Source organism: Kitasatospora sp. NPDC087271 (assembly GCF_044744605.1).
In the GTDB taxonomy this organism is placed as follows: Bacteria; Actinomycetota; Actinomycetes; order Streptomycetales; family Streptomycetaceae; genus Kitasatospora.
Genome location: NZ_JBIUYQ010000009.1, coordinates 1 through 114,236 on the forward strand (window position 1 = coordinate 1; position 114,236 = coordinate 114,236).

Annotated in this window: 98 protein-coding genes and 5 pseudogenes; 53 read left to right on the forward strand and 50 right to left on the reverse strand. The window is 72.3% G+C overall.

The window, feature by feature from the left end; all coding sequences use genetic code 11:
- Positions 1-531: 531 nt before the first annotated feature.
- Together ACIO9K_RS17140 and ACIO9K_RS17145 are read left to right on the forward strand one after the other, a co-directional pair.
- Positions 532-1,359: a phosphotransferase family protein gene (locus ACIO9K_RS17140; RefSeq protein ID WP_400330542.1), complete on the forward strand. Its 828-nt coding sequence runs from the start codon at positions 532-534 to the stop codon at positions 1,357-1,359.
- 141 nt (positions 1,360-1,500) lie between these two features.
- A complete protein-coding gene (locus ACIO9K_RS17145) occupies positions 1,501-2,061 on the forward strand; it encodes a DUF5753 domain-containing protein (RefSeq protein WP_400330545.1) in 561 nt (186 codons plus the stop codon).
- Positions 2,062-2,336: 275 nt separating this feature from the next.
- Here the strand turns inward: ACIO9K_RS17145 and ACIO9K_RS17150 are convergent, their stop codons facing one another.
- Positions 2,337-2,618, reverse strand: a complete 282-nt coding sequence (locus ACIO9K_RS17150) for a hypothetical protein (protein ID WP_400330548.1) — start codon at positions 2,616-2,618, stop codon at positions 2,337-2,339.
- Here ACIO9K_RS17150 and ACIO9K_RS17155 point away from each other — a divergent pair.
- A complete protein-coding gene (locus ACIO9K_RS17155) occupies positions 2,593-3,237 on the forward strand; it encodes a hypothetical protein (RefSeq protein WP_400330551.1) in 645 nt (214 codons plus the stop codon). The genes ACIO9K_RS17150 and ACIO9K_RS17155 overlap by 26 nt on opposite strands.
- Before the next feature lie 218 nt (positions 3,238-3,455).
- Here ACIO9K_RS17155 and ACIO9K_RS17160 read toward each other — a convergent pair whose 3' ends face one another.
- Both ACIO9K_RS17160 and ACIO9K_RS17165 read right to left on the reverse strand, forming a co-directional pair.
- A complete protein-coding gene (locus tag ACIO9K_RS17160) occupies positions 3,456-4,601 on the reverse strand; it encodes a helix-turn-helix domain-containing protein (RefSeq protein WP_400330554.1) in 1,146 nt (381 codons plus the stop codon).
- A gap of 3 nt (positions 4,602-4,604) precedes the next feature.
- Positions 4,605-5,033 carry an NUDIX domain-containing protein gene (locus ACIO9K_RS17165; protein WP_400330557.1) on the reverse strand — a complete coding sequence of 143 codons (429 nt, stop codon included), beginning with the start codon at positions 5,031-5,033 and terminating at the stop codon, positions 4,605-4,607.
- Positions 5,034-5,207: 174 nt separating this feature from the next.
- Here ACIO9K_RS17165 and ACIO9K_RS17170 point away from each other — a divergent pair, with 174 nt between their 5' ends.
- The 13 genes from ACIO9K_RS17170 to ACIO9K_RS17230 all read left to right on the forward strand — a co-directional run bounded on the left by ACIO9K_RS17170 (position 5,208) and on the right by ACIO9K_RS17230 (position 20,911).
- Positions 5,208-6,008, forward strand: a complete 801-nt coding sequence (locus ACIO9K_RS17170; protein ID WP_400330560.1) for a TauD/TfdA family dioxygenase — start codon at positions 5,208-5,210, stop codon at positions 6,006-6,008.
- Positions 6,009-6,069: 61 nt separating this feature from the next.
- The gene (locus ACIO9K_RS17175) at positions 6,070-6,705 is read left to right on the forward strand and encodes a hypothetical protein (RefSeq protein ID WP_400330562.1); all 636 of its coding nucleotides are present in this window, start codon (positions 6,070-6,072) and stop codon (positions 6,703-6,705) included.
- A 50-nt stretch (positions 6,706-6,755) separates the two neighbouring features.
- Positions 6,756-8,090: an aspartate aminotransferase family protein gene (locus ACIO9K_RS17180; RefSeq protein ID WP_400330565.1), complete on the forward strand. Its 1,335-nt coding sequence runs from the start codon at positions 6,756-6,758 to the stop codon at positions 8,088-8,090.
- On the forward strand, positions 8,087-8,839 hold the full coding sequence (locus tag ACIO9K_RS17185) for a hypothetical protein (protein WP_400330568.1): 753 nt from the start codon (positions 8,087-8,089) through the stop codon (positions 8,837-8,839). Before ACIO9K_RS17180 ends, ACIO9K_RS17185 begins: the two co-directional genes overlap by 4 nt.
- Positions 8,836-10,053, forward strand: a complete 1,218-nt coding sequence (locus tag ACIO9K_RS17190; protein WP_400330571.1) for a hypothetical protein — start codon at positions 8,836-8,838, stop codon at positions 10,051-10,053. Before ACIO9K_RS17185 ends, ACIO9K_RS17190 begins: the two co-directional genes overlap by 4 nt.
- Before the next feature lie 24 nt (positions 10,054-10,077).
- Positions 10,078-10,950, forward strand: coding sequence for a TauD/TfdA family dioxygenase (locus ACIO9K_RS17195; protein WP_400330574.1), 873 nt, complete (start codon positions 10,078-10,080; stop codon positions 10,948-10,950).
- 30 nt (positions 10,951-10,980) lie between these two features.
- Positions 10,981-12,339, forward strand: coding sequence for a hypothetical protein (locus ACIO9K_RS17200; protein WP_400330577.1), 1,359 nt, complete (start codon positions 10,981-10,983; stop codon positions 12,337-12,339).
- Positions 12,339-13,661 carry a hypothetical protein gene (locus ACIO9K_RS17205; protein ID WP_400330580.1) on the forward strand — a complete coding sequence of 441 codons (1,323 nt, stop codon included), beginning with the start codon at positions 12,339-12,341 and terminating at the stop codon, positions 13,659-13,661. The genes ACIO9K_RS17200 and ACIO9K_RS17205 overlap by 1 nt, the downstream gene beginning before the upstream one ends.
- Positions 13,658-15,364, forward strand: coding sequence for a non-ribosomal peptide synthetase (locus ACIO9K_RS17210; protein WP_400330583.1), 1,707 nt, complete (start codon positions 13,658-13,660; stop codon positions 15,362-15,364). The genes ACIO9K_RS17205 and ACIO9K_RS17210 overlap by 4 nt, the downstream gene beginning before the upstream one ends.
- Complete coding sequence (locus tag ACIO9K_RS17215; protein WP_400330586.1) at positions 15,361-17,511, forward strand: HAD-IA family hydrolase; 2,151 nt, start codon at positions 15,361-15,363, stop codon at positions 17,509-17,511. Before ACIO9K_RS17210 ends, ACIO9K_RS17215 begins: the two co-directional genes overlap by 4 nt.
- 19 nt (positions 17,512-17,530) lie before the next feature.
- Complete coding sequence (locus tag ACIO9K_RS17220) at positions 17,531-19,450, forward strand: hypothetical protein (RefSeq protein ID WP_400330589.1); 1,920 nt, start codon at positions 17,531-17,533, stop codon at positions 19,448-19,450.
- Between the two features lie 61 nt (positions 19,451-19,511).
- On the forward strand, positions 19,512-20,057 hold the full coding sequence (locus ACIO9K_RS17225) for an AAA family ATPase (RefSeq protein ID WP_400330592.1): 546 nt from the start codon (positions 19,512-19,514) through the stop codon (positions 20,055-20,057).
- A complete protein-coding gene (locus ACIO9K_RS17230) occupies positions 20,054-20,911 on the forward strand; it encodes a phosphotransferase family protein (RefSeq protein ID WP_400330595.1) in 858 nt (285 codons plus the stop codon). Before ACIO9K_RS17225 ends, ACIO9K_RS17230 begins: the two co-directional genes overlap by 4 nt.
- A 264-nt stretch (positions 20,912-21,175) precedes the next feature.
- Here ACIO9K_RS17230 and ACIO9K_RS17235 read toward each other — a convergent pair whose 3' ends face one another.
- From ACIO9K_RS17235 to ACIO9K_RS17255, 5 genes and pseudogenes are all read right to left on the reverse strand, one after another.
- Positions 21,176-22,204, reverse strand: coding sequence for a hypothetical protein (locus ACIO9K_RS17235; protein WP_400330598.1), 1,029 nt, complete (start codon positions 22,202-22,204; stop codon positions 21,176-21,178).
- Positions 22,205-22,482: 278 nt separating this feature from the next.
- Positions 22,483-23,025 carry a hypothetical protein gene (locus tag ACIO9K_RS17240; protein ID WP_400330601.1) on the reverse strand — a complete coding sequence of 181 codons (543 nt, stop codon included), beginning with the start codon at positions 23,023-23,025 and terminating at the stop codon, positions 22,483-22,485.
- Positions 23,022-24,257, reverse strand: coding sequence for a serine/threonine-protein kinase (locus ACIO9K_RS17245; protein WP_400330604.1), 1,236 nt, complete (start codon positions 24,255-24,257; stop codon positions 23,022-23,024). The genes ACIO9K_RS17240 and ACIO9K_RS17245 overlap by 4 nt, the downstream gene beginning before the upstream one ends.
- A gap of 484 nt (positions 24,258-24,741) precedes the next feature.
- Complete coding sequence (locus ACIO9K_RS17250; protein WP_400331064.1) at positions 24,742-24,843, reverse strand: DUF6210 family protein; 102 nt, start codon at positions 24,841-24,843, stop codon at positions 24,742-24,744.
- A gap of 373 nt (positions 24,844-25,216) precedes the next feature.
- A pseudogene (locus ACIO9K_RS17255) lies at positions 25,217-25,378 on the reverse strand (pirin family protein); the annotation flags it as partial.
- Here ACIO9K_RS17255 and ACIO9K_RS17260 point away from each other — a divergent pair.
- Positions 25,365-25,577 carry a hypothetical protein gene (locus ACIO9K_RS17260; RefSeq protein WP_400330607.1) on the forward strand — a complete coding sequence of 71 codons (213 nt, stop codon included), beginning with the start codon at positions 25,365-25,367 and terminating at the stop codon, positions 25,575-25,577. The pseudogene ACIO9K_RS17255 and the gene ACIO9K_RS17260 sit on opposite strands and share 14 nt — an antisense overlap.
- A 49-nt stretch (positions 25,578-25,626) precedes the next feature.
- Here the strand turns inward: ACIO9K_RS17260 and ACIO9K_RS17265 are convergent, their stop codons facing one another.
- Both ACIO9K_RS17265 and ACIO9K_RS17270 read right to left on the reverse strand, forming a co-directional pair.
- Positions 25,627-26,514 (reverse strand): serine hydrolase, encoded by an 888-nt coding sequence (locus tag ACIO9K_RS17265; protein WP_400331066.1) that lies wholly within the window; start codon positions 26,512-26,514, stop codon positions 25,627-25,629.
- Positions 26,515-26,585: 71 nt separating this feature from the next.
- Positions 26,586-27,533: a LysR family transcriptional regulator gene (locus ACIO9K_RS17270; RefSeq protein WP_400330610.1), complete on the reverse strand. Its 948-nt coding sequence runs from the start codon at positions 27,531-27,533 to the stop codon at positions 26,586-26,588.
- A 115-nt stretch (positions 27,534-27,648) separates the two neighbouring features.
- Between ACIO9K_RS17270 and bla the strand changes: the two genes are divergently transcribed.
- Complete coding sequence (gene bla, locus ACIO9K_RS17275) at positions 27,649-28,584, forward strand: class A beta-lactamase (protein ID WP_400330613.1); 936 nt, start codon at positions 27,649-27,651, stop codon at positions 28,582-28,584.
- A 79-nt stretch (positions 28,585-28,663) separates the two neighbouring features.
- Positions 28,664-29,707 carry an MBL fold metallo-hydrolase gene (locus ACIO9K_RS17280; RefSeq protein ID WP_400330616.1) on the forward strand — a complete coding sequence of 348 codons (1,044 nt, stop codon included), beginning with the start codon at positions 28,664-28,666 and terminating at the stop codon, positions 29,705-29,707.
- Between the two features lie 98 nt (positions 29,708-29,805).
- Here ACIO9K_RS17280 and ACIO9K_RS17285 read toward each other — a convergent pair whose 3' ends face one another.
- Together ACIO9K_RS17285 and ACIO9K_RS17290 are read right to left on the reverse strand one after the other, a co-directional pair.
- Complete coding sequence (locus ACIO9K_RS17285) at positions 29,806-31,272, reverse strand: ATP-binding protein (RefSeq protein ID WP_400330619.1); 1,467 nt, start codon at positions 31,270-31,272, stop codon at positions 29,806-29,808.
- Positions 31,265-31,939 (reverse strand): response regulator transcription factor, encoded by a 675-nt coding sequence (locus ACIO9K_RS17290; protein WP_400330622.1) that lies wholly within the window; start codon positions 31,937-31,939, stop codon positions 31,265-31,267. The genes ACIO9K_RS17285 and ACIO9K_RS17290 overlap by 8 nt, the downstream gene beginning before the upstream one ends.
- 130 nt (positions 31,940-32,069) lie before the next feature.
- Between ACIO9K_RS17290 and ACIO9K_RS17295 the strand changes: the two genes are divergently transcribed.
- Together ACIO9K_RS17295 and ACIO9K_RS17300 are read left to right on the forward strand one after the other, a co-directional pair.
- Positions 32,070-33,545: a DUF2079 domain-containing protein gene (locus ACIO9K_RS17295; protein WP_400330625.1), complete on the forward strand. Its 1,476-nt coding sequence runs from the start codon at positions 32,070-32,072 to the stop codon at positions 33,543-33,545.
- A 289-nt stretch (positions 33,546-33,834) separates the two neighbouring features.
- The gene (locus tag ACIO9K_RS17300) at positions 33,835-34,614 is read left to right on the forward strand and encodes a hypothetical protein (RefSeq protein ID WP_400330628.1); all 780 of its coding nucleotides are present in this window, start codon (positions 33,835-33,837) and stop codon (positions 34,612-34,614) included.
- 348 nt (positions 34,615-34,962) lie between these two features.
- Here ACIO9K_RS17300 and ACIO9K_RS17305 read toward each other — a convergent pair whose 3' ends face one another.
- Positions 34,963-36,117 carry an oxygenase MpaB family protein gene (locus ACIO9K_RS17305; protein WP_363623560.1) on the reverse strand — a complete coding sequence of 385 codons (1,155 nt, stop codon included), beginning with the start codon at positions 36,115-36,117 and terminating at the stop codon, positions 34,963-34,965.
- Between the two features lie 590 nt (positions 36,118-36,707).
- Here ACIO9K_RS17305 and ACIO9K_RS17310 point away from each other — a divergent pair.
- Positions 36,708-37,073: a hypothetical protein gene (locus ACIO9K_RS17310; protein ID WP_400330631.1), complete on the forward strand. Its 366-nt coding sequence runs from the start codon at positions 36,708-36,710 to the stop codon at positions 37,071-37,073.
- Here ACIO9K_RS17310 and ACIO9K_RS17315 read toward each other — a convergent pair.
- Positions 37,070-37,555, reverse strand: a complete 486-nt coding sequence (locus tag ACIO9K_RS17315; protein WP_400330634.1) for a hypothetical protein — start codon at positions 37,553-37,555, stop codon at positions 37,070-37,072. The genes ACIO9K_RS17310 and ACIO9K_RS17315 overlap by 4 nt on opposite strands.
- Positions 37,556-38,198: 643 nt before the next feature.
- On the opposite strand from ACIO9K_RS17315, the gene ACIO9K_RS17320 reads away from it, so the two are divergent.
- Complete coding sequence (locus tag ACIO9K_RS17320) at positions 38,199-40,013, forward strand: trypsin-like serine protease (RefSeq protein WP_400330637.1); 1,815 nt, start codon at positions 38,199-38,201, stop codon at positions 40,011-40,013.
- 261 nt (positions 40,014-40,274) lie between these two features.
- Here ACIO9K_RS17320 and ACIO9K_RS17325 read toward each other — a convergent pair whose 3' ends face one another.
- Positions 40,275-40,481, reverse strand: coding sequence for a hypothetical protein (locus ACIO9K_RS17325; RefSeq protein WP_400330640.1), 207 nt, complete (start codon positions 40,479-40,481; stop codon positions 40,275-40,277).
- A 97-nt stretch (positions 40,482-40,578) separates the two neighbouring features.
- Between ACIO9K_RS17325 and ACIO9K_RS17330 the strand changes: the two genes are divergently transcribed.
- The gene (locus ACIO9K_RS17330) at positions 40,579-40,713 is read left to right on the forward strand and encodes a hypothetical protein (RefSeq protein WP_363623570.1); all 135 of its coding nucleotides are present in this window, start codon (positions 40,579-40,581) and stop codon (positions 40,711-40,713) included.
- Positions 40,714-40,877: 164 nt separating this feature from the next.
- Here the strand turns inward: ACIO9K_RS17330 and ACIO9K_RS17335 are convergent, their stop codons facing one another.
- A complete protein-coding gene (locus ACIO9K_RS17335) occupies positions 40,878-41,225 on the reverse strand; it encodes a MerR family transcriptional regulator (protein WP_400330644.1) in 348 nt (115 codons plus the stop codon).
- A gap of 675 nt (positions 41,226-41,900) precedes the next feature.
- On the opposite strand from ACIO9K_RS17335, the gene ACIO9K_RS17340 reads away from it, so the two are divergent.
- The 3 genes from ACIO9K_RS17340 to ACIO9K_RS17350 all read left to right on the forward strand — a co-directional run bounded on the left by ACIO9K_RS17340 (position 41,901) and on the right by ACIO9K_RS17350 (position 42,918).
- Complete coding sequence (locus ACIO9K_RS17340; protein WP_363620810.1) at positions 41,901-42,029, forward strand: hypothetical protein; 129 nt, start codon at positions 41,901-41,903, stop codon at positions 42,027-42,029.
- A 208-nt stretch (positions 42,030-42,237) separates the two neighbouring features.
- Positions 42,238-42,375 carry a hypothetical protein gene (locus ACIO9K_RS17345; RefSeq protein WP_363620808.1) on the forward strand — a complete coding sequence of 46 codons (138 nt, stop codon included), beginning with the start codon at positions 42,238-42,240 and terminating at the stop codon, positions 42,373-42,375.
- A gap of 249 nt (positions 42,376-42,624) precedes the next feature.
- Positions 42,625-42,918: a hypothetical protein gene (locus ACIO9K_RS17350; RefSeq protein WP_363620806.1), complete on the forward strand. Its 294-nt coding sequence runs from the start codon at positions 42,625-42,627 to the stop codon at positions 42,916-42,918.
- 255 nt (positions 42,919-43,173) lie between these two features.
- Here ACIO9K_RS17350 and ACIO9K_RS17355 read toward each other — a convergent pair whose 3' ends face one another.
- A complete protein-coding gene (locus tag ACIO9K_RS17355) occupies positions 43,174-44,730 on the reverse strand; it encodes a lipase family alpha/beta hydrolase (RefSeq protein WP_400331069.1) in 1,557 nt (518 codons plus the stop codon).
- A 283-nt stretch (positions 44,731-45,013) separates the two neighbouring features.
- Entirely contained in the window at positions 45,014-45,460 is a 447-nt protein-coding gene (locus tag ACIO9K_RS17360; protein ID WP_400330648.1) for a hypothetical protein, read from the reverse strand.
- Positions 45,461-45,550: 90 nt separating this feature from the next.
- On the opposite strand from ACIO9K_RS17360, the gene ACIO9K_RS17365 reads away from it, so the two are divergent.
- Positions 45,551-45,904, forward strand: coding sequence for a multiprotein-bridging factor 1 family protein (locus ACIO9K_RS17365; RefSeq protein WP_400330651.1), 354 nt, complete (start codon positions 45,551-45,553; stop codon positions 45,902-45,904).
- Between the two features lie 81 nt (positions 45,905-45,985).
- Here the strand turns inward: ACIO9K_RS17365 and ACIO9K_RS17370 are convergent, their stop codons facing one another.
- Positions 45,986-47,017: a hypothetical protein gene (locus ACIO9K_RS17370; RefSeq protein WP_400330653.1), complete on the reverse strand. Its 1,032-nt coding sequence runs from the start codon at positions 47,015-47,017 to the stop codon at positions 45,986-45,988.
- A gap of 639 nt (positions 47,018-47,656) precedes the next feature.
- Between ACIO9K_RS17370 and ACIO9K_RS17375 the strand changes: the two genes are divergently transcribed.
- Complete coding sequence (locus tag ACIO9K_RS17375; RefSeq protein ID WP_400331099.1) at positions 47,657-47,920, forward strand: hypothetical protein; 264 nt, start codon at positions 47,657-47,659, stop codon at positions 47,918-47,920.
- Between the two features lie 162 nt (positions 47,921-48,082).
- Here the strand turns inward: ACIO9K_RS17375 and ACIO9K_RS17380 are convergent.
- The 4 genes and pseudogenes from ACIO9K_RS17380 to ACIO9K_RS17395 form a co-directional block, all read right to left on the reverse strand.
- Positions 48,083-48,542, reverse strand: a pseudogene (locus ACIO9K_RS17380) (precorrin-6A/cobalt-precorrin-6A reductase).
- A gap of 5 nt (positions 48,543-48,547) precedes the next feature.
- Positions 48,548-49,027, reverse strand: a pseudogene (locus ACIO9K_RS17385) (SAM-dependent methyltransferase); the annotation flags it as partial.
- Positions 49,028-49,228: 201 nt separating this feature from the next.
- Positions 49,229-49,891, reverse strand: coding sequence for a hypothetical protein (locus ACIO9K_RS17390; protein ID WP_400330655.1), 663 nt, complete (start codon positions 49,889-49,891; stop codon positions 49,229-49,231).
- A gap of 192 nt (positions 49,892-50,083) precedes the next feature.
- Complete coding sequence (locus tag ACIO9K_RS17395; protein WP_363620796.1) at positions 50,084-50,461, reverse strand: hypothetical protein; 378 nt, start codon at positions 50,459-50,461, stop codon at positions 50,084-50,086.
- A gap of 168 nt (positions 50,462-50,629) precedes the next feature.
- On the opposite strand from ACIO9K_RS17395, the gene ACIO9K_RS17400 reads away from it, so the two are divergent.
- Positions 50,630-51,082, forward strand: coding sequence for a hypothetical protein (locus ACIO9K_RS17400; RefSeq protein WP_400330657.1), 453 nt, complete (start codon positions 50,630-50,632; stop codon positions 51,080-51,082).
- A gap of 431 nt (positions 51,083-51,513) precedes the next feature.
- Here the strand turns inward: ACIO9K_RS17400 and ACIO9K_RS17405 are convergent, their stop codons facing one another.
- On the reverse strand, positions 51,514-51,684 hold the full coding sequence (locus tag ACIO9K_RS17405; RefSeq protein ID WP_400330659.1) for a hypothetical protein: 171 nt from the start codon (positions 51,682-51,684) through the stop codon (positions 51,514-51,516).
- A 323-nt stretch (positions 51,685-52,007) separates the two neighbouring features.
- Here ACIO9K_RS17405 and ACIO9K_RS17410 point away from each other — a divergent pair, with 323 nt between their 5' ends.
- Entirely contained in the window at positions 52,008-52,193 is a 186-nt protein-coding gene (locus ACIO9K_RS17410) for a hypothetical protein (RefSeq protein ID WP_363620788.1), read from the forward strand.
- A gap of 66 nt (positions 52,194-52,259) precedes the next feature.
- Positions 52,260-52,448, forward strand: a complete 189-nt coding sequence (locus ACIO9K_RS17415) for a hypothetical protein (RefSeq protein WP_400330661.1) — start codon at positions 52,260-52,262, stop codon at positions 52,446-52,448.
- Between the two features lie 555 nt (positions 52,449-53,003).
- Here the strand turns inward: ACIO9K_RS17415 and ACIO9K_RS17420 are convergent.
- The 10 genes from ACIO9K_RS17420 to ACIO9K_RS17465 form a co-directional block, all read right to left on the reverse strand.
- On the reverse strand, positions 53,004-54,260 hold the full coding sequence (locus tag ACIO9K_RS17420; protein ID WP_400330663.1) for an MFS transporter: 1,257 nt from the start codon (positions 54,258-54,260) through the stop codon (positions 53,004-53,006).
- Between the two features lie 90 nt (positions 54,261-54,350).
- Complete coding sequence (locus tag ACIO9K_RS17425) at positions 54,351-55,112, reverse strand: glucose 1-dehydrogenase (protein ID WP_363589296.1); 762 nt, start codon at positions 55,110-55,112, stop codon at positions 54,351-54,353.
- Positions 55,113-55,164: 52 nt separating this feature from the next.
- The gene (locus tag ACIO9K_RS17430; protein WP_350879353.1) at positions 55,165-55,407 is read right to left on the reverse strand and encodes an acyl carrier protein; all 243 of its coding nucleotides are present in this window, start codon (positions 55,405-55,407) and stop codon (positions 55,165-55,167) included.
- 89 nt (positions 55,408-55,496) lie between these two features.
- On the reverse strand, positions 55,497-56,744 hold the full coding sequence (locus tag ACIO9K_RS17435) for an aminotransferase class I/II-fold pyridoxal phosphate-dependent enzyme (RefSeq protein WP_400330665.1): 1,248 nt from the start codon (positions 56,742-56,744) through the stop codon (positions 55,497-55,499).
- A complete protein-coding gene (locus ACIO9K_RS17440) occupies positions 56,741-58,714 on the reverse strand; it encodes a condensation domain-containing protein (RefSeq protein WP_400330668.1) in 1,974 nt (657 codons plus the stop codon). The genes ACIO9K_RS17435 and ACIO9K_RS17440 overlap by 4 nt, the downstream gene beginning before the upstream one ends.
- 10 nt (positions 58,715-58,724) lie before the next feature.
- Positions 58,725-60,002 carry a beta-ketoacyl-ACP synthase II gene (gene fabF / locus ACIO9K_RS17445; protein WP_363620781.1) on the reverse strand — a complete coding sequence of 426 codons (1,278 nt, stop codon included), beginning with the start codon at positions 60,000-60,002 and terminating at the stop codon, positions 58,725-58,727.
- Positions 59,999-61,687: a thiamine pyrophosphate-binding protein gene (locus ACIO9K_RS17450; RefSeq protein ID WP_400330671.1), complete on the reverse strand. Its 1,689-nt coding sequence runs from the start codon at positions 61,685-61,687 to the stop codon at positions 59,999-60,001. Before ACIO9K_RS17450 ends, fabF begins: the two co-directional genes overlap by 4 nt.
- A 14-nt stretch (positions 61,688-61,701) precedes the next feature.
- Positions 61,702-64,383, reverse strand: coding sequence for an aldehyde dehydrogenase family protein (locus ACIO9K_RS17455; RefSeq protein WP_400330674.1), 2,682 nt, complete (start codon positions 64,381-64,383; stop codon positions 61,702-61,704).
- Between the two features lie 231 nt (positions 64,384-64,614).
- Entirely contained in the window at positions 64,615-65,526 is a 912-nt protein-coding gene (locus ACIO9K_RS17460) for a phosphotransferase family protein (RefSeq protein WP_400330677.1), read from the reverse strand.
- 115 nt (positions 65,527-65,641) lie between these two features.
- Positions 65,642-66,217, reverse strand: coding sequence for a TetR/AcrR family transcriptional regulator C-terminal domain-containing protein (locus ACIO9K_RS17465; protein WP_400331072.1), 576 nt, complete (start codon positions 66,215-66,217; stop codon positions 65,642-65,644).
- Here ACIO9K_RS17465 and ACIO9K_RS17470 point away from each other — a divergent pair.
- Complete coding sequence (locus tag ACIO9K_RS17470) at positions 66,200-67,144, forward strand: FAD-dependent monooxygenase (protein WP_400330680.1); 945 nt, start codon at positions 66,200-66,202, stop codon at positions 67,142-67,144. The genes ACIO9K_RS17465 and ACIO9K_RS17470 overlap by 18 nt on opposite strands.
- Positions 67,145-67,660: 516 nt before the next feature.
- Here ACIO9K_RS17470 and ACIO9K_RS17475 read toward each other — a convergent pair.
- Positions 67,661-68,134 carry a MarR family winged helix-turn-helix transcriptional regulator gene (locus ACIO9K_RS17475; RefSeq protein WP_400330683.1) on the reverse strand — a complete coding sequence of 158 codons (474 nt, stop codon included), beginning with the start codon at positions 68,132-68,134 and terminating at the stop codon, positions 67,661-67,663.
- Between the two features lie 42 nt (positions 68,135-68,176).
- Between ACIO9K_RS17475 and ACIO9K_RS17480 the strand changes: the two genes are divergently transcribed.
- The gene (locus ACIO9K_RS17480; RefSeq protein ID WP_400330686.1) at positions 68,177-69,079 is read left to right on the forward strand and encodes an alpha/beta hydrolase; all 903 of its coding nucleotides are present in this window, start codon (positions 68,177-68,179) and stop codon (positions 69,077-69,079) included.
- Positions 69,080-69,130: 51 nt separating this feature from the next.
- Here the strand turns inward: ACIO9K_RS17480 and ACIO9K_RS17485 are convergent, their stop codons facing one another.
- A complete protein-coding gene (locus tag ACIO9K_RS17485) occupies positions 69,131-69,985 on the reverse strand; it encodes an amidohydrolase family protein (protein ID WP_400330689.1) in 855 nt (284 codons plus the stop codon).
- Positions 69,986-70,214: 229 nt separating this feature from the next.
- On the opposite strand from ACIO9K_RS17485, the gene ACIO9K_RS17490 reads away from it, so the two are divergent.
- Positions 70,215-71,477, forward strand: a complete 1,263-nt coding sequence (locus ACIO9K_RS17490; RefSeq protein ID WP_400330692.1) for an MFS transporter — start codon at positions 70,215-70,217, stop codon at positions 71,475-71,477.
- Between the two features lie 426 nt (positions 71,478-71,903).
- Here ACIO9K_RS17490 and ACIO9K_RS17495 read toward each other — a convergent pair whose 3' ends face one another.
- Positions 71,904-72,398, reverse strand: a complete 495-nt coding sequence (locus ACIO9K_RS17495) for an FBP domain-containing protein (RefSeq protein ID WP_400330695.1) — start codon at positions 72,396-72,398, stop codon at positions 71,904-71,906.
- A 71-nt stretch (positions 72,399-72,469) separates the two neighbouring features.
- On the opposite strand from ACIO9K_RS17495, the gene ACIO9K_RS17500 reads away from it, so the two are divergent.
- The 4 genes from ACIO9K_RS17500 (at position 72,470) to ACIO9K_RS17515 (ending at position 74,754) form a co-directional block, all read left to right on the forward strand.
- Positions 72,470-73,039 (forward strand): TetR/AcrR family transcriptional regulator, encoded by a 570-nt coding sequence (locus ACIO9K_RS17500; protein WP_063351909.1) that lies wholly within the window; start codon positions 72,470-72,472, stop codon positions 73,037-73,039.
- A 220-nt stretch (positions 73,040-73,259) separates the two neighbouring features.
- A complete protein-coding gene (locus ACIO9K_RS17505) occupies positions 73,260-73,388 on the forward strand; it encodes a hypothetical protein (RefSeq protein WP_363620760.1) in 129 nt (42 codons plus the stop codon).
- A gap of 2 nt (positions 73,389-73,390) precedes the next feature.
- Complete coding sequence (locus tag ACIO9K_RS17510) at positions 73,391-73,831, forward strand: nuclear transport factor 2 family protein (RefSeq protein WP_400330699.1); 441 nt, start codon at positions 73,391-73,393, stop codon at positions 73,829-73,831.
- Between the two features lie 269 nt (positions 73,832-74,100).
- The gene (locus ACIO9K_RS17515; RefSeq protein ID WP_400330702.1) at positions 74,101-74,754 is read left to right on the forward strand and encodes a GAP family protein; all 654 of its coding nucleotides are present in this window, start codon (positions 74,101-74,103) and stop codon (positions 74,752-74,754) included.
- 106 nt (positions 74,755-74,860) lie between these two features.
- Here the strand turns inward: ACIO9K_RS17515 and ACIO9K_RS17520 are convergent, their stop codons facing one another.
- From ACIO9K_RS17520 to ACIO9K_RS17530, 3 genes are all read right to left on the reverse strand, one after another.
- Entirely contained in the window at positions 74,861-75,841 is a 981-nt protein-coding gene (locus ACIO9K_RS17520; protein WP_363620754.1) for an aldo/keto reductase, read from the reverse strand.
- Positions 75,842-76,232: 391 nt separating this feature from the next.
- Positions 76,233-77,105 (reverse strand): universal stress protein, encoded by an 873-nt coding sequence (locus tag ACIO9K_RS17525; RefSeq protein WP_400330705.1) that lies wholly within the window; start codon positions 77,103-77,105, stop codon positions 76,233-76,235.
- Between the two features lie 272 nt (positions 77,106-77,377).
- Positions 77,378-78,034, reverse strand: a complete 657-nt coding sequence (locus tag ACIO9K_RS17530) for a 1,4-alpha-glucan branching protein (RefSeq protein WP_400330708.1) — start codon at positions 78,032-78,034, stop codon at positions 77,378-77,380.
- Positions 78,035-78,425: 391 nt separating this feature from the next.
- On the opposite strand from ACIO9K_RS17530, the gene ACIO9K_RS17535 reads away from it, so the two are divergent.
- The 3 genes from ACIO9K_RS17535 (at position 78,426) to ACIO9K_RS17545 (ending at position 94,829) form a co-directional block, all read left to right on the forward strand.
- Positions 78,426-79,697 (forward strand): MFS transporter, encoded by a 1,272-nt coding sequence (locus ACIO9K_RS17535; RefSeq protein WP_400330711.1) that lies wholly within the window; start codon positions 78,426-78,428, stop codon positions 79,695-79,697.
- A gap of 169 nt (positions 79,698-79,866) precedes the next feature.
- Complete coding sequence (locus tag ACIO9K_RS17540; RefSeq protein WP_400330714.1) at positions 79,867-93,363, forward strand: MupA/Atu3671 family FMN-dependent luciferase-like monooxygenase; 13,497 nt, start codon at positions 79,867-79,869, stop codon at positions 93,361-93,363.
- A complete protein-coding gene (locus ACIO9K_RS17545; protein ID WP_363620746.1) occupies positions 93,360-94,829 on the forward strand; it encodes a condensation domain-containing protein in 1,470 nt (489 codons plus the stop codon). The genes ACIO9K_RS17540 and ACIO9K_RS17545 overlap by 4 nt, the downstream gene beginning before the upstream one ends.
- 220 nt (positions 94,830-95,049) lie before the next feature.
- Here the strand turns inward: ACIO9K_RS17545 and ACIO9K_RS17550 are convergent, their stop codons facing one another.
- Positions 95,050-95,976 (reverse strand): DUF4232 domain-containing protein, encoded by a 927-nt coding sequence (locus tag ACIO9K_RS17550; protein ID WP_400330717.1) that lies wholly within the window; start codon positions 95,974-95,976, stop codon positions 95,050-95,052.
- A 267-nt stretch (positions 95,977-96,243) separates the two neighbouring features.
- Between ACIO9K_RS17550 and ACIO9K_RS17555 the strand changes: the two genes are divergently transcribed.
- Positions 96,244-97,149 carry a hypothetical protein gene (locus tag ACIO9K_RS17555; RefSeq protein WP_363586646.1) on the forward strand — a complete coding sequence of 302 codons (906 nt, stop codon included), beginning with the start codon at positions 96,244-96,246 and terminating at the stop codon, positions 97,147-97,149.
- Positions 97,150-97,233: 84 nt separating this feature from the next.
- Here ACIO9K_RS17555 and ACIO9K_RS17560 read toward each other — a convergent pair whose 3' ends face one another.
- The 3 genes from ACIO9K_RS17560 to ACIO9K_RS17570 form a co-directional block, all read right to left on the reverse strand.
- Positions 97,234-98,358 carry a catalase family protein gene (locus ACIO9K_RS17560; RefSeq protein ID WP_400330720.1) on the reverse strand — a complete coding sequence of 375 codons (1,125 nt, stop codon included), beginning with the start codon at positions 98,356-98,358 and terminating at the stop codon, positions 97,234-97,236.
- Positions 98,359-98,413: 55 nt separating this feature from the next.
- Positions 98,414-99,766: a Dyp-type peroxidase gene (locus tag ACIO9K_RS17565; protein WP_400330723.1), complete on the reverse strand. Its 1,353-nt coding sequence runs from the start codon at positions 99,764-99,766 to the stop codon at positions 98,414-98,416.
- A 143-nt stretch (positions 99,767-99,909) separates the two neighbouring features.
- Complete coding sequence (locus ACIO9K_RS17570) at positions 99,910-100,500, reverse strand: hypothetical protein (RefSeq protein ID WP_400330726.1); 591 nt, start codon at positions 100,498-100,500, stop codon at positions 99,910-99,912.
- A gap of 155 nt (positions 100,501-100,655) precedes the next feature.
- Between ACIO9K_RS17570 and ACIO9K_RS17575 the strand changes: the two are divergent.
- Together ACIO9K_RS17575 and ACIO9K_RS17580 are read left to right on the forward strand one after the other, a co-directional pair.
- Positions 100,656-101,876: pseudogene (locus ACIO9K_RS17575) on the forward strand (RNA-guided endonuclease InsQ/TnpB family protein).
- Between the two features lie 276 nt (positions 101,877-102,152).
- A complete protein-coding gene (locus ACIO9K_RS17580; RefSeq protein ID WP_363620737.1) occupies positions 102,153-102,830 on the forward strand; it encodes a GAP family protein in 678 nt (225 codons plus the stop codon).
- Positions 102,831-102,919: 89 nt separating this feature from the next.
- On the opposite strand, the gene ACIO9K_RS17585 is transcribed toward ACIO9K_RS17580, so the two are convergent.
- Positions 102,920-103,387 (reverse strand): MarR family winged helix-turn-helix transcriptional regulator, encoded by a 468-nt coding sequence (locus tag ACIO9K_RS17585; RefSeq protein ID WP_400330729.1) that lies wholly within the window; start codon positions 103,385-103,387, stop codon positions 102,920-102,922.
- Between the two features lie 239 nt (positions 103,388-103,626).
- On the opposite strand from ACIO9K_RS17585, the gene ACIO9K_RS17590 reads away from it, so the two are divergent.
- Both ACIO9K_RS17590 and ACIO9K_RS17595 read left to right on the forward strand, forming a co-directional pair.
- Positions 103,627-104,256 carry an isochorismatase family protein gene (locus ACIO9K_RS17590; protein ID WP_400330732.1) on the forward strand — a complete coding sequence of 210 codons (630 nt, stop codon included), beginning with the start codon at positions 103,627-103,629 and terminating at the stop codon, positions 104,254-104,256.
- A 150-nt stretch (positions 104,257-104,406) separates the two neighbouring features.
- Positions 104,407-105,030, forward strand: coding sequence for a DUF4240 domain-containing protein (locus tag ACIO9K_RS17595; protein WP_400330735.1), 624 nt, complete (start codon positions 104,407-104,409; stop codon positions 105,028-105,030).
- Positions 105,031-105,216: 186 nt separating this feature from the next.
- Here ACIO9K_RS17595 and ACIO9K_RS17600 read toward each other — a convergent pair whose 3' ends face one another.
- Complete coding sequence (locus ACIO9K_RS17600; RefSeq protein WP_363620730.1) at positions 105,217-106,098, reverse strand: SDR family oxidoreductase; 882 nt, start codon at positions 106,096-106,098, stop codon at positions 105,217-105,219.
- Between the two features lie 84 nt (positions 106,099-106,182).
- Between ACIO9K_RS17600 and ACIO9K_RS17605 the strand changes: the two genes are divergently transcribed.
- Entirely contained in the window at positions 106,183-106,764 is a 582-nt protein-coding gene (locus tag ACIO9K_RS17605) for a TetR/AcrR family transcriptional regulator (protein WP_400330738.1), read from the forward strand.
- Between the two features lie 282 nt (positions 106,765-107,046).
- Positions 107,047-107,610, forward strand: a complete 564-nt coding sequence (locus tag ACIO9K_RS17610; RefSeq protein WP_400330741.1) for a DoxX family protein — start codon at positions 107,047-107,049, stop codon at positions 107,608-107,610.
- Between the two features lie 145 nt (positions 107,611-107,755).
- Here the strand turns inward: ACIO9K_RS17610 and ACIO9K_RS17615 are convergent, their stop codons facing one another.
- Positions 107,756-108,982 carry an FAD-dependent monooxygenase gene (locus ACIO9K_RS17615; protein WP_400331075.1) on the reverse strand — a complete coding sequence of 409 codons (1,227 nt, stop codon included), beginning with the start codon at positions 108,980-108,982 and terminating at the stop codon, positions 107,756-107,758.
- A 127-nt stretch (positions 108,983-109,109) separates the two neighbouring features.
- Here ACIO9K_RS17615 and ACIO9K_RS17620 point away from each other — a divergent pair, with 127 nt between their 5' ends.
- On the forward strand, positions 109,110-109,631 hold the full coding sequence (locus tag ACIO9K_RS17620; RefSeq protein WP_363620724.1) for a MarR family transcriptional regulator: 522 nt from the start codon (positions 109,110-109,112) through the stop codon (positions 109,629-109,631).
- 213 nt (positions 109,632-109,844) lie between these two features.
- Positions 109,845-110,291, forward strand: coding sequence for a nitroreductase family deazaflavin-dependent oxidoreductase (locus ACIO9K_RS17625; protein ID WP_400330744.1), 447 nt, complete (start codon positions 109,845-109,847; stop codon positions 110,289-110,291).
- Between the two features lie 281 nt (positions 110,292-110,572).
- On the opposite strand, the gene ACIO9K_RS17630 is transcribed toward ACIO9K_RS17625, so the two are convergent.
- From ACIO9K_RS17630 to ACIO9K_RS17640, 3 genes and pseudogenes are all read right to left on the reverse strand, one after another.
- Positions 110,573-111,001 carry a hypothetical protein gene (locus tag ACIO9K_RS17630; protein WP_400330747.1) on the reverse strand — a complete coding sequence of 143 codons (429 nt, stop codon included), beginning with the start codon at positions 110,999-111,001 and terminating at the stop codon, positions 110,573-110,575.
- A 2-nt stretch (positions 111,002-111,003) separates the two neighbouring features.
- Complete coding sequence (locus ACIO9K_RS17635) at positions 111,004-111,225, reverse strand: hypothetical protein (RefSeq protein ID WP_400330750.1); 222 nt, start codon at positions 111,223-111,225, stop codon at positions 111,004-111,006.
- Positions 111,226-111,513: 288 nt separating this feature from the next.
- Positions 111,514-111,591: pseudogene (locus tag ACIO9K_RS17640) on the reverse strand (hypothetical protein); the annotation flags it as partial.
- On the opposite strand from ACIO9K_RS17640, the gene ACIO9K_RS17645 reads away from it, so the two are divergent.
- Together ACIO9K_RS17645 and ACIO9K_RS17650 are read left to right on the forward strand one after the other, a co-directional pair.
- Complete coding sequence (locus ACIO9K_RS17645) at positions 111,568-113,073, forward strand: type 2 lanthipeptide synthetase LanM (RefSeq protein ID WP_400331078.1); 1,506 nt, start codon at positions 111,568-111,570, stop codon at positions 113,071-113,073. The pseudogene ACIO9K_RS17640 and the gene ACIO9K_RS17645 sit on opposite strands and share 24 nt — an antisense overlap.
- Before the next feature lie 10 nt (positions 113,074-113,083).
- Entirely contained in the window at positions 113,084-114,214 is a 1,131-nt protein-coding gene (locus ACIO9K_RS17650) for an alpha/beta fold hydrolase (protein WP_400330753.1), read from the forward strand.
- The last annotated feature ends 22 nt before the right edge of the window (positions 114,215-114,236 follow it).

A 114,236-nucleotide genomic window follows, 5' to 3' on the forward strand; every position in this document is an offset into this window, starting at 1 on the left:
GAAAGCTACCTCGCCGGCCTTCACCTCCGCGGCGCAATGATCTGGATCAAGGACCTCACCCGAACCCATTGATCACGACCGAATACGCGGCCTAGCCGCCGTGCGGACGGACGGGACTGGCTGTACCTGCCGAGGGCCCTTCCCGGCCGCCCGGCAGTACTCACCGACCCTTACCGCCTCGCGGAGGCCGTGAGCCTTGCTCGATCCCAGCTCATGGCCGCTGGATATCAGTTCGGCCCGTGAAGCCTCCCGGTGCCGGCCGCTGCCCACGGGGCGTTGCCGGCACCGGGGCACCAGGGCGGTCCGACTGCCGATGCCTCGCACACCTCAGAGCACCGCCCAACCAAGCCCACCCCAGCAGGGGCCAGGCAGCACCGCCCCGTTTCCGCCGCAGCGACAACTTCCTTGATGGATCGGAGCCTTGTGAAACCCGACGAAAGGTGCGCTGCCGTCGTCGCAACGGCCTGGCGCCAGGGCCTCGACCCGCGCCGAGCCGTCCTCCTGCAGGGCGGCCCCCACCACACCTGGCGCTTGCCCGAGTCGGGGGCCGTCGCCAAGGTCTGGCGTCCGGGCACCGAAGCCGAAACGGCCTTGCGTGAAACGCGGATTGCGCGATGGCTGCTGCGTAACGGCATCCAGGCTCCGCGCTCGGCCGGCACATCCGCCTACCCGCTCGTGCACTCCGGCCGCTACCACCTCCAGGTCACCTTCGTCGAGGACCTCGGCGACCGCACGCCCCGTCCGGCCGACCTTGCGGACGTCCTGCAGCGGCTGCACCGGCTGGCTATCCCCGCGGGCCTGGGTCTGCCGAAGTTCAACCCGTTCAGCTCGCTGTCCCAGCGCATCAGGGACCTGCCCCCGGGCACGCTGTCCTCCGACCAGGAACAGCACCTGCGCGTGCTGCTGGCCACCACCCGGTCCACCTGGCGCGCCACGCCGCCCGGCCCGATGTGCGTGATCCACGGCGACGCCACCCCGACGAACTGCATCAGCACCCCACACGGTCCCGCCTTGATCGACTTCGAGCGCACGGCGGTCGGACCCGGCGTGTGGGACCAGGCCGCCGCCGGGTGGAGGCGTGACATCTTCGGCACGCCGGGCGAGGAGTGCGACGAGTTCTTCACCGCCTACGGTCACGACGTCACCAGCGTCGACGACGGCCGCTCCTACCGTGCGATGACCCCGCTCTTCGCCCTCGGCGCGTGGCTCTTCCTTGCCGAGTACACCCGCATCGACCCGGACCTCCAGGACGAGGCGGACCGCCGGCTGGCCACCATCCTCGCTTCCCCCCTGCCGCCGTTCCCGTGGCGCTGGCGCCCCGCCTCCCGCGCCAAGGCCGAAGCCGCGATGGCCACCTGACCCGGCACGACGGACAACCCTCCGCCTGCCTGCGAGGTCCGAAGCCCGACCTCCCGGCAGGTCACGGCAACAGGCCGGTCACCGATGACAGGCCACTCCGCAACGACCTGCTCCGCAGGACACCCGAGAGAAGGAGACAGCATGAACCCCACGAGCACCGCGCTGGCGCCCATCCAGAACGACTTCCTGGAACTGCACCGCTCCGCCAACATCGTTCAGTCGTACGAAGGCAGCATCGTCCACGGCACCCTGCAGACCGAGAGCTACGCCCGCGCCGTCTTCGAGCACGCCGGCGAGTTCTACCCGGTCTCCAACGAGGACATCGAGACGGCCATCCAGGCGAGGATGGCCCGGCGGGACCTCATCAACGGAGAGCGCAAGTTCGAGATCATCATGAGCGCGCGGGCCTTGACGGCGGACATCGCGGGTGCGGCCGTGCTCCGCGAGCAGCTGACCTACCTGCTGGAGTGCATCCAGCGCCCGGGCCTCACCCTCGGCGTCATCCCCGCAGGCACCCTGGTCCGCACCTACTGGGACTTCACCATCATCAACTCGGTCCGGGTCGAGATCGACCAGTACGCGGGCCCCCGTACCGTCACCGACCCGGCGACGGTCGGCCGCTTCCGGGACGTCTTCGACCGCCTTCGCCGCACCGCGGTCGACGGCGACGACGCGCGCGCCCTGATCAGCAGCCTGATCTAGAACCGGCCGAAGCTCTCCTTGGGGGTACGCCCTCGCCCCATGCGGAGCGGTCACCGCGAGGACGCAGGCCGCGCCATCCGCACGACCTGGTGCGGCCCGCCAACGAATCGCAGTTCGCCCCGCCAAGGATGAACAGCCAGCTGACCCGCAACCAGAGCAGCCGAGGCCGTCTCCCGGCGCTGCGGCTGATCGGCGCAGACTCCCTGCCCGCCGGCCGCCCCGGACACCCCTGCCGCCCCGCCCAGTAAGGCACGACACCTCTACCCCTTGGACCGTCAATGACCATCTTCGAGCACCGCAACGACGCCGATCTCGACGTCGTTGTGTTCGCCCGCTACTGCGGCCTCATCGAGGCCGCCGCCCCACTGGTGGCGGAGTTCTCCGGCCTCGCTCTGCCCGGGCGCATCATCGCTTGTCCGGTCAGCCCGGAGCAGTTCATCGAGCGGCAGGTCGAGCACTCCGTGCTGATGACCTCCATGGCCATCGGTACCCTGCCGGACGGCACGTTCCCCCGACGACGCGGTCACCGCCATGATCGCGCAGACGCGTGCGTACACCGAGCAGATGGTCTCCCGGCTCTACCCGACCTCCCGGGCAGCGATCATGTGGCGCGAGGACGGAGCAGCCGAACTCACCTACATGCCGCAGGTGTACGACGAGCACCTCCACCCGACCGAGCGGCAGCTGACCACGATCTTCGCGCACCAGCTCGCGCACCTGTCCCAGTACGCGCTTCACGTTGAACTGGCGTACGCGCTGCTCAGGTGCAAGCTCCGGGACTCCACTGCGGGTCTGCCGCCCGAGCAGCATCGCAACCCCGCCGCCCTCACCTTCGGGCACGGCCAGTACGTCGAGCGCCTCGTTTCCAAGGCGCTGTGCGGGCAGGACGTCATCGGCGCCCTGCCCGGCGACCCGGAACCCAGCGCCCTGTACACGGAGCTGCGACGCGACCCGCATGCCCCGACGAACAGCCCGTACGTCAACCTCGGTGAACAGTTCGTCAAGGTACTGGTGACCGCCGGCGGGTTCCCTCTGCTCCGCGCCGCTCTGACGCAGGAAGAGCTGTACCCGACCGACGCCGAAGTCGAAGAGCCGACCCTGTGGCTCACCCGCCACCACGCAGCCGTCGAGTCCGCCGCGGCTGCGGACGAGGGTGCTTCCGCGCTTTCCGCGTAGAGGCCAGCACGCCGAAGACGGTGGGCCGACCCGATGTCCGTTTCGAGTCGGCACCACTGCTCCCTGGCCAAGACCTCACATCAACGGGCCGAGATGGAGGCTGCACCGTGATGGACCACCTTCTTCACTGTGGCGTTTCTGTCGCGCCGCAGGGTTGGCAGCCACGGCACGAGGTCGTGATCGCTTCCAGGTGGGCAGGGCTTGCGGCACCTCGCCGGTCAGGCCGCTATAGCCGCCTTGAGCTGCGACAAGGCGGCCTGTGCCTCCTCGCGGACGTCCGGCAGACCTCGGCTTGCGCGCACCACTCGCTGGATCTGGTGCGGCAGCCGGTGCGCCACCGCTCCCCGCACAGCCGCTGTCAGGCTCTCCCGGGCAGCCTGGTGGTCGCCCCGAAGGGCCAGGACCTGCCCGGCGGTGATCGCGGAGATGATGCGCCACTGCGTGGTCGTGTGAAGTCGAGGCGTGGGTGCACGCTCAAGGATGCGAACGGCCTCCTGGACACGGCCGGTGGCGGCGAGTCCCCGTACGTGGACCTCGTGGTGGCTGAAATCGGAGAACAGGGACGTCGTCGGCGCCACGTCCAACAACCGGAAGCCTTCGGTCACCGCGTCGTCGAACGCGGCCCGGTCTCCAGCGCTGCCGGCGGCGCGGGCCAGCAGGATCACGGCCTCGGCTCGCTCATCAGGTGTGCGGGCGGCATCCCGGGCCTGGGTGAGCCGGTCAACTGCGGCTCCCAGGAGACGGGCCTTGCGGAGTTCGTTGCCGTGGTGGCGCAGGGCGTAGGTGTGCAGGGTCGGATCGCCGAGGCGCCGGGCGACAGCCAGTCCTCTGCCCGTCCAGCGGGCAGCGGTGGCCAGGCGCTCGTCCGGCAGGACGTGACCGAGGGCAACGCCGAGGCCGACGCGGGCGCGAGCGAGAAGCCGCAGTACGTCCGTTTCGGTGCGGCCGTCTTCGACCCGGGCCTCCAACCGCGCCACCAGAGGCCACAGCTCGTCGACCGCGGCGCTGGCCTGGCCGACCTGGCGGGCGATCTCGGCCAGGCGCAGGACGCTCTCCGCGAACTGGATCATGGCGTGGTGGTCTCCGTCTGCGTCGTCGGTGATGCCGAAGCAATGGGGCGGAAGGCGGAGCTGGTCGGCGATGTGTCGCAGGGCGCCGATGTCGGTGATGGTGCGCGAGCCGGTCTCCACCCGGGACACGTAGCTGCTGGAGTAGCCGAGCAGGTCGGCAAGTTCCTGCTGGGGCAGGCCGTGGAGTTCACGGTAGAAGGTGAGGATTCCCGCCAGGCTTCGCCGGCGCAGGATCTCCTGGGCTCGGGGCGTGGTCCAGTGCCACTGGATGCCGTCGCGTGGCGCGGGCTCCACGGCTCACTCCCGGTCGAGGAGTTCGTACCAGCGGGCAATGGAGTCCTTGTAGCCCTGGGGCATGACGAGCGCGTCGACCTCGCGCCGGTGGAAGAGTCCGGCCTCCTTGTGTTCGTGGCTCACAACGGGGGGCTTGTGAGCACCGGTGGCGGTGCAGCCGTAGGTGACGATGAAGACCTTCCGGCCGGGCAGCGGCTCGTACATCCACGTATCGAGCAGAGCACTGGCGTTGGCCGTCCAGCCGCTCTCTTCCTGGATTTCGGTCTCCACCCGCTCGGCGGGGGTCTCATCGCCTTCGAGCTTGCCTCCGGGCAGCTCCCACTCCTGCCTCTCGTTTTTCAGCAGCAGCACGCGCTGCTGGCTGTCGAGGACCACACCTTTGATCGAGATGGGGAACTTTGCTGGAACGTAGGGCTGTTCGAGCTGGGTCACGCCGTCCTCCATGATGTGCGACCAGGCGCAAGCACCCCGAACGTAGCAGCCCTGAGCCGGGCCGAAGCGCCCTACTCCTGTGATCGCGAATTGACAGTTTGTCACTGTACGGCGGGGGCGATGCCGACGACTGTTGTGGTCTCCCCATCCCCTCCACGCCCAAGGGAGATCCCCATGCCTTCGAACACCCCCGGAGTGGACTTCTTCACGCCGGACTCCTCGGCGGCCGGCCCCGGTGCGCTCCGGGAGCAAATCGGGGAGGCGCTCCGGGAACGCGGCGCGGCCGGCCTGACGGGCTTGCACTGCCGCGACGACGTCCTGGAAGCGGCGCACCTGCTGCTGGCCGAGCTACGCCCGCACCGCGACAGCGGCCCGGACGGGCTGACCACGATCCGCGACACCGGCCGCCATGGTCGGCGAGTTGGCCTGGCCGGGCTGGGCCGCAGCGATCTCGCGGTCCACACCGAGAGCGCCCAGCTGCCGTGCCCCCCTCGCCTGGTCATACTCGCCTGCCTCCAGCCAGGGCGTGCTGGGGGCGAGAGCATCCTCGTCGACGGGCGTGCCGTGCTCGGCGAGCTGGCCGGCTTCCGGCCCGCCGCGATGGCGGCCCTGTCTGCGCCGCGCGCAGCCTACTTCGGCGGCGCGGACGGGCTGTTCGCCCCCGTCCTGGAAGACCTTCCATCGCGGCGCTGGCGCATCCGCCTGCGCCAGGACGAGCTGGCCCGCTTCTCACCAGAGGCACAGGTTCAGATGCCCGCATTGCGCACCGCGATCGCTCGGCACACCGTTTCGGTGCGCCTGGCCGCCGGGCAGGCGCTCCTCCTCGACAACCACCGCGTCCTGCACGGCCGCGCCGCGTTCACGGGAGAACGGCTGCTGCTGCGTGCCCTCGGGCCTGCCCATGGCGCGCTCGGCCTCGAACCGGGCTTCACCGCGCCGTGGATCGCGACCGAAAGCGCCAGGAACCCGGCGTGAGCTGGGTGGGATCCCCCCACCCTGCAACCGCAGCCCTGCCCACGATGTACGAGGAGACTCGATGCTGCTTGTGATGGTTGATGGCATCGACCTGGCCGGCAAGACCACACTGGTCGAGGCCGTGGTGCGAGACCTCGCAGATCGCGGGGTGACGGCGACCCGGCACCGCGGGATGCTCACCCGGCGCCATCCGCTGGACCGGCCCCTGCGCTGGCTGTCCATGGCCCGCCAGCCGGACAGTGCGTTCACCACGACCGCGTACCTGTTCGCCGGGTTCGCTCTGGACAACCTGCTGGCGAGGGCACGGCCGCCGGAAGCCGAGGGCTGCGAGGTGCTGATCCAAGACGCCTACGTGGACCGGACCGCCGCCTTCGGCATTGCTGGCGGCCCGTACCTCGCGGCCCGCGCGGCCCTGCGCTGGCCACGGCTGTTCGCCCGTTTCGACCTCGCGGTCCACGTGACCGCCGACATCAAGGCCCGTGCCGAGCGCCTGAACGGCCGCGACCACGTCGACGTCCGCGACCAGCGCAGTGCGCAGGACGAGCCGTTCGCCGACCGCTTCCACCAGGCGCTCGCCGTGATGGGCCGCCGCCACCGCCGCCTGGTCACCGTCGACACCACCGGGCGGGACGTGACCGAGGTGGCCCGCGAACTCGGCGACGCGATCCTCGCCCTTCCCCGCCACTCCACGCGCTGACCAGCGCGCCACTGCCCAACCCCCACGACCTCACCTGGAGGCGATCTGTCATGCCCACCACTCTGCCCAGCCCGGTGCGCCGCGCCGATACGGGCCACCTGTGGCACCCGTGGAGCCCGATCCGCGTCGCCACCCCTCGCCTGATCCTCACCAGCGGTGCGGGCTGCCGCGTCACCGACGACACCGGTCGCAGCTACCTCGACCTGCGCGCCGGCACCCTGAATGCCATCGTCGGCTACGGCGAGCAGCGCGTCGTCGACGCGATTACCCGCCAGGCCCGGCAGCTGATGACGTGGGACCTGGGCGAGGTGACCACCGAGCCGGCCGCGCTGCTCGCCGAGCGGATCGCCGCCTTCTGCCCGCCGGGCCTGTCGCGCACCCTGTTCTGCAACTCCGGGTCGGAGGGCATCGAAGCCGCCCTCAAGATCGCCCGGATGTTCCACTGGATCACCGGTGACCGGGAGCGGACGGTCGTCGCGTCCTGGACGGACGGGTACCACGGAGCCACCACCGCCGGGATCGCCGCCACCGGGGCAGCGTTTCGCCGTGACGGAGCCGGACCGCTGCCGGACGGCTTCCTGCACCTGGCCACGCCCCGGTGCCCGGGCTGCGCGGCTGGCGCAGGCGGGCACGAGTGCCGGATTCCCGGCGCCCCGGAGTGGGAGGCGCAGCTCGCGGCAGTGGGCGCGCACCGGGTGGCGGCGATCCTGATCGAGCCGGTGTTGAGCGTCGGCGGGGTCGTGGTCCCGCCGGACGGCACGCTGGCTGCGCTGCGGGCGTTGTGCGACCGGCACGGCATCCTGCTGATCGCCGACGAGGTCGCCACCGGGATCGGCCGGACCGGGCACATGCTCGGCGTCCAGCACGACCTCGGCCACGGCGGTGGCCCGGACATCGTGGTCACCTCGAAGGGCCTGACCGGCGGGTACGCGCCGCTGGCCGCCGTGACGGTGCGCCAGGACGTCTACAACGTGTTCGCTGACGACCCGTACCTGGGCGGGCTGCGGCACGGGCACACCACCGGCGGACACGCGACGGCGTGCGCGGCGGCGCTCGCGGTCCTGGACATCGTCGAGGGCGAGGACCTGCCGGCCCGCGCCCGCAGCGTCGGTTCGGCCGTCCTGGAGTACCTGTCGAAGGACCTGGACGGCTGCCCGATGGTGCGGCAGGTCCGTGGCCGCGGGCTGCTGATCGGCGTGGAGACCGTGTCCGTCGAGGTGGCACAGGACGTGGCCGCGCTCGTCCAGCAGGCCGGTGTCCTGGTGCGCTCGTTCGGGCCGGTCCTGACGATCGCGCCGCCGCTGGTCATCACCGAGGACGAAGCCCTGGCCGGTGCCCGGACCGTCGCCGACGCCCTCCACGCCGTCTCCGGGGGTGCGCGATGACCAGCGGACGCGACACCGTAGTGCTGCCGTGCGCGGGCGCCGGCAGCCGCCTCAGCCTGCCGATCGCCAAAGAGGTCGTTCCCATCGGGCCGGGGCGCGTCGCCCTCGACCACACCCTGGACTTGCTCTCCCCGCACGCCGACCGGCTTCGCCTGGTCGCCGTGCTCGGCCCCGGCCGGGAGGCCACCGCCCGCCACCTGACGGCCCGCTGCGCCAAGCTCGGCCTACCGCTCGCGATCTGCGCGCAGGACGCGAAGCTGCCGGAGTCGACCGGCGCGGTGCTGAGCTGCGAAGCGTGGTGGGGCCCGGCCACGGCCGTCCTGCTGCCGGACCAGATCCTCAGCACACCGGCCCCGCACGCTGTCGGCAACCTCCTCGACCTCGTGGGCGCCGGGCACCGGGTCGCGTTCCTCACGGCCGCCGAGAACGACCCGCAGCGGCTGGCCGTCGACGGGGCGCTGCGTCTTGAGAGCACCGCAGGCCACGCGTGGCCGCAGGTGAAGGACTTCGCGGACAAGCCGGGCCTCGAACAGGCCGGCCGCTTCGACGCCGTCTGGTTCGGCTACGCCTTCGCCCGCGGGCACGGCCGGGCCGTACTCGACGTGCTGCACCGCGCGACGCTCTGCCAGCCGTTCGGGCCCGAGGGCATCGCCCCGCTGCTCGGCGCGCCGGCGCTCGACGTCGGCCCGTTCACCGACCTAGGCACCTGGCCGAGCCTCGCTGCCACGATCACCGGGAGCGCCCTGTGACGACCGTCCTCATCCACGCCGGCCCCTACCCGGTCGACGACCAGCTCGGCGGGATCGGCATCCGCCTGTGGGAGACGGCCCAGGTCCTCGCCGACGCCGGACACCAGGTCACCATCGCCGTCCCCCGCCCCTCCGGCTTCACCCACCCGGGCATCACGGTCACCACCCGGCCCTGGGAGGAACTCCTCGCCGGGCACCGAGCACTGGTCACCACCGACCTGCCCGACACCCGGCTGCTGCTCGCCGCCCACGCCGCCGGCCTGCTCCTGGTCGCGGAGAACTCGCCGCCGATCGAGCACCTGCACTACGACGCGCTGGCCGGCCCGGACGGGCAGGACCTGTACGCGGACACGGTCGCGCGCTGGCGGTTGCAGCTGATGCTCGCCGACCACTTCCTGGTGCGTTCCGAGGCCGAGCGCGCCTCCACCCTCGGCGCGCTGGTGGCCACCGGCCGCCTGTCCGCCGCCCACCACCGCGCCGGCCCTGCCCTGGACCACCTGCTCAGCCTGGTGCCGATCGGCCACAACCGCCACTCCGCCCAGGCCGCAGCCCAGACGCCAACCGGGCCTCCGGCAGACGTCGTGTGGAGCGGCGGCGCGTGGGAGTACTGCCACCCCTCCCCACTGCTGCCCGCCCTGGACCACGCCCGCGGCCTTGACCGGGAGCTGACGCTGCGCCTGCTGTACGAGCCCGGCCCCGCCTTCCGCGCCCAGGTGCACGCGATGGGTCTGGACGGCCTGGTGCAGCTGCCCGATGGGCCGCTCGGGCACCACGGCCGTGACCGGATGCTCAACGGTGCCCGCTGCCTCGCGATCACCGGCAGCCGCACGGCGGAGTCCCAGACCTGCCACCGGCTGCGCCTTCGCGATGCCGCCCTGTACCGGCTGCCGGTCGTCGCCGACCCGCACGGCGCCACCGGCGAGGTGGTCGCCGCCCTCGGCATCGGCCCCGTCGCCGACCCGGCCGACCCGAAGGCGCTCGCCCTCGCGCTGATCGCCGCGACCGACGACGGCCCCGCCCGCGACGGTCACCTCGCCGCCCTCGACCTGGCCGCGCCCCGTTTCGACCTCGACCGCCAACTGCAGCCGCTTCTGCGCCTGATCGCCGAGTGCCGGCCCGCGCCCGACCGCAGCGATCCGGCCCACCGTGCCGCCGTGGCCCGGCTGCTCGCCGAGACCCCGGCGCTGACCACCAGCGCTCCCGCCATCATCTGACCCCGCGTCCGATCGGAGGCCACCGTGCCCGCTCCCGCTATCACCCGCCACACCCCGGCCCGCTTCACCGCCCCTCTCCAGCTGCCGGGCTTCACCCCGGCACCCGCCGAGCCCATCGTCGCCAGTAGCTGGGGCATCCCCGAGCCCGCCTTCCGCCAGCGGATCGCCGAGGACTACCGCGCCCGCGGCTACGCCGTCGTCCACGTTCCCGGCACCACCCCGGCCGAGGCCGACCTCGCCGCGCTGGCCGACGCGCTCGGGCTCGGCCCGGCGTTCAGTCCGCCCCAGTACCGGGGCAGCACCCACACCCAGGGCGGTGTCAGCCGCCTCACCGCCGCCGCCGACCCGGCCCACCCCTTCCAGGACCGGGCCGGGCAAAACCTGCACTGCGACGGCACCCTCCAGCACCTCGGCCAGGTCGCCACCACGGTCATGATCTGCGTGCACCCGGGCCGATCGGGCGGCCAGACCCAGCTCTTCAACGCCGTCCAGGCGTTCGCCGAGCTGCAGGCGGCGGACCCCGAAGCCGCTGCCCAGCTCACCCACGAACGCGCGCTGGTACGCACCTCCACCTTCGTCGACGGCCTGTCCACCGCTGGCCCGGCGTTCGGCCGCGACCCGGCGGGCCACCTGGTCACCCGCTACAGCCTCACCGCCACCGACTCCTACCACCCCACCGCCCCGGGCCGGCAGGAGCACATGGACCGCGCCCTCGCGGCGCTGGCCGACGCCGCCGCCGACACCTCCTGGAACCGCACCGCCTTCACCCTCGCCGCCGGACAGGCCCTGGTCCTGGCCAACGACAAGCTCTGCCACGGCCGCACCCCCTTCACCGACGACCCCGCCGCCCCGCGCCTGCTCCTGCGCGGCCTGTTCACCACCCGACCCACCGCCTGACCCGTCCGCCACCCACGCCAGGAGCACGGCATGACCCTCACCACCAGCACCGGCCCGGACCTCGGCTCCGGTACCGGCGACCCGAGCGGCGCGCAGCTGCTCACCACCGCCCTGACCGTCCTCGCCGGGCACGAGCGCGCGGCCCGGCAGGTGATCAACCTGGTGCCCGCCGAGAATGCGATGTGGCCGATCGCCCGGCTGCCGCTGGCCTGCGACCTCGCCGGCCGGTACATGTTCGACCAGCACCCCGACCCCGACTTCGGCGAGTGGCGCTTCCCGGGCGCCCGCGACGCGCAGTGGCTGGAAACCGGCCTCGCCGTCCCCCTGTTGCAGCGGATGCTCGGTGCCGCCCACGTCAACGTGAGGCTGCTGTCCGGCCTGCAGGCCATGGAGATGACCCTGGCCTGCTACCCGGCCGGAGCGCCCGTCGCGGTTCTGTCCCCGTGCCAGGGCGGGCACTACGCGACCGCCGACATCGCCCGCCGCCTCGGCCTGCACGTCCTGACCGTCACCGGCCCCGACCCGCACCGCCTCGACCTCGGGCAGCTCGCCGAGCTGTGCGCCAGGAAGCGCCCGGCGCTGCTCTACATCGACCAGTGCCATGCCCTCGTGCCCTACGACATCGTGTCGATCACCACCACGGTGAAGAAGGCGTCGCCCGGGACCGTGGTACACGCAGACATCTCCCACCTGCTCGGCCTGGTCCTCGGCGGCGCCGTCCCGAACCCGCTCGACTGCGGGGCGGACAGTCTGTCCGCGTCCACCCACAAGTCGTTCCCGGGTCCGCAGAAGGGCATTCTGGCCACCAACCGGAGCGGCATCGCGGCAGCGTGGCAGCAGGTACAGCCGCAGCTGATCTCCAGCCACCACTTCGGCTCCGTCGCGGCGCTGGGCCTGGCGCTCGCGGGCTTCGCCGACCGCGCGGGCGACTACGCGCACACCGTCGTCGCCTGTGCCCGCTCGCTCGGTAAGCATCTCGCCACGGCCGGTTGGGACGTCGCCGGCGCGGACTTCGGCTACACGCGCACCCACCAGCTGTGGGTCACCACCACCCCGCGCCTGGCCGCTCGGGTCGCCGCGCAGCAGCTGTACGCGGCCGGAATCCGCGTCAACTGGCTTGACGACCTGCCGCTCGGCCACCCGGCGCTGCGCCTGGGCCTGGCCGAGGCCGTGTGGTGCGGCCTCACCGCCTCGGACATGCCCTTCCTCGCCCAACTCATCGACCAAGCCCTCACCGGCACCCGCGAGCCGGCCGACATCGCGGCCGACGTCGCCGTCCTGCGCACCGGTGAGCGCTACCCGTTCGCCGCCCGCCCCGGCGAGGAGGCCATCGCTGCCCTGTCCGAGGTCACCGCGCTGCTCGGCGGCGGGGACGGGGGGACGTGCTGATGGCGCTGCCCGCACCCGACCTGGCGGCCGACGCCTCGTGCGTCGCGGTGTACCGCGATCTGCGCGACGGGGTGGCCCGCTCCTCCGCACAGATCGGCTACGGATACAACCTCTACCCGATCTCGACGGCGACCGCCCGACACCTGCAGCAGGTCCTGCGGGCGTGCCTGCGCGACGGGCGCATGCACGAGTACGGCACCGTCCACGACGAGCACGACCGCGCCCTCGCCGCCACCCTGGCCGGCGAGTACCTCGGCGTCGCCGTCGACGAGGACCAGGTGATGTTCTGCGCGGGCGCGAGCGAAGGGATCGGGCTGGTCTCCCGGTACCTGGCGGCGTGCTGCGCCAGCATGGTCCTGCCCGCGCCGTGCTACTTCGCGTTCGAGCAGACACCGCGCCGCCACCCGCTGGCCGTCGCCGGCCGCTACCGCGGCGACGGCGCCGTCCACTGGTCCGGCGGCGGAGCCAGTCACACCGCCGTCGTCGAGATCCTTCCCAACGGCGTCACCGGCACCGGCTTCCGCCCGCCCGCCGTCCAGGCCGATTTCCGTGTACTCGACCTGGTCTTCCAGGCCGGCGGGCACAGCAGCGGGCGGCACCTGGTGGCCGACCACGCCCGCACCGCGCTGGCCGGTCGACTCACCGACACCGCCGTCCTGATGACCCCGTCCAAGGACCTGTCCCTGCCTGGGCTGCGGGCCGGACTGCTCATCAGCGGGGACACCGCCCTGATCGCCGCCGCGCGCGACGACGTGTTCGATCGCGTCGCCAGCGCCAACCCGATGGTCGGCCATTTCGTCCTGCTCTACCTCACCGTCCTGCTGATGGCCGAGGCTGCCCACGACAGCGACCCGGGTGCCTTCGCCCTGCGCCACGCCTGGGTCCGCGCCCAGTACAAGCGCCACCGGGTGTCCACGTGCCCGACCGAGTTCACCTGTCGGGCGATCACCGACCACCTGGACCGCATGGCCGGCCACTTCTCTGAGGCGTTCCGCCTCCTCACCGACCACGGCTCCGGCCTGCTGCGGGTCAGCGACGACATGCGGCCCATCGCCGGGTACTCGCTCCTACCGCGCCTGAACGTCGACCTGCCCACTCCGCAGGACCTGGTGGGCTGGGTCAACGCGGTCGGCCGACGCTTCGACCTCAAGCTCAACCCCAGCCTGCTGTTCGGCGGCAACCTCGCCTCCTGGAACGCCCTCTACCCCGGTGAGCCGCGCATCCGCGTCAACCTGTCCGTCCCGCACGCGGACCTCGTCCGTACCCTGGACCTGCTGCGCACCGCCCGACGCGAACTCGACCGGGTGGGGGCGAAGCGATGAGCGCCCTCACTCGCCTGATCACCGCCGCCGCCGAGGCCCGGCCCGACGCGGTGGCCGTCGACAATCCGGGCGTCGCTTCGCGGACGTGGGCGCGCCTGGACGCCGAGACCCGCGACTTCGCCGCCGCACTGCTGGACGCCGGGTTCGCCGAGGGGCCGTTGCTGCTCGCCGTGGCGCCCGGCACCGGCTGGGTGGCCGCTCTGCTCGGGGCGTGGCGGGCCGGTGCGGTGGCGGTACCGTTCGACGCCGGGCACCCGCCCGCCCGCCTGGCCCGTCTCGCGGCCGGTTGCCGGGCCCGCGCGGCGGTCACCCCGGACGGCACCAGCCCGCACTGGGCGCCCGCTCTGCCCGCCGTCGCCGCCGGTGCCCGCAGCTGCGGCGACCTGCCGCGCGTTCCGGACGAGGCGGCGGCGTGCCTGTTCCACACTTCCGGCTCCACCGGCGCCCCCAAGCCCGTCGTCCTCTCCCACCGGGCCCTCGCCGAGCGGGCCCGGGAGATGCCGGCCGCTTCCGGCCTCACCCAGGCCGACCGGATCGCCCAGCTCACCAGCCCGGCGTTCGACGCCGTGCTGTGGGAGGTGCTGTGCGCCCTGGCCACCGGCGCCACCCTGGTGACTGCCCCGTCCGCGGCCCGCACCCCCGGGCCCGCCCTCGTGCGGTTCCTCGCCGAGCAGCGGATCACCGCGCTGACGTGCACCCCCAGCCAGCTCGCCGCGACCCCCGCCCCGGCACCGGCCAGCGCTCTGCCCGACCTGCGGCTGATCGTCCTCGGTGGCGAAGCCCTCCACGTCCGCCCGCTCGCCGCCTGGTTCGCGCCCGGTCGGCGGATCGCCAACGCCTACGGGCCCACCGAGGCCGGCATCGAGGCCTTCCTTGCGCCCGACGTCGACCCGCACGCCGATCCGGTGCCGATCGGCCGGCCTCTGCCCGGGGTCGTCCCGATCGTCCTCGACCCCGAGGGCCGGCCGGTGCCGGACGGCGAAGCTGGCGAACTCCACCTCGCCGGGAGCGGACTCGCAGACGGCTACCTGCACCGGCCCGAGGAGAGTGCCGCCGCGTTCATCACCGTCACCGACCCCGCCACCGGCCAGGCGGTGCGCGCCTACCGCACCGGCGACCGCGTGCGCCGTCTGACGGACGGCCAGTACACGTTCATCGGCCGCACCGACCAGCAGCTCAACCTCCACGGTGTGCGACTCGAACCCGGCGAGATCGAGGCCCGCGCCCTGGACCACCCCGAGGTCCTGGCCGCGTGCGCCGTCCTCGACCCCGACCGGCAGCAGATCGCCCTCCACGCCGAAACGGCCACCGGCCTCGCACCGGCCTCGCTGCGCCGCCACCTCGCCGAGCACCTGCCACCGGCCGCCGTCCCCGCCCGCATCACCTGCCGGCCCCGGCTCCCGCGCACCGCCAGCGGCAAGATCGACCGCCGGGCCCTCGCCACCGAACCCTCCGAGTCCGACAGCCCGCCGGGGACGGCCAGCACCGTGCTGCCCGAGCCGCTGGCGACCTGGTGGCACGACGCCACCGGTACCCCTGCCCCGGAGGGCGGCGACTTCTACGCGGCCGGCGGCGACTCGCTGGGCGCCGTCGCCCTGCTCGCCCGCCTCAACGAGCACTACGACACCGACCTGACCATCGCCCAGTTCGCCGCCGACCCCACCGCGGCCAACCTGCTGCGCACCATCCGGAGGAACCGATGAACCGCACCGCCGCCGAGCCCCGCATCCGCGGCATCCTCGTCGACCTCGACGGCGTCGTGCGTTTCTGGCACCGGAAGGGCGCGACCGCCGCCGAAGCCGAACTCGGCCTGCCGCCGCGCGCCCTCAGCGCCTACACCTCCAGCCGCCACAGCGACGCCGCCCACTCCGGGGCGCTCACCTGGGGGCAGTGGACCGCCGGAGTGCGCGAGCGCATGGTCGCCAGCCTCGGCACCGAGAGTGCCGACCGCGCCTTCGCCCTGTGGAGCGCCGACCGCGGCGAGCCCAACGCGCCGATGGTCGCCCTGCTGCGCCGTGCCCGCGCCGCCGGCCTGACCATCGCCCTGCTCACCAACAACACCACGATCCTCGACAACGACCTCGCCCACCACCGGCTCGATGTTCTCTTCGACCACGTCCTCAACTCGTCTACCACCGGCCTGACCAAGCCGTCCCCGCGCGCCTACGAACACGCGCTCGCCACCATGGGGCTGAGCGCCAGCGAGGTTGCCTTCGCGGACGACTCCGACATCAACGCCGACGCGGCCCGCGCAGTGGGACTGCACGCCCACCACTTCCGGGAGCCCGGCGGCGCCGACGCCTTCGAGCAGTACCTCGCCAGCCTCGGCGTCACCCTGCCCAGCGACCCGGTCCACCCGACGCTGCCGGAACCGGTCAAGGCAGTCGCGCCGCCGCCCGGCCACGCCGAGCACGACGACCACCAGAGCGTACGCACCCGCTACCTCTCCACCGGTCTGCCCGCCGTCGCCGTCGCCACCCGTCTCACCACCTGCGGCGCCGCCTGGGCGCAGCCCACCGGCGAGCACACCCTGGCCTCCGTCGACGACAGCGGCCACGTCACCCAGTGGCGGCTCGTCCCGCCCGGTACCGAGGCGGCCCACGTGGCGGGGCACCCCGGCGCCTGGATGCCGCAGCCAGCGCCGCCGGGCGCCGAGTACCTGCCGCCGTGGACTGCCGCCACCCGCGCCTCGGCCGCGCGGCACGCCACTGGCCTGCTGACCGAGGCCGCCGCCGCCCTCACCCGCACCGCAGGCGCCCACGGCGCCGGGGACCGGCTGTCCGCGGCGCTGCACCTGGAATCCGCACGCCATGCCCTGACCCGCTTGGCCTCGATGCTCGCCCGCCGCCAGCCGCGCCCCTGGCCCGATGCCGCAAGCGCCCGCTACCTGGGCCAGGCCGCCACAACGCTGCTCACCGCCTCCCTGCGGGTCGACCCGACCACCCCTGCCGGGCTCTCCCGCTCGGTGACCGCCCTGTTCCACCTGCTCGGCCGCCTCCGCCAGAATTCGGCCCTGCTGCTCGGCGCCGAGACCGCCTGGCCCTGGCCCGACCTCGACCGCCATCTCGTCCCCCTCCTCGACGCCACCTTCACCGCGCCCGGGCCCGACGTGCTGTACGGCGCGGGCCTCGCCACGCCGTACGACGACCACCGGCCCGTCGCACCCGCTCTCGCCGCCGCCCTGCGCACCTTCGCCACCGACCACCTCGCCGGACGCGACGTCCTCGAACTCGGCGCCGGCACCGGACGCATCACCGCCCACCTCGCCGCCGGGCCCTCGACCTACACGGCGCTCGAACCGTCCCCGGACATGGCCGCCCTCCTGACGGCCCGGAACCTGCCCGGCGTGCGACTGTTCCTCGGGACCGCGCTCGCCATCCCCCTGCCGGACGCCAGCGCCGACGTCGTAGTCGAGCACGAGGCGCTGCTGTTCACCGATGACCCGCTCGCCGCCACCGACCAGGCTCTGCGGGTGCTGCGTCCCGGCGGCCAGCTGGTGCGCCTGCTACTGCACGCCCACGGCGACGACCCGGCCGGCGATCTGGACGCCGCCTACCGCAAGGCGGCTTTCCAGGACCAGCCCGCGCCGCTGATCACTGGCAAGGGCACCGACCACCTTGTCACCGCCCACCTCGGCGCCCATGGCCTGGACACCACCGTGACCCTCCTCGCCGAGTACGACGACCACCGAACCCCGTCCAGGCCCTGGCCACGCTCGCCGCCCGGGCCTGGCCCTACCAGCAGCAGGCCGACAGCGAGCAGCACGCCGCCGGGATGGTCGCCGCCGAGGAACTCGCCCAGGCCTTCCCGCTGGTGGGAGGACCGGTGCGCTACCGCCTGCGCGCTCTGACAACCCGGCTGGAGGCGCGGTGAACGCCGCTGCGCACCTACCGGACGGCTACGCCTGGGCGATCGGCCTCGACCACGCCCAGGCCCTGCTCACCGACGCGACCGTTCCCCTCCTGGCCACCGGCGAGCAGGCGCGCGACGAGCGGATCGCCGCCGTCCTCGCCCGCTACGGGACCGCCGCTGGGCCCCTCCCGCGCCCGGCCCGGGCGTGCGCCCGCGTCGTGTCCACCGGCGACGACCCGCGGCTGGGCCGGCTCGCCGCCACCGCGCTTGGCCGCCCCCACCACCACTACCCGACCCTCACCCAGGCCCTCGCCGACCCCGGCCCGGCCGGCGGCAGCGTCCTGCTCACCGCCGACCCCGCCCACCTGACCCTCGCCGACCTGCTGCCTGCCCTCGACACCTGGACCCGCCACGGCACCCGCCTCGGACTGCTCACCGGACGCGACGTACCCGCCGCCGTGTTCCTCCTCGCCAAGATCCTCGCCGCCCCCTCGACCCCGAACGGGGCATCTGCGCTGATCGACGGCACGACCGGCCGCTCCCGCCACCTCCACAAGCCCGGCGCGCCCCGGCTCACCACCGCCGACGCAATCGGCTCCCCCTGGCGCACCCTGCTGGTCGACGCGCACGGCTCCGCCGCCCACGCCCACCTCGGCACCGCCGTGCTGTGCGGCCTGCCCGGCGACGCCGAACGCACCACCCGCACCGGCCACCTCGTCCCCGGCGGCTGCACCCCCACCCGGTGCAAGGCCGCCCCGTCCAGCGGCCTCACCATCCACCACCCACACGACCTGCACGCCGACGTCCTGGGCCTCTACGTCTGCAACGCCATCACCCTCGGCCCCGACGAGCAGTACCCCACCACGGTGAACCTCGCCTTGGACGCCGTCGACGGGCACCCAGCCGCCGTGTTCGGTCTCCTTCGTGGCGACGCCGACACCGCCACCGAAGACCCCCACGCAGCCGCCGACCTCCTCCACACCGGGGCCGACCTCGGCACCGTCACCATGGACACCAACCGACGCGCCGCCGAACGCGGACTCACCGGACCGGCCGCGATCCTCCTCGGCGACCCCGACCACCACCCCCATCCGGTGCACAGCGACCGCCCCGCAACCCCCGCACCCCGCACCAGCCCCCCACGTCCGCCCGCCGTCCTCGCTCTCGAGCAAGACCGGGAACTGGCCGACTGGACGCAGCGCACTGCCGAGGCCGCCCTGTTCGAGGCGGCCCTCGGCGACTCCCTCGCCCGCCGTCCAGACCCGGGCCTCGACCAGTGCCTACGGTCCATGGGCGAAGCGCGCAGCGGTGCCCAGACCCTCCTGCGCCGCGCCGCCCCCACCGGACTCCTCGACCACGAGGAGCTGGAACGCCTCGCCGACCAGTGGGCCGAGCACGCGCTCGCCCTGCTCACCCGCACCCGCGGCGGCGCGTTCGGCCGCCAGCTCACCGCGCTGCGCGCCACCCACCGAATCCTCCGCACAACGCCGGCTCAGCCGTGCCCGCACTGCGCGATGCCGCTGACCGCGGAGCACCTCACCAGCGTGCTCGGCCCCTGCAACCGCATCGCCGTCACCTGCCCGCGCTGCGGGCCCGCCCACAGCCGCCCCGCAGACCAGCCCCCGCTGACCGTCCACGCCCCCGCCGCCGTCCACCCCGGTCGGCGCTTCACCCTCACCGTCGACGGCCCCGAACGCGGCCTGCTCGTCGTCCACTTGCGCCCGCGCAGCAGCCGCTCCGGCAGCTACGCCCACGCCACCACCGACCTCGCGCCAGGGCCGCTGACCGTCGACCTCGACGTCCCCACCGGCCTAGTGCCCGAACTCGACCGGCTCTGGCTCGTCAACGCCGACCGGTTCCACCTCGCCCTCCACCAGCGGCGCGTGCCCGTCCTGCCCGCCGGGTGCAACCCTGGCAGCAGTACCCGCACGTCGTAACCCTCGGCCAGCTCCCGCAGTTGGCCCAACAACCAGCACCCAGCGACGAAAGCGAGACCCCGTGATCATCTGGCTCAACGGGCCCTTCGGCGGCGGCAAGACCACCCTCGCCACCACCCTGCAGGACGAGCTGCCCGGCGCCATCCTCTTCGACGCCGAGGAGGTCGGCTTCCTCCTGCGCCAGGTCTTCCCCGGCAAGTACAAGGACTTCCAGGACAACCCGGCCTGGCGCCCCTTGGTCGCCGAGTTCGCCGTCCACTGCCACCGGGAAAACGACGGCCACCCGGTGATCATCCCGATGACCCTGCTGCGCCAGGACTACGCCGCCGAAATCCACGGTGCCATCCGGGCCGCCGGTATCCCGCTCCAGCACCTCCTGCTCCACGCCGACCCGGTCACCGTCAGCGCCCGAATCGACGCCAGCGTCGAGTTCCCCGACAACGAGGCGCGCAGCGAGAAGGTCCGCGCCTTCCGCCGCAAGAAGCTGCCGGTCTACACCGAGGCGTACGACGGCTGGCTCGCCGCCGACGCCAGCGTCATCGACACCGCCCTCCTCACCCCTCGCCAGGTCGCCGACCAGGCGTTGAAGACCATCGGCGCCCTGTGACCACCGCCGTCTCCGAGGCGATAGCGCGCCTCACCGGGCCAGCGGAGGTCGTCGCCGACCTCAGCTGGCCCGGCACCACCGCAACCGTCCGCCTCCTGCGTCGCCCCGGAGGCCAGCACTTCGTCCTCAAGGCGAACAACAGCCCGGACTGCTTCACCCGCGAGCTGCACGCGCTGCGCACCTGGACATCCGTCCTCGGCACAGCGGCACCCCAGCTGGTCGACGCCGACGAGGACGCCCGAGTGCTGCTCATGACCGCGCTGCCCGGCATCCGCCTCGACCTCGCCACCCTCACCACCGCCCAGGAGCAGGACGCCTACCGGCAGACCGGCCAACTACTGCGCCGTCTCCACGAAGCCGGCCCGCCGCAGACGATCACGGACTTCGGCCGCCAGCGCGCCGCTTACCTGCGTGCCCAGCTCACCGGCCCGACCCACCCCCTCAGCACCGCCGAACTCGACTTCGCCCTGGCCGCCATAAACCAGCTGGAGACCCTGCCTCCGCAGACGGCCCAGCCCTCCCATCTCGACCTCACCGCCCGCAACCTCCTCGCCAACACCGACGAGCGCGGGCGGCTCAGAATCGCCGTGATCGACTTCGAGACCAGCCGCTACGAAGCCGCCGGCCGGGACTTTCTCCGCATCACCCAGCGCACCCTGCGCCACCGGGCCGACCTCGCCACCGCCTTCTACGACGGGTACGACCGACAGCCCACGGAGGACGAACAACGCCTCATCCAGTGGTGCGGGATCGGGGACGCTGCCGCAATCGCCGTCTCAGCTGCCGCCGCCGGCCATGACGATTTCTCTCAGGAGGGCCACGCTGCACTTCGTGCCGCCATGGCCGCCATGTAGCCCAGCGGTCGGTGCCAGGGGTTCACGGGCCCTCGGATCTGCAAATACGGCGGGCGGGGCGCCAACCAGTCAGCGCCACGCCGGGCCACGGAGTGCACGGAACGATGCTGTAGGGATCTTCGCTCGCTTGGGCAAGGTTCCGCGGTCTGTCGTTAGTGCTCGTCCTGCCTCCCCGGCCGCCACCAAAGGCGGCTTCGTCGAACTGGAGGAGACTGGGCAGCCGGGGCTGTCGGCATCGCTCTCATGACAGGTGGGCGGACTGGCTCAGCCGGTGGCCCTGAACCTGCGGGCCGGGAGCACCCGTTCCAGCCAGACCGCGTTCGCGCGGGCGGCCGTCAGGGCGGCGTGGACCTTCGGTTCGTCCTCAACGCGGGGGGCCTCGGTGTTGAACCGTACCTGGATCACGCCGGGGTGGTCGGGGTGGTGGAACTCGAACAGGCACTGCCGCCCGAAGTCCGGGTGCGGTCGGTTACCCGGGTCGGGTCGACGGTGGTGACAGTCGCAGTGGGACTTCAAGATGGTTAGCGGGTGCCCCCATACCGGATTGCGGAACGCCGCCGCGAGTTCGTCGTGGGCCGGGCGGACGCCGTAGGCGTGGCGCAGTTCCCAGATCATGGTCTGGTCTCCGCGCTGCCAGTAGCGGCTGCAGAAGGCCGTGGAGACGGTGTGCCACAGCCCAATGCGGCGCAAGAGACCGCTGGTGAGCCAGCGCATCTTGGCCTCTTCGTCGTCCCATTCACCGTGGTGGTTACGGAAGTCGCGCTCTACCGCCGCGAGTTGCGGACGATCCCACAGCACCGGCGCCCCGTCCTCGGTCGTGTCGTTCCGCAGGTCGGCGAGAAGTTGGCGCCATCGGCTGGGCGGAGGGCCGATGAGGGTGAGGTGTGCGGTCGGGGCCTGGAGCAGGCGAAGGTGCAGGCCCCGGTCGTCGATGTGTCCGACCCGTAGTCCGCAGACGCCGGTGAGCTGGTGCGGGCTGGTGCCGGAAGGCAGGATGCTCCTGATCGCGTGGTCGGCGACGTCGTAGGGGTGGTCAGGGCGGCTGGTGTACGCGTGGTCGTCGAGGAGGACTTCGGTGCGATCGTCCAGGACGCGGGTGGCGCGGATGGCGACCGGGTGGGCCGCGTAGGCGAAACCGCCGCTGAACTTGGTGAGGAAGTGGTACTCGATGAGGGCTTGATCGTCGCCGGCGGCCCGGATGCCGGCGCGGGCGTCCCGGCTGCTTCGGGCGAAGTACCAGGCCGAGTCGCCGGTGTACCGGCAGAGGAGTCGGCGGTTGGCGCGCGTGCGCATGAGGGTCCTGTTCCCGTGCTGCCGCCGACCTCGGAGCACGACAACGGGGTGTCGGTGCGGCGAGTACTGAGGGTGAGGCACGGGCTGCCTGGCCGGCTTGGTTCGCCGCGGTTCACCGAGTGGTCGGTTCCGGTGGGGCGAAGGGATCTCCCGCAAGACCTGGGCAAAGGTTGCCGGAGTGGGACCTGCGGGAGCAAGCCGCCCGGCAGTCTTCCACCCGATCGGCCGCAGGCACCGTACGCGGCGACAGGACGGCGTGTCCCCGAGGTGTGGCTCGCCTAAGTGGGCATTTCGTCGCTGCTTGTCGAGGTCGGGTTCTGCGCCAGGTCGGGGTGGATTCGCCGGTGAGGCGGCGGGTCATGAGGCTGATCATCGCGACGCAGCACGAAGATCTTCGCTAGAGCAATGAGACTTGGCCCAGAGAGCGCCGAAGCAAGCCATGGCTGAGTCGGGGCCACGGCTACGGCAGCCCCTAGCAGCGCCAGAGAGAGGACGACGCCCGCGATCATCCCGCTCATTCGGTATACGTGAGTCCGCCGACGATCCGACTCGCGGAGCGCTAGCTCAGCTTTCATCTTTTCCAATGCCGCAGAGCGCTTCGCTTCGACGTCATCTGCCGAAGCACGCCTCTCCTCGCGCGCGCGAAGATCATCCATTCTCCTCATGCGTGCTTCATGTTCGCGCTTAAGCTGGGGTTCAAGGGCCTGCAAAGCAATTTTCAGCTTCTCAGGCCCTACCGCCTCGCCCCACCGCGCGGCAATCTCCAGCCCCGCACTCACCATAAGGTCCTCTGGCGGCTGCTTCTCGACCGAGCCAGTCACTTCTGCGCCCCTCCACCATCGGACCCAAGATCGGCAAAATGATTGTTCGTTGGCTCGGGCGGAGGACCCAAACGCATAAACAGTCGCGCAAGCGCGCCATCGAGGCTGCTGTGCGCCGCCTCGATTTCACCATCAGTTATCTGGTCGGCGAGCAACCCGGCATCTTCGCGGCCATCTTGCCGAAGCAGCGCTGCCTTTCGCCGAAGCTCCTGCAGTCTCCTCAACTCGACCGGCCCCGTGATCCCCAGGGCGGCCAGGGGAGCCGAGCTTACTGGGGGGCCGCCCGAGGCTCTGCCTGCTTGGGTGCGCGTGAAAGTCTCATCGCTGATGGGAGCTCGCACTTTGAAGGCCGAGGTACCGTGCCCCGAATGCAGGCGTTCGGGATGAGTCCAACTCCCTGGGGGCATAAATGGGATAAGCGCTTCTCCCACCTCCGCCGCCGATGGCCTGGCATCCGGCTGCCTGTCCAACATTCTCAAGATGAGGGAATCAAGCCCATTCGGGATATCGCCGCGGTAGGCCGATGGCGGCTCCGGAGCCTCGTTCACCTTCTTCTCAAGAAGCTCCAACGGCGAAGCCGCCTCTGCCGCGAATGGAACTTGGCCACTGATGAGGCGAAACAGGACGACGCCAAGAGAATAGACATCTGCACTGGGGGCAGCAAAATCATCCGCTAGCTGTTCCGGCGCCATGTAGGACGGGCTGCCCGTGATGCCTTCGCCCCCGAGATCAGTTGCTCTCACAGACCCAGAAGGGATGGCGATCCCGAAGTCAATCAGAGTAACGGCGCCAGTCCTATCAATAATCAAGTTGCTCGGCTTGATGTCGCGATGGACGACCCCTCGTGCGTGGACACCTTCAAGGACTTGGGCGGTCGATGCTGCAAGAGCCACGGCTTGCGAGACCGTCAACCGCGCCAGGTCCTCCGCGAGGGCGGCGACAAGGGCTCCAGAGACGTACTCCATCGCCATGTAGTCGACCCGCGCGTCGCCCCACCGTGCAGCGGCGCCGAGCTGGTACACCTCCGGGATGCGGAGGTCGCGCAGCTTCATCATCAGTTCGGCCTCGCGGGCAAAGCGACCTCGAACGGCAGCATGAGCGCGCGACGCCCGGGTGAGCTTGAGTGCGACCTTCCTGTCGAGCATCCGGTCGTGGCCGGCCCAGACTTGGGCCTCTCCGACCGAGAGGTTTTCCAGCAGCTCATACCGATCGGCGATCACGTCGATGCTCATCACCCCCTCGTCCGCATCCCCAGCCAACCTCGCTGTCCTCATGTCGGCGAACGCCACGATACCTGTGGGGAACCTACAGCCAAGCCCGCTGTCCGCGAACCGGCAAGGACGGCGCGTTGTCCACCACCGTGCACGCTCGCTGCACGGATGCCCACCAGTTGTCCGCCGGGAGCGATCATGAAGCGATTTCCGCGGGCGACCCTTTCTCGCCATCCAAGCAGGGCACCCTCAGCCTGCCCCGACTCTTGGTCCCTCAAGCGACCGACTCCGGTGATCCAGGCCCCGGCCGCCGGCCGCCCACCAAAGATCAATCCGTGGGACTTTTCAGGGACTTTCAGCGCTGTCTGAGGGATGTTCGAGGGACTTTCGGCCGCGTAACACGGCAAGCCCCTGAAAGAGCGGAAAGGGCCTCCGACGCAGGTCAGAGGCCCTTCCGGGGGCAAAGCCCCTGGTACGGCGGATGGAGTCGGCCTGTACGCCGGGTTCAGTCCGAGTTGAACCACACCAGCACTGCCGGGCCGTCCGACGTGATCACCGGTACCCAGGCCTCATGGGCCTCGCGGATCCGGCTCTCGTCCAGGAACAGAGTGTGCGGCTCCTCGGAGGTTCCGCCGCAGGCCCAACGCGTAGTCCCACCGCATGACGCCCGCCCGCCTCACCAGCCTCGCAGCCCACCCCACCTGACCCACGAAGGACGGCGAACCCACCCCCTGCGCCCTCGAGCTTCACCGACACGAAAGAACCCGACGTGCCGTCAGAAAGGTCAGCAGAAAGTCAGCATCGATCCGGCCAGGCCCTGCCGCAGACAGTCACACATGAGATTCGCCAAGCCCTGAATGCCGCTCTGTCGGGGCACCCAGCCGGGCGGCCAGCCCCAGCTCGCGCCGATCCCGGGTCACTCCGGTCACGTCCGCCACCAGGAAGGCTTCGCAGACTAAAGCGAGGGGCATCGCCGCAGGTCAGCGCATCCGACCGCGCGATTTCAGCGGGACGCTGGGAAGCTCCGGAGCCGGCAGTCGGGCGCCGTCGTAACCGTGCACCTCGCCGAACCGAACACCCTTCTCCCAGTCGTTTCGTGCCTGTACGATCTCCTCACCGGATCGGCCGATGAAGTTCCACGACAAGGCGATCCTGCGCCTGGCCGGCGGGGAAGTGCACGTGAGCACCATGCGCGAACGCACCGTCCCCAACCCTGGAAAGCAGTTCCCGGTGGCGATCGTCGGCGGCACCGGCGCCTACCGGACCATCGCCGGCGACGGCACCCCGGAGTACACCACTGCCGACGACCCCACCATCATCCTGAACTACAGCGTTCGATAGGGCGCCGGGAGTTGAACCGCGAGCCGAGCTCGTTGCGTGAGCTCGCAGGTCACGGGACCTGTTGATCTGCTGACGGGCCGTCGCCCCTCCCGGCCGCCATCGCGCGCAGGGCGTCGACGGCGAGGCGGGCGGTGGTGCCGATGGCGGCGTCGGCGGCGGGGAGGGTGATGGTGGTGGCGGCGGCGCGGGTGAAGACGGCGAGGGCGTAGCGGCCGCCGTCGGGGTATTCGACGACGCCGACCTCGTGGCGCAGCGTCGGGAGGGTGCCGGTCTTCCCGTGGACGCGGACGTCGTCGTAGGGGAAGCCGGAGGCGAGGCGGTGCGGCCAGACCTGGAGGCCGAGCAGGCGGCGGAGGGCGGCGCCGTGTTCGCCGGGGCAGGCGTCGCCGTGCCAGAGGGCGGCGAGCAGGGTGGTCATGTCGCGGGCGGTGCTGCGGTTGGTGAACGCCGGGTCGAGGACTCTGAGGCGGGCGACGACGGCGGGGTCGACCGGGGAGTCGTGGCCGGTGTCCTCGGCGAGGGCGGCGATGAGGTCGCGGAGCTTGTGGACGGCGACGGTGCGGGTCAGGCCGAGGTCGGCCATGGTGCGGTTGACGGTGTCGAGGCCGATCTCGTCCCAGAGGACGTCCGCGGCGGCGTTGTCGCTGACGGCGACGGTCAGGTAGGCGAGGTCGCGCAGGGAGAGCCGGGCGGCGTCGAGCATGGCGGCCAGGCCGGTGCCCCCGGAGGTTCGGCCGGCGGCGGGGACGTCCACCTGGCGGGTCAGGTCGATCCGTCCGGCGGCGGCCTCGCGGAAGAGCGTGACCAGGAGGCAGAGCTTGTGAACGCTGGCGGTGCTGACCGGGGTGTCGGCGTCGAGGGCGATCTCGGTGCCGGTGTCGAGGTCGCGGACGTGCAGCCGGCCGCTGACGCCGGCGTCGGCGAAGGCGGCGGCGATGCGGGCGCGTGCGGTGCAGGCGCCGGCGGGGCGGTAGCCGGATGCGCGGTTGCCGTGGGCGCGGTCGCTGGTCACAGCGGGAACTCCATTGCGGGCCGGGGGAAGAGCGGGGGGTTGGGCGGCTGGGGCAGGAGGCCGCCGTGTTCGGTCAGCGCCTCGTGGGCGGCCTCGGCGAACAGTCGGACGGCGGGGCCGCCGCTCCCGGTCGGCCAGGCCGTGGAGGTGCGCCAGGCCAGCGGGGTGCCGGTCAGCGGACGCCAGACTGTACCCGGTGGCGGCGTGGTGCGTGGCACCAGGGCGACGGCGCTGCCGGTGAGCACGAGTGCGCCCGCGACGTCCGGGCCGGGCGGGTCGACGACGGCCTCGGGAGTGCAGCCGTGCCGGGTCAGGGTGGTGAGCATCTCGTCGTACAGCGCGGGGGCGGTGGCGCGGGGGAAGAACACCAGGCGTCGGCCGGTCAGTTCGGCCACCGCCAGCTCCGGGCGGTCGGCGTCCGGGCTCCCGGCGGCGAGCAGGACGCCGAGCGGCTGGTGCAGGACCGGCCCGAACGCCAGCCCGGCGGCCGGGCACGGGTGGCGGACGACGGCGACGTCGACCGTGTGCTGGGCGAGTTCGCGCGCCATGACCGCGACCGGCAGTTCCCGCAGTTCGAGCCGGGTGCCGGGGGAGGCGCTCTCGAAGCCGGTGAGCAGCGCGGCCAGGACGGCCGGCCCCAGCTCGGGCGGCACGGCCGCGCGCAGGGTGCCCGCCCGGCCGGTGCGCAGGTCGGCGGCGGTGGCGAGGAGGCGGGCGGTGCTCTCCAGCACCTCCTTCGCCTCCGCGAGCAGCAGCAGGCCCGCCGGGGTGAGCTCGACTCCGCGCGGGCCGCGGTCGAACAGGGTCACGCCGAGCTCGCGCTCCAGGCGTTTGATCCGCTGGGAGAGCGAGGGCTGGGCGATCCGCAGGCGCTCGGCGGCGCGGCCGAAGTGCCGGTCCTCGGCGACAGCGCGGAAGTGGCGTAGGTGCCCCAACAGGTCCATGGCCAGCAATCATAGGCATTCTCGTATCGATCTCTTCACCATAGTGGTCTTGGACTGATGGCCCGGTGGCCTGTTTAGCTGAGGGTGACGACACGAACCACCTGGGAGACCACCGATGACGCCTGCCCTCCGCCGCCCCCGTACCGCGCTGCCCGCCGTGGCCCTGCTCGTGGCCACCCTGTTGAGCGGGTGCGGCTCTGCGGGACTCAGTAGCCATGCAGCTGCCGGCACACCCGCCCCGGCATCCAGCGCGACGCCTTCGACGGATACGACGAGCGCTTCCTTCAAGGGACTTGAGCAGCAGTTCGGCGCCCGCCTCGGCGTGTACGCGGTGGACACCGGCAGTGGCCGGGAGATCGCCTACCGGGCCGACGAGCGGTTCGCGTTCGCGTCCACGATCAAGTCGCTCGCCGCCGGCGCCCTGCTGCGCAAGGCCTCCGACGAGGAACTGGAGAAGGTGGTCGCGTACCGCCAGGAGGACGTGTTGGCGTGGGCGCCGATCACCTCGCAGCACGTCGCCACCGGCATGAAGGTGCGTGATCTGGCCGCCGCCGCGATCCAGTACAGCGACAACACCGCCGCCAACCTCGTCATGGCCGAGCTCGGCGGCCCGGCGGCCGTCCAGCAGTCGCTGCGCGACCTCGGGGACCCGACCACCAGCGTCGACCGCACCGAGCCGACGCTCAACGAGGCGACCCCGGGCGACACCCGCGACACCAGTGCCCCCCGCGTCTTCGCCGCCGACCTGCGCCGCTACGCCCTCGGCGACGTCCTCGCGGAGGACCGGCGCCGACTGCTGACCGACTGGCTCATCGGCAACACCACCGGCGCCCCCTACGTCCGCGCGGGCGTGCCCACCGACTGGAAGGTCGGCGACAAGACCGGTAACGGCGGCTACGGCACCCGCAACGACGTCGCCGTCGCATGGCCCCCCGGCGGCCGGAGCCCGGTCGTGATCGTCGTCATGTCCGACCGCGGCAAGGCCGACGCCACCTCCGACGACGCGCTGATCGCCCAGGCGACGAAGACCGTCGTCGGCGCCCTCGGCTGAACACCCCCGACCGCCAAGAGCCCCGACCGCCAATACCTCCGACCGCCAAGAGCCCCGACCACCAGGAGCCCCGACCGCCGTGATCCACCCCACCCGCCGGACCGCCACGGACGCCGACTTCACCAGACGCCGCTTCGCCCAGCTCGCCGCCCTGGGCATCGCCGCCGGAGCCGTGCCGATCGCCGCCTCGACCCCGGCCTCCGCGTCGGCCCCGGCCTCCACCTCCGCGGGTACGCCGTCCGCCTCCCGCCCGCACTACGACCGCGCCCGCCGCCTCGCCGGCGACGACCCCGTGCTGCGCGCCCTGGTGACGGCGCTGACCCCCGGCTCCGACCTTCCCCAACTGCCCGCGCCGGCGCCCGTCAAGCTGTTCGACAACCTCGTGCTCCTGAGCGCGGGCTGGGTCTCCGCGATGGCGGTGCTGACGGACGACGGTATCGTGCTGATCGACGCACTCACCTCCCCGGCCGACGCCGACGCCGTCATCGTCCCCGGGCTGCGCGCGGTCGGAGCCGATCCGGCGGCGATCAAGCACGTCGTCCTCACCCACGGCCACTCGGACCACTTCGGTGGCGCGCAGACCCTCGCCGACCGCTACGGCGCCCGCGTGCACATGTCCCCGGCCGACTGGGACCTCCTCGCCCGCACCCGCCCGGCCGACGCCCCCGCCCGGGACCTCGACATCGCGGACGGCGAGCAGCTCACGCTCGGCGGCACGACGATCGAGCTGCACCACACCCCGGGCCACACCCCCGGCACCGTCTCCCCGGTCATCCCCGTCCGGGCCGGCCGCCGGCACCACAGCGCGATGCTGTGGGGCGGCCTCAACCCGCCCTCGACGGAGGAGGAGCTGCGCACCTTCCTCGCGTCCGCCCACGCCTTCCGGGCCGTCATGCGCCGGGCGAACGTGGAGGTCGAGCTCTCCAACCACCCGAACGACCACGGCCTCGAACGCGCCGAACAACTGCGCCACCAGCCGCCCGGCGCCGCGAACCCCTTCCTCCTCGGCGGCCCCCGGACGCAGCGGTACATGGCGGTCATGGACGCGATGCTGCGCGGCCGGATCGCCGATGCCGAGGAGCCGACGGCCCGGGCCGTCGCGGCACCGCACACCTGCTGCTGACCGTCCGGATCATGCCCGGCCAGGGGCAATACCGGTGAGTTCGACCTCCTGGCGTGGAGCCGGGGGGATCGCCGGTGAGCGGCTGGTCCGGGCGGGGCTCACGGAGTGTGGGCGGGGTGTGGTGGCAGGGGGAGTCGGAGGAGGAAGCGGGCGCCGGTGGGGGAGTCGGCGAGGGTGAGGGTGCCGTGGTGGCGGGTTGCCAGGTCGCGGGCGATGGCGAGGCCGAGTCCGGCGCCGCCGGTGTCGCGGGTGCGGGCCTCGTCGAGACGGGTGAAGGGGGCGAAGACGCGCTCGCGGTCGGGGGCCGGGATGCCGGGGCCGTCGTCCAGGACTTCGAGGACGGCCCAGTGACCGTCGGGGCCGTGGTCCTCGGTGAGGGTGACGGTGACGCGGTCGGCGGCGTGGCGCAGCGCGTTCTCCAGCAGGTTGCGGAGCAGGCGGTGGAGTTGGGCGGCGTTGCCGGGGACTTCCAGCGGGCGGTCGGCGTGGACGGTGATCCGGCTGGTGCCCTGCGGGAGTTCTGCGGCGACGTCGCGGGCGAGGTCGGTGAGTTCGACCCGGGTGTGGTGGGCCGGTGCGGCGACGGGTGGGCGGGCGAGCAGGAGCAGGTCGTCGGCGAGGTGCTGGAGGCGGACGGTGTCGGCGCGTGCGGCGCGGACGACGGTGGGCCAGTCGGTGCGGTCGGGGTGGGTGAGGGCGACCTCCAGGGAGGTGCGCAGTCCGGCGAGGGGGCTGCGTAGTTCGTGGGAGGCGTCGGCGACGAAGCGGCGCTGGGCGGTGACGGCGTGGTCGAGCTTCTCGAGGGTCTGGTTGGTGGTGGTGGCGAGGTGGGCGATCTCGTCGGCGGTGGGCGGGACGGGGACGCGCCGGTCGAGGTGCTGGGCGGTGATGGAGGCCATCTGGGCGCGGATCGCCTCGACCCGGCGCATCGCCTGGGCGGTGACCGCCCAGGCGATGGCGGCCACCAGCAGGACGGCGAAGGGCCCGGCGACCAGCAGCAGCCGTTGGACGGATTCCTGGACGCGTTCGGCGTCCCAGGGCGGTACGAGCAGGTAGGCGGTGACGGTGCGCTCGCCCCGGTCGGGTTCGCCGAAGCCGGACCGCAGGGAGTAGCCGTCGATGCCGCTGGCGCTCTGCCCGTACAGGGGGAGGGTGTGGTGGGCCAGACGGCTCGCGGTGCCGGCGGCCGGGGCGCCGAGCGTGAGGGTGCGGGAGACCTGCTCGCCTTCGGGCAGCGGCGTGAGCTGGGCGGCGACCTGGGCACGGAAGGGTTCGAGGTCGGGGCTGACCTCCAGGAGCCGGCCGGAGTCCAGGACGAGGGCGTAGGCGCGGTCGCCGCCGAGCAGCCCGCTCGCCGGGACGTGGCCGGTGCGCATGTCCGCGACCGCCACGTCGAGGCGGGCCTGCGCGGCGGCCTTCGCGTCGTCCGACTGGGAGTCGTAGAGGCTGTGGCTGAGCCAGAACGCGCCCGCGGTGAAGGCGGCGGCAGCGGCCAGGCCGGCCGCCGCCGCGGAACGGGCCCGCAGCGAGCGCAGTGAGCGCAGCAGCCGCGGCGGCCTAGCCACGGGAGTCCAGCCGGTAGCCGGTACCGCGCACGGTGACGATGGAGTTCCGGTCGAACGGGACGTCGATCTTGCGGCGCAGCGCGCTGACGTACACCTCGACGATGTTCGGGTCGCCCTCGTAGCCGCTCTCCCAGACCTGGTCGAGGATGGTGGTCTTGGCGACGACCTCGCCGGGGCGTTCGGCCAGGCACTCCAGGACGGCGTACTCGCGGGGCGTGAGCGCGACCGGGGTGCCCGCGCGGCGGCAGGAGCGGTCGGCGGGGTCGAGGACCAGGTCGCCGACGGTCAGCTCGGGCGGGCGTTCGGCGCCGCCGCGGCGGACCAGGGCGCGTAGCCGGGCGACCAGGACCGGGTAGGAGAAGGGCTTGGCGAGGTAGTCGTCGGCGCCGGTGTCCAGGGCCTCGATCTCGTCGTACTCGCCGTCCTTGGCGGTGAGCATCAGGATGGGGGTGGTGACGCCTTCCTGGCGCAGCTGGGCGCAGACCCGGTAGCCGTTGAGGCCGGGGAGCATGACGTCCAGCACGATCGCCCGGTAGTCGCCGGTGCGCGCGTACCAGAGGCCGGAGCGGCCGTCGTGGACGACGTCCACGGTGTAGCCCTCCGCTTCCAACCCGTCCCGGAGGGCATCGGCCATCCGGGTCTCGTCCTCCACCACCAGTACGCGCATGCGTCTCAGCATGTCACGGGGGGTGTCACGGTTCCTGAAGGTGCTTTCAGGCTCTTTCAGCGGATCTTCAGAGGGCGGGTCGGACGCTTCGGGGGTCGCCCCACGTCCGCCCTACCGCGAGGTGAGCCCCGTGACCCTGACCCTGACCCGCGCACCCCGCGCCACGGTCGCACCCCAGTCCCAGCTCCAGTCCCAGCTGCGGACCCGGCCCGGATCCCGTCCGCTGCCCGAGCCGCCGCGGCGGGGCCGGACCGCCCTGCTGCCCTGGGCGCTCGCCGCCGTGCTGTTCGCCGCCTACACCGCGCTGTCCGTCTCCCGCCACCTGCACCTGCGGACGTCCGGCTTCGACCTGGGGATCTTCGAGCAGGCCGTGCGCGGCTACGCCGAGGGCCGCGCGCCGGTCTCCGAGCTGAAGGGGCCGGGGTTCCACCTGCTCGGGGACCACTTCCACCCGATCCTGGCCACCCTCGCACCGCTCTACCGGGCCTTCCCCTCCCCGCTGACCCTGCTGGTCGCCCAGGCGGCGCTGCTCGCCGTGTCCGCCGTCCCGGTGACCAGGGTGGCGGCGCGGGCGGCCGGTCCGTGGGCGGGCGCGGGCATCGGCGTCGGGTACGGCCTGTCGGTCGGCCTGCAGCAGACGGTGGCCTTCGACTTCCACGAAATCGCCTTCGCCGTACCGCTGTTGGCCTTCGCCCTGGAGCGGCTGACGCTGCGGAGGTGGCGTGCGGCCGCGTGGTGCGCGCTGCCGTTGCTGCTCGTGAAGGAGGACCTGGCGGCGACGGTCGTGGCCGTCGGCTGCTACCTGTTCTGGCACGGTCGCCGCCGACTCGGCGCGGGCGTCGTCGCGCTCGCCGCCGCCACCGTGGCGCTGGTGGTGCTGGTCGTCATCCCGGCCCTCAATCCCGACGGCGTCTACACCTACCTCTCCAACGTGGACGGCCCGGTCGGCGACCCCGTGACCAGGCTGCTCCTGCCCGCCCAGAAGTGGGGGACCGTCGCCGTGCTGCTGGCCCCCACCGCGTTCCTGGCGCTGCGCTCCCCACTGATCCTGCTCGCCCTGCCGACGCTGGGCTGGCGGTTCTGGTCCACCAACCCCGCCTACTGGGGGACGGGCTTCCACTACGGCGCCGTCCTGATGCCGATCGTCTTCCTCGCCTTCGCCGACGCCCTGGCCCGGCTCCGCGCGCGGCACGGCCTGCGGCGGTGGACGGCCTGCGGCCTCGTGGCCGTCGGGCTCGCGGTGACGGTCGCCGCCCTGCCCTTCCGCCCCCTCGCCGAGCTGGCCCGGCCCGCCACCTGGCAGCGCGACGCGACGGCTGACGCCGTGCGCGGGGTGCTGCGGGTGATCCCGGACGGTGCGCAGGTGGCTGCCGCCAACGGCATCGCACCCCAACTCACCTACCGCACACGGGTTTTCCTCTTCCCGTACTACCCCGGAGGCCCGGGTGTGAAGCCCGACTGGGTCGCGGCCCCCGACCACCCGCGGGACGGCCTCTTCCCCGCTGGCCAGGAGGCCGAAGCCCTTCGCGCCCTCCCCGCCGCCGGCTACCGTCCCGTCGCGAGTGCCGGCGGCGTCACCGTCTACCACCTCGGTGTGCGGGAATGACAAGGCGGCCCAGCGGCCCAGCGGCCCAGCGGCCCAGCGGCCCTGTCGGCCCTGTCGGCACTGCCGGCACTGCCGATGGGGCCGGGGAGGCCGGGGAGGCCGGTCACGGTGCCCGGACCGGCCCACGCCCTACCTCCTTCTCCCGGAACTGCTGCGGCTGAGTGACAAAAGGAGGGCTCCCCCGAGATGTTCACGATATGACGAGTCGACTCCTCTTAACTTCTTCCGAGATTCGGATGCGTCGCCCAACAGGCGGTCCAGCGCGTTCGCCACCCATGGAGGTCGTTGGATGAATCGTCGTCCCCGGGTCGCAGCGTCGCTGGCGGGTGCGGTAATCGCCCTGGCGTCTCCGTTGGCGGACGTCGCTGCGCAGGCATCCGCACGGCATGCGTTCGGCTCCATGTGGCTCCAGGACGGGGATGGGGAGGGGGAGGGGCGACACCATGACCACAATCCCTTGCGTGACTGCCACAGTTCCCGCCGTGTCGTACTCATCGACCAGAACTTCAGAATCATCCTGAAGAACGGCCGGTACGGGCCGGAGGCTCTCGTTCTCCAGGGGGACGCGTCATCCTCACCCTCGTCGCCGGCAGCACCGTGGGACAGCTTCAATGTTTCAACGTATTTGGACGTGAACTACCCCACCCAGACCAGCAACCAGTACGAGTGGCAGATTCGTGACTTCTTCAGGGAGCACCCGCTCTTCGTGGTGAAGGCATTCGACCGCCACGAGCGAGTTTTCTCCTTCCCGGCTGCCCACTGCATCGACAGGCACGACGACGGTGACCGCGGTGACGGCGCTCCTCCGTACGGGGGTGGAGCTGCCGACGGGAGCGGCGCGTCCGGCTCCCCGTCGCCCCAAGCAGGGGACAATCCCCAAGGCGGCCAGCCTGGGCCGGAGACTCCCAGCTCCGGGGCCACCATCCCCCCTCCTCCGCGCGATGCTGCGGCTGAAGGCAGGAACAACCGTCTGCTGAGCGCGAAGCACATCGGGATCGCGGTCGGCGGTTTGCTGGTGGTTCTGGGAATGCTGGCCACGGCATGGCTCCGACGTCGTTCTGACACGTGACAGTCGGCCGGAAGGGGAACCGGCAGCGCTGACGACGTGTCGAAAACAAGAAGATGACATCGAAACCGGGGCGGTTGAACGGCGCCGGGATGAGCCCGGCGGGTTCCCGTCCATTGGTCAGGCGGTGTCCGGCACGGAGACGGCGCGAGTCCGGTCCGCGGCCGCCGCCCCGCAGTCGCCGGTGCTGGGGGCCTGGACCGGCAGCAGAAGGCGGTTTGGGTGACGGCCCCGGGAGACAGCGCCACCTTGTGCTCCCCCTGGAAACCGAGCCGTTCCGCTGAGCCATGGGGTGGTTCACGCCGTGCCCCGCCCGGGCCTGTGGGGTCGGCGGGGCACGGCGTGCGGTGCTCAGCGGTCGTCGCCGAGTTCCTGGTGCATCTGCGGCTGGTCGTCCTGGTCGTGGGTGAGCGCGAACTTCTGGATCTCGTTGAACGTCTTGGAGGCCATGCCGAGGACGTCCTTGTAGGGGTTGACTCCGGTGGTCTTCTGGACGGAACCGCCGAGGAGCCCGCCGCCCAGGCCGCTGACCACGCCGTGGCCGGCGGCGAGCGGACCGGAGGCGAGGTCGAGGACGCCCTTGGGCACGCCGGCCATGTCGGCGTACTCGTCGGTGAGCGCGTGCCGGACCAGGGCCATGAGCGCGTCGTGCGTGGGGCCGGGGTAGAACTGCTTGTAGAAGTCGACGGCCTGCTGCGTCATGAAGACGCCGTCCTCGGTCTTCTTCCACTCGTCGTTGCGCGCCTGGTTCCAGATGCGCGTGACCAGGTCGGCATCCTTGGGCAGTTGCCACCGCTCGGGAGTGCCGAGGTAGTGGTTGACGTAGTGCCAGGCACACATGAACCCGTGGGCGTCTTCCTTGGAGACGTCGATGCCGAGGTTCTTCATCGCCTCCAGGATCTGCACGCTGAACACGCAGGAGGCGCCGGTGGTGTATTTGATCGACACCGGCTCGCCCCACTTGGCGTAGTCCCACGTGCCGCTCTTCTTGTGCAACTGCCGTACGGAGGCGTGGACCAGGCGGACCTTGGTGACGTTCGCCGCGAGGGTGCCGTCGCGCAGGGCGTTCTTGTTGCCCATGTCGAGGAACAGCCGGGACGACTGCGACAGGCGCCGGCCCGGGCCCTTGACGCCGCCGAGCCGCCCGGTCGAGCGGAGCGTGAACGCGCCGGTGGGGGAGAGGTAGGTACCGATCAGGCCGACGGTGCCCTGGAGCATGGTCACTTCGCCGTGGTGGTGGCCGAAGAAGCCCTCCGCGGCGTCGACGTCCGCCTCCGACCAGTCCGGCGGCGGCGCCGCGGCCTCCCGCAGGAAGTCCGCCAGCCGCTGGGGCAGCTGGGAGAGGTCCTGACCGGGCTTGAGCGTCCCGATGGTGCGGAAGAGGGCGTTGACGCCGTCGATTTCCTTGTGGTCGATCAGATCGGAGACGAGCTGATCGGCCTGCGGGTCACCTGCCTGGCCCGCGGCCTCCAGCTCTTGCGTCGCGTTCTGAGTCGTCAAAGCCACAGAAGGGCTCCTTCCTTCGCTGAGGGGGGAAGCCGCCGGTCGGCACGTGCCGGGAACCGTGGTCGACATGGCGTCCCGGGCAGATGGATCAGCGAGCAGCGGCATGCTTCCGACCCTGGCGGAACGTCGTACCTCAGCTGAGCGAAAAAACGTTTCGCCCTCCCCCGAACGAGTGAAGGGCACCACGGTGGACCCGTCCGGCCACGGCACGAGGCGCGGTGGCGGGCCGTCTGTCGTGCTACCGGGACGCCGCCACGACACTGTCCCGCAGCACCTCGATGGCGGGCGTCCACGTGTCCACTCCGTCCAGGGCGTGCAGCCAGTGCCCTGTGGGGTTGGTGGACAGCGGCTGGGGCCGGGTGCCGTATCCGCGTCGGGGCTCGTGGCGTGGCCCGGGGTGTAGTTCTGGGCGTGCTCCCGGTCCCGTCGTCCGCCTACCGCCCTGCGGATCGGCCTGTACCCGGCCGGGCTGCGGGCCGAGATCGCGGCGAACGCTCCGGCGTCCGAGCCCGGGCCCGCCAGGGAAGCCGCCGGGTGAGGGCCTGCCCGGCGGCCCGGAAGGTTCGTACGCCCCACTACCTTCTCTGACCATGAACATGGGGGAGCGGCTTGTCGCCGCAGCAGCAGTGATCGTCGCGCTCGGGGGAGCAGCGGCCCGCACGTCGAGCGGGGCGCCGGCGACGGCCGCCGCGCCCGTGTCGGCCTCGGCGTCGCCTGTTGCGGGCACCCCGGAGTGGGCCGCGAAGTGGCTCGGCGACCCCGAGGGGAGCCGCAACGCCTCCCGGGTCCTCGGCTGCTGCGCCCGGCTCGCCATCGTCCAGAGCGGCGGGCGTCAGGGCGACACGGCTCTGTGCGACGCGGCTTTGTGCGACGCCGAGTGGGCGAAGTCCGCCCCGGCCCGGAAGGTGGTGCTGGACCGCGACGGCTTCGACGAGGGCTGCCAGGTCGCTAGCTAGTACAGGTCCGAGCTGCGGATCGTCGCCCAGCTGATGCTCCGGCCGCCGCTGGGGTTGACGAAGACGACCTTGAGGCCGCCGCGGGCGGAGACCTGAAGGCTGGCCTTCTGCAAGGAGCTGGACTTGAAGGTGTTGGCGGACCAGCAGAGGCGGCTGTTGGCGTCGTAGACGACGAAGTTCCCGTCGCCTTGCATGATCGCCTTGTAGCCGCAGCCCCAGGTGTTGGCCTGCCACACGGGGTGGACGAGACTTGCCTCCTGGTAGGCCCGGTAGAGGACGAGGTTGCCGTCGTTCTGCAGGATCAGCTGGGTGTCTCCCGCTTCGATGTGGCCGCCGCGGTAGAGGATGCCGGGCTCGTCCATGTCCGCGGTGGGCAGGTCGTAGGCTTGCGCGGTCCCTGCCGACGCCACCGTCCCGACCAGTGCCAGCATGCCGGCCGCCATCCCGAGGGCCATGTGCCGCAGCGTCTTCGTTGTCTTCATTTCCCCGTGTGCCTTTCTCGTCTGTTCGCGCCCGTGAACGCGTGGGGCGCCCTGTGCAGGAAGGATCATGCGCGAAGGCGGTAAACAAACGATCAACGCCCACGTGGACCGGCGTCAGCCGAGGCCGGCCACCGAACGCGTCGAGCCGGCGTCAGGCGGGGCGTGCGTCGGCCGGTAGGGAGTCCGGGCGGCTCGACGACCTGGGGTGCGAACGCGGCACAACTGTCCGACCGCCGCGTACGACCGGGCGCCGACCAGGGCTTCCGGCGCAGCGATCCGCACCACGTGAAGCACGGCTGGCACCTTCCACGACGGTGCCGCATCAGCCAGGCCCGCAGGCTCCGTCCGTTCGATCGCCGTACCAGGCTGATGAACGGGTGACTTGACGACAGACAGCGACGGGACGGGCCGCTGCTCGTGCCCCCGCACCGGATGGTGGGGTCCGCCCCGTCGGCGCCACGTGGACGACCAGCGTACGGCTCGGGCATTTCCAGCTTCCCTGCCCGGACATGCCAACCTCGATCGGTTGTCCATCGATTGTCTGCTCGCGACCGGTGGGCTGTGGGCACCGGCTTGTGGACCGCCCCGGTTGTGCGGTCGGTGCCCGGCGGCCGGTTTCCGAGAGGTGTAGAGGAGTGCATTCATGACGAGCTCGTCCCTGTCCGTACGGCGCAGCCGGTTGGGTGGTGCCGCCCGCTGGATCGTCCCCCTGGCCATGGTCGGCGCGCTGGGAGCCCAGGGTGTTCCGGCCTTGGCCGCCGAAGGGCCCGCCGCCCCGTCCGTCCAGCAGCCGCATCAGCCGGCGCCTGAGGGATTCGCCTCCTGGGACGATCTGTTCGCCCTGCAGCGGAGTATGAATGCCACGGTGCGCCATGTGGAGCGTTTGGCGGCGCTGGAGACGGTGAACGGGTATGCCGGGGCGGTGGCCTCGCCGCAGGCGCGCAGGGTTGAGATCTTCTGGAAGGGTGAGGTGCCGGCCCCGGTCAGGGAGTTCACCGAGCGGAGCAAGATCCCGGTCGATGTCAAGCCGGCGCCCTACAGCAAGGCCGAGCTCGAAGACGCGGCGAAGCCGGTGATGGAGCAGATGGGCCGTTCGTTCGGCAGCGGCCGCGTCACCGAGGTCGCGGTCCCCGTGGACGGCACGGGCCTGCAGGTGCAGGTGGCCGGACTCGGGCCGGCCGGTTTCGCGGCTGCGGGGCCGCAGGCGAAGCCGCAGGTCCTCTCCGACGTGAAGGTGCCGGTCACGGTGGAGGTTGTCTCTGATCCCGCCCGGCCGCTGGAGGGCCGTTGGGACGACCAGTCCGCCGCCGGCGCGTACATGCGCGACCGCAAGGGGCCGTTCGGGGCGGGGCTGTGTTCGACGGCGTTCACGAGTACCAACGGGAGGGCGTTCACAGCGCGCCACTGCTTCCCCGATGAGAACAGGAAAGACGTATACGACGGTTGGGGCGGGTGGTTCGCGAACCTGGACTCGGCTGAGGTCAGCCACCGGAACACCACGGTGGACGTGGCGCTCGTGAAGGCCAACGACGCCAACTTCTTCAAGCCGACTGTGTGGCGGGGCGCCAGTACAAACAGTAGCGGCTCCCAAGGACAGACGAAGTCCGCGGTGGTCGGCGCCGACAGTCCGGTGGTGGGCAACATCGTGATCACCTCCGGGGCCAGTTCCGGCGAGCTGGGGGGGATCCAGGTCAAGCGCAAGGTTCTCCAGTACGAGGCCCAGGACGGCAATGGCAACAGCAAGCTGTTCGGGCCTGCGTGGAGCGCGAAGCAGCAGTCGAACGGCCCGGCGGCCGGAAGGGGAGACAGCGGCGGGCCGGTGTTCGTCCCCGCGCCTGAGGGCGTCACGGCGGTCGGGATCATTTCGGCAGGTGACCAGCCGGTCTCCTGCCCCGAAGGGGGCGGCCGGTTCTGCGGGAGCGTCCTGAAGTTCGTCGACATCGCGGACGCGTCGGGCCTGCTCGAGGCACCCATTGAGTACCAGACGTCCGGCGGGGAGGCCGCAGCCCAATTCTCGCCCTCGGTCCGGGATTCCGGCAGCGAGTTGCCGTCCAGCGGCGTCCATGAGGAACTCATGTCGGCGAACAACGGATTCGAAGCCGATCTCGAAGGCGGCAGCACCGCCCCGGGTACCGAGGTCCAGGCCGCCCGGGGCGAAGCGGAGAATCCCAACAACGAATGGGTCTTCTGGGACAAGGGCAACGGGATGTGGCAGATCGAGACGGCCTACGGTGGCGGCATGGTCATCGACCACAACCCGGATACGCACCGGACCCATCTCGCCCAGGCCCAGGACGGCAACAACAACCAGCTCTGGTCGTTCCAGGGCGTGGGCGACGGCTGGAACCAGCTCGTGAACGCGGCAGGCGGCTGCCTCACCGCTGACCGGGAGGGCGACGGGCTGGGCGTGTGGGCCTGCGACTCCAACAACGCCGGCCAGAAATGGCGAGTCGGCTGACAGCGTTCGTAGCAGTACGGCTTCAGGGGTGGCGGGCCCGAGATGCCTGCCACCCCCGTGGTGCCTCTCGCGGCCTCGGGTAGGCCCCGGGGCGCCGATCGAGCGGATCTCGGCCCGGCGTGCGAGGCGGCGGTCCGCCGCGCCGGGCGCAAGGCTGGTGAGTTTGTCGGCAGGATGCGGTCCCGCGCGGCTGAGGCTGAGGCTGAGACCGCGAGGCTGAACTACGAGCGGAAGCGCATGGAACCGCCTGTCCTCGCCTGGCTACAATCCCAACTCGGCACGACTCGGCACCGCCACCCCGCCGACGACCTCACCAGCCGGTACAACCGCCTCGGCGCTGCCCGCGCCGTCGCGACCGAAGTCCTGGCCGAACGCCGCGCTGGGCTGCTCGCCGACCCGCTGCGCCGCGTCGTGGACGGCGTCGTCACCGTGGACCGCACGGCCAGGTTGACCGGCGTCGAACGTCAACTCGCCCAGCTCCAGACCGCCCTGGGGTCGGACGAGGCCGCGCCCGGCGACGACACCACCTGGACATCGGCACCCTCGTACCTGCGCGCCGCAGCCGATGAAGCGCCCCACCGACACCACCACGGACGAGCCGGACGACGCGGACGTTACTGGCGGACTCGACACCGCGTGGCAGCAGTTGGCCGCCGCCCAGGCCGCCGTCCTCCTACGCGTCGGTGCCGGTCCTGGATGAAGGCCGGCGCGGTCTCGTTCGCCGCTCTCGTGTGAGGCGTGCCGCAGTGGTGCCGCCCGTCTCCGGGGCGACCAGAGCGTGCAGGGTGAGGTCGTCCGCCCCGTACGGCCCTGTGCGTGGGCCGTACGGTTGGGCGGAGCTGTGGGCCGGTTGCCGGATGCCGGTCAGGTGTCGGTTGCGGGTTCCTGGTCGTGCGGGGTGCGGCGGAGTTGTTCGTTGAGGCGCAGGGCTTCTTCGAGTTGGTCTTCGAGGATGATGATGCGGCAGGCGGCTTCGATGGGGGTGCCCTGGTCGACGAGGTCGCGGGCGCGCATGGCGATGCGCAGTTGGTAGCGGGAGTAGCGGCGGTGGCCGCCTTCGGAGCGCAGTGGGGTGATGAGGCGGTGTTCGCCGAGGGCGCGTAGGAAGCCGGGGGTGGTGGCGGTCATTTCGGCGGCGCGGCCCATGGTGTAGGCGGGGTAGTCGTCGTCGTCGAGTTTGTCGGGTGTGTCGGGGCTGGTCGTTGTAGTCACTGCACCTCTCTGGTTCTCGGGGAGAACGCGTCGAGGGGCCCCGGGGCCGTATCGGCTCCGGGGCCCCGAAGGGGAACAACACCATCTACCGGCCTGGGCCGGTCCTGTTGCTTCCGCGCTGTCCCTGGGGAGGGTCGTGCGGGGATCGCGTATGCGTGACCGGAAACCACCGTCCTTGCGTTGGGGTCTGCGGTGTCCGCCCGGGCGAGTGTTCACGGGCCGGGCGATCCTGATGGCGCTTGTGCCCTCCGTTCATCCTCTGTACTGAACTGTCACTTTCGTACTGCTGGTACTGCTGGTACTGCACTCACTGAACTGCGTCCTACCGGTACCGCTGGTGGCGGCCCCTGATACCTGCGGGCCGCCCGGTCCGGAAGCCAGCTCCGTTGCCGTCCTGCACTTGCCTGGCTTCGGAACTCCACTGCCGGACCGACCTGCGAACTTCTGTCCAACAATCCCGGCCAGTTCGTGTCTGGCCGGTATCGCCGACTGCTGTCTACGAGAGAAACGTTAGACCCACCTACGAGCAATGTCTACTCCGGCGCACACAGATTTTGCGACGCTCTCGGGTGAGGTAGTCTCCCGCTGCGCGGCGGCGGCAACCCCCCGAGCCGCCGCCGCGCGCGGCCTTGGCCGCTGGGGCCACTCTTTCTCAACAAGCGGAGCCGCCCCCGTATGGGCAACGGCTGCACCACGTGGAAGCTGTTGCGGAAGGCGGCGTCCGACTGGACCGTCATCGACCTGCCTGCCATCGCGGACAGCTCCGACGATGCCCTCGGCCGCAAGGTCGGCGAGTCGCTGTAGCTGGCCCGGTACGGCTGCACGGCGTCGGTCGGTATCTGGCGCGCCGTCGGCGAGCGGCTGTGGTGGTTGTTGTTCATGTAGAAGCCGCGCCCCGTCGAGGGGTGGGGTGTGGCGGCGGGCGTGGATCGACACGGCCCGGATCGTCCCCGTCGAGTTCTCGGGCCGAGGGCATCACGTCGGGCACTACCCGGAGCTGGAAGGACAGATGATGACCTGGGTCACCGGGATGGACAGCCCCGACAGGATGGACGCCGCGGTGCACGGCCTGACCGAGCTGGCCGACGCCGGGCAGCTCGACGCACTCGCGCAGGGCATGGACGACAACCGCCTGTCCGAACGCCGCTGACCAACCCGGATGGGAATGGGGTGCGGGGGTGCAGCCCCAGGGCCGCACCCCAGACTGTCAACGCCGAGGTCGAGACCCTGCTCGCCGCCCGGAGGAACGGCGACTTCGCGATGGTGGCCGCTGCCCTGCAGTCGTCGGTGCTGCGGGAGCTGGACCAGCAGCAGAAGGGGCTCGGCAACCTCAACCTCGCCTATGCCTTCGCCGCGCTACTGGCCCAGGAGACCCCCCAGAGGAGTGCGACGTCTCGGCGTGCCGGACCTGCGCCGGTTGGTGCGGGCGGCGACCGACGAGACCCTTCACGCCCGACTGGAGATCGCCGACGAGATCGGGACGCTGTTCGGCATCGCGGATGCCAAGGCCGACGACGCCCGGTTCATCGCCGCCGTGCCGCTCGCGCAGGAGTTCGTGAAGCTCTGCCGCCTTCAGCCTGAGGCCACCGCCGAGTTCGTGCGGCAGGCCTCCCGCCGGTCCGCCGTGATGGTCGACGAGGTGTGGGCTGTGCGGTACGAGGCGTGCGCCACGGTGCGCGGCCACTGCCTGTAAGCGGCGGTCCGGCCGCGCCGGGTCCTACCCGAACGCTACCGAGACGCTGCCCCGCAGCAATTCGACGACGGGCGGTGCTGGGCCCCTTGTCCTGGCTGAGCGGGGACTTCGTCGCGGCGTGGAGGATTTCTTCTCAGAAGTGCCTTGTCGATTGTGCGTGCTGGGAGCGTGAAGAACTCCCATCATCGCATGTCACAAGGCACTTCCTCGTTTCTGAGGGAACTATCCACGGGCATCAGGCCGGTGGATCCAGGTTCAGTGGACCGTCACGCTCGGCCCTTCGACAAGGGGGTCCAGGGTCGTGTAGTTGTCACTATCATCCCACGGTTGAACTTTCGCGGTAATCCTGGGCGAACCGTTGGGATTGTTTAGGGTCGGAGTGTAGAGTTGATAATCACCTGGACCATGAAGGGAGAGTGTGTTGACCTTTACTTCACCGGCCCGGGTGTTAAATTCCGCTTTATGATAGCCGGGCTCCTTTTTTATGCGACTACCCTTTTTCCTGAGTGAGAGGCCATCGCGTCCCATGACGCACTCCACGTTGTCCCCCCACCCTTCGGGCGTATAGTACCAAAGGGCTTTCCCGAAAGGACTTCGATAGTGCCCGCATCCGCGGATCCTGAGGACCGGGGTAACCTCTTTTTCGGGGGTGACTTGCAGGCAGGACTGTAGCCATGCTTGAACCCAATTATCGCGGTAATGGGTCCGTGTCAGTTCATTGCACTTTGTCCTGTTTCGCGCCCTGGGGACGTACTTGTCTTCTTCTCCGATGGTCGTTTCGGCGAGTGTGTCCAGGGTTTTCTCTTGCGTCCATGGGTCGTTATAGTATTCGCCATGGGGCAAGCATGCCGTGACGATATTTTCTGCCCCTCGGAGGGCGGAGGTCTTTCCGCCTCGCACATTCGGGCCCTTTCCCTCGTACGCCCAGGCGCCCTGTTCGGTAATTCCGAATACGACGCCGTCGCACAGGCCAATCTGGGGCTTAAATTTGTTTCTGGTATTGAGGTAGACCGCCGGCTCGTCGTCTATGTTGGAGCGGAAGGTTGTGTACCTGGGGTACCCATCGGCCCCATGTGGCGCCTCGTCTCCCGAGTTCAGCGACCGCAGGAAAGCTGACCCGCTTGCCATATCATGGCATTGAAAATCGCAATTCTCGGCAAGTTCCTTTGCGTAGCCAACCAGGATATTATGGTCCCCCAGGAATGCTCCGATTGCACGGACGGCTTCGGATGCTCCAACTCCCACGTCGGCCACGATTGTTCCATGGTGGGGGCTTCCCATGGATACGAAGTGTTTCACTTTTTCTGCTCCGCCCAAATTCTTGATATAGGCGCGTGCTACGAGACCTCCCATCGAGTGGGCCACAATATCGACCTTGCCGTCCGGTGACGTCTTTGCGATCTCGTTGACTTCCCTGGCGAAGTCTGCGGCGATGTGGTCGATTCCAGGATTGGGAGGATTGGTCTGGCCGGGCTTTGTCATCTTGCTGTAATCGTAGACGTGCAGTTCGCTTTCTTTGTATCCCTGCGTTTCGGCGTATCCTTTCATCCCGTTCCAGACCGAACCTTCGGAGTGCCAGCCATGGACGAAGATGATGGGCCGGTGTGGGCCGCTGGCGTATGCGCTCTGCTGGGCCTGAGCCGGGGCGGCAGACGCCGGTAGTGCGCTAGCGGGTGCGGCCGTCGCCATCGAAAGGCAAAGGGCGCCGGCTGCCACCGCGGTCCACGCGGGGCTCGGCCGCCTCCTCTGCTGGACGGTGATATTGTTCAGGCTGGCCGGCAGGAGCCGGGCCTTCAGTTCACTGTGGATCATGTTCAGCAACCTTTCGCTGTAGCTCGGGTCGGAACTTTCACCGTGCACACTGAAGATGCCAACACGCGACCGCCCCGACAGTGGCCGCGCATAATGAAGCACGCTTCATGAAACTCTCTTTCCTTCATTGATGTAGGCCAGCTTCCAAATACTCCTCAATGTGGACGAAAATTCCTCACATGCGGAATGGTGTCGCGCCTGATGGTGCGGCCAAACAGCGATCATCAGGCCGAGATCCTCTTTCGCAACGTGCCCTCGGCGGTAGGGCGGGACGTCTGGCGCACTACCTGGACGCCGCCGCAACGCTGTCCCGCAGCACCTCGATGGCGGGCGTCCACGTGTTCACCCCGTCCAGGGCGTGTAGCCAGTGGCTTGTGGGGTTGGTGGACAGCTGCTGAGGCCGGTCGCTTCCGGGGGTGCCGTAGGCCAGGGCGGCGACCGTGCGCAGGTCGACCTGGGATCCGCGTGCGCGGGTGGCGTCGTGGACCAGCCGGGACATCGCCTGCCGGCCGGAGCGGCTGAGTTCCCGCATCGTGGCCCGCACGGTGGTCTCGTGGATGCCGCCGCGTCGGGTCAGGTTGCCGAGGACCGTGCCGATGCTGGGGCCGCCGACACGGTGGGCCTGCCGGTCGGGTGCGGTGACGGTGAGTGCGGCGTGGACGGTGAGGGACGGCGGCGAGGGCGTTCTCCTCGGCGAGGACCTGATCGCGGTGTTCGCTAAGTGGAACATAAATGCACCATCCTGGATCTGGCAAGGCGAGATCAGCCGAGTGCGGCAGGATGGAACGGTCAACACGGTCCCCGCGCGAGAGGGAAGCGAGTGCCGCGCACGCAGCAGTCGGCCGCCGGATTCGTGGCGTCCGGGACCTGGCCGGACGTCGAACTCGCCGAGGACGCCCCGCCCGAGGCCGTCGTCGGACTCGCCTTCGTACTGCGGCTCCGCGACGCGATGACCGGGCGGTCGTGGTCGGCGCGGGAACTCGGCCGCCAGGCTGGTGTCACGCACACCACGATCAACCGCCTCCTGGCCGGCGAGGTGCTGCCCGACGTGGCGACCATCGTCCGCCTGGAGATCGCCCTGCGGATCGACCTGTACCCGGCCGGGCTGTGGGCGGAGATCGCGGCGAACACTCCGGTGGTCGAGCCCGGGCCCTCAGGAGAAGCTGCCGGGTGAGGCGGACCGACGGCATACCGGCGGCAGGACGCGATCGGGCCCGGCACCGCGCGGTGCCGGGCCCGATGGGACGTGGTTCGCTTACCAGGTGATGAGGGCGTAGCCGGGGCCGCCGTTGGCGGTGGAGGCAGCGGCGGCACCGGCCGCGCCGGCGGAGCCTGCCTGGCTTCCGGGGCTGGGGTCGGGTCCGCCGCCGTGGCCGCCGGTGCCGCCCGTTCCTCCGCTTCCTCCGCTTCCGCCGGCGCCGCCCACCCCTACGCCGGGGGGCAGCGTGATCATTTCTGTGCCCGGTACGCCGCCTGCTCCTGCGTTCCCGCCCGCTGCGCCGCTACTGCCCGGGCCGCCGTCGCCGACGCGGCCCGCGATGCCGGTGCCGCCGGCGGTTGCGGCGAAGCTGTTCGCTCCGGCCGCGCCGGCCTGGCCCGCCAGGCCGCCTTCCGCCGCGAGTTCCTCTCCTCCGATGCACTCGACGTCCCCGCCGCCGTCTCCGCCGCCACCCGGCGTTCCGCCGGTGACACCGGTGCCACCGAGGCCGCCCACCCCGCCCCTCGACCCGCCCGCGCGCTCGCCGCGTCCGCCCCCGCTGCCGCCCGCTCCGGGCGAGGCGCTCCCCCCGAAGTTGCCTTCACTGGCAGACACGAAAATGTTCTGGCCGTTGAAAATCTGCGTTTCGGTGTAGTACGTGCCGAGGATGCTGCCGCTGGTGCCGTTTTGGCCTGCGCTTCCCGCTTTGCCTGGGGTCAGCAGGGCGTCCGCCCGGCCTCCTGCGCCATCGGCTCCGCCCTGGCCGTTGTTTGCGCCGACCAGATTGCTCTGCCCGATGCCTACCGTGAACAGCGTGCCCGCGGTCACCGGCACCGTGCACGCGACGAAGGATCCGCCGCCACCACCGCCGCCGCCGCCACCACCAGCCCCGCCCGCGCCGCCGCCACCGCCGCCACCGGCGGCAGGGCCGAGTACATAGCTGCCGCCGCCGCCTCCGCCGCCACCACCACCGCCTCCGGCGCCCAGGCCACCGGCCCCGCCCGCGCCGAGTGCGTAGATCGTCAGTTCGGTGACACCGGCGGGGACCGTGAAGGTGCCGCTCTGGGTGAATGCCTGGCTCCCGGTCACCTTTGGTGCGGTGGGCCGCGGTGCCTCCCGACCGCCGGAAGCGGGTGCGGCACCGGCCGCCGGGGCGGTGACGGCCAGAGTGAGGGCGGCGGCGCCGAGCACCCTGGGGATTACGTGTGCCCGGCCCGGGGCCGCGACATGAACGGGTGCCATCAGGATGAGGTCTCCTTCATTGTGCGGGGCCGCGACGGCGGCGCCTGGTGGGCACGTTGGGACAGCCGGCCACAATCACAGTCATCCGTGCACGTCCCAATGCGCGGTCATCCTGACCCGCCTGCCACCGCCGTGCGCCTTCGACGCGCACCCGGCCCGAGGAAACCGCCTGGCCGGGTGTACCGGACGGGAATGGGAAACGTTTCAGGCAGGCCGCGGCCGTAGACGTAACCGGTGCGGTAGCCGTGCCGACTGAGGTCCTTGAGGGCCGTGAGGACTCTGGAGGCGGGGGCGAGGCCGGGCTGGTGGACGGCGAAGGCCAGGACGAGGGCGGGCGGACCTGGGGTGCTGTGATCGTTGTCGGGTGGCCTTTTACCCGATGAGGGTGCACCTGGCCTTCTTCCTCGCCATTCCGCCGCGCCGGGGCCAGTGTCGGCGGGGTCGCGGCGGCTGCACCAGGCGGCCTCGGAGTCGGTGGCGGGGTGCATGGGACGGACGTTCTCCCTGCTGCCGGGCGCGCCGAACAACCCGCCGATTGGCCGGGCGATCTTCACCACGGACGCCTCGAACACGCTCGACCAGGAAAGTGACCTGAGCCGCAACGTGTGGGAGTTCGGGTTCGCACGCGCCAGTCTCGGGGCGCCCGCGCCGGGCAATGCCAACCTGTTCTTCGCAGCCCCGCATCCCTCTGGCTGCCCAGCGTCTGATCAACAAGCTGAAGGCCTGGCGAGGTATCGCCACGCGATATGACAAGATCCCCGCGAACTACCTCGCGGGCCTCCACCTCTGCGGCTCGATGATCTGGATCAAGGGCCTCATCCGAGCCGTCGCTTGATCACGATCCAATACGCCCTGGACCATCAGGCGAGTCCAGGCCAGGGCGGACGGCGAGGGGCAGTGAGCTATCCCAGGTTATTGCAGCCACCGCATCGCGCCCGGTACGTCCGGGGCCACCGGTACGCCGTCCGGGGCCGGCGGACGCCGCACGATGATCACGGGCAGGTGGAGTTCGCGTGCGGCGGTGAGTTTGGGTGCGGTCGGGGCGCCGCCGCTGTCCTTGGTGACCACGACGTCGATGCGGTGCTCGCGCAGGAGCATCCGTTCGTCGTCGAGCGTGAACGGCCCCCGGTCCAGCAGGACTTCGAAGGACGGCGGCAACGGGGGCTCGGGCGGGTCGACTGACCGGGCGAGGAAGTGGACCCCGTCGAGGTGGGCGAAGGCCGCCGATCCTCACCTCTCCGGCGGGCGGCCGGGGTTGGGCGACCCGGCCGGCCAGCGAACTGGTGACCCGCGGGGACGACAGCTCGGCGAGTGCGGCGGCCAGCGCCCGCCCCTCCGTCGTCCCGCCGAGGATCAGGACGTGCCGGGTCATGGGGTTCACGCCCCGCAGGGCTCGTGCGGGCGTTCGCGCTCCGCCGAGTAGAGGTGGCTGTCGCGGAACTGGTCGGCGGCCAGTGTCCGTCCGACCAGGATGACGGCGGTGCGCACCACGCCCGAGGCCTTGACCTGCCCGGCGATGTCGGCGAGGGTGCCGCGCAGCACCAGCTCGTCCGGCCGGCTGGCCATCGCGACGACGGCGGTCGGGCAGTCGGCGCCGTAGTGCGGGAGCAGCTGCTCGACGACGTCGTCCACGTATCCGGCGGCCAGGTGCAGTACCAGCAGGGCGCCGCTGCGGCCGAGGGTGGCCAGGTCCTCGCCCTCGGGCATCGGGGTGGCGCGCTTGGCGATCCGGGTGAGGATGACGGTCTGGCCGACGGTCGGGACGGTCAGCTCCCGCTTGAGTGCGGCCGCTGCGGCGGCGAAGGCGGGCACGCCGGGGACGATCTCGTACGGCACGCCGGCCGCGTCGAGGGACCGTCATCGACGCGAAGGAGCCGACGGCCGGCACCGTCGGCCGGACCTGGCAGGCCCTCGATCCGGGCGGGGCCAGCACCGTGGAAGTCGCACGGATCACCAGGCTGGACGAAGTAGTTCTGTCCTGACCGGTCCAGGTGCGGTCTCGGTCTCCGGTGGGGCCGGTTCACAGAGCGGTCCCACCGGACGTCGTCGTGGTGTCGGTTACCCGATGCTCTCCGCGACGTGGATGAGTTCCTCGTTGGTGAGTCGTGGGGGGCCGCCGGTGGTGACGACGAAGGTGTAGGTGCCGTCGGACCAAGTCAGCGAGTGGGGGTCGCCTTGGGAATCCGAGTGCGTGATGGTCGCGGGGCGGCCCTTGACGGTGGCGGCCTTGCCGGGTGGTGGTGTGCTGCTCCGGAGGGTCTGGCTGATGATCAGAGAGCCTGCTTCGGGACCGGTGCCCAGCCGGTAACCGACGGCCCAGGCCGGGGTGTCGGTCGGGATCGCTTCCAGGCCGGGCAGGAAGACCATCCTGCCCGCGGGGTAGGGGTAGTAGTTCTCCGGCAGGGACGCGGGCCGGAGAAGGTCGCGCTCGTCGAAGTGGACGGCGGGCTTGCCCGTGGCGTCGTTCAGGGTCCTGGTGCCGAGTGGTTTGTTCAGGTGGGTGGTGATCTGCGCGAAGCCGCCCGGGTCGCAGAACCCCGGACGGACCGTGTGCCGCAGGGAGACCTTCACCACGCCGGTGGACTCACGGGTCACGAGCTCCGGTCGGTCCTCGCAACCCCAGCCGATGTTGAGTGTCAGGGTTTGGCCGTCGGAACTGACCAGTAGCGGGTAGCCGGCCACGGCGCCTTCGTGGACCTTGCTCTCCGGGCCCCGGTTCATCCATGCATTGATTGCGAACCCGCTACCGAGAACGGCTATCGCAGCCACGGCGGTCAAGCGATTCCGTCGCCCGCGCTTCGACTTCTGACGGACGGTACTTGGCGTCACGGGCCCTCCCCGGCAGTCATGGCCATGCTTGCGGTAGGTCGCGCCTGCCGGATGCAAGCCCGGCAGGCGCGACCACTCCGGCCTTCACCAGAGGTACAGGAAGGTCCGGATGTCGTCGTAGCCGTCGAGGGCCCGTCCGTCCACGTCCGCCGGGTCGGCGGCGGCCCGCTGCGCCAGGGAGCGCGCCAGGTCGAGGGCTTCGTCGCTGAGGCGGCCGAAGCGGCGGGCGATGTGGCTCAGGCACAGGACGGTCAGCCCCAGCAGGGGACTGCCCGGTGCGGCCCGTGTGCCGGTCTGCACGCAGCAGTGTTCGGCGAAGTCGCGGTCGTCTCCGTGCAGGGCGATCCCGACCAGGGCCTCAGCCGTGTGGTCAGCTGCGGATCGGCCGTCCAGAGCCCCTTCCAGGGCTTCCGTCACCACCTCGCGAGCCGGCGCGGGCGGGTTCTCCAGGGTCCTGTGCATGCCGCGAGACTACGGCCTCCGCCACGGTAGCGTTGGCCAACAGCCAGTGGTGAGCGATGGGTTGGGCGAAGTGGCGCTGGAGTGCGAAGCCGGCGTGCGGTGGGCGTGCGCGCCGGGCCACGGTCGGGAACGGCCGTCGTGTCCGTCGAGGCTCCTAGGCTCGCGACCATGACCCCCACCACCAACCCCGCCGTGCAGCGGCATGTCCGTATCCAGGCGACCGGCCCGACCGCGCGTCTGGAGATCGACGGCCAGGACCTCGCCGACCAGGTCCGCTCGTACGAGCTGCGGCACGCCGTCGGGCAGTTCCCCGAACTCCAGCTGCTGCTGCGTCCGACCGCCGACCCGGAGTGGGAGGGCGCCGCCCGCGTCGTGGTCGGCGAGGACCCGGACCCGGACCCGGGCCCGGCGGCCGTGGCGTTCCTGGCCGCCCTCGACCCCGTCGACCCCGTCGAGACCGTCGAGACCGTCGAGACCGCCGAGACCGAGCGGGCGCTCCTCGCCCGGCACGACCTCCTCGACGGCGGCGCGCACGAGTTCACGAGGGCGCTGCTCACCGAACTGGGCGAGTGGGCGCTCGGTGTGCGTCAGCCCGGTGAGTCCGGGGCGGTGGACGGCTGATGGCGCAGGTGACCAGCAACGCCGGGGTCCTGGCCGCGCAGCTGGAGTCGAGGGCCGCCGTCGCGGTGCCGGCGGCCACGGCGGTGGTGCGGCACCATGCGATGATCCTGGAGACCGCGATCGGCGCCGGTGCATCGGGCCGTCCTGGCCCGGCGTTCAGAGCGGCGAGTACCGGAGGTCGTGGACCACGGAGGTCCACGCCACCGCCACCGGTGTGGAAGCGACCGTGGGCACCAGCCCCCCGCAGGCCGCGCGCCGTCGATGCGGACCATGTCCGCCAGCGCGTGGGTCGCCCTTGTCGCTCTTGGCCCCCGAGGTGCCGTACCTCTCCTTGAACCGGGCAGCCTGGCGGGGGTTGGCCGCGTGGCCGCGGCAGCCGGCGGCGATCAGGGCCTGCACCCACGGGCCCCGGTCGGTCTCGATGCAGACCGTCACCTGCCCGGGCTCCAGGTCCTGGCCGCCGTGGCGGGCGACGAGGCGTGCAGCTTCGCGGTGCCCTCGGAGCCCTCCGGTAGTCGTGCGCTCGCCGGCTTCCGGCCCGTCTCGTTCTGCAGCTCCACGTCGTGGTGGCCTTCGGCCCAGTCGCCGCCGATGAACAGCACTGGTCTTCTCCGGTTTCCCTTGGCGTTCTGTGTGTGCAGCCTGCGGAAGGCGTGGCTCGCGTTCTCATGGATCAAGTGCTCACGCCCAACCTGCCTGGCGGGCACGCGATCCCATCAGCAGTCAGGCCCCCCGACCGACCATAGGCGGCGTGGTCTGACCTCAGAGCTCACGATGGCTCCCAAGAAGGAAGTGCTCACCTGCTGGCGGCTACGGGCCGTAGTCTCTCCTACGGCCCGACGGGGCCCATGAGAAGGAACTGCTGCTTCCGGCGAAGGGGCTGGGCTCCTCCGAAGGACTGAGCTCGCCCGGGTGGCTGGGTGCAGTGAAGAAGCTGGGTTCCCCCGAGGGGCTGAGCTCGCCCGGAGGACTGGGTGCGGCCGGGGAAGCGGGCGTGGCCGAGCGGCTGGGCGCGGCGGAGGGGCTGAGCTCGTCGGAGGGGCTGGGTGCGGCCGGGGAACCGGGCGTGGCGGAGGGGCTGAGCTCGTCCGAGCGGCTCGGGTACGGCTGAGGGGCCGGCTGTGGGCGAGCGCCGCTGGGTGCGGCGGAGAGGCTGAGCCCGTTCGAGGGGCTGGGCGTGGCGGAGGGACTGGGTGCGGCCGGGGAACCGGACTTGGCGGAGGGGCTGGGCGTGGCCGAGGCGCTCGACGTGGCCGAGGCGCTCGACGTGGCCGAGGCGCTCGACGTGGCGGAGGGACTGGCCGTGGCGGAGGGGCTCGGGCGGGGGTCGTGGGGGCAGAGCACGGCAGGGTCTTTGAACCCGTAGCTCAGGCCCCAGTCCCTGTCGCAGCCGCCCCAGTAGGTCCTCACCCAGCCGCAGTAGGGGCCGCCGTAGCTGAAGCAACGGGGCACCGAGTCCTCCGAGTCCTCCGAGTCCGGATTCGTGGAGGGAGACCAGGATAATTCGGCTTCGCTCTGCGAGGTGCCGAGGGCGTTGACCGCGCGGACCTGCGTGGCATCGGAACTCTGGGACGTCCCGCCCGTGAAGAGGACGGCCAGGCCAAAGGCTGAGGCGGAAGCCGCCACGATTGAAGCGGCGAGAACGCGGCGGGTGGAGCGCATGGCTGGTCCTCTTGGCTGCGTGGTCTGTGGCACGTGGGAATGCACTCCGGGCACGGGCACCGCCGCTGTGAGCGCCGGAGTTAAACATATGGTCGGAAGACCTTTTCATCGCCGACGAAGCGCCAGTCAGGCGGCCTTGCTCCGGTTTTTCACTCGAAGAGGCTCGCCTCGACCCACGTGCCGCGACCGCGCGCAGATCTTCGCCCACGGGGGCCTCGGCCGGGCCCGGTGATCGGCGGACGACCGGCGATCGACACGGTCAGCGCAGGGAGCGGACCGCCGGGCTCGTGGCGACCAGGCCGGCGCAGGCCAGGACGGCGCTGCCGCAGACCAGGAACAGCGTGGTCGTGCCGTAGGGGAGCAGGGCGCCGGCGATCACGTAGGAGAACGGGTCGAACGCCACCGTGGCCAGCACGACGAGGCTGAGTACCCGGCCCAGCAGTTGCTCGGGCACCCGCTCCTGCAGAGTGGCCACGACCACCACTCCGAGGAACCCGGATCCGAGGCCGATGAGCGAGACGACCGCCGTCGCGGCGACGACATGGGTGACGGCGGCGAGTCCGGCCATGCCTGCGCCGATCGCCGCGACACCGCCGACCACGGTCCGGCCGCGCCGGGCGGGCGGCCGCCACCCGGCCATCAGTGAGCCGGCCAGTGAACCGGCACCGAAACCGGAGAGCACGACGCCCAGGGATCCCGCGCCGCCGAGGCGTTGATCGGCGAGCACCGCGCCGCCCACGAGCACGGGGCCCACGACCGCGATGTTGATCAGGGCGATGGCTGCCAGCATCCCTCGCACCAGCGGTTCGTGCCAGGCGTACCTCAAGCCCACGCCGAGGGCACGCGCACTGCTGAGCTGCTCGCCGTCGACGGTGGCCTGACCGGCGTCGTCCCCGGCACCTCCGCCACGTCGTACCACGCGGATCAGCGTGCTGAGGACGACGGCGGCCAACGCGGCCATCGCCACGATCCCACCGAGCGTCGCGGCGAAGCCGACTGCGGCGATGCATCCGGCGGCCACCGCCGGGCCGACCAGATCGCCCCCCGACTCCGCGCCCTGCACCAGCCCGTTGACCCGGGCGAGCTTGTCGGTCGGCACGACGGCGGGTAGCAACGCCAGGGCCGCCGGGAAGTACGCGGCGTCGGCGGCGCCGAGCAGCCCGCCGAGCAGCGCGACCGTCGTCAACGACGGTGAGGTGAAGGTGACCAGGGCGCCGAGGGCGAGCAGGACGGCGACCCGGAGCCAGGCGGCACTGGCCACGACACGGGCGGGACCGAGGCGGTCGACCAGTACTCCCGCAGGAGGCAGGAGCACCGCTCGCGGCAGCGCCACGGCCACGAGCACCAACCCCGTGGCGATTCCGGGTTCCGACAGGTCGAGCACGAAGAGCGTGAGCCAGACGATGAACAGGGCGTCGACCACGGCCGCCAGCCCTTGACCGACGATCAGGCGGCGCAGGTGCGAATCGCCGAGCGGTTCGCGCGGAAGAGACTGGGCGGTCGGCTCCGTCGTCATCGGTGGCTCTCCGGGGCTCGGGTACGGGGCGTCAGCCATGGCGTGGCGGCGGCCCACCGGCGACGCCGGCGGGTCCGGCGCCGGGTGTCACTATGCGATGTGGGTGCCCCCGTCGACCGTCAGGGTGGTGCCGGTGATGTAGGACGCCGCGTCGGAGACGAGGAAGACCAGAGCCGCGGCGAGCTCCTCGGGACGCCCGATGCGGCCTGAGAGCACCCGCGGCATCATCGCCTCCAGGTAACCCTCGGCGTAGCCGTCGGTCATCGCGGAGGTGAAGAGGCCCGGCGCGAGGGCGTTCACGCGAATGCCCTTGCCGGGGGTCCACTGCTGGGCGAGATCGCGGGTGAGCCCGAGGATCCCGGCCTTCGACGCCGAGTAGGCGGCCTGCGGCAGCCCGCCCGTGACCAGGGCGAGGATGCTCGAGACGTTGACGATGGAACTGCCGGGCAGCATCACCGCGCCCGCGGCCTGGGCCATCCAGTAGGAGCCGTTCAGATTGATGTCGATGACCTCGCGGAACTGCTCCGGGGTCTCCTCCGCCGCGGGTTGCTCACTGCTGATCCCGGCGTTGTTGACGAGAATGTCCACCCGCCCGAATGCCCGCACGGCCGCGTCGACCAGCCTGCGGCAGTCCTCCGGCTCGGCGACGTCGGTGCGCACGGCGACGGCCCGGCGGCCGAGCTTCTCGACGGCCGCGCGCACGGTCTCCAGCCGCTCGGTGCGCCGCGCCCCGAGCACGACGTCGGCGCCGGCCTCCGCCACCGCGGTGGCGAAGGCGACGCCCAGCCCGGAGGAGGCGCCGGTGACCACGGCGACGCGACCGTCGAGCCGGAAGCGATCGAGGACGCTCATGGCTGCCCGACCTCCTGGGGAGCCTCGTGGGGAAGGGTCGTCCCGGCGGAGGTCACCGGTGCTCGGCGACGTAGTTCACCGCGTCGCCGACGGTCCTCAACCCCGTGACCCGGTCGTCCGGGATCTTCACCTCGAACCTGTCCTCGACCGCCACGGCGATCTCCATCATGGCCAGGGAGTCGACGTCGAGGTCGTCGGTGAACGACGTCTCGGCGCTCACCTCGGCGGAGTCGATGCCGAGGACCTCTTCGACGATCTCGGCAATGGCGTTGAGGATGTCGGTGTTGTCCACCACGGGTTCCTTCCTCTGGGGATGGGGATGGGGTCGGCGTCGGTCATCGGTCGGTGGGGCGAGCCTCGGTGCGGCGAGCGTCGGTGGGGACGTCAGAGCCCGAGGCGTCGTCGGTAGGCGAGGAGGGTGTGCAGGAAGCCGTCCATCTGCTCCTCGGTGTGGCCCGCGTGCGGGAACAGGCGTAGGAGCGCCTGGTTGCGCGAGACGGCCGGGTAGGAGAAGACGGGTACGAGGTAGCCGTCCTCGACGAACCACTCCCGCATCTGCAGGGCGGCGGCGTCGCTTCCGATCGGCACCGAGAGCATGTACGACTCGGTCGGCGTCGTCGCCGTGCCGGCCTCGTGCATCTGTCGGCGAAGGCGGGCGGCATGTGCCAGGTAGTCGTCGACGATCCCCGGATCGTCGGCGAGGACGCCGATCGTGCGGTCGGCGGCGTAGGCGGTCGGCGGCTGGATGGCGGCCGTGAACATCGAGGTGCCGGAGAGCAGTTCGAAGGCGTCGATGGCCGCCGCCGGCCCGGCGATCGCGCCGCCTTCCAGACCGATGGCCTTCGACAGCGACACCATGACGAAGTCGGCCCGCTCCCGGATCGCCGCCGCCTCCCGGGCGTAGGGACGGTTCTCGGGCCCGTAGACCATGAAGCCGTTCGCGTCGTCGATCATGCTGACGGCGCCGTGCCGGTCGCACTCGTCGAGGATCTCCACGATCGGTCCCATGGTGCCGTCGGCCGAGTAGATGCTCTCGGCGATCACCACGGTCTTGTGGGTGCGGACCCGCTCCAGGACGCGGGCCAGGTCGGAGACGTCGTTGTGCCGGAACGCGTGGACGTTGCGGCCGTAGCCGAGCCCCTGGAGGCCCTTCCAGATGCTCCAGTGGACGTCGCGGTCGACGACGAACACGGTGTCGTGGTTGCGCACCTCGATCCCGGCGTCGAAGTGCGCGGAACTGCTCATGGCGTGGACGAACCCGATGTTGGCCAGGAGCCCCGTGGCGAAGCTGATGGCTCGCTCCTTGCCGGTGTGACGGGCGATCGTCTCCTCCAGCACCTGGTGCGGGCGGCAGATCCCCTGGGTCATCCTGGAGCCGCTGGTGCTCAGGCCGTGGGCGAGCGCCCCCTCCGCGAAATGACGCCGTACGGGGACGTGGCGCTCCAGGTCGAGGAAGCTGATGCTGGCGAAGTTCACCAGCTCGCGGCCGTTGCGGACGATGGTCGGCCCGACGGGACCGTCCACCACCGGCGGGCGGTAGGCCGTGTCGTGGGTGTTCGCCTCGACGAAGGCGGCGAAGGCCCACGGGGCCAGGCGGTCCGCGGACGGGCCGGCGGTGCGGGACGCGGTCATGGCGAGGTGTCTCCTCCACGATGGGCGCGGGGCGGTGAGGGCTCCAGGGCTGTGGCGAGGTGGCCGAGCGAGGCCGTCCCGGCCAGTTCGTCCGACGCGATCCCGGTGAAGCCGAACCGGTGGAGCAGCGCCAGCAGACGGGGGACGGCGACCAGGGTGACGCCGTGGTCGGCGAGGCAACGGTTCATGTCCACCGCGTCAGGGCTGTCGGAGGGGCCGTCCGGCGGATCGCCGGGTGCGACAGCGGCCACGGCGGCGGCCAGCGCCCGTTCGGCGCCCGTCGCGGGCGGGCGCGAGGGGACCCGCGGCGTTCCCGCGCCGGTGGTGGCGGTGCGGGACCGGTCGGACCAGGGGCCGGCCGGGGACAGGACGTAGCGGCCCGGGGCCGCGATGCCGGGCACTTCGTCGAGGTGGTCCAGGACGTGGCGGTGCAAGTCGTCGGGGGTGGCACCGGGGGCGGTGCGAGCGCGTGCGACGAGGTGCGGTTCGCCTTCCCCCGCTGCGTCCCCGCCGGGCGCCACCGTCACGTCGAGCACTCCGGGGTGGCCGCGCAGCACGGCCTCGACCCTGGCCGGGCGCACCCATCCCTGCGGGGAGCGCCACCAGCCGGAGGCGGCCGGTGTCGGCGGGCGCGCCGGAACCGGGCACTCGGCACCGTCGGCGAGCGCGCGCAGGAAGGCGCACAGACGGACGGGCAACGCCACGGCCTGCCCGGCGTCGAGCAGGTGGTCCCCGACGGTGACGTCGAGGGTGACGACCCCCGCGTCGAGGCCGAGGTCGACGTAGAGCGTGTCGCAGGGCTCGTCGGGCGCGCTGCGGATCCAGGTTGCGGACGCATCCGGCGGAGTGTCGTGCGCGGGGGCCAGGTACCCGGGGACCAGGTAGTCGCGCGGCCACGAGTAGCAGTTGTACTCGATGGTCGGTACGGTCACGACACCGCGGTGACGGTCCATCCGCGCCTGGGCGGCGACCAGTTCCGCGGGGCGCCACTGACCGTGCCGGTAGGCGGCGGAGGAGGCGGCGGCGACCGAGGCGACCACCTCGCCGAACGCCGCGCCCGGGCGGAGGTCGATCTGCACCGGAACCGTCAGGGCCCGGACGCCGACGCTGTTCCGCAGAGCGGCCCGGGCCCGGTTGGAGACCACCACCGACGCGAGGAAGCGGAGTTCGCCGGTGCGGGTGGTGACGTCGTGGGCCAGCGCCGCGAGCATCACGACCTCCGGGCTGACCCGATGACGTCGGGCCACGCGGGTGAGGTCGGCGTACGCGCCCGCCGAGCGGTGCTGGAGGCGGTGTCGCCCGGCGCCGTCGTCCGTCCCGCCGAACGGGGCCAGCACACCGGTCGGGTTGCCCGCGAGCCGCGTGAGCCACTCGCGCTCCGCCGCGCGGGCGCGTTCCACGGGCTGGGCGGCGACCGTGTCGAGGGGGTGCTGCACGCTTGCCTCCGCCGGTGCGCCGACGCCACGCAGTTGGTCGTGCAACTGGTTGATCAGCACCGCCAGCCCCCACCCGTCGATCACGACGTGATGGGCGGCCAGCAGGACCGCACGCGGCCTCCCCGCCTCCAGCAGCACCCTGGCGCGCCAGGGCGGGTTCCGCTCGGGATCGATCGGACGGGCGGCCAGCGCGGTGGTGGCGGCGTCCAGGGTGTCGGCATCGACGGCGCGGACGTCGACGTGGTCGACCGGCAGCGGCGCCCAGTCCGCACGGTGGACGTGTTGGACCGGGCGGAGCGGGTCGACCGTGGTGCGCAGCGCCTCATGGCGGGCGGTGAGGGCCGCGAGTGCCGCGTGGACGTCGGCGACGGTGGCCGGGGGCGGGACGTGGCAGTGGTCGGCGAGGGGCGTCGGGTTCACTCGCCGTGGTGCGGGAACGGTGCGCTCGAACCAGTGCCACTGCTGGACCCAGGTCAGCGGCCCGCTGCGGGTGACGGTGGCGGCGCTCGGGGGCGGCTCCGGGAGGCGGTTCACGGCCGGGCCCTCACACGGCTCGGACCACGAGAGCGGCATTGTGGCCGCCGAAGCCGAACGAGTTGCTGAGAGCGATCCGCATCCGCTCGTGGTGCTGCGCCCGGTGCGGCACGAAGTTGATGTCCGGGTCGATCGGCTCGTCGCAGTTGATGGTCGGCGGGACGTCACCCGTGCGCAGGACCTGGATCGACGCCACCAGCTCGACCGCTCCGGCGGCACCGATCATGTGCCCGGTCATCGACTTGGTGGAGCTCACCGGGATCCGGGTGACACGGTCGCCCAGCACCGTGCGCAGGACGGCCGTCTCGGTGGCGTCGTTCAGCAGCGTTCCGGTGCCGTGCGCGTTGACGTAGTCCACGTCCGCCCCCGTGATGCCCGCGTCGCGCAGCGCCGCCTCGACGGCGAGGCACGCGCCGCGTCCCTGCGGGTGCGGGGCGGTCCAGTGATGAGCGTCGGAACTCGCTCCGTAGCCCGCGAGTTCGGCCAGAGCCGTGGCCCCTCGCCGGTCGGCCACCTCGGCGGCCTCCAACACCACCACGGCGGCCCCCTCGCTCATCACGAACCCGTCGCGGTGCGCGTCGAACGGCCGGCACGCCGCGGTCGGGTCGTCGTTGCGCGTGGACAGCGCGCGGGCGTTGCCGCTGCCCGCGAGGTCGACGGTGGTGACGCAGGCGTCGGCGCCGCCGACCAGGACGACGTCGGCCTCCCCGTTGCCGATCATGCGCATCCCCGCGCCCACCGCGTCCGCGCCGCTGGCGCACGCCGTGCTCTGGGCCCGGCTGGGCCCCTGCGTGCCGAGACGCATGCTGATCTCGCAGGCGGCGCTGTCCATGGCGGTGGTGACCTGGGTGAACGGGCTGATGCCCCGGGGCCCTTTGTCGCGCAGCGTGTTGGCGGCGCGGTAGATCGACCCGACCGGGCCGTAGCCACTGCCGATGATCACGGCGACCCGCGGCGCCAGGCGGTCGTCGACGACGAGTCCGGCGTGCTCGCACGCCTCCAGTGCCGCGGCGAGGGCGTACTGCGCGTACGGGTCGGCGCGGCGGCTGACCGTCGGCGGCATGTAGCGGCCGGGTGTGAAGCCGCGCACCTGGCCGCCGATCCGGACTCCGAGACCGGTCACGTCGATCGCGTCCACGGTGGCGACGCCGCTGCGGCCGGCGAGCATCGCCGCCCAGGTCTCACCGACAGTGTGGCCGAGCGGCGTCACCGCCCCGTACCCGGTGACCACCACCTGGCGCCGGGGTCGGCTGGGCCCGGCGTCGCCCCGCTCTCCTGCGTTCGTCACTGGGGAACCACCTCGGCGTCGCGGATGCAGGGGAGGATGTCGTCGGGTGCGACGGGCACCATGAGCACGGCTGTGCCTCCCCGGGAGCAGAACCGCCGCGCGGCGAGAATCTCAGCGGTCAGCGCGGCCTTGTCGCGCAGCACTCGACAGTGGATGTCCGGTCTGTCCACCACGGGCGGCGGTGCGCCCGGACGGGTGAAGGGGTGGCGTTCGGCGTCGAGACCGAGGCGGGCGCGTTGGGCGTCCAGCCAGCCGTAGCCGCCGTTGCACAGCACCACGTACAGCACGCCGCCGTGGGCCGGAGCGGTGACGGCGATGTCCGCGCGGGCCGCGAGGAACGCTCCGTCTCCGATGAACGCGGTGACCTCGTGGTCCGGGGCGGCCCGTTTGACCCCGATGGCCGCGGCCGCGCCGAAGCCCAGGGGGGTCTGCTCCGACGGCACGACGGACCCGCCACCGACGTGGAAGGGGAAGCCGTAGGACCACATGTCCTGCAGCCCGTTCTCCTGGACCAGCACGCGGGGCTCGCCGGCGGTGGCATCGAGCGCGGCGAGCAGTTCGGCGATGCGGATCCCCGGGAGTGTCGCCGCGCGGACCAGTTCCGCCTCCGCCTCAAGTGACATGGCCTTGCGGGCGACGGCGATCCTGTTCGCCCACACCTCGGTCGCGGCCGCGCGCTCGGCCTCGCCGTCCTCCTCCAGTGCCCGCGACCAGCCGAGCACGGCGTGCCGGGCGTCCCCGAGCACCCGCGGGCCCGAGAACTCGGCCGACAGGCCGCCCGGGTCCACGTTGACCTGCACCACCGCGACCGGGGGCCACGGTGTTCCGCCTTCGACGACCGTCTCCTCCAGCCGCCCGGCGAGCGAGACCACCAGGTCGCAGGACGACCACAGTTCGCGGGCGGGGGCCGCGGCGTAGAGGCCCGCCACGCCGCAGAACAGCGGGTGGTGCTCGTCGATGGCACCGCGGCCGGACGCGGTGGTGAAGAGTGCCGCGCCGAGGCGTTCGGCGAAGCGCTCGACCACGCCACCGCCGTTGCGGTGCCGCATTCCGCCGCCCACCAGCACCACCGGACGCCGGCTCTCGCGGATCGCCGCCAGGGCCGGCCCTGGTGTCACGGGAACGGATTCGAGGACCAGTGGTTCGGGCAGCGTCGGCCACGGCCCGGTGACGAGGACCTCCGCCGTGCGGACGTCATCGGGTATCTCCAGGTACACGGGCCCGGACGGCGGCCCCACAGCCCGGGTCAGCGCCGTCACCGCCGCGGGGACGACCCGGTCCGGGTGCCCCACCCGGTGCGCCCACCGCACGAGCGGTGCTGTCACGGCGACCTGGTCGAGCTCCTGGAATCCGCCGCTGCCCCGGCGGCGTTCGGGCACGCCGGCGGCGAGCACGAGGACGGGTGCACCGGACTCCCGCGCTTCGAGCAGCCCCGTGGCCGCGTGGGTGACAGCCGGGCCCTTGCCCAGTGCGCATACGGCGAGGTGGCCGGACTGCAGCGCGTAACCGGTCGCCATGTACATCGCGTTGCGCTGGTCACGGCACGGCACGAGGTCCAGTCCGGCGGCGTCGAGGGCGCGGAGCAACTCCAGATCGTCGCCGGGCAGCCCGAAGCAGGTGTCCACCCCGTTCGCCACCAGCAGGTCGACGATTGCGGACCACGCGTCGGCGTACCGTTTGCTCACCTGGTTCACCTGGGTCACTCCCCACTCGCCGTGACGGGCGCAGCCGCCGGGAGGGTCTGCGCCACGGCCTGCGACATGAGCAGCGGTTCGGCGTGCCGCTCGCCGCCGTAGGAGATGTAGTTCGCCCGCATCCCGAATCCGCCGAACGGGCGGTTGCCGTCCTCGGCGTCGAGCAGCGTGTGGTCGACACAGGTCTGGTGACGCCTGGCCAGGACATCCACCGTCTGCGGATCGTTCCCGTAGACCATCGCTCCCAGCGCGCGTTCGCTGAAGTAGGGGTTCGACAGCCGTTCACGCAACAGCCTCGCGCTGGGGTAGGCCACGACGTTGAACACCGGGGCGAACATCTCTTCGAGGGGGATCTTGTCGTCGAAGCCCCAGAGCAGCACGGTCGGCTCGATCTTGCGGGACGGCAGGTCGATGCGCCCGCCGTGCCGGATGCGGCGGGCATGGTGCACCAGGTAGCCCGAGCAGTTCACCAGCGCCGAGTCGTAGAAGATCGGACCGTAGTCGGCGCCGGGGTCGCCGTTCTGCCCGAAACGCAGCGAAGCCAGTTCGGCGGACAACAGGTCGACGAATTCCTCGGTGCGGCCCTTCGGCGTGAACACGACGTCGGGACCGAAGCAGTCCTGTCCCGAGTTGTAGAGCCGGAGCCTCGTGACGTCGTGCACGGCGCGGGTGAGGTCGGCGTCGGGTGCGACCACGAAGGGATTGATGCCGTTACCGAAGAAGAGGAGGAGTTGGTCCTCCGCCAGCCCCTCGCGGACGGTCTCGGCATTGGTGTAATTGCCGGTGAAGACGATGAGGTCCGCTTCGCGTACCGGTCCCGTCACGAACTTGCGCTGGCTGAGCTCGGAAAGGCTGATGGGCAGGCCGTGAACCGGTGCCAGCAGGTCGTGCAAGCGCCGCATCTGGCTTTTGATCTCGGAGGACGGCCGAAAGGTGATTCTTTCGCTGTAAAGGGATGCTATGAGCATGTAGAGCGCGTAGGAATGGAGCGGCATGTTGGAGGGCATGAAGACCGCGACCCGAGGCACGCGGCCGGGCCGGACGCGACGGATCTCCTCCTCCGCTCCGTCCAGGGTGGCGAGGAACGAGCGGATCTCCGCGCCGGCGGTGTGGTGGGGGGAGATCTCGGTGAGGATCCCCATCACCGCGTCCTCGTGGTCGGCCACGTACCGGCGCACTGCGCGCAGCGCGTCGACGCGGTCGGCGAAGGGGATGCGGTAGCCGCTCGCACCGCTGGCCGGGCCGATGGTCGAGCTGGTGGTCGAGCCGGACGCGGTGACGTCGGTGGTCGTCCCGGGTGATGCGGACAGCGAGCTCATGGCGATCTTCTCCAGAACGGCCCGGTCGGGCTTTCCCGTGTTCGTGAGGGGCAGCGAGGGAAGCACGACGATCTGGTCGGGCTGCTCGTAGCGGGCGAACACAGGGCGCAGCAGCCGTTTCCAGTGCGCAGGCTCGTGAGCGTCCGGGTCCGCGATCACGAACACCAGGCGGCAGCCCAGACGGGCGTCGGGGACCGCGACGACCTCCGTCTGCGCGCCGGCCGACTCGGCCAGCTTGGCAAGGTGGTCGGGATAGAGCGTGTGACCGTCGCGGTGCGCGGCGTGCTTGCGCCCGACCGGGAAGACGCGGCCGGCGTCGTCGATCAGGCCGATGTCGCCGGTGCGGTGAACGGGACTCGAAACCGGAACGATCTCACCGTCAGCGCCGAGGTGGCCGGTCATCAGGCCGTCACTGCGGACGACGAGCTCGCCGAGCCGGCCGTGGGCAAGCGGCCTGCCGTGGTCGTCGTGGACTTCGACGACCACACCGGGCAGCGGCGTGCCGCACCCGACCGGATCGGCCGGGGGCGCCAGCGCGATGTTTCCGGCCTCGGTCGCTCCGTAGCCGTCGAGCAGGTGCCGGCCCGTGCGGGCGTGGAACCGGGCCGCCAGGTTGCTCCCCAGCGGCGCGCCGCCCACGCACCAGGCTCGTACCGTCCCCAGCGCGTTCACGAGGGCGGGGCGACGGTCGAGCAGGTTGAGCAGGCTGTAGTAGGTCGACGGCGCCCCGTCGACGATGGAGAGGCCGTGGTCCACGCCGACCGCGAGCGCACGGTCCAGGCGCGTGGTCGATCCGTAGACCACGAGCGTGCCTCCGCCCAGCCACCAGCAGAGGACCAGTGACAGACCGTACTGGTGGGAGTACGGCAGGATCGGCAGGAAGACGTCGTCAGGTCGGTACCCCATGCGTTCCGCACTGAGCGCGAGGTTGTCCAGAATCGAACGGCCGGAGCGGACGATGCCTTTGGGGCTGCCGGTCGTCCCCGACGACCAGGAGATCGCGGCGTCCTGACGCCGTGCCCAGCTCGCGACGTCGGGCACGGCAGCGGTGGTCGAAGCGGGGCGCGGCGCCGCGGCGCGGCCCGCACCGTCGCTGATTTCGAGCACCACGCGCGCCTGGGTGCGGATCTTCGATCGCTGTGACGGGGTGGCTCGATGATCGGCCAGGACCACCGAAGCGTCGAGGTGAATGAGCGCGAGCAGGGTGACGACCCATTCCGGGGAATTGGCCCCGCTCATCATCACCCGTGAACCGGGTTCGACGCCACGGCGTGCGAGAAGTTCGGTGGCGGCGAATACGCGGGCCACGATTTCGTCGGTCTCCCAGATGCGCCCGTCGGGCGAGATCAGTCTCCTGGAAACGGGCAACTTGTGCTCCTCAAAACCAGGTGGTTCAAATTGACTGTCCCATAACTGCGGAACGGTGTCGAGTGCTTCGACGAAATTCCGCTACCTGTGCAGGGTGATTGGGTGCGCAGTGACGAAAGAGGCATATGGGGAGTGAGATATTCTCAATAGAAATAATTTCATATGGCTATTGAAGGTGAGGGTGGCCCCGTCACCCTGGCACCCCGGCCCGCACCCCGGCCCGGCCCTGGCTCAGCCCAGGGCGTCCACCAGGGCGGTGACGTAGGCGTCCAGCCGCTGCTCCACGGCTCGCGCCGTCAGCTCCGTCCGTCCGGCCTCCTGCCAGGGCTGCGCCACCGACCGCACTTCCTCCGAGCACGCCAGTCCGTCCCGCACCCGCCAGTACAGCCGCTCGCTCGCGGTCGCGGCCAGCACCCCGCCGGCCTCCTCGTACGCCTCGGCGAACCGCTGACCCCACGCCGGGCCGTGCAGCAGCGCGAGATTGGTGGAGCAGTGCGCCACGTCGAGATCCGCCGGGCCCCAGGAGGCCGCCGCCCAGTCGACGACACCGGTGATCCGCGCACCTGCCGGCCCTGGGGGCGGCACGTCGAACAGCACGTTGCCGGGTTGGAAGTCCCGGTGCAGGAACCGCCCTTCACCGGGCGGCGGGGGCCTGCGGATCACGTCGATCGCCGCGGCCCATGCCTCCGCGTCGGCGCCCTTCGGTACCACGACGGTGTCGGCGGTCGTCAACGCCACGTAATCCCGGGGCCGTTCGGCGGGCCGCAGCGCGTGGATCGCCACGAGCTGACGGGCCAGCAGGGGGACGCGGTCCTCCACCCCCTCATCGTCGAGGACCGTCCGGCCCGCCAGATGCGTCATGAGGAGCGACGGATACTCGCACTGTGCGGCGCTCGGATCAACCGCGACCAGCGCGGGAGCCGGCACGCCGGTCCCCGCCAGCAGGGCCAGGGCGCCGGCCTCCCTGTCCAGCCAGTCCTCGGCGCGCTCCACGGAGAACTGGTCGACGAAACTCCGCAGCACCAGGTCGCGGGTGCCTCCGTCCCGCGTGCCGATGGTCAGCCTCCGCATTTCGGCGGTGATGCCGCCGTGCAGCGCCTCGATTCCGACGATCCGCTCGCCGGCCTCCAGGTGCCGGCCCACCCAAGCCAGTGTCAACGGCCGCACGGCTGACGTCTCATGAGGGTCGGTCACCCTTCCACCTCATCATCCGGGCGGCAGCACGCGCAAAGGATTTCAGCGGTACGACGGTCAACGGTCAGCCGCAGGGCCGCCGCGATGCCGCCGGACGGTGAGGTCCCCCGATCGCGGCGGTACCGCCCGTGCCGGCTTCCTGGCCTTCGACGACGGAAGTCAGGCCGTCGAGGAGCGTCTTGAGGCCGAATTCGAAGAGCGCGTCGAGACGCAGGTCGTAGCCGTCCTCGAAGGCTCCGACCGCCTTGGTGAAGGCCGGGAAGCGGCCGGATTCCACCAGCTCCTGGAGGGCGGGGACGCGGCTGTCCATCCACTGGTCTTCCGACTGGCCCGTGGCGGCTTCGGCGTGCGCCTCCATCTCCAGGTGCACCGCCAGGCCCTGGACATGGCTGTAGAGCAGGACGTGGATGTCGAACAGCGTCGTGGGGTCGAGTCCGTGGCCGTCGAGGGCGCCCAGCACCCACTCGCCGTGGACCATCAGATTGGGCACGAGCAGCGGGCGAGTGAGGCAGCCGAGCTGGGCCAGCCACGGGTGCTGCCGGTACAGGCTCCACAGGGTCCGGGCGCCCAGCTCGATGCGGGTACGCCAATCCTCGGGGGCTTCCGCGGGGTAGGACTTCTCATGGGCCTGCTGGAGCAGGCGAGCCGCGTGCGGACCCGGATGCGCGGCATGTCGATCCTCGACCCCGACGGCCGCGAGGTCGGCCGCTCCACCGAGGCGACCTTCAGCAGCGGACGGCTCGACAGCGAAGACATCGAGGTGCTGCGCGAGGACCTGGTGAGGATGGTGCACGAGCACACGCGCGCAGGCGTCGAGTACCTCTTCGGCGACAGCGTCACCGCGCTGGACGAGGACGAGACCGGCGTGCGCGTCGACTTCGCGCACGGACCGTCCCGCACCTTCGACCTCGTGGTCGGGGCCGACGGCCTGCACTCCACCGTACGGCGCCTGGCCTTCGGTCCGGAGGAGCACTTCGCCCACCACCTGGGCAGCTACCTCTCGGTGTTCAGCGCGGACAACTTCCTCGCCCTGGACGACTGGCAGGTGTGGCTGCGGGGCGGCGACACGGGTTTCGGCATCATGCCCGTTCGCGACAACACCGAACTCAGGATCGCCTTCGGCTTCGAGTCCGCGCCCCTCGCCCACGGCCTCCGCGGCGGGGGCGCCCTCCGGCAGCTCGTCGTGGACAAGCTCGCGTCGATGCGCTGGGAAGGGACCCGCTTGGCCGAGGCCGCCCGGACGGCCCCCGACTTCTACTGCGACGCCATGGCCCGGATCCGCATGGACCCGTGGTCGCGGGGCCGGGTGACCCTGCTCGGAGACGCCGGCTACTGCCCTTCCCCCCTCTCGGGGCAGGGCACCAGCCTGGCCCTCGTGGGCGCCCACGTGCTGGCCGACTGCCTTGCCCGGGCCGGCGGCGACCACCGCACCGCGTATGCCCGCTACGAGCGGCGGATGCGCCCGTTCGTCACCCTCAACCAGGCCCTGGCCACCGAGAACCCCGGCGGACCCGCCTCGGAGGAATCCGTCGCGCACGCCAAGAACGCACTCTCACTGGACGGCTGAGCCCTGCCCTGGACGGGCACCGAAGCCGACAGGGGAGGGCTTGAAGCGGTGGCGAGGCCTGCCCGACGCAGGCGTCGGCCCCCTCTACCAGGAGGGGGCCTCTACTGCTCCTGCGACTTACACTCTCGTTCTTGACGCCTGCAATGCTTTCGAATGCCTTCGTTGGTGCCGTCCGTGCTCACTGGCCGGACGGAGCGTCGCGTACGACGCGGCGAGATGCTGTTCCGAGAGCGACCCCCGCTGGGGGCCTCCGTCCGTGCGCAGTCGGACCGGACGGTTCGTTTTGTTTCACCCGGGTGTGCTCGGGATGGGCCGCTCCTCCGGACGGGCGGTGACGCTCCCGAACTCCCTGCTTTCCGTGGGGCTCTCGCCCTACGCGGCTTCCAGGGGACAGTTCCAGCCTGCGCCTTGCCGGCCGCGGAGGCAACCCCAACCGGGCCTTCACCGAAGGTGACGGCGGAGGAGCGCGGTGTCGCCGGGCCGCACGTGGGCGGGCAGTTGACCGGGCTTGCGCCTTCAGCCGGTGGGGGTGCCGACCTGGTCGCGTTCGAGCGCGGAACGCAGCCGGCGGAGGGCCCGGGCGGCGGCTGCCGTCGTGGACCGGTCGAGGGCGCCTTCGACCAGTTCGCTCAGGCCCGCGGTGAAGGTCGCCTCGGCGGCGTCCAGGAGCTGTGAACCGTCGTCGGTCAGGGCCAGGAGCGAGGACCGGCGGTCCGCCGGATTGGCCTGGCGGACGACCCAGCCCTGCTTCTCCAGGCGGTCGACGCCCTTGCTGGTCGCGCCGGCCCCGATGGCGAACTCCGCGGCGAGGTCGGCCACCCGGGCCCCCGGGTGCTCGCGCAGGAACCGCAGGAACTCGAACTGCGAGGTCACGATGCCGTGCCGCTCGCGCAGGCGGTCGTTCAGCGCGTTGTACAGGCGCGTCTCACAGCGGACGAGATCCGCGAAGAATCCCTGGAGGTCGGCGATGCCATCCGATGTATATTCCACGGCATATAGTGTAGAGGAAGTCATTCCATAGGAGGAACGCAGATGAGCAAGGAACAGCTCGCCAAGATCGACGCGATGCTCCGCCGGCCCCGGCCGGAGGGCCCGCGCTCCGTCGAGGAGCTGCGCGCCGGGTTCAGGGCGCTGATGGACACGATGATCGTCCCGGACGACGTCCGCACCACTCAGGCCGCGCTCGGCGGCCGGCCCGCCCTGCACGTCACACCGGACAGCGGCGCGCGCCCGGGCACGATCCTGTACTTCCACGGTGGCGGCTTCGTCTTCGGCTCTCCCGAGACCGCGCTGTCGCTGACCGCGCAACTCGTCTCGAGGACCGGGCTCGACGCGTACTCGGTGGACTACCGGCTGGCCCCCGAACACCCGTTCCCGGCTGGCCTGGAAGACAACCTGAGCGCTTACCGCGCCCTCCTCGACGGCGGCCTGGACCCGTCCGCCATCGCGTTCGCCGGGGACTCCGCCGGCGGCGGTTACGCGGTCACCACCACCCTCGCCGCCCGCGACGCGGGCCTGCCGCTGCCCGCCGCGATCGTGGCCTTCTCCCCGGGCGTGGACGCCACCCGGAGCGGGGAGAGCATGACGACCAAGGACGGCATCGACCCGATCTTCACCCGCGAGGCCGTGCTGCACACCGGGGCCATGTACCTCGCCGGCCAGGACCCCGCGCAGCCCCTCCTCAGCCCGGCCCTCTTCGCCGACCTGACCGGCTTCCCCCCGCTCCTCATCCAGGTGGGCGCCAACGAGATCCTCCTCGACGACTCCACCCGCCTCGCCGCCCGCGCCCGCGACGCCGGAGTCGACGTCATCCTCGACATCACCGCCGACGCCCCCCACGTCTTCCAGGCCTTCGCGGGCGGCCCCCTCGACGAAGCCGACCAGGCACTCGACCGCGCCGCCCTCTTCCTCGCCCAGCGCATCCCCGCTCCCTGACGCTCCGCGCCCTCACCGGCCGCCGGGCCGCTGGCGTGGCCAGGTGATCGTTCAGACCGGTGCCTGCGGTCCGGCTGCTGCTCGTCGCCGGGGCGACCAGTTCAGCAGCCGGACCGGGTTCACGGTGACGGCGGCGCGCAGGACCGACGGGCCGACGTACGCGGCCGGCCAGGCGAGGCACTCGGCGAACGTCCTGCCGCGTTCGTGGCGGGTCCAGGGCCAGTCGCTGCCCCACAGCAGGCGCTGGTGGCCCGCTTCCTCCAGCACGCGCCGCAGCATGAGGCCCGGCGCGTCGGGCGCGCCGGGGGCGCAGCGGTAGGGCGCGGAGGCCTTGATCCACACGTGGTCGCGCGTAGCCAGATCCAGTACCGCGCGGTCGGCGCCCTCGGACGCGCCCGGCAGACCGAGGTGGTCGATCACCACGGGGGACGGCCAGCTGCGGAGGGCGGGCGCGATCGCCGCCCACTGTTCGCCCGCCGCGTGCACCTCCAGATGCTGCCCGCGCCCGGCCAGCAGTGCGGCCACCTGCCGCCAGTGCGGCCCGGCCAGGTCGGGCACCCGCCGGCCGATCAGGTTGAGGCGGATGCCCGCGACGCCGTCGAGGGCGAGCGGGGCGAGCGCGTCCGGACGGCAGGGGCGGTCGTGGTCCAGCACGATGACGGCGCGGAACCTGGCGGGGTGCCAGGCCAGGCAGCCGAGCAGGAACTCGTTGCGCGATCCCAGGAAGCTCGGCTGGACGAGGACCGCGCCGCCGATGCCGTGCCGGTCGAGCAGCGCCAGGTACGTCGCCGGGAGGGCGTCGTAGTCCGGCACGTAGCGGGGGCGGTCGGCCCCGGGCAGGCCGCGGTGGAACACGTGGGCGTGGGTGTCCACCGACTCCACCGACTCGGCCGGTTCGCAGATCACCCGTCGATGGTAGGTCCGGGGGCCCAGGACCGGGGGCCTCTGGACCTTCATCTGACCGACTGTCATATTGGCCTGCATGTTCGACGACGTACTGACGTGCTCACGTCCAGGGCGGCCGGTGCTGCGGAGGCGCTGCCGCTGCGCCGTGCCGGTCGTTGGTTCCTTCCGGCACCGCACCGACTGCTACAGCACCGACTGCTACCGCACCGACCTCAGGTAAGGAGCGAGCATGCGTCAGTGGTACCGCTCGGCGTCGCCCGGGGGGCGACGGGCGTTCTGGGCCACCTTCGGGGGCTGGGCGCTGGAAGGGGCCGACGCGCAGATCTACGGCCTGGTGCTGCCGACCCTCACCGCGCTGTGGCACCTCACCAACGGCCAGGGCGGGCTGGCCTCCTCGGTCACCCTGATCTGCACCGCGCTCGGCGGCTGGCTGGCCGGGGCGGCCTCCGACCGGTGGGACCGGGTGGCCGTCCTGCGCTTCACCATCGCCTGGTACGCGGTGGCGACCGCGCTCGTCGGCTTCGCCGACGGCTTCGAGTCCCTGCTGGCCTTCCGGTGCCTGCAGGGCATCGGCTTCGGCGGTGAGTGGGCCGCGGGCGCGGTACTGATCAGCGAGTACGTGACCACGCGGTACCGGGGGAGGGCCCTCGGGGCGGTGCAGAGCGGGTGGGCCGTCGGCTGGGCCCTCACCCTCGCCGCCTACTCGGTGCTGGTCGCCGTCCTGCCGCAGGCCTGGGCGTGGCGGGCGATGTTCTGGCTCGGCGTGCTGCCCGCCCTGCTGGTGCTCGCCCTCCGCCGCGGGATCGCCGACCCCACGGCCGACCAGCGGCGGCGGGAGAAGGCGTCGCCGACGGAGATCTTCCGCCCCGGCCTGCTGAGGGTCACCGTCTTCGGCGCGCTGCTCGGGCTCGGTAGCCACGGCGGCTACTACGCCCTCACCACCTTCCTGCCCACCTACCTCCACACCACCCGGCACCTGTCGGTGATGGGCAGCAGCGGGCACCTCGCGGTCTTCATCGCCGGCTCGTTCCTCGGCTACCTCGCATCCGGGTGGCTCTCCGACCGGATCGGCCGCCGCCGCAACGTCGTCCTCTTCGCCCTGTGCTGCCTCGTGACCCTCGTTCCCTACCTGCTGCTGCCACTCGGCGATCTCGGCACCCTCATCGCGGGCGCGCCGCTCGGGTTCTTCTCGGCCGGCATCCCCGGCGGACTGGGCGCCCTGTTCGCGGAGTTGTACCCCACCCGCGTCCGGGGTACCGGGCAGGGCTTCTGCTACAACCTGGGCCGCATCGTCAGCGCCGCTTTCCCCGCCCTCGTCGGCTACCTCTCCGGACGCCTCGGACTCGCGGCGAGCATCGCCCTCTTCGCGGGGCTCGCCTACGCGCTGGCGGCCATCGCCGCCACCTGCCTCCCCGAGACCCGGGACCGCGAACTGCCCCACGACCCGGCCCCCGCCGCCCGCCCGGAGCGCATCGCCAAGCTCCCCAGGTAGGGGGCGGGCTGCGCGGACGCTCGGGAGCGTCCGCGCAGCCCAGGGGCGGGGCAGCGTGAGCCTGCGGATCCTAACCGGCTCTGCCGTCGCGCCCCTTCCGGGGCGAACGCCTCACGACACTCAACCGGCGAGGTCGCGCCGGCACCGACCTGGTGGACGTATGTGGTCACAGCGTCAGGAGGCGTCCTCGACGGTGTCGACGAGCCGCTTGCCGTCTCCGACCTCGTCAACGCCAACACGGCCGACCTTCTCGGTCACGGCGCGAGCGTTCTGCGCCGGAGGTCTGGGCGAACCCGTACCCGGGACCCACCGCGGCCACCGGCTGACGTGCGGGTTCCGGCTCCTCGGTGCTCAGCATTCCGGGAACCCGCGCGTTCTGCCGCGAACCGGGGCGATGCCCGCCATGGGCCACGAGGGTCACGAGGGTCACGCGGGTGACGCGGTGACCTTGGCGACGAAGGCGGCGACGTTGGCCACGGTGCGCCGGATCTTCTCCTCGGCGGTGAGCGACTCGTGCAGCCGGGTGCCGGTCTCCCGCTTGCCGCGCACGTAGAGCGAGCAGGCGAGGTCGCTGCACATGTAGGCGCCGACGGAGTTGCCCTGCTTGCCGGCCTTCCCGGCCAGGGGTGCGACCAGCAGCGAGACGCCCCCGGTGTGGGTGGTCACGCACAGCGAACAGATGCTGCGGCGGGCCTGCCAGGAGGCGGCACCGGAGGAGCGCAGCGCGACCGCCACCGCGCGGCCGTCCGACTCGGCCGCGAGGTAGGCGCGATCGGGCGCCTGCGGGTCGCGCCACCCGAGGAAGTCCAGGTCGTCCCAGGGCTGTTCGGCCAGGTCGCGGGGGATGTGCAGTCGCTTCGCCTCGCCCTTGGTGCAGTTCACGAAGGCGGCACGGATCTCTTGGTCGGTCAACGGCTTCATAGGAGTCAACGTAAATTACCTAGGGTTATTAGGCAAATGTATAATGGCCTCAGTCGATCGGAGGGAAGGCCATGGCGCGCGTAGGACTGAACGCGGAACGACTCACCCGGGCGGGAGCGGAACTGGCCGACGAGGTCGGCTTCGACAAGGTCACGGTCTCGGCGCTGGCACGACACTTCGGCGTCAAGGACGCGAGCCTGTACTCGCACGTCAAGAACTCCCAGGACCTCAAGACCAGGATCGCCCTGCTCGCACTCGAGGAACTCGCCGACCGGGTCGCCGCCGCCCTGGCCGGACGCGCCGGCAAGGACGCCCTGGCCGCCTTCGCCAACGCCTACCGCGACTACGCCCGCGAACACCCCGGTCGCTACGCCGCCGCGCAGCTCGAACTCGACCCCGAGACCGCGCGCGCCAGCGCCGGAGTCCGGCACTCGCAGATGACGCGCGCGATCCTGCGCGGCTACGACCTCGCGGAACCCGACGAGACCGACGCCGTCCGGCTGCTCGGCAGCACCTTCCACGGCTACGTGGCCCTGGAACGGGCCGGGAGCTTCCAGCACACCCCGCGCGGCACGGAGGACACCTGGGCGCGCATCCTCGACGCCCTCGACGCACTGCTGCGCAACTGGCCGGCGGCCTGACCGCCCGCTCGCAGGGCCGCCTGCGCCCCGGGGCGGCCGGTAGGAGGCCATCACCGCGAGGTGGGTGAGCCCGAGTCCGCCCCGGGCCCGGCGGCAGGTGGTCGGTGGTCGGCGGTCGGTGTCAGCGTCGCGGCCACACCGCCCCTCTGACGGGGTGACCCCAACCACCCCGAAGAACTCAATGGCGGGCGTCCGCTCCCGGGCCCCTCACCATGGAGCCATGACCGGATCACCGCACACCACGCTCGTTCTCGGCGGCACCGGCCGCACCACCGGTTGCATGCCGACCGCGTTCCGGGAGTTCGCGCAGCGCGACGCCCACGCCTGGACCGCAAAGGCGGGTGCGTGACCATGACCATCGGGAACCTCGAGGACTTCGCGGCGCTGGATCCGTTCTTCCGGATCGTCCAGGAAGGCCTCGCCGGTCTGGTCGACGGCGGCCACTTCTTCGACCTCCTGGCCGAGGACGTCGTCGTCGAGTACGTGGTCTCCGTCCCCGGCTACCCGCGCCGAGTCCAGGGCCGCCAGGCGCTCGCCGACCTGTACCGGGGCTACGGCGACGCGATGGTCCTGACCGGCGCGGACGAACTGGCCGTCCACCGGGACCCCGACACGTCCGTGGTCGTCCTGGAGTACGCCGTGCACGGGCACGCCGTCCACACCGGGCTCCGCTACGACAACCACTTCGTCTCAGTGATCACCGTCAAGGACCGCCGGGTGACGCACTGGCGCGACTACCTCGACCCCGTCGCCGTCTTCCGCGCCCTCGGATGGCCGTCCGATCACCGCTGACGGAGCGAGCCGCGGTCGCGCACGGGTGACACCGCCACGGCCGTGTCCCGGGCCGACCCGGCCGCCCGGGCCCGAGGCCCGCACCCGTTCCCGGGTCCTGGCCTGTCGCGACGGGCGCGGAGCGGCCGCGCGGTAGACATGGAGACCATGGAGCACGCGCGAGACGACGTCCCGGACCCGGACCGGGCCATGCCCAGGCCCGGTCGCCCCCGGGCCTGGGCTGGACTGTGGTACCCGGGCCGTGCGCGGCGGCGGGAGGAAGGTGGTCCGTGAACGTCGTGTTGAGCGAGGTGACGCCGCTCGCCCTGGCCATCGCGCTGTCGCCGCTGCCGATCGTTCCGGCGCTCTTCCTGCTGTTCACTCCTCGGCCCAGGGCGACGGGCGGAGCCTTCCTGGCCGGGTGGGCGGCCGGGATCCTCGTGGTGGCGTCGGTGTCCGCGGCCCTCGCGGCCGTCATCGAGACCCGCGAGGAGACGCCCACCTGGGCGTCCTGGACGAAGGCCGGCCTCGGCGTGGTCCTCGTCCTGCTCGCCGGGCGGCAGTGGCGCTCCCGCTCCAAGACGGGGCCCCCGGCCTGGATGCGGAGCCTCACGGATGCCACGCCGGCCAAGGCCCTGCGGCTGGGCCTCCTGCTGTCGGCAGCCAACCCGAAGAACATCCTGCTGTCCGCGGCGGCGGGGCTGACCATCGGCTCCGCCGAACTGGGTCCGTCCCGTGGCGTCGCCGCCGTGGCGGTGTTCACCGCGATCGCCGTTTCCACCGTCGGGCTTCCCCTGCTGCTCCACATCGCGGCGGGGGAGCGGGTCCTCACTCCGCTGGGCAGGGCCAGGACGTGGTTGGAGACCCACAACAGCGCCGTCACCGCCCTGGTCCTGGCCGTGATCGGCGTGCTCCTCGTCGTCGAGGGTGTCACCGGACTGTGACCGGTACGAGGACCTCCTCCTCGGCGGTCCCTCTCGGACCGTACGGCCCGGCCCTCCCGGCCGTCGCACGATGCGGCAGGAGGGCCGAGGCCGTGAGCGCGCGAGGCTAGAAGAACGTGGGCCGGCGCGGGACGTAGGGCTCTTCGAGAGAGTCGGTCTCCTCGGCGGTGAGCGTCAGGTCGAGCGCGGCGACGGCGTCGGCGAGGTGGTGCGGCTTGGTCGCGCCCACGATCGGGGCGGAGACGACCGGGTTCTTCAACACCCAGGCCATCGCGACCTGTGCCATCGACACACCGCGGGCCAGGGCGATGCGCTGGACAGCCTCGACGACGGCCCGGTCGCTGTCCAGGAAGATCGGCCGGTCCTGCTGATCGACTGTCCGGTTGAGCTCCGCACGTGGCGTGGAGCGTTCGCCCCAGGGCCGGGTGACCAGCCCCCCGCCCAGGGGGCTCCACGGAATGCTTCCCACGCCCTGGTCGGCGAGCAGGCCGAACATCTCGCGCTCCTCCTCGCGGTGGATCAGGCTGTACTGGTCCTGCATGGAGACGAACCGGGTCCACCCGTGGGCCTGCGCGGCATGCTGCATCTTGGCGAACTGCCAGGCCCACATCGACGAGGCACCGATGTAGCGGGCCTTGCCCGCCTTGACCACATCGTGCAGCGCCTCCATCGTCTCCTCGACCGGCGTCTGCGGGTCGAAGCGGTGGATCTGGTAGACGTCGACGTAGTCGGTGTCCAGGCGCCGCAGCGAGGCGTCGATCTGTTCCATGACGGCCTTGCGGGACAGCCCCGACCCGCCCGGTCCCTGGTGCATCGGCGCCCACAGCTTGGTGGCCACGACGATGTCCTCACGCCGGGTGTACTTGCGCAGCGCCCGCCCGACGACCTCCTCCGAGGTGCCCAGACCGTAGATGTTCGCGGTGTCCCAGAACGTGATGCCGAGTTCGACGGCCTGGCGGAAGACCGGCTCGGCCGCGTCGTCGTCGAGCGCCCAGGTCGTCCTCCTGGCCGGGTCGCCGAAGCTCATGCAGCCCAGGGCGATCCGGCTGATCCTGAGCCCCGACGTTCCCAAACGCGTGTACTCCATGGCGTACTCCTCTTCCCCGGTGACGTGGACGTGTGCACCTGCTCCGAAAGGCTGCTGCCCTCACTCCCCCCACCGTGAACTCACCCTCGGCTACGAGGCCCTGGAACTCGCCGCGACACCGGACTGACCCTCATGGCCTACGGCGCCGAACCCGCCACACCCGCGTGCGACGCCCTGAACCTGCTGGCCGGCTGGGCCGCGACGATGGATCGGGACCATGATCTCCGGCTCGGAAGCTCATCCCTCTCCCATCCCGCGGCCCGGCACCTCCGCCTGACCTCGCGCTCTCATCGCGCGTCCTCCCCGGCGACTGGTCAAGGGCGATCGTCGGCATTCATGGGGCCTGCTCTGTCGTCGGAGGGCCGGAGCGGCCGGCGGCCCTCGCGAGCGGTCAGGTGTCCGGGACGACGGCGACCGGGCAGCGGACGTGGTGGATCGCGGCGTGCGCCACCGGGCCGAGGTGGGCGCCGAGAGGCATCCGCCGGACGTGGCGGCCGAGGACGACCAGCCGGGCCGCTTCCGACGCTTCCACCAGGACGATGGCGGCGTTGCCCCGGACGAGCTCGGACGTCACGGTCACCTGGGGGTAGCGGGCGAGCCAGAGGGCCAGGACGTCGGCGAACCGCTTCCGCTCGGAGGCGGACAGCTCCTTCTCCAGCCCTCCGATGGCGTCGAACGCCATGTACTCGCTGCCGGCCGGCGGCGCCCAGACGTGGACGATCCGCAGGGGTGCCGAGCGGTGGGCGGCCGCCTCGAAGGCGAACGCGAGGACGTCGTCCGGCGGATGCGCGAGGTCGACGCCCACCAGGACGGGGTCGGTGGCGGCGCCCCGCTCGCCCTCACCGGCCCGGACCAGCACCACCGGGCAGGTGGCCCGGCGCAGCACCTCCTGGCTCACCGAGCCGACCAGGAAGCCGCGCACGGGCCCCAGCCCCCGGGAGCCGAGCACGAGGACCGCGGAGGTCCGGCCGGCGGTCTCCAGCGCCTTGGCCGGGTCGTCGGGGACCTGGCGGGAGGAGACCTGGAGGCCGGCGTGCGTGGCGCGCAGCTCCGCCTCGCGGGCGGCCAGGGCGTCCTGGCTGCGGTTGTACACCTCGCTGGTGCCGACCGAGTCCCGCTTGGGCCAGGGCCAGGCCTGGAGGAGTTCGAGGGCGAGCCCGCGGCGCAGCGCCTCCCGGGCGGCCCACGCGGTGGCGGCGAGGCTCTCCGGCGAGCCGTCGAAGCCCGCGACGACGGGACCGTTCACGGTGACGGGACCGTTCACGGCGACCTCCCAGGGGTCGGGTCCGGGCCGGTCGGGCCCGCAGCGAGTCGAGGGCGGCGGCGACCGTTTCGACCGCCCGCCGGAAGGGGCGGTCGAAACGGACGCCGCGACCGTGGTCCATGCCGCGTCCCGCAGGTCGTACGTGGCCCGGGCACCCCGGCCAGTATCGGCGGGAGCCGCTGCCGGCGCCTCCCGGCGCAGGGCCGCGCCCCGGGCGGTCCGGCCCCGGCTCGGCGGATCGGCCGGGGGAACGTGGGTGGTCAGAGCACCGGTCAGGCGCGCGGGGCGGTGTGCAGGACGGCGAACAGGCCCCGTGCGCGCGTGCCGTCGGGCAGCTGCCAGCGGCCGCCGAGGTGGCCGGCCGTCTCCGGGGCCGGGAGGGCCGCGTCGTCCGCGGCGGGGTGCAGCACCCGGTGCAGGCGCAGGGTCGCGCCCCGGGGTGCCGACAGCTCGGTGCCCTCCTGGTCGTCGGCGGCGGCGGTGGGGCTCAGGGGGGTGTCGCCGCGGTAGGAGCGGGTGACCTCCAGGTCGGGGGTGTCGCTGATGTTCTGGTCCTGGGCTTGGACCCGGCCCTCGATCAGGGCCGACAACTGGGCGACCAGCACCGGGTCGTGGCAGCCGTCGTAGGCCCAGCGCCGCCCCAGCTCGCCGTGCTCCATGGTGCCGACGAGCGCGTGCTCCGCCCCGTCGAGCGGGGCGCCGCGGTAGGTGAGCGGGACGAAGTAGGTGGCGGGGGCGGGGCCCGAGGTGTCGGTGACCACCATGAACTCGATCCCGACCTCGCCCTGGGGGTCGTCCAGCCGGAAGCCGCCGGCCTTGGCCAGGTCCGGGGCGCCCGCGCCGCCGCGGTACCAGGGGCGGGAGGGGAGCCAGGAGGCGAGCAGCTCCAGCTTGCTCGGCTGGAGGGTGGTCTGGTGGATGACGGACATGCCGGGGGTCTCCTCCGTTGTGCGAATGCGATGGTCATACCCTCCCACCCGTGCGGGGCTGACGGGCGGGCAGGTTCTGCCTCGACGCTCGTTGCCGTTCCGGCCCGGTCCTGGTCCTGGTCCTGGTCCTGGCCCTGCTCCTGGCCCAACTCGCCTCCCCGTCCTCCGTCGTCCACCGGCGGGCCTCCCGCCCGGCACCCGCGCGGCCGTCGGGCGGTAGGGCGTACCGGCACCAACTCGCCAGTCTGGCTGGAAAGATGGTTCCGGGTCGGCCGAACTTGCGATCTTTCGGACAAGCAGGCGATCAAGGTCTTGATCTGCTGAGGGGTCACCCTTAGATTGCAGTGCAATGTCACACTGAACCGACCGACACGGCGTGCCTGGGGGACCGGTGCCGGACACTGCACAGCAAGTACCGCACCAGAGCGCCGACAAGCTGCCCCGGGTGTTCTACCGGCTGGCACTGGGCGACGCCCTGTCCACGTACGGGAGCCAGCTCGACCTGGTGGCGCTCAGCCTGTTCGCCTACGAGGCGGCCGGGAACGCGCTCGGCACGGCCGGGTACCTGATCATCCGACTGGCCGGCGGCCTCGTCGGCGGCCTGGTCTCCGGGCGGCTGGTGGCCCGGACCGACCGGCGGCGGCTGATGACGGGCTGCGCGCTGGCCCAGGCGCTGGCCCTGGTCGTGGTGGCCCTCGCGCCCGTCCCGGCACGCATCCCGGTGCTCTACTCGCTCGCGCTGGTCTTCGGCGGCGCGGCCGCGGTGTGCGCCGTCGCGCTGCGGACCAGCATCCCGGAGATGGTCGGCTCCGAACGCAGGGCCCGTGCCAACAGCCTGATGGCCAGCTGCCGTTCGGCCGCCATGGTGCTCGGCTTCGCCTCCGCCGGCGTGGTGGTGGCCTGGGCCGGGTTCCGCGCGGCGCTGCTCATCGACGCGTCCAGCTTCCTGGTGTTCGCGGCGGTGGTGCTCCGGCTGCCGCTGCGCACCCGGGCCGAGCCCGCCGAGCAGCCCGCCGCAGAACCGGCTGATCCCGCCGGTCCCGCCGCGGGGGCGAAGTGGCGCGGGAGCCGGTGGCAGGCGCTGATCGTCCTGCGGGCCGCCCCGGTGGTCGGCGCGATGGCGGCGATCCGGCTGCTGGACGCCTTCGGCTCGGCCGCGCACAACATCAGCCTGCCGGTCTTCGCCAACCAGCACTCTCCCGGCAACCCGGCCGCGCTGCTGGGCATGTTCTGGGCCACCTGGGCGGTCGGCAACCTCGGCGCCCAGCAACTGGTCTCCCGGCTCCTGCTGCGCCGGGGCATCGAGCCGGGCGAGCGCGCCTTCGCCCTGGGCACCTGTCTGATGTCCGGCTGTTTCATCCTGGTCTTCACCGGACTGCCGACCCCGCTGTTCCTGCTGGCGGCGGTCGGTGCCGGGCTCGGCGACGGCTTCACCGAGATCTCGTACACCACCCGGATCCAGGCCCTCGCCGACGAACGGCGCGGCCAGGCCTTCGGGTTGCTGACCTCCGCCGAGAACGTCGGCATGGGCACCGGGATGCTGCTGAGCGGATCGCTGCTGGCGCTGCTCAGCCCGCTGACCGTGGTCGGCGTCTCGCACGCCGTCCCGATCGTGCTGGCGCTCGGCTTCCTGGTCGTGGTCGCCCGGTCCCGCAAACGCTGAACCCTCCACCCCGCCGCAGTCACCCCACCGCACCCCACCTCAAGCACCGCGCCACCGGATCCGCCGGCGCCACCGCGCCGCAGGCACCAGCCCGATCCGCTCACCCGCCGTACCCCGGGGCGGTCCGTACCCGCGCGCCCCGGCACCGATCCGAAAGGTGCCGTACCTGATGAGCTCCACCGGTCCCGACCGCGCCCGGCTGCGTGCCCTGGAGGCCCGGCTGCTGCTGCGTCCCGAGGTCGCCGACTGCGCGCTGCTGCCGGTCGAGCGCGCCGACGGCCGCCGCGGGCTGCTGGCCTACCTGGTGCCCGCCGCCGACACCGACACCGCCGCGTTGCGCCGCCGGGCCGCCGCTGCCCTGCTGGACGCCGACCCGAGCGCCGAGGTGCACCTCCTGGACGGCATCGTCCGCACCCCGCAGGGTGAGCCCGACCGCGCCGCACTGGCGGCTGCCGCCGCCCGGCCACCCGCCGAGCCCGGACCCGCCCTGCGCCACCTGCGCGAACTCACCGCGCACTGGCGGCCGTTCGGCGACACCGGGACGACGACGGGCCCCGCCCCGGACGGCCCGACGGCCGCCCCCGAGGGCGCCGGGGCCGAGGCGGTCGGCGCCCCGCTGCCCGACCCGGCGCCGGACGCGCCCCGGACGCTGCCCGAGGCGCTGCTGCGCGCCGCCGAGCGGCACCCCGGGCGCGGCCTGCACCTGGTCCGGGCCGACGGCGGGGCGACCCGGCTGACCTACCGCCGACTGCTGGAGCAGGCCCGGGAGACCCTCGCCCTGCTGACCTCCGCCGGGCTGCGGGCGGGCGACCGGGTGATCCTCCAAGTCCCCGACCCGGAACGCTACTTCCCCACCCTGTGGGCCTGCCTGCTGGGCGGGGTGCAGCCGGTCACGGTGGCCCGCCCGCCGGCCTACGACGAGCGCAACCCCGTGCTGGAGAAGCTCTGGCACGCCTGGCAGACCCTGGAGGAGCCGCCGGTACTCGCCTGCGGCCCGGCCGTGGCGGGCCTGGCGCGGCTCGGGGAGCTCTACCCGGCGCCCGGGCTGCGGGTCATCGCGGTCGACCACCGGCCCGCCGATACCGATACCGGTGCCGCCACTGTCACCGGTGCCGCCACCGTCACCGGCGCCGCGCTCGACACCATCGGCGTGCCAGGCGCCGAGCACGCCCCGGACCCCGGCGACGTCGCGATCCTCCAGCTGTCCTCCGGCAGCACCGGCCGGTCCAAGGCGGTGCAGATCACCCACCGCGGCATCCTGGAGTACGTGGCCGGCGCCGCCTCCCAGGGCAGCTCGCCCGAGGACGTCACCGTCAACTGGCTGCCGCTGGACCACGTCGCCGGGCTGCTGATGTTCCACCTGCGGGACGTTGCGCTGGCCGCCGACCAGGTGCAGGTGCCCACCGAACTGGTGCTCGCCGACCCGCTGGTCTGGCTGGACACGCTGGAGCGCTACCGGGGCGCCCACTCCTGGTCGCCCAACTTCGGCTTCCGGCTGGTCGCCGAGGCGGTCCGGGCCGCCGGCCCCGGCCGGCACTGGGACCTCTCCGCGCTCAAGTCGCTGATCAACGCCGGGGAGCAGTGCACCGAGGCGGTGCTGGACGAATTCCTCGCCGCCACCGGGCCGTTCGGCGTTCGCGCGGACCACGTCCTGCTCGGCTGGGGCATGGCCGAGACCTGCACCGTGATCACCTACAAGCGCTACCACGAGGACGGCGCGCGCCGTCTGGTGCGCACCGACTCGCTGACCGGCCGGCTGGAGCCCGCCGACCCGGCCTCGCGCGAGCGCGGCACCGGCTTCCTCAGCATGGGGCGTCCCGCGCCCGGCACCCGGATGCGGGTGGCGGGCGAGGACGGCCGGGCCCTGCCCGAGCACTGGGTCGGCCGGCTCCAGGTCAACTCCGGCCGGGTGACCCCCGGTTACCTGAACAACCCGGCCGCCGACCGGGAGTCCTTCGTCGGCGACGGCTGGTTCGACACCGGAGACCTGGCCTTCCTGGCCGACGGGGAGGTGGTGCTCACCGGCCGTCGCAAGGAGATCATCATCGTCAACGGGGTGCACTACTTCTGCCACGAGCTGGAGGACGTGGTCGCCTCGGTGGCGGGGGTGCACTCCGGGCACGTCGCCGCCTTCGGAGTCCCGGACGACCGCACCGGCACCGAGCAACTGGTGGTCGCCTACGTGCCGAACGACCAGGACGCCCCCGCGCCGCCCGTGGCCGCCGAGGTCCGGCGGCTGCTGGCCGCCCGCCGACAGCCCGCCCCCGCCCTGGTGCTGCCGGTGCCGCCGGCGGAGTTCCCGCGCACCACCAGCGGCAAGATCCAGCGCACCGCGCTGCGCCGACGGCTGCTCGACGGCGAACTCGACGAGCACATCGTGGCCCTGGACCTGGCGGAGGCCAACTCCCGGACCCTGCCGGACTGCGTGCGCCGACTCGCCTGGGAACCCCGTCCGGTGCCGCAGGCCCCGGCGGCCGGAACGGCCCCGGGCGACGGGGCTCCGGCGGGGCCGACCCTGCTGCTCGGCCCCGCCGGCCCCGGCACCCTCGCCGAGGCGCTGCGCGCCGCCCTGCCACAGGCCGTGGTGGTGGACCGGCCGCCGACCACCGACCCGGGGGAGTGGCTGCGGGCGCTCGGCGAGGAACGCCCCGCGCGGGTGGTGCACCTGTGGGGCGCGGGGCCCGAGGGCGCGCCGCGGCCCTCGGACGCCGCTGTGCGGGACGAAGCGCTGCTCGCCCTGCTGCGGGCCCTGGCCGGCCGGCCGCCGATCGGCGAGCTGGTCACCGTCAGCGCCGGGTTGCATGCCGTGCTGCCCGGTGAACTCCCCGACCCGAGTGCGGAGTTGACGGCGGCGCTGATCGCCGGAGCCCGGGCCGAGCAACTGGTGCCGGCCGCCCGGCACATCGACCTGCCGGCGGGCGCATCGGCCGCCGAGCAGGCCGCCGCGCTGCTCGCCCTGCTGGCCGAGGCCCGGCCGGAGCCGGAGTGCGCCTGGCGCGAGGGCCGCCCGTGGGTGCCCCGGCTGGGACCGGCCGGGACCGTGACCGGGACCGCCACCGACCCCGACGCCGGGATCGTGAGCGGGCCCGACGCCGGGAGCGCCACCGAGGGCTGCTCATTGCTCACCCCCGGCGCCCGCTACCTGGTCACCGGCGGCCTCGGCGGGATCGCCGCCGAGCTGCTGCCCGGCCTGCTCCGCGACCACGGCTCCCGGCTGCTCGTGATCGGCCGCACCGACCTGGAGGCGCCGACCGCCGAGGCGGCCGAGCGCCGCGCCGCGCTGCACCGGCTGTCCTCCTACGGCGGCCGGGTCGACTACCGCCGCGCCGACGTGACGGACCCCGAGCAGCTGGCGGCGGTGGTCGCCGAGGCCGAACGGGACTGGCAGGCGCCGCTGGACGGCGTGCTCCACCTCGCCGGCAGCTACCGGCTCGCGCTGCTCGCCGACACCGGCCCCGACGACTGGCGCGAGGCGGTGCGCGCCAAGACGACCGGCACGGACCACCTCGTCGAGCTGGTCCGGAAGCGGCCCGGCGCCCAGTTCGTCGGCTTCTCCTCGATGGTCGGCTTCCAGGAGGCCGTCGGCTCCACGGCGTACGCCGCCGCCAACCGCTACCTGGAGAGCGCCGTGGAACGGCTGCACCGGGAGACCGGGGCCCCGGCCTGGACGGTCTCCTGGGGCCTGTGGAGCGGGGTCGGCATGAACCGCGCCACCGACCACGAGCAGGCCGCCGCCGACCGGGGCATCGCCGTGCTGAGTGCCGCGCACGGCCGCCGACTGGCCTCGCTGCTGCTGGCCGCCGCCCCGGGCCGCTGGTACGCCGGGCCCGACCCGAGCGCTCCGGCCGCGCGCCGCCGCCTGCTGGCCACCGCACCGCGACCGGTCCGCGAAGCGCCCGCCGCGCGGCCGACCGACGAGCGGCCGACCGACGAGCGGCCGACCGCCGAGCGGGCCCCGCAGCGGGCCACCGAGCCGCCCGCAGCCGTGCCGTCCGCCGCCACCGGGCCCGCCGGCCCCGTCCACCCCGCCACCCCTGCCGCCGCCGAGTTGCGCCGGGCCGTCCTGGACGCCTTCGAGGCCGTCCTCGACACCCCGCTCGACCCGGGCCGCCCGCTCGCCGAACTCGGCATCGGATCACTCCAGTTGATGCGGGTGCACGGCGCGCTCGGCGCCGTCCTGCCGACGCCCCCGGCGCCCACCGAGCTGTTCCGGCACCCCACCGTGGACGCCCTGATCGCGCACCTGGCCGAAGCGCCCACCGCGTCCACCGCCGCCACGACCACCGCCGCCGCGCCCGGCGCCGCCCGGGACGGCGGCCCGGACGGCGGCGACCGCCGGGTGGCCATCGTCGGCCTGGCCCTGCGCTTCCCCGGCGCCGACACCCCCGAGCAGTACTGGCGCAACATCGTCGACGGCGTCCGCAGCACCACCCGCTTCACCGAGGACGAACTGGCGGCGGCCGGCCTGCGCCCGGCGGAGTACCGCCACCCCGACTTCGTCCCGGTGACCGGCGCGCTGCCCGACACCGACCGCTTCGACGCCGAGGCCTTCGGCATCAGCGGCACCGAGGCGGCGCTGATGGACCCCCAGCAGCGCCTGCTGCTGGAGATCTGCCGCCAGGCCCTGGAGGACGGCGGCTACGACGCCCCCGACCCGCGCCGCCGGGTCGGGGTCTTCGCCGGCACCGGGATGACCCTGTACGCGCTGCGCAACTACTACCAGCACACCCTGGCCGCCACCGCCGACCCGGCCGAGCCGGTGGCCGCGCTCCAGACCGCGATCGGCAACCAGGCCGACTTCGCCGCCACCAGGGTCGCCTACCGGCTGGGCCTGACCGGGCCGGCGATCGGCGTGCAGACGGCCTGCTCGACCTCGCTGGTCGCGGTGCACCTGGCGGTGCAGTCGCTGCTGGCGGGCGACTGCGACCTGGCGCTGGCCGGGGCCGCCGCCCTGCACATCCCGCAGGCCGCCGGATACCGCTACGAGGAGGGGTCGATCCTCTCCCCGGACGGCGCCTGCCGGGCCTTCGACGCGGCGGCCGGCGGCACGGTCGGCGGCAACGGCGTCGCGGCCGTCCTGCTCAAGCGCCTGGACCGGGCGCTGGCGGACGGCGACACCGTGCACGGCGTGATCCTCGCCTCGGCCGTCAACAACGACGGCGGGCTCAAGGTCGGCTACACCGCGCCCAGCGTGGACGGGCAGGCCGCCGTGGTCGGCCGGGCCCTGGACCTGGCCGGGGTGCCGGCCGAGAGCGTCGGCTACATCGAGGCGCACGGCACCGGCACCCCGCTCGGCGACCCGATCGAGTTCCGGGCGCTGTCCCACGCGTTCCGCGCCCGCACCGAGGCCGCCGACTTCTGCTCGCTCGGCTCGGTGAAGCCCAACATCGGCCACCTGGACACCTGCGCGGGAATGGCGGGGCTGATCAAGGCCCTGCTGGTGCTGCGGCACGGCACGATCCCGCCGCTGGTCAACTTCAGCCGCCCCAACCCCGCGCTGGAGCTCGCGGGAAGCCCGTTCCGGCTCTCCGCCGAGCGCCGGGACTGGCCGGCCGGCCCCACCCCGCGCCGGGCCGGGGTCAGCGCGCTGGGCGTCGGCGGTACCAACGCCCACCTGGTGCTGGAGGAGGCGCCGGCCGCGCCCGGCATCGCCGACCCGCGCCCCGCCCCGACCGTGCTGCCGCTGTCCGCCCGCACCGAGCAGGGCCTGACCGCCCTGGCCGGCCTGCTCCGCGACCGGCTGGCCACCGGGCCCGCCCCTGCCCCCGGCGACCTGCCGCTCACCCTCGGCGGCGGCCGTCGCGCGCTGCGCCACCGCCTCGCCGTCACCGGCGCCGACCCCGACGAGCTGCGCCGGGGCCTGGAGGCCCACCTCGCGGGCCGCACCTCCGGCGCCGCACCCGCTGCGGGCCGTACCTCCGGCGCCGCACCCGCTGCGGGCCGTACCTCCGGCGCCGCACCCGCTGCGGGCCGTACCTCCGGCGCCGTACCCGTCCACCGCGAGGCCCGGCGCGGCGACGTGCAGCCGGTGCTGCTCTTCACCGGCCAGGGCGCCCAGTACCGGGGCATGGCCGCCGAACTCCACCGCGCCTTCCCGGTCTTCCGGGCCGTGCTGGACGAGTGCGACCGGCTGCACCGCGACGCCTGGGGCGAGCCGCTGCTGCCGCTGCTGCTCGACGCCGTGCCCGAGGGCGCCGACGACGCCTGGACCACCGAGGCGGCGCAGCCCGCGCTGTTCGCCCTGCAGGCGGCCTACCTGCGGCTCTGGCAGGAGCTCGGGCTCCGTCCGGCCGCGGTCGCCGGGCACAGCGCCGGCGAGTACGCGGCCTTCCACGCGGCGGGCGCGCTCGACCTCGCCGACGGGATGTTCCTCACCGCGTTGCGCGGGCGGCTGATGCACCGGGCGACCGAGCCCGGCGCCATGACGGCGGTGATGGCCGGCCCGCAGCGGCTCGCCGCACTCGGTGACTGGCTGCCCGGGGTGGAGCTGGCCGTGGTCAACGGCGCCGGCCAGTGCGTGCTGGCCGGCGCGCCGCGCGAGATCGCGGCAGCCGAGGCCGTGCTGGCCGCCGACGGCGTGACCACCGAACGGCTCGCCACCGACCGGGCCTTCCACTCCCGCCTGCTCGACCCGGTGCTCGACCCGTTCCGCGAGCAGCTCGCCCGGCTGCGCCTGCGGCCGTTGACCGTACCGCTGGTGAGCAACCTGGGCGGCGAGGTGCTGGCTCCCGGCACCGTGCCCACGCCCGACTACTTCGTCCGGCAGACCCGGGAGACCGCGCGCTTCGACCTGGTCCTGGCCGCCCTGGACGGGCAGGGCCACGAGCTCTTCCTTGAGCTCGGCCCGCACCCGACGCTCACCGGCATGGGCCGCCGGGAGCTGCCGCACCGCCACTTCGTGGCCGGCGCCCGGCGCGGCGCACCGCCGGAGCGGCAGTTCGGCGTCGCGGCCGCCGCGTTGTGGTCCCACGGCGTCCCGCTCGACTGGGCACGCTTCGCCGCCGCCCGCGACTGGCCGGACGGCCCGGCCCGCCGCGTTCCCCTGCCGACCACCGTCTTCCAGCGCCGCCGCCACTGGTTCACCGCCCCCGACCGGCCGACCACCGAGGACTCCGCCATGCACCAGGCACCGCCGCCCCAGCAGCCCGTTCCGCCGTCGTCCATACCCGAGGCCGTATCGACGCCCGGCCCGGTGCCCGTCGTATCGGCACCCGCCGCAGTGGCGCCCGCAGCGAGCCCCGAGCAACTGGCCGAGGAGGCCGTGCTGCGCCAGGTGCTGGAGCAGACGGCCCGCCAGCTCGGCCACGACGAGGGGTCGGTCGGAGCCGACGAGCCCTTCTTCGACCTCGGCGCCGACTCGCTCTCGATGATCAACATGATCCGGGACCTGGAGCGGACCTTCCGGGTACGGGTCTCGATGCGCGAACTGTTCGAGGCGGCGGACACCCCGGCCCGGCTGGCCGGGCTGATCGCCGGCCGGCTGGAGCCCGCCGTCCGGGACGCGCTGCTACCGGCCGCCGCGCCCGAGCCGGCGGCGGCTCCGGCACCGGTCCCTGCCTCCGTCCCTGCCTCGGCCCCGGAAGCGGCTCCGATACCGGCTCCGGCACCCCCGCCCCAGGTGGTCGCGGCAGCCGCCGTCCCCGCTCCGCCCGTCCACCTCGCCCCGCCCGTCCCGTCCGCGCCCGCGTCACCGCCCGCGCTCGCCCCGGTGGCCGACGGCGCCGGTCTGATCGAGCGCCAGCTCGACCTGCTCGGCCAGTTCTCCGACCTGATGCGCGACCAGCTCGGCCTGCTGGCCGGGACCGGGGCGGCGCCGCCCGCGCTCCCCGGGGCTGCCGCCCCCGTCGCCCTGCCGCCGGCCGTCGCCCAGGTCGCCGCCGTCACCCCGGCCGCCGCTGCCCCCGCCGTCACCTCCTCCGCCGCCGCACCCGCACCCGCGTCGGCCACCCCGCCCACCCCGCAGGTGCACGGCCCCCGGGTGACCGTCTCCCGGGAGTCCGGCATGGCCTCCGGCGGCCTGACCGACCAGCAGCGCGCCCACGTGGACGAGCTGGTCGCCCGCTTCACCGCCCGGACCGCCGCCTCCAAGGCGGTCACCCGCCGCCACCGGCGCACCCTCGCGGACAGCCGCGCCGTGGTCGGCTTCCGCTCCGCGACCAAGGAGATGCTCTACCCGCTCGCCGCCCGCCGGGCCCGGGGCTCCCGCCTGGAGGACCTCGACGGCAACACGTACGTCGACATCACCATGGGCTTCGGCGTCCTGCTGTTCGGCCACGACCCGGAGTTCGTCTCCGACGCCGTCCGCGAGCACCTGGCCGGCGGGCTGCGGCTGGGCCCGCGCGGCCCGGAGACCGGCGAGGCCGCCGAACTGCTGGCGGAGCTGACCGGCACCGAGCGGGTCGCGTTCGCCAACTCCGGCACCGAGGCGAACGCCGGGGCGATCCGGCTGGCCCGCGCGTACACCGGCCGGGACAAGATCGTCATGTTCGAGGGCTCCTACCACGGCCACTTCGACCACACCCTGGGCCGGACCGTGGGCCGCGGCGCCGACCGGGAGACCGTCCCGGTGTCGATCGGCATCCCCGGCAGCGCGGTCGCCGACCTCGTGGTGCTGCGGTACGGCGATCCGGAGAGCCTCCAGGTGATCGAGGAACTCGGCGACCGGATCGCCGCCGTGCTGGTCGAACCCGTCCAGAGCCGCCACCCGGGGCGCCAGCCGGTCGAGTTCGTCCGCGCGCTGCGCGAACTGACCGCCCGCCGCGGCATCGTGCTGGTCTTCGACCAGATGCTCACCGGCTTCCGGCCGCACCTGCGCGGCGCCGAGGGCTTCTGGGGCGTGACCCCGGACGTCTCCACCTACGGCAAGGTGCTCGGCGGCGGCTACCCGATCGGCGCGATCGCCGGGCGCGCCGACATCCTGGACGGGATCGACGGCGGCCACTGGGACTACGGGGACGACAGCTACCCGCCCAGGGACACCACCTTCTTCGGCGGCACCTACATCCAGCACCCGCTGGCGATGACCGCGGCGGGCGCCGTGCTGCGCCACCTCAAGGCGTCCGGCCCCGGCCTGCAGGAGCGGCTGAACGCCCGCACCGACGAGCTGGCCGCGACCCTCAACGGGTTCTTCGAGGAGGAGGAGTTCCCGCTGCGGCTGGCCCACTTCGGCTCGCTGTTCCGGTTCGAGCCGCGGGCCGACATGGAACTGCTCTTCCCGCAGCTGCTGACCCGCGGGGTCTACGTGTGGGAGTGGCGCAACTTCTTCCTCTCCACCGCCCACACCGACGGCGACCTGGAGTTCGTGGTCGACGCGGTCCGCGACTCGCTGCGCGACCTGCGGCGCGGCGGCTTCTTCCCGGCCTCGCCCGGGGTACGGCTCCCGGCCCCGCGCCCGGCGGCCGCACTCCCGGAGCCCGCGGCGGACGACCGTACGAGCACCGGCACCACCGGCACCACCGGCGCCGGCCACACCGAGCCCGCCGGGACGCCGTACCACCCGGTCAGCGACCCGCAGCGCCCGGTCGACTTCAGCCTCTACTTCTTCGGCGACTACCCCCTGGACTCCCCGGAGGACGAGAAGTACCGCATCGTCCTGGAGAGCGCCCGCTTCGCCGACCGGCACGACTTCCACGCCGTCTGGCTGCCGGAGCGCCACTTCCACTCCTTCGGCGGGATCTTCCCCAACCCCTCGGTCCTGGCCGCCGCACTGGCCCGGGAGACCACCCGGATCCGGCTCAACGCGGGCTGCGCGGTCCTGCCGCTGCACCACCCCGTCCGGGTGGCCGAGGAGTGGTCGGTGGTCGACAACCTGTCCGGCGGCCGGGTCGGCCTGGGCTGCGCCAGCGGCTGGCACCCCAACGACTTCCTGTTCTTCCCCGAGAACTACGGCGGCCACAAGGAGCTGATGCACCAGCAGATCGACACCGTCCGGGCGCTGTGGCGCGGCGAGCCCTACCGGGGCCGCAACGGCAAGGGGGAGCCGATCGAGGTGACCCTGCACCCGCGCCCGCTGCAGGAGCAGCCGCCCATGTTCACCGCGATCGTCGGCAACCCGGACAGCTTCCGCGAGGCCGCCCGGCACGACCTGGGCATCATCACCAACCTGATGACCCAGGACGTCGCCCAGCTCGCCGAGAACGTCGCGCTCTACCGGCGCACCCGGGCCGAGCACGGCCTCGACCCGGAGGCCGGCCGGGTGGTCGTGCTCGTCCACACCTACCTGGGCGCCGACCTCGCCACCGCCCGCGAGCAGGCGTACCGCCCGTTCTGCCGCTACCTGCGCTCCTCGCTCTCGCTGTTCGGGCAGATGGCCAACAGCCTCGGCCTGACCCTGGACTTCGAGAACACCCCGGAGGAGGACCTGGAGTTCGTGCTGGAGCGCGCCTACGAGCGGTACTGCGCCTCCCGCGCGCTGATCGGCACCCCGGAGAGCGTACGGTCCGTCCTGGCCGAGCTGCGGGCGGCCGGCGCGGACGAGATCGCCTGCTTCGTGGACTTCGGGCTCGCCCCCGACCTGGTGGCCTCCGGCCTGCCGCAGATCGATGCCCTGCGCCGCTCCGCCCAGCGCGGCGCCCCGCTGTCCTACGCGCAGCAGCGGATGTGGTTCCTGCACCGGATGCTGCCCGACACCGGGCAGTACAACGAGGTCAAGGCCATCGAGCTGGACGGCCCGCTCGACCCGGCCGCACTCGACACCGCGCTGCGCGCGCTGGTCGAACGGCACGTCGGGCTGCGCACCGCCTTCCGCGAGCAGGACGGCGAACCGTTCCAGCAGGTGCTCCCGGTGCCCGAGGGCCCGCTGCTGGAGCAGGTCGCGGCCGACGGGCCCGAGCACGAGGCGGTGGCCGCGCTGGTCGCCGCCGAGGGCACCCACCGCTTCGACCTGACCGAGGGCCCGCTGTTCCGGGCCCGGCTGCTGGAGACCGGGCCCGACCGGCAGGTCCTGGTGCTGTCGATGCACCACATCGTGATCGACACCCTGTCCACCGTGGTGATCACCCGGGAACTGGGCGAGCTGTACCGGGCCGCCCGGGAGCAGCGCCCCGCCCGGCTGCCGGTGCTCACCACCACCCCGGCCGCCGAAGCCGCCCGGGAGCGGGCCGCGGTGGCCGCCGGGGCATACGACGAGAGCCTCGCGTACTGGCGCAAGGTGCTCGGCGGCGACCTGCCGGTGCTGGCCCTGCCGACCGACCGGCCGCGCCCGGCGGTGCCGGACGGCCGGGGCCGCTCCCACGTCCGCCAACTTCCCGCCGAACTCTCCGACGGCCTACGGGACTTGGCCCGCAGCCGCCGCTCGACCCTGTTCATGGTGCTGCTCACCGCCTTCGCCGGGGTGCTGCAGCGCTACGGCGGCCAGGACGAGGTGGTGCTGGGCACCCCGGTGGCCAACCGGACCGAGGGCACCGAGGACCTGGTCGGCTTCTTCGTCAACTCGCTGGCGCTGCGGCTGGACCTGTCCGGGGAGCCGGACTTCGCCGAGGCGCTGGACCGGGTCCGCTCCAGCGCGCTGGACGCCTACGAGCACCAGCAGTTGCCCTTCGAGGTCCTGGTCCAGGAGCTCAACCCGCAGCGGGACACCAGCCGCAACCCGCTCTTCCAGGTCCTCGTCGAGTTCGAGAACCACGCCGTCTTCGAACTCGACCTGCCCGGGGTGACGGCCCGCCCGCTGGACCACGTGGTGGACCGCTCCGCCTTCGACCTGTCCCTCTTCCTCACCAACCTGCCGGACGGCATCCGCTGCCACGTCGAGTACGCCGAGGCCCTGTTCGACCGGGCCACGGTGGACCGGCTGTTCGACGCCTTCGAGCGGCTGCTCACCGCCGCCGTCGCCGACCCGGCCCGCCCGCTCGCCGAACTGACGGCCACCCCGGCCGACCCCGCCCTGGAGTGCGGACCCGAGGCGCAGCCGGCGCCCGCGCACCCGCTGGCGGCGGTGGCCGCCGTCGCAGCCGCCCGTCCGGACGCCCTCGCGGTGGTCGCCGCCGACGGCACCGGGACCGACTACCGGACGCTGCACGCCCGGGCCGGCGAGCTGGCGGGCCGGCTGCTGGCCGCCGGGGTGTGGGAGGGCAGCCGGGTGGGCGTGCTGCTGCCGCGCTCGGTGGACCAGGTGGCCGCGCTGCTGGCCGTGCTGCGCCTCGGCGCCGTCCACGTGCCGATCGACCCGCTGCAGGGCCCGGAGCGCTGCCGGCTGATCGCCGCGGACAGCGCACCGGCCGTGCTGCTCACCGCCTCGGACACGGACCTGATGGGCCTGTCCCTGCCGACGGTCCTGACGGACTCCGATGCCGAGGCCGATGCCGTCGTCGCCGCCGAACTGCCGCCGCTGCCCGCCCCCTCCGCGCAGGCCCCCGCGTACCTGCTGTACACCTCCGGCTCCACCGGCCGCCCCAAGGGCGTGCTGATGCACACCCTCGGCCTGTCCGCGCTGCTGGCCTGGAACGTCGCCGAGCACCCGGCCGCCCGCACGCTGCAGTACGCCTCCTGTGGGTTCGACGTCAGCGTCCAGGAGGTGCTGACCACGCTGGCCGGCGGCGGCACCCTGCTGCTGATCGAGGAGGAGACCCGCTACGACGTGACGGCGCTGGCCGCCGTGGTCCGCGCGACCCGGGCCGAGCGGCTGCACCTGCCGTACACCCCGCTGGCCGCGCTGGTCGACGCCCTCGGCGGTGAACCGGTGCCCCACCTGCGCGAACTGATCACGGGCGGCGAGCAGTTGCTGCTCACCCCCGGGCTGCGGGCCTTCCTCGCCCGCAACCCCGGCTGCCGGCTGATCAACCACTACGGCCCCACCGAGACCCACGCCGTCACGGCCGGCGAGGTCGCCCCGGACGGACCGGACCACGCGGCGATCGGCCGCCCGGTGCCGGGCACCCGCATCCTGCTGCTGGACGCCGCCGGGCGCCCCGTCCCGCCCGGGGCGGTCGGCGAGATCCACGCGCTCGGCGTCCAGGTCGGGCTCGGCTACCCCGGCCGGGAGCAGGAGAGCGCCGCCGTCTTCACCGACACCCCGGACGGCCGCCGCTACCGCACCGGCGACCTCGGCCGCTGGCGGCCCGACGGCACCCTGGAGTACCTCGGCCGCGCCGACCGCCAGGTCAAGGTGCGCGGCTACCGGATCGAGCCGGGCGAGGTCGAGACCGTGCTGCGGTCCGTCCCGGGCGTGCGCGGCGCGGCCGTGACGGCCCGCCGCACCGAGACGGGCACCACGCTGGCCGGGTACGTGCAGTGCGCCGCCGCCGAACTGCCCCGGGTCCGCGACCACCTGGCCGACCTGCTGCCCGAGCACATGGTGCCGGGGCTCTGGGCCGCGGTGGCGGCGCTGCCCTTCACCGCGCACGGCAAGCTGGACGCCGCCGCCCTGCCGGAGCCGCTGCCGCTGGGCGCGGGCCGGGCCGCCGTCGCCCCGGCCACCGAACTGGAACGCGCCGTGCAACGGCTGTGGGAGGAGGAACTCGGCCGCCCCGCAGGTGTGGAGACCTCCTTCTTCGACCTCGGCGGGCACTCGCTGGCCGCCACCCGCCTGCTGAACCGGGTCCGCGAGGCCACCGGGATCCGGACCGGCGTCCTGGACTTCTTCCGCCGCCCGACCATCCGCGCCATGGCCGCCCAGCAGCCGCAGACCGAGGACCGCCAGGCCCCGGCCTACGAGGAGGGCACGCTGTGACCCCTGTCGACGATGGCTGGCACCGGCTCGTCCGGCTGCTCGACGAGCGCGAGATCGTCCTGCGCACCACCGGCGACCGGCTCGGCTACCTCGCCCCGCCCGGCGCGCTCGACGAGGAGGCCACCGGGCTCGTCCGGGCCCACCGGGAACGGCTGCTGACCACCCTGACCGGCGCCGGCACGGCCCTCGCCGCCGCGCCCGCCGGGGTGGCACAGCGCCGGATGCACCGGGCGCACGACCGGGCGGCGGACCCGGCGGTGTGGAACATCACCCAGCGGATCGCCCTGCGCGGGCCGCTGGAGCCCGAGCGGCTGGCCGCCGCGCTGACGGCGCTGACCGGGCGCCACGAGAGCCTGCGCACCAGCTACCGGGACACCGACCTGGGCCTGCTCCAACAGGTGCTGCCGAACGCCCCGGTGCGGCTCCCGGTCGCCGACCTGCGCACGCTCACGCCCGGTGCGCGGGACGCGGCGCTCGCCGAGGCCACCCGGGCCGAGAGCGACCGCCCCTTCGACCTGGCCACGGCCCCGCTGCTGCGCGCCCGGCTGCTGCGGCCCGCCGATGACGCGTGGGTGCTGCTGCTGACGCTCCATCACATCGCGGTCGACGGATGGTCGTTGGCCACTCTGCTGGCCGATCTGGGCACGCTGTACCGCCCGGACGGGCGGCTGCCGGAGGACCCGGGCCGGATGACCGACCACGCCTGCTGGGAGCGGACCGTGGTCACCCGCGCCGCCGTCGCCGAGGCCGCCGACCACTGGGCCAAGACCCTGGACGGCGTCGCGTCGGCGGTGGACCTGCCCACCGCCCGCCCCCGCCCCGCACAGCGCTCCGGGCGGGGCGCCACGGCCGCCTTCCGCCTCCCCGCGGCACTGGCCGAGGCGGTGGGCCGCTACGCCGCCGCCCGCTCCACCACCGCTTCGGCCGTCCTGCTCGCCGCCTACGCGCGGCTGCTGGGCGAGCTGAGCGGCGCGGCGGAGACCCTGGTGGTGCTCTCCCACGCCAACCGCACCCGGCCGGCCGACGAAGGGGTCGTCGGCCTGCTCACCTTCGGCCTCCCGATCCGGCTGCCCACCCGCTCCCCGGGCGGGTTCGGGGCGTCGGTCGACACGGCCGCGACGGCGATCGCCACCGCCCTCGACCACGCCACCGTCCCCTTCGGCCTGCTGGTCGAACCGCTGCGCGAACGCGGTGTCCGGCTGCCGGACGCCTACCCGCAGGTCCTGCTCACCGTGCAGAGCACCCCGCCCGCCGTCCTCGACCTCCCCGGCCTGACCGCCGAGGTCGAGGACGTGCCGGGCCCCTCGGCCCGCTCCGACCTCCTGCTGCTCCTCACCCCGGACGCGGACGGCTACGAGGGCCTGGCCGAGTACGACGCCGACCTGTTCGACCCGGACACCGTGCGCTCCTGGCTCGACACCCTGGTGAACGACCTGGCCCGGCACCTGACGGACCGGCCGGGCTGACCGGGCGGACTGGCCGAGCGGACTGGCCGAGCGGACTGGCCGAGCGGCGGCTGACCCGGCCGAGAGGGCCTACGACCGGGTCAGCCGCCGCTCGGGCTCCTCGGCGTCGGCTTGCCGGGGGAGTGGAAGCACCCCGGGCAGTGCGATCGGAGACCAGAATTTTCCGTGGAAAATTCTCCCAGCACGAGAGCACACCGGGGGAGCATCACCGGCACCCCGCTCACGGTCGGCTGTCCTCCCTGGCCCAGGCGCCGACGCCGAGCCGTCCCGTGGTACCCAGGTCGATCTCCGGGACGACCATCACCGGGGCCGCGTCAGGGGTAGCCCGGACCCGCACGTACGGGGCGTTCACCGGCCGGCCCGCCTCCACGGTGTTGCGCCACACCAGCGTGGAACGGGCGCCCTCTCCGGGGCGCAGCACGATCTCCTGCGGCGGGTCGTCCGCGCCGGTGCCGCCGGCGATCCCGGCGCCGCCGGACAGGAAGCGCACCCCGTCGACCGGCCGGTGCTCCACGTCGAGCAGTTGCAGTGTCGGGTAGCCGTTGACGGACACCGCGGACGTCCCGCAGTTGCGCAGGTGCAGGCCGACCGCGCGCAGGCCCATCGCGGCGTCGCCGTCATCCGCGTACAGCCGCAGGCCCGAGGCCGGGCAGGGGCCGCCCGGCCGCGAGGCCTCGGCGCTGGGCACACTGCGGACCTGGACGATCTTCACCAGCGGTCCGGCGCCCGGCCGCGCCTGCCCGTGCCCGTCCAGCTCGATCCGCCCCCTCGCGGTGGCCCCCGGAGCGAGCGAGGAGACGACCTGCGTCACGTTGTCCAGCGCACCCCCGGCCGCCGAGAGCCGGCTGAACACCGCTGTGACATCAGAGGTCTCGTCCTCCGGATTGGTGACCTCGTACTCGGCGCAGGCCGAACTGGCGGCCGTGATCCGCACCCCGCCCTGTGCGAGTCCGGGCGACGCCTGCGCATCGCGGGACGACGACGGCGACGGCGCCCCGCACGGCCCGGCACTGCCGGAGGCCGCCGGAATCCCCGTCGCCCCGTCTGCGCAGCCCACGAGCAGGGCCGCGCAGGCCGCGACCACCACAACCCCGGCAGCCGGCCGGCGGGCCGTCAGGTGATTCCCGGCGTTCTCGAACTGATGCATCAGCCGATGCGATCACGAACCACCCGGAACGCCTATGAGCTGCGCCACTGCCCGCGCAACAGGACCGCAACGATCCGCCCGGCACCCGCCGAACCGAGGCAGGTCGGAGCTGCGGGCGCCCCTGCGCGCCGGCCGGCACCGTAGCCATCGGTGACCGGACCCCGCTGTCCGATGGTCCGAACCGGTCGCCTTCCGGTGCGGGGCGTGGTCTGCCGCGCGCGGTGGGGGATGTTCCGCGCCGGAGGCGACCAACAGAAAGGATTCTTCATGGTGGAGCACGTGTTCGCGCGCGTGGTGCGGACGGTGACCGTCTCGGCCCTCGCCCTGGCGACGAGCGTCGGTGCGAGTGGTACGGCCGGCGCCGCCTCGCCGGAGGACCACCCCGTCGAGGTGAGCATCGGAGCCTCCGGTCTGCAAGCACCGGACACCGCGAAGGGCGGCCTGGTCAGTTTCCGGGTCAAGACGGACGACCCGAACGGCCGGCAGCTACAGCTGCTGCGTCCGCACGGGGGAGTGACCATCGACCAGGTCATCCGGGACCTCGCCGACGCGGTCAGCCCGTCGCCGGCCACCGCGAGCGCCGGGATCCGGGCGGTGAACGGTGAGGCGGACCTGCTGGGCGGGGCGCTGGTCACCTCGCAGGTGCACGAGCAGTTCACCGAGGAGGTCAGCCCCGGGCCGGTCTACCTGATGGACCTCACCGCGTTCCGGGCGGACCCGGCCCACCCGGTCTCCAGGCTGCTGAACCTGGTGGGCACGAACGGTCAGAACGACAACCAGGTCCGCTTCGACGACGGCATCGTGATCGAGAAGGACACGGCCGAGGGCCCGCGTTTCCAGACCGAGGACGTCGACCACGCGCACCTGGCCTACCTGGTGCACGACGGGTCCGAGCAGATCCACGAGATGCAGCTGCGGCCGATCGGTGCGGACACCACCGACGAGCAGATCGGGGAGTACCTGAGGGACGTCGCGCTGGGCGGCCTGCCGGCCCGGTCCCCGTTCACCGGGCCGGCCACCGGCCTCGGCGCCATGTCCGGCGACCGCACCGCCTCCGTGCAGGCCCACGGCCTGCAGCCCGGACGGTACGTCCTGCTCTGCATGATTCCCGACGAGCGGACGGGCGTCCCGAACGCCGGCCTGGGCATGCGCAAGATCGTCACCCTGAAGTGACCGGCAGGGCCCTGGCACGCCGGCGGCAGCGGGCTGCCAGGGCCGACCGCCCCGGTCGGCGCGTCTTCACGATGGCGGGCCGGGTCAGGCGCCGAGCACGTCGTCGGCGCTGCGGGGTTCCGTGCGCGGCTGCTGGTTGAGCTTGTGGCGCGCGATGGAGGACCGCCGGTAGACCTCCTTGCGGGCCCGCATGATGTTGCCCAGGGGCGCGTGCTCGGCGGTGACCCGCCAGGGCGTGAAGGACAGCGAGTCCATCCTCTCCAGGTTCTCGGGGCCGGAGATGTCCTGCTGCGGCAGCCGCAGCTTGGCCACGGTGACGGACGGCGAGAGCTGCTCGGGCCACTCCACGGTGGTGTCCTCCACCGGCATGCGCTCCAGGTCGGTGCAGAGCTGGACCTGGATGTCGAAGGCGTAGGGGCGCTCCTGGAGCTCGGCTTGCAGGGCCGGCCGGAAGACCTCCTCCCCCGAGGCCGGGTCGATGGCGCGCCGGACCACCGCCGCGGCGAAGGCCGGGTCGGGGGTGATGCGCACCTTGGCGATGTAGTCCCCGTGCCGGACCGCGCCCATCGTCCAGTAGCTGGACAGCAGCAGGTTCGCCGGAGGCGTCTTCGACAGGCGGAGGAAGGCCAGGAACTCGTCCCAGGCCCAGTCGTCCTGGTCCAGCGTCCCTTTTCCGGTCACGAACTCGGTGAAGAACCGATGTGCGCCGGGTCGGCCCTGGGAGAAGTACGCCGGCGCGTTCAGGAACAGTTCCTGGATGAACAGGTAGTGCTCGACCGTGTTGCAGAAGAAGACCGGTCCGTTGATGTTGGCGTAGTCGAACGTGCCCGTGTCCGGTTCGTCCTCCAGCAGGGTCGGGCCGGGGATGTCGAACATCTTCAGCGCCAGTCCGGTGGCGGCGCCCAGACGCGCGTCGGCTCCGGCGTGGGGCGAGCCGTTGGAGAAGCGGATCAGCGCGTCGTGGGTTCCCGCAGTCGCGTAGATTCCCTGGGCGTACTCGGGGGGCAGCCCGTCCAGGATCTCCACTTCCCCTCGGACCAGCCCGTAGCCCTTGGCGTGGGCGTCGCGCAGGGCCCGTCCGGTGCCACCGGCCTCGACCGACTCGGCGATGTAGCTCTCGGTCTTCTCGATCACGGTCTGCACGTCGCGGTCGAAGTGGGGGTCGTCGTCTTCGACGTCGGGCGTGTAGCGGACGAACTGTGCTGTCATGACTCCGACCTCTCCTCGGAGAGTGCGACCGGACCTCAGGGGGTGGGAATCGCCCTCAGCCCTCCAGCTCGGCGAGCCAGCGCAGGGCGCGCAGACCCGGCAGGAAGCAGTACTCGCCGCCGCGGGTGACCACGAAGCTGGGCAGGTTCTGCAGGCGGCGCCGGACCGGCTTCTCGGGGATGGTGACGCTGCCGGTTCCGCCGTGATGCCCGGCCACCGGGTCCTTCTCGCCGGGGTAGCCGATGAAGTTGCCGTCGTTGACCCACTCGGCCTTGATGAACTCGAACTGCCGTTCCAGATGGGCCCCCATGAACACTCCGACCAGGCCGCGGTCGGCGCCGTCGTCCTCCAGCACGCCCTCGGGCAGCGGCGGGCCGTAGGTCGTGCCGCGCCGGATGAGCCGGTGCATCCGTGCGTCGCCGATGATGGTGGAATCACGGGGGTTGGTGCGCCGGATGTGCGCACCGGCCGGGCACCGGAAGCCGCGGTCGTCGTTCTCCCGGTACAGGAAGTCGTTGACGCGGCGCGGATCGGCCGCCAGCTCCGGATCATCGCGCTCCGGCGCCAGCGTCAGCGGCGCCCCGCTCGGCCAGCGCCCGACCATCTTCGCCGCCAGCAGTGCCTCCTCCTCGGCGCTGGAGCTGTTCGCGCGCAGGTACCGGCGCCAGGCCGCCACGTTGGTGTGGATCTTGCGCACGGCCACGTAGGTCCCGTTGCGTCCCAGGACGTCAGGGCTCGGCATGGGCGGCAGGCTGCCGGTTTCGTCGGCGTAGCCGAGGATGAACTCGCCGGCCTTGATCGGGACTTCCTGCGGGTTGGAGCCGGGCAGCCCGACGCCCTCGATGTTCGGATGGCTGATGCCGTCACGGAAGCCGAAGGTGGTACGCCCGGTCGGGAGCTGGTGGACCTCCTGCTGCCAGATCACCTGGACACCGGGTGTGTCCTCGTAGGCGACACGGGCCCGCGCCAGCTCCCTCTCCAACTGCGCCGCGTCGGAGGAGAGGGCGCTCAACGCGATGTGGACCTCACCGGTTCCGAACGGTGCCTCCCAGTGGGCCGGTGCACTCTCGCCCGCGTCGCCGATCAGCCCGGCCCGAGCGGCCATGCCCTCGCGGAACGCCCGCGGAAAGCTGTCCAGCGACTCCCGGGGCACCCCCAGGGCCCTCAGCCCCTGGTAGGTGAACGCCACGGTCACCCAGGCATCCCGGCTCGGGTCCACGCTGGGCAGACCGCCCGAGGTCAACGGGAGCAGCCGGCGCAGCAGGGCGCGCCCGACGTGGCGGTCATCCACGCGCAGGAAGACGAACCTTCCCTCGTAGGGCACGGGCCGTGGACGCAGGGCCCCGCTCTGGACGTCGTCGATCTCGACGCGCCCGCCCGCCGCGCTGCCGCTGTCCGCTGTGTTCATGGTCGCTCGTGCCTCTCCACACCTGTCTCCGTATCTGTCTCTGCATCTGTCGCTGCCCGGACAGCCCGGCAACGGCGGACTCGCACCGGCCGAGCCGGTCCACCGAAGGCGGGTGGGCTCCGACGGTCGGCCGTGCCCGAGTGCTATGCCGAGGCTTCCTCCAGTAGCTTCTGGAAGGCCGGCGTGGCCACCAACTCCGCGTTGGCCGGGTTGTCCAGCGCCGCCCGGAACTGGGGGGTGTCCAGCACCTCCTGGAACGCGTCGTCCACGCGGTGGTCCTTGTAGATCTGCTGAACGGTGAGGTCGGGATAGGCGCTGACGAAGACCCCCGCGGGCTCCTGGTGGGCGACGAACCAGTCCTTCGCCCCGGGATCGGTGACGCCGGGGAACCCTTCGCTGTGCGAGAAGATCCTGTCGAAGCGGGACCCGACCACCGTCTGGGCGAAGTCGTCGATGTAGGTGTCCCAGGAGCCGTCGAAAACGCTGGCGAACATGAACCGGGTGTCGTTGTCGAAGATCACGTGCCGTGCGTCGTGCAAGGTGCCGATCTGGCGTACTGCCGCATGGACCTTCTCGTCGTCCGCCGAGTCGGCGAGCGTGGCCAGGTCCTCACGCAGCGCATCCGCATGGCCGGGCTTGATCCTGGTGAAGACGGTGAACTCGCTGCAGACCCCATCCGACCTGCCCGGGCGTTCGGGGTGAGCCGATGGCGTTGCGCCTGTCGTCGCGGTCATCATGGACCTCCGTGGATACCCCCGGCTTCAGCCGGGGGAGGAATTGGACTGCCCGCGTAGCGGGTCAGGTGGCTGCGTTTCGCCCCCGGGGCGGACCGCAGTGCTGTGACGTGCGGGATTCGAGCTTCACAGATTGCCCCGCTAGGTTGTGAGTCATGACCACGACTCACGTGAAGCGGGCGTTCAAGTACCGCTTCTATCCGACGGATGCGCAGGCGGCTGAGCTGTCGCGCACCTTCGGGTGTGTGCGGAAGGTCTACAACATGGCGTTGCAGGCCCGTTCGGAGGCGTGGACGCTGCGTCAGGAGCGGGTCAACTACGACGCCACGTCGGCGATGCTGACGGGGTGGAAGAAGACCGGGGAACTGTCCTACCTGTCCGAGGTGTCGTCGGTTCCGTTGCAGCAGGCGCTGCGGCACTTGCAGGGGGCGTTCACCAACTTCTGGCAGAAGCGGGCGAAGTACCCGACGTTCAAGTCCCGGAAGAAGTCCCGCAGGTCCGCCGAGTACACGTCCTCCGCGTTCCGGTTCCGGGACGGCCGGCTGACGCTGGCGAAGATGGACCAGCCGCTGGACATCGTGTAGTCCAGGCCGTTGCCGCAGGGCGCTGCGCCGTCCACGGTGACCGTGTCGCAGGACAGCGCGGGGCGCTGGTTCGTTTCCCTGCTGTGCGAGGACCGCCCGTCGATGCCCGCGCCCGTGAACCCGGCCGTGGGCATCGACGCCGGTATCACCAGCTTGGTGACGCTGTCCACCGGGGAGAAGATCGCCAACCCCCGGTACGAGCGCGAGGACCGGGAACGCCTGGCCAGGGCCCAGCGGGAGCTGTCCCGCAAGGTCAAGGGCAGCGCCAACCGGGAGAAGGCCCGGCTCAAGGTCGCCCGTGTGCACGCGCGCATCGCCGACCGCCGCAGGGACTTCCTGCACAAGCTCACCACTCGACTCGTCCGCGAGAACCAAACGGTCGTGATCGAGGATCTGACGGTCCGGAACATGCTCAAGAGCCGGACGCTCGCCCGTGCCATCAGTGACGCGGGCTGGACCGAGATGCGGTCCATGCTGGAGTACAAGGCCCGATGGTACGGCCGGGGCCTGGTGACCATCGACCGGTGGTTCCCCAGCTCGAAACTGTGCTCGGCCTGCGGCGCGACCGCCGCGAAGATGCCACTGAACGTCCGCGAGTGGGCATGCGCCTGCGGCGCACAGCACGACCGGGACGTGAACGCGGCACGCAACATCCTGGCCGCCGGACTGGCGGTTACAGCCTGTGGAGACGGTGTAAGACCTCAACGGAGAACTCCGGGCGGGCAGTCGTCGGTGAAGCAGGAAACATCCCGACCGCAGCGCTCACGCGCAGCGGCTCAGCCGCGAGGCTGAGGGGAATCCCCCGGCTTCAGCCGGGGGAGGAAGTCAACGTGACGTCCTCCTGCCATGGTCGGTGCGAGGGTCGCCAACCGCCCGAACATGAGGCGCCATCGCCCTCACCTCTTCATCCTGACCCGAGCGCGACGGGGGCACCACCGGGCAACGAGCAGGCCGAGGCCCTCAGAGCTCCGAGAAGCTCACGAGGACAGCTTCGTCAGAGCGCAGGATCATGGAACTGGGCCTGCCGGGTTCGTCGTCACGCGCTCTGGCTCCCGTCTGGAGGCAATCATGGGCAAAGTTCTCGGTGACGTCCTGGGTCTCGCAGCCGGCGTCGCGATCAGCCCACTGCCGATCATCGCCATCATCCTCATCCTCGCCACGCCTCGGGGACGCCTCAACGGAGTCCTCTTCGCCGTCGGCTGGATCCTGGGGCTCTCGGCGTTGGGCGCGGTGATGCTGGCGGTCGCTTCCCCCGCAGGCGCGTCTGCCCACGATCACCCGGCCACCTGGGTGGGAGTCCTCAAGCTCGTTCTGGGCCTGCTCCTCGTCCTCTTCGGCGCCCGGCAGTGGCACCGGCGCCCGAAGGATCCGTCGCAGGCCCAGCTGCCGAAGTGGATGAGCGCGATCGACCGCCTCACGCCGGTCAAGGTCCTCGCACTCGGACTGGCCCTGTCCGCGCTCAACGCCAAGAACGCCCCGCTGACCATCGCCGCGGGCGCCGCGATCGGCTCGGCCGGACTGCCGGTAGGGCAGCAGATCGCCTCACTGGCGGTCTTCGTCGTGATCGCCACCCTCGGCCTGTTGGCCCCGCTGGGAGTCTTCGTGCTCGGGGGAGAGCGAGCCCAGACCACGCTCGGTAACTGGAAGGACTGGGCAGCCCAGCACAACGTCGCCGTGATGGCGGTCCTGTTCTTCGTCCTCGGGTTGAAACTGTTCGGAGACGGGATCTCCGTCCTCACCTCCTGACAGGCCGCTCCGTGAATCCCTATTCCTGGCGCGGAAGTCCGTGACCATGGAGGCGTCAGGTCGCGCCGATCGACAGGGCGCGGCACTGCCTAGTTCTCGCGCCGGGTCTCGCGCCGGGTCTCGCGCTGGAGGTCGGCCACGTGGTGGAGGGCGGTCTTGAAGGCGGCGTACTCCTGTGCGCCCAGCGCCTTCGCGTGGCGCTCCTCGATCGAGCGCATGATGGCGGCGGCCGCCTCCATCTGGAGCAGGCCGCGTTCGGTGGGGTGGATCAGTTTGGCGCGACGGTCCGCGGGGTCGGGTCTGCGTTCGACGTAACCCAGGCGTTCGAGGTCGTCGACGAGGGTCCCGATGACCTGCTTGTGCTGTCCGGAGGCGCGGGCGAGTTCGCTGGCGCGGATGCCGTCGGTACGCAGGTAGGCGAGCACGGCGCCGGCGCGGGGCTGGATGTCGTCGAAGCCCTGCTCGGCGAGCACGGTGAACAGCTCGCGCTGGACGGAGAAGAGCACCCGGGCGGCGAGCACGCCGAGGTCCGGTTCCGCCGCCTGGTGTCCGCTCAACGCCTCTCCCGCTTCCGCCGTCTCTGGGCCCGCCCCGCGCTCCGCCCTGTGACCAGCAACTTTAGTCGCCCGCCCGGTGGGCTCGGGCGACACCCCAGGCGTTCCGGTGCCCCGCCCTGACCAGTGCTTGCGCCCCGGGGGACAGGGGTATAGCGTCAAAGTAGTCACTAATCTTGACTATCAATATCAGTGACTACTAGTGGCCAATGGAGCCGTGGCTCAACCCGAAGGAGCGCACGATGAGCGAGCACAGCAAGTTCCTGGAGCCGGTAACCCGGGAGAACGCCGCCGCGGTCCTGGTCGACCACCAGGTGGGCCTGCTGTCCGGCGTCCGGGACATCCCGCTCGGCGAGCTGAAGCACAACGTGGTCGCGCTGGCGCGCGCGGCGACCGTGCTCGGCATCCCGCTGGTCGTCACCACCACCGCGGCCGACAGCATGTGGGGGCCGACCACTCCGGAACTGGTCCAGGCCCTGCCGGCCGGACAGCGGATCATCGACCGCAGCACGGTCAACGCCTGGCACGACGGCCGGGTCCGCGAGGCCATCGAGGCCACCGGGCGGCAGAAACTGATCTTCGCCGGAGTGTCCCTGGAGGTGTGCGCGGCGCTGCCCGCGATCGCCGCGACGGCCGCCGGGCACCACGCGTACGTCGCCGTGGACGCCTCCGGCACCTTCAGCCAGGCCAAGCGCGAGGCGGGACTGCTGCGCATGCAGCAGGCGGGCGTCACCGTCTCCGACTACGCCACCCTCATGGTCGAGGCCCTAGCCGACAACGCCGCCCCCGAGGCCGGCGACCTCTACGCCGCCCTCGACATGCCTTTCGCCGTCCTGGTCGGCCAGATCTCGGCGGCCGCCCGCCCCGCGTAACGGCCGGCGCACTCACCTGACCCGGCCGTCACCGACCCACCCCACGGGGGGATGCGCCTCGCCCGTGGCCCGTGGCCCGTGGCCTGTCGGTGCCAGCTGGCATGCTGCCGGACGGAAGAGGACGGCAACGGGTGGCAAGGGCTGTGTGCGATGGGTTTTGAGGGCGGGGTCTGGCGTCTGGTGCGCCGGGAAGAGCCGTTCGAGGACGCGGACGGGCCGGGCGGAGGGGAGGCGGGCAGCGCCGGACCGTCCGCGGGAAGTGACGTCGACCTCGGCCTCGACCTGCCGGTGATGACCTGGGAGCGGTTCTGGCAGTTGATCGAGGTCCTCGGGGGTGGGGCCGTTATCGAGACGTGCGAGCACCTCGAAACCGCCTGCGCCCGTCTGACCGAAGTTCTCGCACGCGAACCGCTGGGCCGGATCATCGGCTTCGGTGAGCGTCTCGCCGAGGCGCTCCACCGCCTGGACCAGGAGCAGTTCGGGACGCTGCCGATCACCGGGGCGGTGTTGCCCGACGGCTCGCCGTTCCCTCAGTCGAGCGATCACTTCCTGTACGCGCGAGCTGCGGTCGTGGCTGCGGGCCGCGACGTGTACGAGAGCGTGTTCCACGATCCCGAACGGTTCGCTCCGTTCACCGCGCGACAGTGCGAACCGCTGCTCTACGTGCACGAGGAGGCGTTCGAGCTTGTGACCGGGACGGAGTGGGACCGCCTCACTCGCTACGACTACGAGTCCTGCTCGAACGCGGACGGCTGGCCCGAGCTCCGCGGCTGAGCACCAACCGTCGCAGAGCACCGTTCACCGTAGAGCCGGTCTCCGGTCGCGGGCCGGTCCGCGTGGCGGCCGCACAGTGTTCAGCGGGATCGAGGAGCAGGCCCGGGCCCCGCTCGGCGGGCGAGCGGGGCCCGGTCCCATGGCGGCCGCCGGTCCGGCAGGCAGGCAGACAGACAGGCAGACAGCTCAGGCTTCGATGTTCTCCAGGTCCGCGAGCAGGCCCGGGTGCGTCGGCTTCCAGCGGAGGGCGGTGCGGGTGTGAGCGCTGGAAGCAGGCTGGTCGGCCGCGAAGATCGGGCCGAGGGGACCGAAACTGTCCTGCGGCACCGGCTCGACGGGAAGGTCGAGCCGCCGTCCGATGACCGCGGCGATGTCGCGTACCGCGTCGCCTTCGTCGGCGACGGCGTGCCACGCGCTTCCGGCCGGGGCCTTCTCCAGGGCGAGCCGGAACAGGACGGCGGCGTCGAGCGCGTGGACGGCGGGCCAGCGCTGCGCGCCGTCTCCGGGGTAGCCGGCGACGCCGGTGCCGCGGGCGATGTCGGTGAGCAGCCCGGCGAACCCGCCCTGGCCCCGGTTGTGGACCGTGCGCGGCAGTCGTACCGCCGAGCTGCGTACGCCTCGTGAGGCGAGTGCGAGTGTGCGGTTCACCGACAGGCTGCGTCCGCTGACAGGTCCGTCCAGCGGCAGCGGGTCTTCCTCGGTCGAGGCGCGTCCCACCACGAGGGGCGTGCCGGACGCGGTGACGAGCGGCCTGTTCGTGCCGACGAGGGTGTCGCCGAGGGCCGCGAGTGCGGCGCTCTCCTCGGCGATCCCTCGCGCGAGTGCGTCGGGCGAGCTGAAGTCGTTGCTGAAGGCGAGGTGGATGACGCCGTCCGCCTGTTCCGCGCCGGTCCGCAGCACGTCGAGGTCGGCGAGCCCGCCACGGAGCACGTCGGCGCCGGCGGCTTTCGCGGTGGCCGCGGAGGCGTCGGATCGGGCGAGGGCGGTGACCAGGTGGCCTGCGGTGAGCAGTTCGGCGACGACGGCGGAGCCGATCAGGCCTGTGCCGCCGGTGATGAAGACGCGCATGGTGAGCTCCGAGGAGTGATGCGACTGTTGTCCCATCACTGTACGACGCGATGCGACACTTGTCCCGTCATCTAGACTGGCACTATGCCGCGATGGAAACCCGATGCCCGACAACGCCTGGTCGTGGCTGCGCTCGGCCTGTTCGCCGAGCAGGGCTACGACGAGACGACCGTCGCTCAGATCACCGAGCGGGCAGGGCTCACGCGGAGCACCTTCTTCCGCCACTTCACCGACAAGCGCGAGATCCTCACCATGGGACAGACGGCGCTCAGCCGCCTGCTGGCCGAGGGCATCGACGGCGCCCCTGCGGACGCGACGCCGATGACGGCCGTCGCGGCCGGACTCGAACGCGCATCGGGCGAGATGACGTCGTTCAACCGCGAGCTCAGCCCGCTGCTGCACGCGGCGATCGAGGCGAACGCGGAGTTGCAGGCGCGCAACGTGCTGAAGAGCATCGGCATGGCCACGGCTATGGTCGACGCGCTGAAGCGACGGAACGTCGCGGAACCCACGGCGCAGGTGGCCGCCGAACTCGGCGTCCTCGCGTTCAGGCTCGGCTACGCCCGGTGGGCCGACCCCAGCCGCGACGAGGACCCCGGCGAGCTGGAGCCCCACACGCGAGCCGCGTTCGACCAACTCCGCGCGGCAGCCGCTGAGCTCCGCTGAGCTCCGCTGAGCTCCGCATCAGCCGCCACGAGGAGTCCTGCCGCCGGTTGCCGCCGCGTAGAGTGGACACAGAGAGTGCTGGATCACGGCTTCCCTTCTCGGAGGGTTATCGGTGAGACGCACGGATGCCTCCGGTGAGGCGGTGCCGGTCCGGCCGTTCCTGGACTTGGTCGACGGCGGCGCGAGTCGCGCCCGGCCGATCTGATCTGCGCGTCGGCGCCTCGTCTCGGGAGAGGCGATCCTGCTCGCGGCGGTTGCGGCGCGCGGGAGGAGACCTTCGCCATGAAACCGACCGCCGAGCGGCTGCGGACCTCCGTCCGCAGTGCCGCTCAGACCTCCACGCATCCGCCGCCGGTGTCCGCCGCCGACGTCGGCCTGCTGGTACTCCGGCTCGCTGGCCTGCTGCTGGCCGGCCACGGTGTCCAGAAACTCTTCGGACTGTTCGGCGGCGCCGGCCTGAGCGCGACCGGCAAGGGCTTCGAGGCCCTGGGCTACCGGCCCGGTGTGCTCTTCGCCGCGCTGGGCGGCGCCTCGGAGCTGGGCGGCGGCCTGGGCCTCGCCCTCGGGCTGTTCACCCCGCTGGCCGCCGCCGCCGTGATCGGGGTGATGATCAACGCGATGTCCGTCAGCTCGGGCGGCGGCCTGTGGGCCGACAAGGGCGGCATGGAGTACCCGCTGTGCCTGGCACTGATCGCGATCGCGGTCTCCGCCATCGGACCCGGACGCCTGGCGCTGGACCGTTCGTTCCGGTGGGGCCAGGGCGGGTGGTGGAGTGCGGCCGTCGCCCTGGGGATGGGCGGCATCGGCGCGGCCATCGTGCTGTCCCTGCAAGGGGTGACCCTCTAGCGCCACCAGCAACCAGGCGCACCCCTCACCCGGGACGTGCTCGGCATCGACCTGGACGGCGACCTGGTCGGCACCGTCGAAGCAGGGTGTGGCCGCCGGGCGGCAGGACCGCGTCCAACTCGCTGAGCCCGGCACGCGGGCGCGCTCATCCGGCGTGGTCGTAGTCCGGCAGGATCACGCCGTTGTGGGCGGCGCGTCCCTCGGCGCCCGCCGGGTTGGTGGGGTTGCGCAGGGTCGCGTTGCGGGTGTCGAGCAGGTCCTGGGTGCCGGGGACGAGGGCGGTGCCGCCGGAGGCGGCCAGCGCCTGGTTCCACTCCACGAAGGGGCGTGCCTTGCGCTCGTAGGCCGCGAAGGCGGCCGCGTGGTCGGTGTGGCCGGCCAGTTCTCCGGCCAGGAGGTAGGCGCCGACGAGCGAGACGCTGGAGCCCTGGCCGGACAGGAACGAGGTCGCGTGGGCCGCGTCACCGGCGAGGGCGACGCGGCCGCGGGACCAGGTGGGCATGTGGATCTGGCTGACGACGTCGAAGAACAGGTCGTCGGCCTCGCGCATCGCGTTCACCAGGGCCGGGATGTGCCAGCCGCGCTCGGGGAAGGCGGCGGCGACGAGTTCGCGCTGCGCCTGCGGGTCCCGGAAGGCGTCGACGGGGGCGTCCTCCCGCTTGAGGACGAGGAACCCGTGTACGCGCTCGGCGGGCTCGTGGGCGTAGAGGACGGCCGCCCGGCCTGGCGTGTTCCAGATGATCCCTTCGTGGGCGAGGCCCAGGTCGTTCGCGAGGGTGAAACCGGCGAAGACGTGGCCGAGGTAGCGGTGGAACGCGTCCTCGGGGCCGAAGACCAGCCTGCGGGTGTTGGAGTGCAGCCCGTCCGTACCGATCACCAGGTCGAAGGTGCGGTGGGCGCCGCTGTCGAAGGTGACGTCGACGCGGTCCGCCCGGTCGTCCAGGGTGGCGATGGAGTCGCCGAAGAGGAATTCGACCCGGTGGCGGAGCGGAGCGTAGAGGGCGCTCGCCAGGTCGCCGCGCCGTACTTCCAGGTCCAGGCCTGCGGCGCCTCCGTTGACGGTTTCGGGGGCGACGGAGCCGATGGGGGCCCCGTCGGCGTCCACGAACGAGAGCTTGCGCGTGTCCACGTGGGCCTCGCGCAGTTGCGGGAGCAGCCCCATGCGGTCGACGACCTCGCGGGCGGCGCCGCGGATGTCGATGGCGTACCCGCCGCCCCGTACGGCTGACGCCCGCTCGACGACGGTGACGTCGAAGCCGTAGCGGTCGAGCCAGTAGGCGAGGGCCGGGCCGGCGATGCTCGCGCCCGAGATGAGGACCTTGCGGTTCGCGGAGTGGTTGTTCACGGTGTGCTCTCCTCCTGGCGGTCGCATCCTGGCGGCCACGCCGAAGATGCGTACCTTAGGTATCTTTGTGGACGGCACAGCGCACCCGCGAGAGCGGGCGCAGCCCCAGGATATAGATACCTAAGTTAGGTATTCAAGTGGAGGTGGTGGTCCGATGACCGCGGACTCGCCGGACAACCCCGGCGCGGACGAGCAGGCGGCAGCCGTCTGGGCGGCCCTGCCCCGGCTGGCCCAGCTGAGCAACGCCATGACCCGCGGCCGCCTGGCCGAACGGGCGGCCGAGGCGGCGGGACTCGCCCTGGACCGCCCCGCACTGAGCGCGCTCATGACCCTGCACATGGCGGACCGGCCGCTGCGCATCGGGGAGATCGCCGAACGGATGCAGGTGGTCGGCCCGCACGTCACGCGACAGGTCCAGGCGCTGGAGCGGCGCGGCCTCGTCCATCGCGTCGGCGACCCGCACGACCGGCGTGCCAGCCTCATCGAGGCGACCGCTGAAGGGACGAGGGCCGCGAACGCCTACGCGACGTCCATGATCGGCTGGTTCACGGACGCGACGGCGCACTGGTCGGACCAGGACCGCGGGGACCTGGGCCGATTGCTCGCGAAGCTGGCCGACGACGTCATCGCCCGCCTGGCCCTCCTCGGCGACGACACGCCACCGCCCGCCACCTGACCGCACACGGCCGCAGCCGCGCCGCTGAGCGTCGATCACCACCCGTCCGGTCCGCGGCGGCACGCCCCGCCGTTGCGCCCCGCCGTTGCGCCGCCTCCTATCGGGCGGCGGCCTCGTGGTGAATCATGGAGGCGGCCGAACGGAGCGAGGGCCTCGGGGCGGACGGCATCAGGCCGGCCGTCGGGGGTCCTCATCGAGTGGGATGGGAACAGCATGCCTCTTAGCGGCGAATACCAGCCGAGCCCGGAGAAGTGGGTCAGCGACCAGGTCGCGTTGTACGAGGGCTCCGGGGGCACCGAGGGCACGACGCTCCGGGGCGTGCCGGTGGTCGTCCTCACCAGCCTGGGGGCCAAGAGCGGGAAGATCCGCAAGAATCCGCTGATGCGGGTGGAACACGAGGGGACGTACGCCCTGGTGGCCTCGCAGGGCGGCGCGCCCAAGAACCCCACCTGGTACCACAACCTGGTCGCGCATCCGCGGGTCGAGCTCCAGGACGGTGCCGTGCGCCAGGACATGACGGCCCGCGAGGTCGAGGGCGCGGAGCGGGAGCTGTGGTGGTCCCGCGCGGTCGAGGTCTGGCCGGACTACGCCGAATACCAGACGAAGACGGACCGGGTGATCCCTGTCTTCGTGTTGGAGCCGGAGACCGCCGGCCGTTGACCCCGCCCGGCTCGGGCGGTAAACCGGTGGGTCGGCCCCCGAGCCGACGGGCGACGCGCACGGGATCGGTGACGTGGTCGCCACCACCGGTACGGCGGGCGTCGGATGACCCTGCGTCGAGACCTTCGTATGGTGGTCCGCCGCTGTCAGATCATCGAGGCGCGGAGGTGACGGCCTGCGAGGTGGCTCGCGGTGTCTTGCCGTACCTGGTGTGGGGCCTGCGGCAGCGAGGTGACGCCCTGGAGGGGCGGGTGTGAACCCATCGGCAGGGCGCGCCGCTGTCAGAGTTCTGGGAGCGGGCAGCCCCGGCCGCTGCCGATCAGCTTGTTGACGACGCTCAGCGCGTCCTCGTGGCGGAACAGCACGGCGTACGGCAGTGCCGCCGCCGAGTGCCGTCGGACCAGTGTGGTCTGGTCCTCGGGAAGTTCCGGGTCCGCGACCAGCTCGGCCTGTGCGAGCAGTTCGGGTTGGTCGGTGCGGACCAGCTCCGCAGCGCAGAACCGTTCGAGTTGGTCCGGCCACGCCACGGCGACGCTCGGGCGCGCCCCGGGGGCTGCCGCCGGGGTCGCCAGCCAGGCCCGCACCGGGTCGTCGGAGGGGACGCGGCCGGGTTCGAAGAACGACCAGAACGTTCCCGGCCACATGGCGGAGGCGCGGCAGGCGGTGATCGACACATGGCTGCCCGTGGTCAGGTCGACTGCCAGGTGCACCGCTACGGGCCGATCGATGCGGCGCCGTCCGTCAGGATGCCGAGGTGGTTGTCATGTGTCACGGTCTGGAAGGTGTCGTCGGCCGGGCGGCCGGCTCGTGCCGCGTAGGCGATCACCCGGGCCGGGTTGAACACCTCGTCCTGGGCCCCGATCCACACGCCGAGCGGCTTGGTCAGGCCGCGCAGCACGGCGGCGCCGTCGTCGGCGTTCTGCGCCAGTGCCATGTTCACCGTGTAGCGCGGGACCAGCTTCGCTGACTGGACCTCCTGGGACGTGTACGCGAACCCGAGTGCCGGTGTGGCCGTCGAGCACGTGGTTGCTGACCGCGTTGACCACGAAGGCGCGTGGCAGACGGTGGCGAAGTTCGAGCCGCCGCTCACCTGTTCGGTGTCGGAGTGCAGGCCGAAGTCCGGGGCGAGGATGACGTAGCCGGCTACCTGGTCGTCGATCCGGTCGAGGCTGTTGAGTACCAGGCCGGCGTCGGTCGAGTGGCCGCCGACGAAGAGCGGCAGTTACGGCTGCTGCCGGTGCACGAAGTCGACCATGGTCCGGGTGTCCTGCCAGACCTGTTCCGGCGTCGGCGCGCCACCGCGCGGGCCGCCGGAGGCGCCGTGGCCCCGAATGTCCACCAGGTACGTCGCGATATCGTCGCCACCCTGCTGGCCGGCGCCGACCCCGGGCGGTTGGTCGCGGTCGAACGGACCACGGGCGACGGGCACCGCCGTGGGCGCAGCGTCGCGGTGCTGCGGTTCGCCGACGGTACCCGGGTGGTGTACAAGCCGAGATCGCTGCGCGTGCACGGGCGCTTCAACGAGTTGGTCGGCTGGTTCAACGCGCGGCTCGGTGCACCGGGGCTGCGGGTCCTCGCTCTGCTGGAGCGTGACGGGTACGGCTGGGTGGAGTTCGTCGCGCCCGGTTCCTGTACGGCGGAGCGGCAGTTGGAGCGGTTCTACCTCCGGCAGGGGGCGTGGCTGGCGCTGCTGTACGCACTGGACGGCACCGACCTGCACTTCGAGAACCTGATCGCCTGTGGGGACGAACCCGTCCTGGTCGATGTCGAGACCCTCTTCCATCCGTGCGTCCCGGCCGACTCGCAGGAGGATCCGGCGGCTCGCGCGCTGGAGTCCTCGGTGTACCGCAGCGGCCTGTTGCCGCGTCTGTTGCTCGGCGACGAGAGGGCGGTCGACGTCTCGGGCCTGGGCGGTGACGCGGGGCGCCGCTCACCGGTGGAGGGTGTGGACTGGGCGGCCGGCGGTACGGACGAGATGAGACTGATCCGCCGGGCCGGAGAGATCACCGGCGCCGGGAACCGCCCCCTGCACGACGGAGCCGAAGCGGACCCGGCCGGGTACATCGAGGCCCTCGTCGCCGGCTTCCGCGCCGGATACCCACCGTGGCCCGGTGCGAGCGTGCCGAACAGCATCGCGACACCCGGCAACGGCCCGTGCGACCACAGCGACGAGAACCAGCTCTTCAAACTGGTGCCGGTCTTCCAGGCCTCCTTCACGTACGACAACGCGCTCGTCATCACCGCGTTCCTGCAACGCGGCGGAACCGACGACGTCGCCCACGCCACGGCGCTCGGCGACAGCCTGCTGTACGCCCAGGCCCACGACATCACCCCGGACAGCCGCATCCGCGCCTCCTACGAGCCGGACCCCTTCGTCAGGACCCCCTCCGGCGAGCCGTACGTCGGCGGGTTCTCCGTCTACACCGGGAACATGGCCTGGGCCGGCATGGCGCTCACCCGGCGCTACCGCGACGACGTCGAGCCGGAGGACGTGCAGACCTGGAGCTACCTGGCCACCCTCGACCTGTCCTGCGCGCCCGCCGTCGACTGGGCGGCCGGGCGGATGGCGGCCACCGACGGCCCGTACAGCGGGGTGGGCTTCAGCGGTAAGGACACCAGCGGCGTCTGGTTCGAGGGCACCGCCCACCTGCTGGCCGCCTACCAGGTCCGCCGCGCGGCCGCCGCGCCGACGGCGGCCGTGACTCGCGGGACCGGAGCGCCACCCCCCCAGCGACCAGCCCGACGGCTACGGCCGGGCCTGCGAGGTCGAGGGCCTGGCTGAGGCGATCGGCGTGCGCGTCCACGGCAGTGCCTCCGCGCCGGTGCTGGGCGACGATCCCGCCACCACCTGCTACCTGCCTGAGCAGGGGGCCTTCATGCGCCATCTCGGATGGCCTTTACCTGGTCGACCACTTCTGAAGCCCGCGACCTATTCGGTATTTTACCAGAATGGCGATGGAAAGTCATATCCGGTGGGGATATGGAAAATTGATGCCGCGTTCGCTATGTTGGCGCCCATGGCTGTGAGTGCTGAATTAATTGTCGAATCCGGTGAATTGCGACTGTGGACCGAACGGGTCGGCAATTCGAACGACCCGGCGGTCCTGCTGGTGATGGGGACCGCCGCACCCAGCATCGGATGGCCGGACGAGCTGGTGGATGCGCTGGCCGCCGGCGGTCGCCAGGTCATCCGCTACGACCACCGGGACACCGGCCGGTCCACCTGCCTGGACTTCGCCACCAACCCCTACACGCTGGCGGACATGGCCGCCGATGCGACGGCCGTGCTCGACGGCCACGGAGTAGCCGTCGCGCACATCGTCGGGGCGTCCCTGGGCGGCGCGATCGGCCAATGGCTGGCCGTGCACCGCCCTGAACGCGTACTGACCCTGACCGCGATGATGGCCGGCCCGATGGGCCACAGTGCGGGCCCGGCCTGGGCGCGCGCCATGGCTGGCCAGGCGCCCGACCCCAGCGACCTGCCGCCACCCACGGCACGCTTCCTGACGCACCTCGCACAACGCGCCGCTCTCCCGCAGGGGACTCGCGACGAGTACGTCACAGCGAACCTGGAGACGTGGCGAGTGCTCAACGGCGACATCCTTCCCTTCGACAAGCCTGCCGCCCGCCGCTTCGTGGAAGCCTCCTTCGACCGGACCGGCAACCACAGCGCGGCCCTCAACCACGATATGGCTGGACGCCAGATGACTGAGGACCGCCTTGCTCCGCTATCCTCGATCAAGGCCCCGACACTGGTCGTGCACGGCACAGAAGATCCCCTGCGCCCGCCACCGCATGGCCGTGCCCTCGCCGATGAAATCCCTCACTCCCGATTCCAGCCGATTTTCGGCATGGGGCACACGCTGTTCTCCCCCGGACTTCCCCAGCAGATCGGCGAAATCATTCGCGAGCACACCGCGTAGAGAGCGGAACGTCGACGTGGCG

What these genes read in the sequence shown, in the direction of transcription:
- ACIO9K_RS17290 (WP_400330622.1), bottom strand. Translation starts at nt 31,939, where the DNA reads ATGCGCGTACTGGTGGTGGAGGACGAGACCCGGATGGCCGATGCCCTC.
- ACIO9K_RS17345 (WP_363620808.1), top strand. Translation starts at nt 42,238, where the DNA reads ATGACCTGGGTCACCGGGATGGACAGCCCCGACAGGATGGACGCCGCG.
- ACIO9K_RS17510 (WP_400330699.1), top strand. Translation starts at nt 73,391, where the DNA reads ATGACCATCGGGAACCTCGAGGACTTCGCGGCGCTGGATCCGTTCTTC.
- ACIO9K_RS17580 (WP_363620737.1), top strand. Translation starts at nt 102,153, where the DNA reads ATGGGCAAAGTTCTCGGTGACGTCCTGGGTCTCGCAGCCGGCGTCGCG.
- ACIO9K_RS17610 (WP_400330741.1), top strand. Translation starts at nt 107,047, where the DNA reads ATGAAACCGACCGCCGAGCGGCTGCGGACCTCCGTCCGCAGTGCCGCT.
- ACIO9K_RS17470 (WP_400330680.1), top strand. Translation starts at nt 66,200, where the DNA reads ATGGGCCTGCTGGAGCAGGCGAGCCGCGTGCGGACCCGGATGCGCGGC.
- ACIO9K_RS17500 (WP_063351909.1), top strand. Translation starts at nt 72,470, where the DNA reads ATGGCGCGCGTAGGACTGAACGCGGAACGACTCACCCGGGCGGGAGCG.
- ACIO9K_RS17425 (WP_363589296.1), bottom strand. Translation starts at nt 55,112, where the DNA reads ATGAGCGTCCTCGATCGCTTCCGGCTCGACGGTCGCGTCGCCGTGGTC.
- ACIO9K_RS17340 (WP_363620810.1), top strand. Translation starts at nt 41,901, where the DNA reads ATGGGCAACGGCTGCACCACGTGGAAGCTGTTGCGGAAGGCGGCGTCC.
- ACIO9K_RS17210 (WP_400330583.1), top strand. Translation starts at nt 13,658, where the DNA reads ATGAGCGCCCTCACTCGCCTGATCACCGCCGCCGCCGAGGCCCGGCCC.
- ACIO9K_RS17215 (WP_400330586.1), top strand. Translation starts at nt 15,361, where the DNA reads ATGAACCGCACCGCCGCCGAGCCCCGCATCCGCGGCATCCTCGTCGAC.
- ACIO9K_RS17530 (WP_400330708.1), bottom strand. Translation starts at nt 78,034, where the DNA reads ATGTCCGTCATCCACCAGACCACCCTCCAGCCGAGCAAGCTGGAGCTG.
- ACIO9K_RS17550 (WP_400330717.1), bottom strand. Translation starts at nt 95,976, where the DNA reads ATGCATCAGTTCGAGAACGCCGGGAATCACCTGACGGCCCGCCGGCCG.
- ACIO9K_RS17505 (WP_363620760.1), top strand. Translation starts at nt 73,260, where the DNA reads ATGACCGGATCACCGCACACCACGCTCGTTCTCGGCGGCACCGGCCGC.
- ACIO9K_RS17555 (WP_363586646.1), top strand. Translation starts at nt 96,244, where the DNA reads ATGGTGGAGCACGTGTTCGCGCGCGTGGTGCGGACGGTGACCGTCTCG.
- ACIO9K_RS17175 (WP_400330562.1), top strand. Translation starts at nt 6,070, where the DNA reads ATGCTGCTTGTGATGGTTGATGGCATCGACCTGGCCGGCAAGACCACA.
- ACIO9K_RS17320 (WP_400330637.1), top strand. Translation starts at nt 38,199, where the DNA reads ATGACGAGCTCGTCCCTGTCCGTACGGCGCAGCCGGTTGGGTGGTGCC.
- ACIO9K_RS17560 (WP_400330720.1), bottom strand. Translation starts at nt 98,358, where the DNA reads ATGACAGCACAGTTCGTCCGCTACACGCCCGACGTCGAAGACGACGAC.
- ACIO9K_RS17635 (WP_400330750.1), bottom strand. Translation starts at nt 111,225, where the DNA reads ATGGCACTGGCGCAGAACGCCGACGACGGCGCCGCCGTGCTGCGCGGC.
- ACIO9K_RS17480 (WP_400330686.1), top strand. Translation starts at nt 68,177, where the DNA reads ATGAGCAAGGAACAGCTCGCCAAGATCGACGCGATGCTCCGCCGGCCC.
- bla (WP_400330613.1), top strand. Translation starts at nt 27,649, where the DNA reads ATGACGCCTGCCCTCCGCCGCCCCCGTACCGCGCTGCCCGCCGTGGCC.
- ACIO9K_RS17435 (WP_400330665.1), bottom strand. Translation starts at nt 56,744, where the DNA reads ATGACCGCGTCCCGCACCGCCGGCCCGTCCGCGGACCGCCTGGCCCCG.
- ACIO9K_RS17495 (WP_400330695.1), bottom strand. Translation starts at nt 72,398, where the DNA reads ATGAAGCCGTTGACCGACCAAGAGATCCGTGCCGCCTTCGTGAACTGC.
- ACIO9K_RS17155 (WP_400330551.1), top strand. Translation starts at nt 2,593, where the DNA reads ATGATCGCGCAGACGCGTGCGTACACCGAGCAGATGGTCTCCCGGCTC.
- ACIO9K_RS17565 (WP_400330723.1), bottom strand. Translation starts at nt 99,766, where the DNA reads ATGAACACAGCGGACAGCGGCAGCGCGGCGGGCGGGCGCGTCGAGATC.
- ACIO9K_RS17170 (WP_400330560.1), top strand. Translation starts at nt 5,208, where the DNA reads ATGCCTTCGAACACCCCCGGAGTGGACTTCTTCACGCCGGACTCCTCG.
- ACIO9K_RS17235 (WP_400330598.1), bottom strand. Translation starts at nt 22,204, where the DNA reads ATGCGCACGCGCGCCAACCGCCGACTCCTCTGCCGGTACACCGGCGAC.
- ACIO9K_RS17355 (WP_400331069.1), bottom strand. Translation starts at nt 44,730, where the DNA reads ATGATCCACAGTGAACTGAAGGCCCGGCTCCTGCCGGCCAGCCTGAAC.
- ACIO9K_RS17270 (WP_400330610.1), bottom strand. Translation starts at nt 27,533, where the DNA reads ATGGACCTGTTGGGGCACCTACGCCACTTCCGCGCTGTCGCCGAGGAC.
- ACIO9K_RS17200 (WP_400330577.1), top strand. Translation starts at nt 10,981, where the DNA reads ATGACCCTCACCACCAGCACCGGCCCGGACCTCGGCTCCGGTACCGGC.
- ACIO9K_RS17315 (WP_400330634.1), bottom strand. Translation starts at nt 37,555, where the DNA reads ATGAAGACAACGAAGACGCTGCGGCACATGGCCCTCGGGATGGCGGCC.
- ACIO9K_RS17330 (WP_363623570.1), top strand. Translation starts at nt 40,579, where the DNA reads ATGAAGCGCCCCACCGACACCACCACGGACGAGCCGGACGACGCGGAC.
- ACIO9K_RS17600 (WP_363620730.1), bottom strand. Translation starts at nt 106,098, where the DNA reads ATGCGCGTCTTCATCACCGGCGGCACAGGCCTGATCGGCTCCGCCGTC.
- ACIO9K_RS17185 (WP_400330568.1), top strand. Translation starts at nt 8,087, where the DNA reads ATGACCAGCGGACGCGACACCGTAGTGCTGCCGTGCGCGGGCGCCGGC.
- ACIO9K_RS17490 (WP_400330692.1), top strand. Translation starts at nt 70,215, where the DNA reads ATGCGTCAGTGGTACCGCTCGGCGTCGCCCGGGGGGCGACGGGCGTTC.
- ACIO9K_RS17245 (WP_400330604.1), bottom strand. Translation starts at nt 24,257, where the DNA reads ATGAGCATCGACGTGATCGCCGATCGGTATGAGCTGCTGGAAAACCTC.
- ACIO9K_RS17145 (WP_400330545.1), top strand. Translation starts at nt 1,501, where the DNA reads ATGAACCCCACGAGCACCGCGCTGGCGCCCATCCAGAACGACTTCCTG.
- ACIO9K_RS17360 (WP_400330648.1), bottom strand. Translation starts at nt 45,460, where the DNA reads ATGTTCCACTTAGCGAACACCGCGATCAGGTCCTCGCCGAGGAGAACG.
- ACIO9K_RS17615 (WP_400331075.1), bottom strand. Translation starts at nt 108,982, where the DNA reads ATGCGACCGCCAGGAGGAGAGCACACCGTGAACAACCACTCCGCGAAC.
- ACIO9K_RS17180 (WP_400330565.1), top strand. Translation starts at nt 6,756, where the DNA reads ATGCCCACCACTCTGCCCAGCCCGGTGCGCCGCGCCGATACGGGCCAC.
- ACIO9K_RS17395 (WP_363620796.1), bottom strand. Translation starts at nt 50,461, where the DNA reads ATGCACAGGACCCTGGAGAACCCGCCCGCGCCGGCTCGCGAGGTGGTG.
- ACIO9K_RS17205 (WP_400330580.1), top strand. Translation starts at nt 12,339, where the DNA reads ATGGCGCTGCCCGCACCCGACCTGGCGGCCGACGCCTCGTGCGTCGCG.
- ACIO9K_RS17300 (WP_400330628.1), top strand. Translation starts at nt 33,835, where the DNA reads ATGAATCGTCGTCCCCGGGTCGCAGCGTCGCTGGCGGGTGCGGTAATC.
- ACIO9K_RS17605 (WP_400330738.1), top strand. Translation starts at nt 106,183, where the DNA reads ATGCCGCGATGGAAACCCGATGCCCGACAACGCCTGGTCGTGGCTGCG.
- ACIO9K_RS17390 (WP_400330655.1), bottom strand. Translation starts at nt 49,891, where the DNA reads ATGAACCGGGGCCCGGAGAGCAAGGTCCACGAAGGCGCCGTGGCCGGC.
- ACIO9K_RS17570 (WP_400330726.1), bottom strand. Translation starts at nt 100,500, where the DNA reads ATGACCGCGACGACAGGCGCAACGCCATCGGCTCACCCCGAACGCCCG.
- ACIO9K_RS17400 (WP_400330657.1), top strand. Translation starts at nt 50,630, where the DNA reads ATGACCCCCACCACCAACCCCGCCGTGCAGCGGCATGTCCGTATCCAG.
- ACIO9K_RS17590 (WP_400330732.1), top strand. Translation starts at nt 103,627, where the DNA reads ATGAGCGAGCACAGCAAGTTCCTGGAGCCGGTAACCCGGGAGAACGCC.
- ACIO9K_RS17540 (WP_400330714.1), top strand. Translation starts at nt 79,867, where the DNA reads ATGAGCTCCACCGGTCCCGACCGCGCCCGGCTGCGTGCCCTGGAGGCC.
- ACIO9K_RS17620 (WP_363620724.1), top strand. Translation starts at nt 109,110, where the DNA reads ATGACCGCGGACTCGCCGGACAACCCCGGCGCGGACGAGCAGGCGGCA.
- ACIO9K_RS17260 (WP_400330607.1), top strand. Translation starts at nt 25,365, where the DNA reads ATGAAGTTCCACGACAAGGCGATCCTGCGCCTGGCCGGCGGGGAAGTG.
- ACIO9K_RS17595 (WP_400330735.1), top strand. Translation starts at nt 104,407, where the DNA reads ATGGGTTTTGAGGGCGGGGTCTGGCGTCTGGTGCGCCGGGAAGAGCCG.
- ACIO9K_RS17520 (WP_363620754.1), bottom strand. Translation starts at nt 75,841, where the DNA reads ATGGAGTACACGCGTTTGGGAACGTCGGGGCTCAGGATCAGCCGGATC.
- ACIO9K_RS17310 (WP_400330631.1), top strand. Translation starts at nt 36,708, where the DNA reads ATGAACATGGGGGAGCGGCTTGTCGCCGCAGCAGCAGTGATCGTCGCG.
- ACIO9K_RS17375 (WP_400331099.1), top strand. Translation starts at nt 47,657, where the DNA reads ATGGGACGGACGTTCTCCCTGCTGCCGGGCGCGCCGAACAACCCGCCG.
- ACIO9K_RS17420 (WP_400330663.1), bottom strand. Translation starts at nt 54,260, where the DNA reads ATGACGACGGAGCCGACCGCCCAGTCTCTTCCGCGCGAACCGCTCGGC.
- ACIO9K_RS17625 (WP_400330744.1), top strand. Translation starts at nt 109,845, where the DNA reads ATGCCTCTTAGCGGCGAATACCAGCCGAGCCCGGAGAAGTGGGTCAGC.